115 protein-coding genes and 7 pseudogenes (2 of these 122 cut by a window edge) are annotated in these 112959 nt (G+C 52.4%); 50 read left to right on the top strand and 72 right to left on the bottom strand.

The features are described 5' to 3' along the window. Both infC and thrS read right to left on the bottom strand, forming a co-directional pair. Positions 1-272 carry the 5' portion of a translation initiation factor IF-3 gene (gene infC, locus ACLHV8_RS08450; RefSeq protein ID WP_023616141.1) on the bottom strand. Its footprint begins 271 nt before the window's first position, so the window shows 272 of its 543 coding nt (coding positions 1-272); the start codon lies at positions 270-272; its stop codon lies beyond the left edge, outside the window. Between the two features lie 3 nt (positions 273-275). Continuing rightward, positions 276-2204, bottom strand: a complete 1929-nt coding sequence (thrS, locus tag ACLHV8_RS08445; protein WP_028017224.1) for a threonine--tRNA ligase — start codon at positions 2202-2204, stop codon at positions 276-278. A gap of 234 nt (positions 2205-2438) precedes the next feature. On the opposite strand from thrS, the gene yncL reads away from it, so the two are divergent. Both yncL and yniD read left to right on the top strand, forming a co-directional pair. Further along, positions 2439-2621 carry a stress response membrane protein YncL gene (yncL, locus tag ACLHV8_RS08440; protein ID WP_080282767.1) on the top strand — a complete coding sequence of 61 codons (183 nt, stop codon included), beginning with the start codon at positions 2439-2441 and terminating at the stop codon, positions 2619-2621. Positions 2622-2719: 98 nt separating this feature from the next. Continuing rightward, a complete protein-coding gene (gene yniD, locus ACLHV8_RS08435; protein ID WP_008500658.1) occupies positions 2720-2827 on the top strand; it encodes a small membrane protein YniD in 108 nt (35 codons plus the stop codon). An 80-nt stretch (positions 2828-2907) separates the two neighbouring features. On the opposite strand, the gene ACLHV8_RS08430 is transcribed toward yniD, so the two are convergent. Continuing rightward, a complete protein-coding gene (locus ACLHV8_RS08430) occupies positions 2908-3666 on the bottom strand; it encodes a YdiY family protein (protein WP_028017222.1) in 759 nt (252 codons plus the stop codon). A gap of 295 nt (positions 3667-3961) precedes the next feature. On the opposite strand from ACLHV8_RS08430, the gene pfkB reads away from it, so the two are divergent. From pfkB to ACLHV8_RS08415, 3 genes are all read left to right on the top strand, one after another. Then, positions 3962-4894: a 6-phosphofructokinase II gene (gene pfkB / locus ACLHV8_RS08425; protein ID WP_049007599.1), complete on the top strand. Its 933-nt coding sequence runs from the start codon at positions 3962-3964 to the stop codon at positions 4892-4894. Positions 4895-4997: 103 nt separating this feature from the next. After that, positions 4998-5288, top strand: a complete 291-nt coding sequence (ghoS, locus tag ACLHV8_RS08420; RefSeq protein ID WP_028017220.1) for a type V toxin-antitoxin system endoribonuclease antitoxin GhoS — start codon at positions 4998-5000, stop codon at positions 5286-5288. 105 nt (positions 5289-5393) lie between these two features. After that, on the top strand, positions 5394-6254 hold the full coding sequence (locus tag ACLHV8_RS08415) for a fructosamine kinase family protein (RefSeq protein WP_028017219.1): 861 nt from the start codon (positions 5394-5396) through the stop codon (positions 6252-6254). A 37-nt stretch (positions 6255-6291) separates the two neighbouring features. Here the strand turns inward: ACLHV8_RS08415 and ACLHV8_RS08410 are convergent, their stop codons facing one another. Continuing rightward, on the bottom strand, positions 6292-6828 hold the full coding sequence (locus ACLHV8_RS08410) for a YniB family protein (RefSeq protein WP_049007596.1): 537 nt from the start codon (positions 6826-6828) through the stop codon (positions 6292-6294). Positions 6829-6976: 148 nt separating this feature from the next. Between ACLHV8_RS08410 and hxpB the strand changes: the two genes are divergently transcribed. From hxpB to ACLHV8_RS08395, 3 genes are all read left to right on the top strand, one after another. Further along, the gene (hxpB, locus tag ACLHV8_RS08405; protein WP_208593877.1) at positions 6977-7648 is read left to right on the top strand and encodes a hexitol phosphatase HxpB; all 672 of its coding nucleotides are present in this window, start codon (positions 6977-6979) and stop codon (positions 7646-7648) included. A 101-nt stretch (positions 7649-7749) separates the two neighbouring features. Further along, entirely contained in the window at positions 7750-8340 is a 591-nt protein-coding gene (locus tag ACLHV8_RS08400; RefSeq protein ID WP_208593876.1) for a metal-dependent hydrolase, read from the top strand. 127 nt (positions 8341-8467) lie between these two features. Continuing rightward, positions 8468-9859, top strand: coding sequence for an L-cystine transporter (locus ACLHV8_RS08395; RefSeq protein WP_028017216.1), 1392 nt, complete (start codon positions 8468-8470; stop codon positions 9857-9859). 48 nt (positions 9860-9907) lie between these two features. On the opposite strand, the gene cedA is transcribed toward ACLHV8_RS08395, so the two are convergent. Further along, positions 9908-10264 carry a cell division activator CedA gene (gene cedA / locus ACLHV8_RS08390; protein WP_080282770.1) on the bottom strand — a complete coding sequence of 119 codons (357 nt, stop codon included), beginning with the start codon at positions 10262-10264 and terminating at the stop codon, positions 9908-9910. 86 nt (positions 10265-10350) lie between these two features. Between cedA and katE the strand changes: the two genes are divergently transcribed. Further along, entirely contained in the window at positions 10351-12600 is a 2250-nt protein-coding gene (katE, locus tag ACLHV8_RS08385) for a catalase HPII (RefSeq protein ID WP_410376860.1), read from the top strand. 39 nt (positions 12601-12639) lie between these two features. Here the strand turns inward: katE and chbG are convergent, their stop codons facing one another. From chbG to osmE, 7 genes are all read right to left on the bottom strand, one after another. After that, entirely contained in the window at positions 12640-13398 is a 759-nt protein-coding gene (chbG, locus tag ACLHV8_RS08380) for a chitin disaccharide deacetylase (RefSeq protein WP_049007593.1), read from the bottom strand. Between the two features lie 11 nt (positions 13399-13409). Continuing rightward, positions 13410-14765, bottom strand: a complete 1356-nt coding sequence (locus ACLHV8_RS08375; protein WP_028017213.1) for a 6-phospho-beta-glucosidase — start codon at positions 14763-14765, stop codon at positions 13410-13412. Between the two features lie 110 nt (positions 14766-14875). Next, positions 14876-15727: a transcriptional regulator ChbR gene (gene chbR, locus ACLHV8_RS08370; RefSeq protein WP_256125016.1), complete on the bottom strand. Its 852-nt coding sequence runs from the start codon at positions 15725-15727 to the stop codon at positions 14876-14878. Next, on the bottom strand, positions 15724-16071 hold the full coding sequence (gene chbA / locus ACLHV8_RS08365; protein ID WP_028017211.1) for a PTS N,N'-diacetylchitobiose transporter subunit IIA: 348 nt from the start codon (positions 16069-16071) through the stop codon (positions 15724-15726). The genes chbR and chbA overlap by 4 nt, the downstream gene beginning before the upstream one ends. 46 nt (positions 16072-16117) lie before the next feature. Next, on the bottom strand, positions 16118-17476 hold the full coding sequence (gene chbC, locus ACLHV8_RS08360) for a PTS N,N'-diacetylchitobiose transporter subunit IIC (RefSeq protein ID WP_028017210.1): 1359 nt from the start codon (positions 17474-17476) through the stop codon (positions 16118-16120). Positions 17477-17555: 79 nt separating this feature from the next. Then, positions 17556-17873 carry a PTS N,N'-diacetylchitobiose transporter subunit IIB gene (gene chbB / locus ACLHV8_RS08355; RefSeq protein WP_014883474.1) on the bottom strand — a complete coding sequence of 106 codons (318 nt, stop codon included), beginning with the start codon at positions 17871-17873 and terminating at the stop codon, positions 17556-17558. Positions 17874-18157: 284 nt separating this feature from the next. Further along, on the bottom strand, positions 18158-18499 hold the full coding sequence (gene osmE, locus ACLHV8_RS08350; RefSeq protein WP_008500677.1) for an osmotically-inducible lipoprotein OsmE: 342 nt from the start codon (positions 18497-18499) through the stop codon (positions 18158-18160). A 232-nt stretch (positions 18500-18731) separates the two neighbouring features. Here osmE and nadE point away from each other — a divergent pair, with 232 nt between their 5' ends. Together nadE and cho are read left to right on the top strand one after the other, a co-directional pair. Continuing rightward, entirely contained in the window at positions 18732-19559 is an 828-nt protein-coding gene (gene nadE, locus ACLHV8_RS08345) for an ammonia-dependent NAD(+) synthetase (RefSeq protein WP_410376859.1), read from the top strand. Between the two features lie 115 nt (positions 19560-19674). Next, positions 19675-20553, top strand: a complete 879-nt coding sequence (gene cho / locus ACLHV8_RS08340; protein ID WP_032666814.1) for an excinuclease Cho — start codon at positions 19675-19677, stop codon at positions 20551-20553. On the opposite strand, the gene ves is transcribed toward cho, so the two are convergent. The 7 genes from ves to ACLHV8_RS08305 form a co-directional block, all read right to left on the bottom strand. Beyond that, positions 20522-21088, bottom strand: coding sequence for an environmental stress-induced protein Ves (gene ves / locus ACLHV8_RS08335; RefSeq protein WP_208593873.1), 567 nt, complete (start codon positions 21086-21088; stop codon positions 20522-20524). The genes cho and ves overlap by 32 nt on opposite strands. A 297-nt stretch (positions 21089-21385) precedes the next feature. Beyond that, a complete protein-coding gene (spy, locus tag ACLHV8_RS08330) occupies positions 21386-21880 on the bottom strand; it encodes an ATP-independent periplasmic protein-refolding chaperone Spy (RefSeq protein ID WP_028017206.1) in 495 nt (164 codons plus the stop codon). A 337-nt stretch (positions 21881-22217) separates the two neighbouring features. Further along, the gene (gene astE, locus ACLHV8_RS08325; protein ID WP_208593872.1) at positions 22218-23183 is read right to left on the bottom strand and encodes a succinylglutamate desuccinylase; all 966 of its coding nucleotides are present in this window, start codon (positions 23181-23183) and stop codon (positions 22218-22220) included. Positions 23184-23193: 10 nt separating this feature from the next. Continuing rightward, complete coding sequence (gene astB, locus ACLHV8_RS08320) at positions 23194-24519, bottom strand: N-succinylarginine dihydrolase (RefSeq protein WP_049007829.1); 1326 nt, start codon at positions 24517-24519, stop codon at positions 23194-23196. Then, complete coding sequence (gene astD, locus ACLHV8_RS08315; RefSeq protein WP_208593871.1) at positions 24506-25993, bottom strand: succinylglutamate-semialdehyde dehydrogenase; 1488 nt, start codon at positions 25991-25993, stop codon at positions 24506-24508. Before astD ends, astB begins: the two co-directional genes overlap by 14 nt. Then, positions 25990-27024 carry an arginine N-succinyltransferase gene (gene astA, locus ACLHV8_RS08310; protein ID WP_208593870.1) on the bottom strand — a complete coding sequence of 345 codons (1035 nt, stop codon included), beginning with the start codon at positions 27022-27024 and terminating at the stop codon, positions 25990-25992. Before astA ends, astD begins: the two co-directional genes overlap by 4 nt. Next, positions 27021-28241, bottom strand: coding sequence for an aspartate aminotransferase family protein (locus ACLHV8_RS08305; protein WP_049007831.1), 1221 nt, complete (start codon positions 28239-28241; stop codon positions 27021-27023). Before ACLHV8_RS08305 ends, astA begins: the two co-directional genes overlap by 4 nt. 433 nt (positions 28242-28674) lie before the next feature. Between ACLHV8_RS08305 and xthA the strand changes: the two genes are divergently transcribed. From xthA to ACLHV8_RS08275, 6 genes are all read left to right on the top strand, one after another. After that, complete coding sequence (xthA, locus tag ACLHV8_RS08300) at positions 28675-29481, top strand: exodeoxyribonuclease III (protein ID WP_032666813.1); 807 nt, start codon at positions 28675-28677, stop codon at positions 29479-29481. A gap of 6 nt (positions 29482-29487) precedes the next feature. After that, positions 29488-30171 (top strand): TVP38/TMEM64 family protein, encoded by a 684-nt coding sequence (locus tag ACLHV8_RS08295; protein WP_208593869.1) that lies wholly within the window; start codon positions 29488-29490, stop codon positions 30169-30171. A 6-nt stretch (positions 30172-30177) separates the two neighbouring features. Beyond that, entirely contained in the window at positions 30178-31347 is a 1170-nt protein-coding gene (locus ACLHV8_RS08290; RefSeq protein WP_208593868.1) for an ABC transporter substrate-binding protein, read from the top strand. After that, complete coding sequence (locus ACLHV8_RS08285; protein WP_208593867.1) at positions 31320-32849, top strand: thiamine ABC transporter permease; 1530 nt, start codon at positions 31320-31322, stop codon at positions 32847-32849. The genes ACLHV8_RS08290 and ACLHV8_RS08285 overlap by 28 nt, the downstream gene beginning before the upstream one ends. Continuing rightward, positions 32849-33469: an ATP-binding cassette domain-containing protein gene (locus ACLHV8_RS08280; RefSeq protein ID WP_208593866.1), complete on the top strand. Its 621-nt coding sequence runs from the start codon at positions 32849-32851 to the stop codon at positions 33467-33469. The genes ACLHV8_RS08285 and ACLHV8_RS08280 overlap by 1 nt, the downstream gene beginning before the upstream one ends. Positions 33470-33542: 73 nt before the next feature. After that, the gene (locus ACLHV8_RS08275; protein WP_208593865.1) at positions 33543-34850 is read left to right on the top strand and encodes a sulfurtransferase; all 1308 of its coding nucleotides are present in this window, start codon (positions 33543-33545) and stop codon (positions 34848-34850) included. Here the strand turns inward: ACLHV8_RS08275 and ACLHV8_RS08270 are convergent. Continuing rightward, the gene (locus ACLHV8_RS08270; RefSeq protein ID WP_049007837.1) at positions 34847-35464 is read right to left on the bottom strand and encodes a CDP-alcohol phosphatidyltransferase family protein; all 618 of its coding nucleotides are present in this window, start codon (positions 35462-35464) and stop codon (positions 34847-34849) included. The two genes, ACLHV8_RS08275 and ACLHV8_RS08270, sit on opposite strands and share 4 nt — an antisense overlap. Beyond that, entirely contained in the window at positions 35457-36026 is a 570-nt protein-coding gene (locus tag ACLHV8_RS08265; protein WP_208593864.1) for a carboxymuconolactone decarboxylase family protein, read from the bottom strand. The genes ACLHV8_RS08270 and ACLHV8_RS08265 overlap by 8 nt, the downstream gene beginning before the upstream one ends. Positions 36027-36101: 75 nt before the next feature. Here ACLHV8_RS08265 and ACLHV8_RS08260 point away from each other — a divergent pair, with 75 nt between their 5' ends. Continuing rightward, positions 36102-36518 carry a pyrimidine (deoxy)nucleoside triphosphate diphosphatase gene (locus tag ACLHV8_RS08260; RefSeq protein WP_049007839.1) on the top strand — a complete coding sequence of 139 codons (417 nt, stop codon included), beginning with the start codon at positions 36102-36104 and terminating at the stop codon, positions 36516-36518. Here ACLHV8_RS08260 and ACLHV8_RS08255 read toward each other — a convergent pair. Beyond that, positions 36478-36750, bottom strand: a complete 273-nt coding sequence (locus ACLHV8_RS08255; RefSeq protein WP_208593863.1) for a YnjH family protein — start codon at positions 36748-36750, stop codon at positions 36478-36480. The two genes, ACLHV8_RS08260 and ACLHV8_RS08255, sit on opposite strands and share 41 nt — an antisense overlap. Before the next feature lie 228 nt (positions 36751-36978). Here ACLHV8_RS08255 and gdhA point away from each other — a divergent pair, with 228 nt between their 5' ends. From gdhA to ACLHV8_RS08220, 7 genes and pseudogenes are all read left to right on the top strand, one after another. Continuing rightward, entirely contained in the window at positions 36979-38322 is a 1344-nt protein-coding gene (gene gdhA / locus ACLHV8_RS08250; RefSeq protein WP_208593862.1) for an NADP-specific glutamate dehydrogenase, read from the top strand. Between the two features lie 651 nt (positions 38323-38973). Beyond that, positions 38974-39953, top strand: a protein-coding gene (locus ACLHV8_RS08245) for an IS5-like element ISKpn26 family transposase (protein WP_410392117.1) whose coding sequence is annotated in 2 segments (ribosomal slippage) — positions 38974-39247 and positions 39247-39953 — 981 coding nt in all. Because the reading frame shifts where the segments join, the coding sequence is not laid out codon by codon here. Further along, positions 39935-40255 (top strand): hypothetical protein, encoded by a 321-nt coding sequence (locus tag ACLHV8_RS08240; RefSeq protein WP_410376858.1) that lies wholly within the window; start codon positions 39935-39937, stop codon positions 40253-40255. Before ACLHV8_RS08245 ends, ACLHV8_RS08240 begins: the two co-directional genes overlap by 19 nt. Positions 40256-40698: 443 nt before the next feature. Then, positions 40699-41677, top strand: a pseudogene (locus tag ACLHV8_RS08235) (IS5-like element ISKpn26 family transposase). 84 nt (positions 41678-41761) lie between these two features. Further along, entirely contained in the window at positions 41762-42361 is a 600-nt protein-coding gene (locus ACLHV8_RS08230; RefSeq protein ID WP_410377043.1) for a hypothetical protein, read from the top strand. A gap of 102 nt (positions 42362-42463) precedes the next feature. Continuing rightward, positions 42464-43903, top strand: coding sequence for a PAAR domain-containing protein (locus tag ACLHV8_RS08225; protein WP_208593859.1), 1440 nt, complete (start codon positions 42464-42466; stop codon positions 43901-43903). Further along, positions 43878-44285: a hypothetical protein gene (locus ACLHV8_RS08220; protein ID WP_410376857.1), complete on the top strand. Its 408-nt coding sequence runs from the start codon at positions 43878-43880 to the stop codon at positions 44283-44285. The genes ACLHV8_RS08225 and ACLHV8_RS08220 overlap by 26 nt, the downstream gene beginning before the upstream one ends. A gap of 348 nt (positions 44286-44633) precedes the next feature. On the opposite strand, the gene ACLHV8_RS08215 is transcribed toward ACLHV8_RS08220, so the two are convergent. From ACLHV8_RS08215 to ACLHV8_RS08205, 3 genes are all read right to left on the bottom strand, one after another. Beyond that, positions 44634-46541 carry a DNA topoisomerase III gene (locus tag ACLHV8_RS08215; protein ID WP_208593858.1) on the bottom strand — a complete coding sequence of 636 codons (1908 nt, stop codon included), beginning with the start codon at positions 46539-46541 and terminating at the stop codon, positions 44634-44636. Positions 46542-46545: 4 nt separating this feature from the next. After that, positions 46546-47589 carry a selenide, water dikinase SelD gene (gene selD / locus ACLHV8_RS08210; RefSeq protein WP_028017188.1) on the bottom strand — a complete coding sequence of 348 codons (1044 nt, stop codon included), beginning with the start codon at positions 47587-47589 and terminating at the stop codon, positions 46546-46548. A gap of 116 nt (positions 47590-47705) precedes the next feature. Next, complete coding sequence (locus ACLHV8_RS08205) at positions 47706-48257, bottom strand: NAD(P)H nitroreductase (RefSeq protein WP_108090175.1); 552 nt, start codon at positions 48255-48257, stop codon at positions 47706-47708. 167 nt (positions 48258-48424) lie between these two features. Here ACLHV8_RS08205 and sppA point away from each other — a divergent pair, with 167 nt between their 5' ends. The 4 genes from sppA to ACLHV8_RS08185 all read left to right on the top strand — a co-directional run bounded on the left by sppA (position 48425) and on the right by ACLHV8_RS08185 (position 53487). Next, positions 48425-50281: a signal peptide peptidase SppA gene (sppA, locus tag ACLHV8_RS08200; protein WP_028017186.1), complete on the top strand. Its 1857-nt coding sequence runs from the start codon at positions 48425-48427 to the stop codon at positions 50279-50281. A gap of 63 nt (positions 50282-50344) precedes the next feature. Beyond that, positions 50345-51361, top strand: coding sequence for an asparaginase (gene ansA, locus ACLHV8_RS08195; RefSeq protein WP_208593857.1), 1017 nt, complete (start codon positions 50345-50347; stop codon positions 51359-51361). Positions 51362-51370: 9 nt separating this feature from the next. Continuing rightward, the gene (gene pncA, locus ACLHV8_RS08190) at positions 51371-52012 is read left to right on the top strand and encodes a bifunctional nicotinamidase/pyrazinamidase (protein ID WP_208593856.1); all 642 of its coding nucleotides are present in this window, start codon (positions 51371-51373) and stop codon (positions 52010-52012) included. A 218-nt stretch (positions 52013-52230) separates the two neighbouring features. Then, a complete protein-coding gene (locus ACLHV8_RS08185; RefSeq protein ID WP_208593855.1) occupies positions 52231-53487 on the top strand; it encodes a glycoside hydrolase family 18 protein in 1257 nt (418 codons plus the stop codon). A 51-nt stretch (positions 53488-53538) separates the two neighbouring features. Here the strand turns inward: ACLHV8_RS08185 and ACLHV8_RS08180 are convergent, their stop codons facing one another. Together ACLHV8_RS08180 and msrB are read right to left on the bottom strand one after the other, a co-directional pair. Further along, complete coding sequence (locus tag ACLHV8_RS08180) at positions 53539-53817, bottom strand: YeaC family protein (protein WP_028017183.1); 279 nt, start codon at positions 53815-53817, stop codon at positions 53539-53541. A 41-nt stretch (positions 53818-53858) separates the two neighbouring features. Further along, a complete protein-coding gene (gene msrB / locus ACLHV8_RS08175; protein WP_028017182.1) occupies positions 53859-54272 on the bottom strand; it encodes a peptide-methionine (R)-S-oxide reductase MsrB in 414 nt (137 codons plus the stop codon). A gap of 340 nt (positions 54273-54612) precedes the next feature. On the opposite strand from msrB, the gene gapA reads away from it, so the two are divergent. Beyond that, positions 54613-55608 (top strand): glyceraldehyde-3-phosphate dehydrogenase, encoded by a 996-nt coding sequence (gene gapA / locus ACLHV8_RS08170; protein WP_014831506.1) that lies wholly within the window; start codon positions 54613-54615, stop codon positions 55606-55608. 75 nt (positions 55609-55683) lie between these two features. Next, positions 55684-56568, top strand: coding sequence for a D-hexose-6-phosphate mutarotase (locus ACLHV8_RS08165; protein WP_208593854.1), 885 nt, complete (start codon positions 55684-55686; stop codon positions 56566-56568). Between the two features lie 78 nt (positions 56569-56646). On the opposite strand, the gene ACLHV8_RS08160 is transcribed toward ACLHV8_RS08165, so the two are convergent. Then, a complete protein-coding gene (locus ACLHV8_RS08160) occupies positions 56647-57393 on the bottom strand; it encodes a MipA/OmpV family protein (RefSeq protein WP_208593853.1) in 747 nt (248 codons plus the stop codon). A gap of 431 nt (positions 57394-57824) precedes the next feature. Between ACLHV8_RS08160 and yeaG the strand changes: the two genes are divergently transcribed. The 3 genes from yeaG to ACLHV8_RS08145 all read left to right on the top strand — a co-directional run bounded on the left by yeaG (position 57825) and on the right by ACLHV8_RS08145 (position 61717). Next, a complete protein-coding gene (yeaG, locus tag ACLHV8_RS08155) occupies positions 57825-59759 on the top strand; it encodes a protein kinase YeaG (RefSeq protein WP_028018993.1) in 1935 nt (644 codons plus the stop codon). A 74-nt stretch (positions 59760-59833) separates the two neighbouring features. Next, entirely contained in the window at positions 59834-61117 is a 1284-nt protein-coding gene (locus ACLHV8_RS08150) for a YeaH/YhbH family protein (RefSeq protein WP_049007855.1), read from the top strand. 99 nt (positions 61118-61216) lie between these two features. Then, positions 61217-61717 carry a YbaK/prolyl-tRNA synthetase associated domain-containing protein gene (locus tag ACLHV8_RS08145; protein WP_208593852.1) on the top strand — a complete coding sequence of 167 codons (501 nt, stop codon included), beginning with the start codon at positions 61217-61219 and terminating at the stop codon, positions 61715-61717. Between the two features lie 21 nt (positions 61718-61738). Here the strand turns inward: ACLHV8_RS08145 and yoaI are convergent, their stop codons facing one another. Further along, positions 61739-61843, bottom strand: coding sequence for a small membrane protein YoaI (yoaI, locus tag ACLHV8_RS08140; protein ID WP_088205013.1), 105 nt, complete (start codon positions 61841-61843; stop codon positions 61739-61741). 145 nt (positions 61844-61988) lie between these two features. Here yoaI and ACLHV8_RS08135 point away from each other — a divergent pair, with 145 nt between their 5' ends. Continuing rightward, complete coding sequence (locus ACLHV8_RS08135) at positions 61989-62435, top strand: DUF441 domain-containing protein (protein WP_008500737.1); 447 nt, start codon at positions 61989-61991, stop codon at positions 62433-62435. Here ACLHV8_RS08135 and ACLHV8_RS08130 read toward each other — a convergent pair. Continuing rightward, positions 62419-63210 (bottom strand): AraC family transcriptional regulator, encoded by a 792-nt coding sequence (locus tag ACLHV8_RS08130; RefSeq protein ID WP_028018996.1) that lies wholly within the window; start codon positions 63208-63210, stop codon positions 62419-62421. The genes ACLHV8_RS08135 and ACLHV8_RS08130 overlap by 17 nt on opposite strands. 99 nt (positions 63211-63309) lie before the next feature. Here ACLHV8_RS08130 and ACLHV8_RS08125 point away from each other — a divergent pair, with 99 nt between their 5' ends. Next, complete coding sequence (locus tag ACLHV8_RS08125) at positions 63310-64497, top strand: CynX/NimT family MFS transporter (protein WP_410376856.1); 1188 nt, start codon at positions 63310-63312, stop codon at positions 64495-64497. A 31-nt stretch (positions 64498-64528) separates the two neighbouring features. On the opposite strand, the gene ACLHV8_RS08120 is transcribed toward ACLHV8_RS08125, so the two are convergent. Next, positions 64529-65236 (bottom strand): CTP synthase, encoded by a 708-nt coding sequence (locus ACLHV8_RS08120; protein WP_128348725.1) that lies wholly within the window; start codon positions 65234-65236, stop codon positions 64529-64531. Between the two features lie 101 nt (positions 65237-65337). Here ACLHV8_RS08120 and ACLHV8_RS08115 point away from each other — a divergent pair, with 101 nt between their 5' ends. Beyond that, positions 65338-65682 (top strand): DUF488 domain-containing protein, encoded by a 345-nt coding sequence (locus ACLHV8_RS08115; RefSeq protein ID WP_208593850.1) that lies wholly within the window; start codon positions 65338-65340, stop codon positions 65680-65682. Here ACLHV8_RS08115 and ACLHV8_RS08110 read toward each other — a convergent pair whose 3' ends face one another. Together ACLHV8_RS08110 and ACLHV8_RS08105 are read right to left on the bottom strand one after the other, a co-directional pair. Continuing rightward, complete coding sequence (locus ACLHV8_RS08110) at positions 65683-65988, bottom strand: hypothetical protein (protein ID WP_028019000.1); 306 nt, start codon at positions 65986-65988, stop codon at positions 65683-65685. It lies immediately after the preceding gene. A gap of 80 nt (positions 65989-66068) precedes the next feature. After that, positions 66069-66323, bottom strand: coding sequence for a DUF333 domain-containing protein (locus ACLHV8_RS08105; protein ID WP_208593849.1), 255 nt, complete (start codon positions 66321-66323; stop codon positions 66069-66071). Positions 66324-66631: 308 nt separating this feature from the next. On the opposite strand from ACLHV8_RS08105, the gene ACLHV8_RS08100 reads away from it, so the two are divergent. Continuing rightward, a complete protein-coding gene (locus tag ACLHV8_RS08100; protein ID WP_208593956.1) occupies positions 66632-67660 on the top strand; it encodes a sensor domain-containing diguanylate cyclase in 1029 nt (342 codons plus the stop codon). Between the two features lie 45 nt (positions 67661-67705). After that, positions 67706-67804 carry a YoaK family small membrane protein gene (locus ACLHV8_RS08095; protein ID WP_014883431.1) on the top strand — a complete coding sequence of 33 codons (99 nt, stop codon included), beginning with the start codon at positions 67706-67708 and terminating at the stop codon, positions 67802-67804. Between the two features lie 129 nt (positions 67805-67933). Here the strand turns inward: ACLHV8_RS08095 and ACLHV8_RS08090 are convergent, their stop codons facing one another. The 3 genes from ACLHV8_RS08090 to ACLHV8_RS08080 form a co-directional block, all read right to left on the bottom strand. Beyond that, positions 67934-68182: a GlsB/YeaQ/YmgE family stress response membrane protein gene (locus tag ACLHV8_RS08090; RefSeq protein WP_028019003.1), complete on the bottom strand. Its 249-nt coding sequence runs from the start codon at positions 68180-68182 to the stop codon at positions 67934-67936. Between the two features lie 285 nt (positions 68183-68467). Further along, a complete protein-coding gene (locus ACLHV8_RS08085) occupies positions 68468-69952 on the bottom strand; it encodes a diguanylate cyclase (protein ID WP_410376855.1) in 1485 nt (494 codons plus the stop codon). Between the two features lie 113 nt (positions 69953-70065). Continuing rightward, positions 70066-71586: a cyclic diguanylate phosphodiesterase gene (locus ACLHV8_RS08080; protein WP_028019005.1), complete on the bottom strand. Its 1521-nt coding sequence runs from the start codon at positions 71584-71586 to the stop codon at positions 70066-70068. A 230-nt stretch (positions 71587-71816) separates the two neighbouring features. Here ACLHV8_RS08080 and ACLHV8_RS08075 point away from each other — a divergent pair. After that, a pseudogene (locus ACLHV8_RS08075) lies at positions 71817-72308 on the top strand (CSS-motif domain-containing protein); the annotation flags it as partial. Positions 72309-72313: 5 nt separating this feature from the next. On the opposite strand, the gene ACLHV8_RS08070 reads toward ACLHV8_RS08075, so the two are convergent. Beyond that, positions 72314-73010 (bottom strand): IS1 family transposase gene (locus ACLHV8_RS08070; protein ID WP_174491968.1). Its coding sequence is split into 2 segments (ribosomal slippage): positions 72314-72758 and positions 72757-73010, totalling 699 coding nucleotides; the frame shifts between segments, so codons are not numbered across the junction. Positions 73011-73056: 46 nt separating this feature from the next. Here ACLHV8_RS08070 and ACLHV8_RS08065 point away from each other — a divergent pair. After that, positions 73057-74091: pseudogene (locus tag ACLHV8_RS08065) on the top strand (EAL domain-containing protein); the annotation flags it as partial. 293 nt (positions 74092-74384) lie between these two features. On the opposite strand, the gene ACLHV8_RS08060 reads toward ACLHV8_RS08065, so the two are convergent. The 3 genes from ACLHV8_RS08060 to icd form a co-directional block, all read right to left on the bottom strand. After that, positions 74385-74630 carry a DUF2543 family protein gene (locus ACLHV8_RS08060; RefSeq protein WP_028019007.1) on the bottom strand — a complete coding sequence of 82 codons (246 nt, stop codon included), beginning with the start codon at positions 74628-74630 and terminating at the stop codon, positions 74385-74387. Positions 74631-74704: 74 nt separating this feature from the next. After that, complete coding sequence (locus tag ACLHV8_RS08055; protein WP_129324483.1) at positions 74705-75052, bottom strand: DUF1304 domain-containing protein; 348 nt, start codon at positions 75050-75052, stop codon at positions 74705-74707. 77 nt (positions 75053-75129) lie between these two features. Beyond that, a complete protein-coding gene (gene icd / locus ACLHV8_RS08050; RefSeq protein WP_028019009.1) occupies positions 75130-76380 on the bottom strand; it encodes an NADP-dependent isocitrate dehydrogenase in 1251 nt (416 codons plus the stop codon). 117 nt (positions 76381-76497) lie between these two features. Here icd and rluE point away from each other — a divergent pair, with 117 nt between their 5' ends. From rluE to ACLHV8_RS08020, 6 genes are all read left to right on the top strand, one after another. Further along, positions 76498-77151, top strand: coding sequence for a 23S rRNA pseudouridine(2457) synthase RluE (rluE, locus tag ACLHV8_RS08045; protein WP_028019010.1), 654 nt, complete (start codon positions 76498-76500; stop codon positions 77149-77151). 9 nt (positions 77152-77160) lie between these two features. Continuing rightward, positions 77161-77634, top strand: coding sequence for an NUDIX hydrolase (locus tag ACLHV8_RS08040; protein WP_108090186.1), 474 nt, complete (start codon positions 77161-77163; stop codon positions 77632-77634). A 40-nt stretch (positions 77635-77674) separates the two neighbouring features. Continuing rightward, positions 77675-78787, top strand: a complete 1113-nt coding sequence (mnmA, locus tag ACLHV8_RS08035; protein WP_128348826.1) for a tRNA 2-thiouridine(34) synthase MnmA — start codon at positions 77675-77677, stop codon at positions 78785-78787. Between the two features lie 27 nt (positions 78788-78814). Then, positions 78815-79444, top strand: a complete 630-nt coding sequence (gene hflD / locus ACLHV8_RS08030; RefSeq protein WP_028019013.1) for a high frequency lysogenization protein HflD — start codon at positions 78815-78817, stop codon at positions 79442-79444. A gap of 19 nt (positions 79445-79463) precedes the next feature. After that, on the top strand, positions 79464-80834 hold the full coding sequence (gene purB / locus ACLHV8_RS08025) for an adenylosuccinate lyase (RefSeq protein WP_028019014.1): 1371 nt from the start codon (positions 79464-79466) through the stop codon (positions 80832-80834). Between the two features lie 397 nt (positions 80835-81231). Next, entirely contained in the window at positions 81232-81903 is a 672-nt protein-coding gene (locus tag ACLHV8_RS08020; RefSeq protein ID WP_208595279.1) for an SOS response-associated peptidase, read from the top strand. A 59-nt stretch (positions 81904-81962) separates the two neighbouring features. Here ACLHV8_RS08020 and ACLHV8_RS08015 read toward each other — a convergent pair whose 3' ends face one another. The 10 genes from ACLHV8_RS08015 to ACLHV8_RS07970 all read right to left on the bottom strand — a co-directional run bounded on the left by ACLHV8_RS08015 (position 81963) and on the right by ACLHV8_RS07970 (position 90921). Beyond that, positions 81963-82319, bottom strand: coding sequence for a DUF4440 domain-containing protein (locus ACLHV8_RS08015; protein WP_128569315.1), 357 nt, complete (start codon positions 82317-82319; stop codon positions 81963-81965). A 373-nt stretch (positions 82320-82692) separates the two neighbouring features. Then, positions 82693-84036 (bottom strand): ATP-binding protein, encoded by a 1344-nt coding sequence (locus ACLHV8_RS08010; RefSeq protein WP_208595280.1) that lies wholly within the window; start codon positions 84034-84036, stop codon positions 82693-82695. Next, positions 84033-84701: a response regulator transcription factor gene (locus ACLHV8_RS08005; protein WP_208595281.1), complete on the bottom strand. Its 669-nt coding sequence runs from the start codon at positions 84699-84701 to the stop codon at positions 84033-84035. Before ACLHV8_RS08005 ends, ACLHV8_RS08010 begins: the two co-directional genes overlap by 4 nt. 169 nt (positions 84702-84870) lie before the next feature. After that, a complete protein-coding gene (locus ACLHV8_RS08000; protein ID WP_208595282.1) occupies positions 84871-85125 on the bottom strand; it encodes a hypothetical protein in 255 nt (84 codons plus the stop codon). Between the two features lie 10 nt (positions 85126-85135). Further along, a complete protein-coding gene (locus ACLHV8_RS07995) occupies positions 85136-85432 on the bottom strand; it encodes a DUF1471 domain-containing protein (RefSeq protein WP_208595283.1) in 297 nt (98 codons plus the stop codon). Positions 85433-85743: 311 nt separating this feature from the next. Next, positions 85744-86316, bottom strand: a complete 573-nt coding sequence (locus ACLHV8_RS07990) for a cytochrome b/b6 domain-containing protein (RefSeq protein WP_208595284.1) — start codon at positions 86314-86316, stop codon at positions 85744-85746. A 594-nt stretch (positions 86317-86910) separates the two neighbouring features. Then, entirely contained in the window at positions 86911-88179 is a 1269-nt protein-coding gene (locus tag ACLHV8_RS07985) for a Y-family DNA polymerase (RefSeq protein WP_208595285.1), read from the bottom strand. A 2-nt stretch (positions 88180-88181) separates the two neighbouring features. Then, positions 88182-88601: a translesion error-prone DNA polymerase V autoproteolytic subunit gene (locus ACLHV8_RS07980; protein WP_024907219.1), complete on the bottom strand. Its 420-nt coding sequence runs from the start codon at positions 88599-88601 to the stop codon at positions 88182-88184. A 215-nt stretch (positions 88602-88816) separates the two neighbouring features. Beyond that, complete coding sequence (locus tag ACLHV8_RS07975; RefSeq protein ID WP_247171592.1) at positions 88817-89380, bottom strand: tail fiber domain-containing protein; 564 nt, start codon at positions 89378-89380, stop codon at positions 88817-88819. Positions 89381-89508: 128 nt separating this feature from the next. Continuing rightward, on the bottom strand, positions 89509-90921 hold the full coding sequence (locus tag ACLHV8_RS07970; protein WP_208595286.1) for a phage tail protein: 1413 nt from the start codon (positions 90919-90921) through the stop codon (positions 89509-89511). 131 nt (positions 90922-91052) lie between these two features. Between ACLHV8_RS07970 and ACLHV8_RS07965 the strand changes: the two genes are divergently transcribed. Together ACLHV8_RS07965 and ACLHV8_RS07960 are read left to right on the top strand one after the other, a co-directional pair. Beyond that, on the top strand, positions 91053-91289 hold the full coding sequence (locus ACLHV8_RS07965) for a hypothetical protein (RefSeq protein ID WP_208595287.1): 237 nt from the start codon (positions 91053-91055) through the stop codon (positions 91287-91289). Between the two features lies 1 nt (position 91290). After that, positions 91291-92259 carry an IS5-like element IS903B family transposase gene (locus tag ACLHV8_RS07960; protein WP_187798067.1) on the top strand — a complete coding sequence of 323 codons (969 nt, stop codon included), beginning with the start codon at positions 91291-91293 and terminating at the stop codon, positions 92257-92259. Between the two features lie 25 nt (positions 92260-92284). On the opposite strand, the gene ACLHV8_RS07955 is transcribed toward ACLHV8_RS07960, so the two are convergent. Genes ACLHV8_RS07955 through ACLHV8_RS07945 form a run of 3 tightly spaced genes read right to left on the bottom strand, consistent with a single transcriptional unit; the run spans position 92285 to position 96409 of the window. Further along, positions 92285-92602 (bottom strand): hypothetical protein, encoded by a 318-nt coding sequence (locus tag ACLHV8_RS07955; RefSeq protein ID WP_244250193.1) that lies wholly within the window; start codon positions 92600-92602, stop codon positions 92285-92287. Continuing rightward, on the bottom strand, positions 92596-95769 hold the full coding sequence (locus tag ACLHV8_RS07950) for a host specificity protein J (RefSeq protein ID WP_410376854.1): 3174 nt from the start codon (positions 95767-95769) through the stop codon (positions 92596-92598). Before ACLHV8_RS07950 ends, ACLHV8_RS07955 begins: the two co-directional genes overlap by 7 nt. Before the next feature lie 52 nt (positions 95770-95821). Continuing rightward, positions 95822-96409: a tail assembly protein gene (locus ACLHV8_RS07945; RefSeq protein ID WP_410376853.1), complete on the bottom strand. Its 588-nt coding sequence runs from the start codon at positions 96407-96409 to the stop codon at positions 95822-95824. 72 nt (positions 96410-96481) lie between these two features. On the opposite strand from ACLHV8_RS07945, the gene ACLHV8_RS07940 reads away from it, so the two are divergent. Next, positions 96482-97602, top strand: a protein-coding gene (locus tag ACLHV8_RS07940; protein WP_121528277.1) for an IS3-like element ISSen4 family transposase whose coding sequence is annotated in 2 segments (ribosomal slippage) — positions 96482-96740 and positions 96740-97602 — 1122 coding nt in all. Because the reading frame shifts where the segments join, the coding sequence is not laid out codon by codon here. 99 nt (positions 97603-97701) lie between these two features. Here ACLHV8_RS07940 and ACLHV8_RS07935 read toward each other — a convergent pair. The 19 genes and pseudogenes from ACLHV8_RS07935 to ACLHV8_RS07845 all read right to left on the bottom strand — a co-directional run. Continuing rightward, positions 97702-98034 carry a hypothetical protein gene (locus tag ACLHV8_RS07935; RefSeq protein WP_410376852.1) on the bottom strand — a complete coding sequence of 111 codons (333 nt, stop codon included), beginning with the start codon at positions 98032-98034 and terminating at the stop codon, positions 97702-97704. A gap of 29 nt (positions 98035-98063) precedes the next feature. Further along, on the bottom strand, positions 98064-98774 hold the full coding sequence (locus ACLHV8_RS07930; RefSeq protein ID WP_410376851.1) for a C40 family peptidase: 711 nt from the start codon (positions 98772-98774) through the stop codon (positions 98064-98066). Position 98775: 1 nt separating this feature from the next. After that, positions 98776-99531, bottom strand: coding sequence for a phage minor tail protein L (locus ACLHV8_RS07925; protein WP_410376850.1), 756 nt, complete (start codon positions 99529-99531; stop codon positions 98776-98778). Continuing rightward, positions 99528-99875, bottom strand: coding sequence for a phage tail protein (locus tag ACLHV8_RS07920; protein WP_039262174.1), 348 nt, complete (start codon positions 99873-99875; stop codon positions 99528-99530). The genes ACLHV8_RS07925 and ACLHV8_RS07920 overlap by 4 nt, the downstream gene beginning before the upstream one ends. Before the next feature lie 3 nt (positions 99876-99878). Then, positions 99879-103022 carry a phage tail tape measure protein gene (locus tag ACLHV8_RS07915; RefSeq protein WP_410376849.1) on the bottom strand — a complete coding sequence of 1048 codons (3144 nt, stop codon included), beginning with the start codon at positions 103020-103022 and terminating at the stop codon, positions 99879-99881. Then, positions 103015-103332 (bottom strand): annotated as a pseudogene (locus ACLHV8_RS07910) (phage tail assembly protein T); the annotation flags it as partial. The pseudogene ACLHV8_RS07910 and the gene ACLHV8_RS07915, both read right to left, overlap by 8 nt. Beyond that, positions 103329-103760, bottom strand: a complete 432-nt coding sequence (gene gpG, locus ACLHV8_RS07905; RefSeq protein ID WP_410376848.1) for a phage tail assembly chaperone G — start codon at positions 103758-103760, stop codon at positions 103329-103331. The gene gpG and the pseudogene ACLHV8_RS07910, both read right to left, overlap by 4 nt. A gap of 10 nt (positions 103761-103770) precedes the next feature. Continuing rightward, entirely contained in the window at positions 103771-104514 is a 744-nt protein-coding gene (locus tag ACLHV8_RS07900) for a phage tail protein (protein ID WP_023292730.1), read from the bottom strand. Positions 104515-104521: 7 nt separating this feature from the next. Beyond that, positions 104522-104920 (bottom strand): phage minor tail U family protein, encoded by a 399-nt coding sequence (locus ACLHV8_RS07895; protein ID WP_410376846.1) that lies wholly within the window; start codon positions 104918-104920, stop codon positions 104522-104524. Continuing rightward, positions 104917-105501: a phage tail protein gene (locus ACLHV8_RS07890; RefSeq protein ID WP_023292731.1), complete on the bottom strand. Its 585-nt coding sequence runs from the start codon at positions 105499-105501 to the stop codon at positions 104917-104919. The genes ACLHV8_RS07895 and ACLHV8_RS07890 overlap by 4 nt, the downstream gene beginning before the upstream one ends. Before the next feature lie 9 nt (positions 105502-105510). Next, entirely contained in the window at positions 105511-105864 is a 354-nt protein-coding gene (locus tag ACLHV8_RS07885) for a head-tail joining protein (RefSeq protein WP_257247430.1), read from the bottom strand. Positions 105865-105875: 11 nt separating this feature from the next. Next, positions 105876-106280: a DNA-packaging protein FI gene (gpFI, locus tag ACLHV8_RS07880; protein WP_410376845.1), complete on the bottom strand. Its 405-nt coding sequence runs from the start codon at positions 106278-106280 to the stop codon at positions 105876-105878. A gap of 45 nt (positions 106281-106325) precedes the next feature. Next, on the bottom strand, positions 106326-107351 hold the full coding sequence (locus ACLHV8_RS07875) for a major capsid protein (RefSeq protein ID WP_023292734.1): 1026 nt from the start codon (positions 107349-107351) through the stop codon (positions 106326-106328). A 55-nt stretch (positions 107352-107406) separates the two neighbouring features. Then, entirely contained in the window at positions 107407-107739 is a 333-nt protein-coding gene (locus ACLHV8_RS07870) for a head decoration protein (protein ID WP_032667273.1), read from the bottom strand. Positions 107740-107748: 9 nt separating this feature from the next. Beyond that, positions 107749-109091, bottom strand: a pseudogene (locus ACLHV8_RS07865) (S49 family peptidase). After that, positions 109072-110661: pseudogene (locus tag ACLHV8_RS07860) on the bottom strand (phage portal protein). Before ACLHV8_RS07860 ends, ACLHV8_RS07865 begins: the two co-directional pseudogenes overlap by 20 nt. After that, positions 110658-110864: a phage head-tail joining protein gene (locus ACLHV8_RS07855; RefSeq protein WP_023292738.1), complete on the bottom strand. Its 207-nt coding sequence runs from the start codon at positions 110862-110864 to the stop codon at positions 110658-110660. The pseudogene ACLHV8_RS07860 and the gene ACLHV8_RS07855 overlap by 4 nt, the downstream one beginning before the upstream one ends. Further along, positions 110864-112784: pseudogene (locus ACLHV8_RS07850) on the bottom strand (phage terminase large subunit family protein). The gene ACLHV8_RS07855 and the pseudogene ACLHV8_RS07850 overlap by 1 nt, the downstream one beginning before the upstream one ends. Continuing rightward, positions 112759-112959: the end of a terminase small subunit gene (locus ACLHV8_RS07845; protein ID WP_023292740.1), read on the bottom strand. 345 nt of this gene lie beyond the right edge of the window; the window shows 201 of its 546 coding nt (coding positions 346-546); the start codon falls outside the window, past its right edge — the gene reads right to left on this strand; its stop codon occupies positions 112759-112761. The pseudogene ACLHV8_RS07850 and the gene ACLHV8_RS07845 overlap by 26 nt, the downstream one beginning before the upstream one ends.

The following is a 112959-nucleotide window of genomic DNA, read 5'->3' as shown; positions in this document are numbered from 1 at the left end:
ATAACTTTTTGCTTTTTCTTCTGTTCCTTAGAAGACTTACTCTTTTCATAAAGGAACTTGCCGTAGTCCATGATACGACAAACTGGCGGTTCGGCGTTAGGGCTGATTTCAACTAAATCTACTCCAGCTTCTTCAGCCTTTTCGATTGCTTCTCTCAGACTCACAATCCCCAGCTGCTCGCCTTCCAGACCTGTTAAGCGAACTTCCTGGGCGCGAATCTCGCCATTGATACGATTCGGACGTGCCGTTTGAACTCGTTTTCCGCCTTTAATACCTTATTCCTCCAGTTGTTGAAGACTGCGGCTGCGAATCTCTTGTTGCAGCTTCTCAATCACTTCACTTACGTCCAGGCTGCCCAGGTCTTTACCACGGCGGGTGCGAACGGCAACTTTGCCTGCTTCCACCTCTTTATCACCACAGACCAACATATACGGGACACGACGTAAAGTGTGCTCGCGGATTTTAAAGCCAATCTTCTCATTTCTCAAGTCTGCTTTTACGCGAATGCCCGCATTTTGTAGTTTCTGCGTCAATTCTTTAACGTAATCCGCCTGAGAATCGGTAATGTTCATCACCACGACCTGCACTGGCGCAAGCCAGGTTGGGAAGAAGCCAGCGAACTCTTCAGTCAGGATGCCGATGAAGCGCTCCAGAGAACCGAGAATTGCACGGTGAATCATTACCGGAACCTGACGCTCGTTGTCTTCGCCAACATAAGAGGCGCTTAAACGCTGCGGCAGGGAGAAGTCCAGCTGTACAGTACCGCACTGCCATGCGCGATCGAGGCAGTCATACAGGGTAAATTCAATTTTCGGACCGTAGAATGCGCCCTCGCCCAGTTGGTATTCGAACGGAATCCCGTTCTCTTCCAACGCCACGGCGAGATCCGCTTCTGCACGATCCCAGGTCTCATCGCTGCCGATACGTTTTTCCGGACGCGTTGAGAGTTTGACCACGATCTTCTCGAAGCCAAAGGTGCTGTACATATCGTAGACCATACGAATACAGGCGTTAACTTCGTCACGTACCTGATCTTCCGTACAGAAGATATGCGCATCATCCTGAGTAAAACCACGAACACGCATCAGACCATGCAGCGCACCTGATGGCTCGTTACGGTGGCAGCTACCGAACTCTGCCATACGCAGCGGCAGGTCGCGGTAGGACTTCAGACCCTGGTTGAAGATCTGAACGTGCCCCGGGCAGTTCATTGGCTTGATGCAGTATTCACGGTTCTCGGAAGAGGTAGTGAACATCGCATCTTTGTAGTTGTCCCAGTGGCCGGTTTTTTCCCACAGCACACGGTCCATCATGAACGGGCCTTTTACTTCCTGGTACTGGTACTCTTTCAGCTTGGAACGAACGAAGGTTTCCAGTTCACGGAAAATGGTCCAGCCGTCGTTGTGCCAGAACACCATACCCGGCGCTTCTTCCTGCATGTGGTACAGGTCAAGTTGCTTACCAATTTTACGGTGGTCACGCTTCGCGGCTTCTTCCAGACGCTGCAGATAAGCATTCAGCGCTTTTTTATCGGCCCATGCGGTCCCGTAGATACGCTGCAACATCTTGTTGTTGCTGTCGCCACGCCAGTAGGCGCCTGCGATTTTCATCAGCTTGAAATGATGACAGAAGCGCATATTCGGCACGTGCGGTCCACGGCACATGTCGACGTATTCTTCGTGATGGTACAAGCCAGGCTTGTCATCATGGGAGATGTTTTCATCAAGAATAGAGACTTTATAGCTCTCGCCACGCTTCACGAAGGTTTCACGCGCTTCGTGCCAGCTGACTTTCTTCTTGATGACGTCATAGTTCGTTTCGGCGAGCTCGTGCATACGTTTTTCGAGCGCGTCGATATCTTCCTGAGTCAGGGTGTGGTCAAGGTCAACGTCGTAGTAAAAACCGTTGTCGATTACCGGACCGATCGCCATTTTGGTGTTTGGCCACAGCTGTTTGATGGCATGACCTAACAGGTGTGCGCAGGAGTGGCGAATGATCTCCAGACCTTCTTCGTCTTTCGCTGTAATGATTGCAAGCGTTGCATCATTTTCGATCAGATCGGAAGCATCCACCAGCTCACCGTTAACACGGCCAGCAATGGTCGCTTTCGCAAGACCAGGACCAATGTCCAGGGCAACATCCATTGGGCTAACAGCGTGGTCGTAATGGCGTTGGCTGCCATCAGGAAGAGTAATTACAGGCATTTTATATCCTTATTTGCAGTGATGCCCCACACATAAGAGCATATACAAAGAAAATAATCGTGATTTGACAATAGATTACGACACCATCTGACCAACAATCGTCAAATTGGTTCGTCATCATTCACCCGCAGGAAAATCAGACAACGTCCGATTTACGGCAAGCCTTGCAATGTTAACACTAACAAAAGGGAGATTGCACCCTCTGCTGGCAGATTGGTGTGCTGGCACTTTTGCATGAATTTGCCGGTTGCATATCCCCGGAGCTCGCATTCCAGAGATGATGGGCTACTCTTGAACAGGTCATTAAACCCAAAGGTGCATACCATGAACGTATCTAGTAGAACGGTTGTGATATTGAACATCCTTTCAGCCACAGGTTTATTGTTGATTCTCGCCGAACGATTCCACTGGTTCTGAGCCTCACCTAAGCGGGTATAACCTAATCGCGCCCTGCGATGGGGCATTTTTCTGCCCTGTTTGATAGACTATGCGTATCAAGGAACAAGGATTAGGTTATGCCAACAAAACGATTTGCCGTAAAACACTGGAAAATGGTGCTGGTGCTGATAGCCATCTGCGGCGCTATGCTGTTACTGCGTTGGGCGGCAATGATTTGGGGCTAGAGGCGAATAGTCGTCATCAGAAAGTACGTCAACAGGCCTAAGATGTAAAACGGGCCGACATCTTCATCGGCCCGCCATTATTACATTCTATAACCCAGTGAAACAGTGGTTCTGCGATCGGTATGATCCGGTGCAGTTTCTGGCGGTGAAGAGTTCCAGGTCACGTTGTAAGCCACTTTCAGACCAAAGTGTTCGTTGATAGCCACGTTCAGCGCTGTCTCGGAGTTCAGCGTCGTATCGTCGGCACCAAATACTGAAACACCCTGGGTAAATTTGGTGTTGTCGGTCATCTGCCAGGCATAGGTGCCGGAAGCGTAGCCAAGAGGTTGGGTTTTGGTATCGCCATCGGTGTACTCGTCATAACGAACACCAGGACCGAATTCAAAACGGAAGCTGTGTACCGGGCCATTCAGGAACTGACGACCATAACCCGCAGTGAACACATCACGCTGACGATAACCGTTGTAGCGGTCAGTCAACCAGCTTGCCTGACCAAACAGGTAGTCATAGTCAGTCATGTTGTAGCGGCTACGTCCGCCTACCGCATATTTCTCGGAAGAGCGTTCATCGTTAGCGGAAGTGTTGCTGGCATTTCCCCACAGAGACCATGCGGTGGTGTTACCGTACCAGGTGAGCGTACTGTCCGCTGTCAGAGAGGAGCTTTTCGTGTTACCGGATTGTGCCAGGTACCCGGCGTTCAGGTTACCTTCAAACGGTTTTTTCGCGGTGGTGGGATCGTCCATGACAGTAAAAACGGTATCATCGGCGCTCGCGTTCATTGCCACAAACACGCCACCCGCCAGCATCAGTGCAGCGGGTACTGTCTTCAAAAGCTTCATTTTATTAAGGAGTCCGTACAACAAAAAAAGAGACCACACGGTCCCGGAATCTTTCTTGAGGATCAATGACAAGGCGTCCAGAGAAAGGTAACAAATTATAAAAAGCCGCAAATAACATAGCAATGTTTTCTTATTTCATTTTTTGAATAAGAACGATCTCAAATTGCGTTTTATTTTATATATCCCCAAAATGTTATTTCATCCCTATTCATATTTAAAATCATACTGTTATTTACATTGCCTTCCTGATAAATGGTGCCAGACTAATAAGAACCCATACTAAAAGGAGGTAATGATGGTTTCTATCTACACTCTGACGCTCTCCCCTTCCCTTGATTCCGCCACCCTGACGCCCCAGATTTACCCGGAAGGTAAATTGCGTTGCACGCCCCCTGTCTTTGAGCCAGGCGGCGGTGGTATCAACGTGGCGCGCGCGATTACGCACCTCGGCGGTAAAGCGACAGCAATATTCCCCGCAGGCGGAGCCACCGGTGAACACCTGATCTCTTTGCTGGCAGATGAGCATGTTGCCGTAGAGACAGTCGATGCCAAAGACTGGACACGACAAAACCTGCATGTACACGTGGAGTCAAGCGGAGAGCAATACCGTTTTGTCATGCCTGGCGCAAAGCTCAGTGATGATGAATTTCGTCAACTGGAAGAGAAAGTGCTGGCGATAGAAAGCGGTGCACTGCTGGTAGTGAGCGGCAGCCTGCCACCCGGCGTGAGCACGGAAAAATTAACAGCGCTCATCCGGGCTGCACAACAACGCGGGATCCGCTGCATTGTCGACAGCAGCGGCGATGCCCTGCAGGCTGCATTAGTGCCTGGCAATCTTGAGCTGGTTAAACCCAACCAGAAAGAGTTGAGTGCACTGGTCAACCGCGAACTGACACAACCAGATGATGTTCGCACCGCCGCACAGGAGTTGGTGCGCAGCGGTAAAGCGCGACGCGTTGTGGTCTCCCTTGGTCCTCAGGGGGCGCTGGCAGTCGATGAATCGTCGTCCGTTCAGGTTGTGCCACCCCCAATGAAAAGTCAGAGTACAGTGGGTGCCGGTGACAGCATGGTCGGTGCAATGACGCTGAAACTGGCACAGGGCGCATCACTGCTGGAAATGACACGCTACGGTGTGGCGGCGGGGAGTGCTGCAACCATCAACCAGGGCACGCGTCTCTGTTCACTGGCCGATACGCAAAAAATCGTTGATTACCTGTCACGCAATTAACACCCGTTCCCCTTCTTTATGGAGGGGAAATTCACATCGTAGTCGCCAAACACAGACTATCGACTATGCTAAGAAAACTTTCATGATAACAATGAGGTGAATTATGAGCAGTGGTGACATCACCCGCTACGTTGTAACCGTCAACCTTCATGAAGCATCGCTCACCGAGCTGAATGAGCTCAACAACGCGTTCACCCGGGCTAATTTTCTCCTCACGCTCACGGATGACGAGGGCAATGTTCATGATTTAGGCACGCTGACATTCGGCATAATCAGTCCCCTGAGCCAGGAAGAGGTACATGCGCTGGGCACCAGTCTGGTGGAAAGCGTGACTGACAAGCCTGCCGAAATTGACGTGGAAACCTGGGAAAGCTGGAAGAAAAAAGAACAATAAGTGCCCTGCATGAATTTAAACCGCTCAGGTGTGCGTTAGTTCGTATTTTTTTACCGCAATTATGCGCTAACTTTATGATCTGGCAGACAACATGGGAGAGACAACATGTGGCAGGCTATCAGTCATCTTTTAAGTGAGCAACTGGGTGAAGGTGAAATTGAACTGCGTAACGAACTGCCAGGCGGAGAGATCCACGCCGCGTGGCATTTACGCTACGCTGGACGCGACCTTTTCGTTAAATGTGATGAGCGGGAACTGCTTCCGATCTTTACCGCCGAAGCTGACCAGCTGGAACTGTTGTCGCGCAGTAAAACGGTGACGGTCCCACAAGTTCTGGCCGTGGGGAGTGACCGAGACTACAGCTTTCTGGTGATGGAATATCTCCCAGCCCGTCCGTTAGATGCCCATAATGCTTTCATTCTCGGCCAACAGTTAGCGCGCCTGCATCAATGGAGCGACCAGCCGCAGTTTGGTCTCGATTTCGACAACGATCTCTCCACTACCCCACAACCTAATGCCTGGCAGCGTCGCTGGTCGACGTTTTTTGCTGAGCAACGCATTGGCTGGCAACTTGAGCTGGCCGCAGAAAAAGGGCTGGAATTTGGCAATATAGATGCCATCGTTGAGCACGTTCAGCAGCGTCTGGCATCCCACCAGCCTCAGCCTTCTTTGCTACACGGCGATTTGTGGTCAAATAATTGCGCGCTAGGCCCCAACGGCCCTTATATTTTTGACCCGGCCTGCTACTGGGGTGACAGAGAATGCGATCTGGCCATGTTGCCGCTGCATCCGGAACAGCCACCGCAAATATACGATGGGTACCAGTCGGTTTCCCCCCTGCCGCCCGGTTTCCTCGATCGCCAGCCGGTGTATCAGCTTTATACGCTGATGAACCGAGCCATCCTGTTTGGCGGGGAGCACCTGGTCAACGCGCAGCGGGCCCTTGAACGTATACTTGCCGCGTGAAGGCAGATAAGGGTGGCTATTTCGCCACCCTTATCTGTTACAGAAAACCGAGCAGCGAGAAGAAGAAGTATCCCGCCACAATGATGATCACCGGGAGGATATAGAGCGGGAAAATTTGCAGAAAAATGGTATGACGCGGCACAACAATGCGGGATTCAATCTGCTCCCGACTCATCCCTTCCGGGCCTTTAGCCTGCTCCAGAATTAACTGATCCTCAACCCCTTCGCGTAGAAAGCGCGTCTGACGACTCATTCGTGCGCCAGAGGCCTGCAATGCGAGGGCGATAAAGATCAGTGCGTAAATGACCCAAAAGCCGATATTCAGTTGCTGATGAAAATCCGGGGTGGGTGAGTTGAACCAGAAGACATTCAAGAATGGTGTGTTAAAACGCATCATCTCAATCATGACATGCGCAAAATCAAGCATTACCGCATTAATACCCGGCTGTTTTTCGCTGTGATCGTACATAAATTTCAGTACAGAGATCAGCGTAGAAATGACAGCTGGAATAAAAATCACCCAGCCAGCAATACGTTTTAAGACCGCGATGCGTCCAGCTTGTTGATACGTCATCAGTTCCTCTTCATAAAGACGCGTTATTTGAGCCTAAGTCTACCTGCTGGTCATCAATTTCGCCCGATCTTTAAAGGCAATATGCTAAATTGCAGGTTGTGCTTAGCACTTATCGTCTGTCGAACACCCTGGATAAGGAGACGTTGTGATGTCGACACCGCGCCAAATTCTTGCCGCAATTTTTGACATGGATGGATTACTGATCGATTCCGAACCGTTGTGGGATCGCGCCGAACTGGACGTCATCGCCAGTCTTGGCGTAGATATCAGCCGCCGTAATGAACTTCCAGACACGCTTGGCCTGCGCATTGATATGGTCGTCGATCTGTGGTTTGCCCAACAGCCGTGGGTTGGCCCGGATCGTGATGAAGTGACCGCGCGCATTATCAGCCGCGCCATCTCGCTGGTCGAAGAGAACAAGCCGCTGTTGCCTGGCGTACGCGAAGCCGTCGCGCTGTGTAAAGCTCAGGGACTGAAGGTCGGCTTGGCCTCGGCGTCACCGCTGCATATGCTGGAAAAAGTGCTCATCATGTTTGAACTGCGCGACAGTTTCGACGCGATGGCATCAGCAGAAAAATTGCCTTACAGCAAGCCGCACCCGCAGGTCTATCTGGACTGTGCCGCTAAGCTGGGTATTGATCCGCTCAACTGCGTTGCGCTGGAAGACTCCGTAAACGGTATGGTGGCATCGAAAGCCGCACGGATGCGCTCCATTGTGGTTCCAGCCGAAGAAACCCGCCACGATCCCCGGTTTGCCCTTGCCGATGTGAAGCTTACTTCACTGGTCGGGTTGACGACGCATCACCTGCAGGGCGGTTAATGCCTGCGTTGGGTTTGTGACAAACAGTTACACCGTCACCTCTTCCGCCTACTGTATAAAAACCCTATACTGTATGAATTGACAGTTTTGTGGGTTTTATCATGACGGCGGAAGGCCACCTGCTTTTTTCTATTGCGTGCGCAGTATTTGCCAAAAACGCTGAACTTACCCCCGTGCTGGCGCAGGGGGACTGGTGGCATATTGTCCCTTCCGCCGTATTGACCTGTTTGCTGCCCGACATTGACCATCCCAAATCCTTCCTTGGTCAACGCCTTAAGTGGGTATCAAAACCTATCGCTCGCGCGTTTGGCCACCGGGGATTTACGCATAGTCTGCTGGCCGTATTTGGCCTGCTGACGCTCTTCTACTTAAAAGTGCCCGAAAGCTGGATTGTCCCCGCGGATGCCATCCAGGGGATGGTGCTGGGCTATTTAAGCCATATTCTCGCCGATATGCTAACGCCTGCGGGCGTGCCGCTGCTTTGGCCCTGCCGCTGGCGTTTCCGTTTTCCCATCCTTGCACCGCAGAAAGGTAACCAGCTTGAGCGCGTATTGTGCATGGCGCTGTTTGCCTATGCTGTCTGGATGCCGCAAACATTGCCCGAAAACAGTGCAGTCCGCTGGTCTTCCCAGATGATTAATTCGCTGCAATTTCAGTTCAATCGTTTTATTCATCACCAGATTGAACGGTAAACAGACAAAACTATCTCATTTGTCATAACCCATTCCATTTGGATATAAGCGCTATATCACACTTCTGCTAACCTTCCGCCAACAGGATCGGTAAAAACCGACCCCATAATAAATCAGGAGAACGGGGATGAATTTTCCACTCATCGCGAACGTCATTGTGTTCGTTGTATTGCTATTGCTTCTCGCGCAGGCGCGCCACAAACAGTGGAGTCTGGCGAAAAAAGTACTGGTTGGTCTGGTCATGGGTGTTGTATTTGGTCTGGCATTACAGGCAATTTATGGCTCCGACAATCCAGTTCTGAAAGATTCCATTCAGTGGTTCAACATTGTCGGTAACGGCTATGTTCAGCTGCTGCAGATGATCGTTATGCCACTGGTGTTTGCCTCTATTCTGAGTGCCGTTGCCCGACTGCATAACGCGACCCAACTGGGGAAAATCAGCTTCCTGACCATTGGTACGCTGCTGTTTACCACGCTGATTGCGGCGCTGGTAGGTGTACTGGTCACCAACCTGTTCGGCCTGACTGCCGAAGGGCTGGTTCAGGGCAGTGCTGAAACAGCGCGTCTGACCGCGATTCAAACCAACTACGTGGGTAAAGTGGCGGACCTGACCGTTCCGCAAATGGTGCTCTCCTTCATTCCGAAGAACCCGTTTGCTGACCTGACCGGCGCCAACCCAACCTCCATCATCAGCGTGGTCATTTTCGCCGCGTTCCTGGGTGTGGCGGCACTTAAACTGCTGAAAGACGATGCACCAAAAGGTGAACGCGTGCTGACCGCTATCGATACCCTGCAAAGCTGGGTGATGAAGCTGGTTCGTCTGGTGATGCAGTTAACCCCTTATGGTGTTCTGGCGCTGATGACCAAAGTGGTTGCGGGCTCTAACCTGCAGGACATCATCAAGCTGGGTAGTTTTGTGATTGCCTCTTATCTGGGCCTGGGCATTATGTTTGTGGTGCACGGTATCCTGCTGGGTGTGAACGGCGTTAGCCCGCTGAAATACTTCCGCAAAGTCTGGCCGGTGCTAACCTTCGCCTTCACCAGCCGTTCCAGCGCCGCGTCTATTCCGCTGAACGTTGAAGCACAGACCCGCCGTCTGGGCGTGCCTGAGTCTATCGCCAGCTTCTCTGCCTCTTTTGGTGCCACCATCGGTCAGAACGGTTGTGCAGGTCTTTATCCGGCGATGCTGGCGGTGATGGTTGCTCCAACCGTGGGTATCAACCCGCTTGACCCAGTCTGGATTGCTACACTGGTAGGGATTGTGACCATAAGTTCCGCAGGCGTTGCAGGTGTCGGTGGTGGCGCAACCTTCGCCGCGCTGATCGTGCTGCCTGCTCTGGGTCTGCCGGTGACGCTGGTTGCGCTGCTGATCTCCGTTGAACCGCTGATCGACATGGGGCGTACCGCGCTGAACGTAAGCGGCTCAATGACGGCCGGTACGCTGACCAGCCAGTGGCTGAAGCAGACTGACAAAGCGATTCTGGAAAGTGAAGACGACGTCGAACTGGCGCACCGTTAAACACTGACAATTAAAAAAAACCGCCTGATGGCGGTTTTTTTATGGCTGTTACTCTTCAACCTCTTCATCCTGGCGGATCTGCATCGCCCACCGTTGCGCGGATTCCGGTACTGTAAAAGTCGGGGAACGACGGAAATGTTCACCGATCAGCACAAACGCCACATATTTACCGCGTAACAGCCAGACATCACGAAAACCCTCCACTTTCAGGGCATGATCCGGCGGCGCGGGTTCAACGCGGGGCACATAGCTAATAACCTGGCGGTTTTGTTGGCGAAGAGGTTTCATAAGCGACTGGTTCACTAAAGCAAATTCTTGAAGCAGGAAAATTCTATGATAGCCGATCCTGCTACCTTCCGTCGCGCCCCGAGTGGGTGAGATGGCTTCTTTCGCTAATGACGGCATGTGAAAACTCTTAGTTAGCAAACCATCTTGCGACATTGTCCTATCCTTAAAAGGTTTTTTAGCAATGAATCAAGGAGCATCGTGCAATGTCGAACAAAGATAAAACACATCAATCGCCGATTCATGGCACTGAAGAGTCTCAACCGGGAATGGACTCCCTCGCCCCTGCTGACGGCTCTCACCGCCCCTCTCCCGGCCCTTCTGCCCCAGGCGAACAACCTACCGCACCGGGAAGCGTGAAATCAACGGACATGGGAAATGAAAAACTGAAATCTCTAGCGCCACACCGTAAAGGCGGCGAAGGTTTTGCGCTCACCACCAATCAGGGCGTGCGCATTGCTGACGATCAGAACTCCCTTCGCGCGCGCGCGCGCGGGCCGACCCTGCTGGAAGATTTTATCCTGCGGGAAAAAATCACCCATTTTGACCACGAACGGATACCGGAACGCATCGTCCACGCCCGCGGTTCCGCGGCCCACGGCTACTTTCAGCCCTATAAGAGTCTGAAAGCGATCACCAAAGCGGATTTCCTCTCCGACCCGGATAAAATCACACCGGTGTTTGTGCGTTTCTCCACCGTGCAGGGCGGCGCGGGTTCGGCAGACACCGTCCGGGATATCCGCGGCTTTGCCACCAAATTTTATACCGAAGAGGGAATTTTCGATCTGGTGGGCAACAACACTCCCGTGTTTTTCATTCAGGATGCGCATAAATTTCCTGACTTTGTCCATGCGGTAAAACCAGAGCCTCACTGGGCCATACCGCAGGGACAAAGTGCGCACGACACCTTCTGGGACTATGTCTCCCAGCAGCCTGAAACCTTACACAACGTGATGTGGGCGATGTCAGACAGGGGCATTCCGCGCAGTTATCGTACAATGGAAGGATTTGGCATCCATACCTTCCGTCTGATCAACGCCGAGGGAAAAGCCACGTTTGTCCGCTTCCACTGGAAGCCTGTGGCGGGTAAAGCCTCGCTGGTGTGGGACGAAGCGCAGAAGCTCACCGGACGCGATCCGGACTTCCATCGCCGCGAGCTGTGGGAGTCCATTGAAGCGGGCGAATTCCCGGAATACGAACTGGGCCTGCAGCTCATTCCGGAAGAGGACGAATGCAAGTTCGATTTCGATCTCCTTGACCCGACCAAACTGATCCCGGAGGAGCTGGTGCCGGTTCAGCTGGTGGGTAAAATGGTGCTCAACCGTAACCCGGATAATTTCTTCGCCGAAAACGAACAGGTCGCGTTCCACCCGGGGCATATCGTGCCGGGGCTGGATTTCACCAACGATCCTCTCTTACAGGGACGTTTATTCTCGTATACCGATACGCAGATCAGCCGTCTAGGTGGGCCGAATTTCCACGAGATCCCGATTAACCGTCCAACCTGTCCGTACCACAACTTCCAGCGGGACGGGATGCACCGTCAGGATATTGATACCAACCCGGCGAACTATGAACCGAACTCCATCAACGATAACTGGCCGCGCGAAACCCCACCCGGGCCGAAACGCGGTGGATTCGAATCGTATCAGGAGCGTATTGATGGCAACAAAATTCGCGAGCGCAGCCCGTCATTTGGCGAGTATTACGCCCATCCTCGCCTGTTCTGGAACAGCCAGACGCCGATTGAGCAGCAGCACATTATCGGCGGCTTCAGCTTTGAGCTCAGCAAAGTGGTGCGCACCTATATCCGCGAGGGCGTGGTCGATCAGCTGGCGCATATTGATATTCAGCTTGCTCAGAGCGTAGCCGATAACCTGGGTATTATGCTCACCGATGAGCAACGCAACCTGGCACCGCCAAAAGCGGTTAATGGTGTGAAAAAAGATCCGTCACTGAGTCTGTACGCAGTGCCGGGTGGCTCAATTAAAGGCCGCGTGGTCGCCATTCTGCTGAATGATAAAACCCGCGCCAGTGATGTGCTGGGAATTATGCAGGCGCTGAAAAAGCAAGGCGTGCACGCCAAACTGCTTTATTCCCGCATGGGCGAAGTGACCGCCGATGACGGCTCCGTGCTGCCGGTGGCGGCGACTTTTGCCGGCGCGCCATCGCTAACCGTCGATGCGGTAATTGTGCCGTGCGGGGATATTAACAGTCTGCTGACCAACGGCGACGCCGTCTATTACTTGCTGGAAGCCTATAAACACCTTAAACCGATCGCGCTATCCGGCGATGCGCGACAGTTTAAAGCGCAGTTGAAGGTTGCGGATCAGGGTGAGGATGGCATTGTGGAGGGCGATAACGTCAATGACGCGTTTATGACGAAACTGTTTGATTTGCTCGCTGTTCATCGCGTCTGGTCGCGCAGCAGTAAGATTGACCAGATACCGGCGTAAAAAAATGCCGGGTAAGGCGAAACCGCCCCCCGGCACTTCTTACAGATCCCTGAACGTTCCCAACCGATATCCGCGCTCGGCAATCGCATACTTGAGCGATGCCGACGTCAGCACATCCAGTTCCGCCAGTCGAGGCCAGCAGTAGGCGCTTTTACGCACGGTGTTATCAACAAAAGCGGGGTGCGCCATCACCTCCACCGACCGTTCGCCTCGGGCGGCGGAATCATCCAGCACTTTCAGGAACAGTGCTTCATCGATCCCTTCGCCATAAAACGCGCTGCTGAATCCGTCCGTTGTGGGCACAGAGAAGAATGACAGACCGTGCAGCGCCTGCACGTCACGATCCACGCGCATTGCAACCCCTTTACGTCGCGCAAATTCCGCAACAAGCGGGAAAATCGCCGGGATCATATGGACGTGATGGTGACTGTCAATGTGCGTCGGCTCCTTGCCAAACACATCAACAAAGCGGTTGAACTGACAGTCCAGCTCACGGGTAATCTCTTCGAGCGGCAGAGCATCCTGCTCCGCCAGTTCCCAAATCCACTTACCCAGCTGTCCGTCGCGAGTCAGACCTGGCATCTGCGAAAGCGGCATCCCAAGCGTCAACACAAAGTGCATGCCGACGCCCAGCGCCGGAACGTCGCGGCTCAACTGCGCCGCGTGTTCAACCGCTTCACCATTAACCAGTGCCGTTGTGGAGGTCACGATCCCCCGACGGCAGGCTTCAATAATGCCGTAGTTTTGACCTCTGGAGAGACCAAAATCATCAGCATTGACGATCAGCAGGTTTTCCATTGCGCATCCCCTTAACGGTGTTTGAACTTCAGCTTCTCTATTGTTGCAGCAAAGTTCGGCAACCATTTTTCATGTGCCAGAATCATTTCACTGGCCAGTTGCTCCGCATCGCGATCAGAATGGACCAGCGGGCTGAGGTTCAGCGCCAGCAGCACGTCATTAAGCTCACCGCTTAACGCCGCATGACTGGCAGCCACTTCAAATCCTTTGATGGTGTGAATCAGGCCCATGACTTTGTCATCAAAATGGGTGATGCGTGGATGTGGTTTCGCCCCATCACGCCCCAGAATACAGGTCATCTCGATGGCCCAGTCAGCCGGAATGTTGTCGATATGACCATGATGCGGCACATTAACGTAATGCTCCGCTTGCTTATCGTTGTAAATGGCATTGATAACTTCACATGCTGCATCGGAGTAATATGCCCCGCCGCGCTGCTCCAGCTCTTTCGGTTTGACGTTCAGGTTCGGATCTTTATACAAATCGAACAGCTGCTTCTCAACCTTCTGAACGATCTGCGCACGCGCGCCGCCCTTATAGTACTCGCCCATTTCGATAGCCAGCATCTCTTTCTGCTTAAAGTAGTAAAGCAGGTACGAGCATGGCAGCAGATTCAGCGAGCGGATCAGCCCTTCGCTGAACGGCAGGTCAAAGATGTTTTTCACTGACGCCGCCGTCAGGCGACCGGAGGCCACGCCGTCGAGCAGTTCGGCAAAGCGCGATTTTCCGTTCACAATGACATCTTTGATGAACACCATGTGGTTCAGGCCGAACAGATCGATGGAGAGATCGTCGTTGTCGGTCAGTTCCAGAACGTCGCGGATAAACATCTTCATGCCAATCGGAATATTACAGACGCCGATAAAGCGTTTGAAACCCGTATGGCGGTAGACCGCCTCGGTCACCATCCCGGCCGGGTTAGTAAAGTTAATCACCCATGCGTTCGGGCAAATCTCTTCGACATCTTTGATAATGTCGAAAATGACTGGGATGGTACGCAAACCTTTGAACAGGCCGCCCGCGCCGTTGGTCTCTTGTCCCAGATAACCGTGACTCAGTGGAATGCGTTCGTCCAGTTCACGCGCCTTTAACTGACCCACGCGTAGCTGGGTGGTAACGAAATCCGCATCTTTCAGCGCCAGTCGACGATCCAGGGTTTTATGCACGGTTAAAGGCACACCGGCTTTCTCAACCATGCGCTTGCACAGGTCGAAAATAATATTCAGTTTCTCCTGACCTTCCTCAACGTCAACCAGCCATAACTCGCTAACCGGTAATTCATGATAACGTTTCAGGAAACCTTCAAGTAATTCCGGGGTATAACTGCTGCCGCCACCAATGGTTACGACTTTTAATTTCTTTTGCATAATATCTCCCTTAGCGTATCAGGTTAATCGCCTGCAAGGTATAGCGTACTCTTCCCGCTATTTGGGCAAGCAATCAAGGCAATATTCGCGGCGGGTAAAGCCGCCTAAAGTTAATTAATTACCGTCAAGTTTTTCCGGTAACTGTTCGGGGTGAACGATGTCAATTTCTTAAAGGTTTTAATAAACAGACTGGGGCTACTGTATCCGGATTCGTAAGCAATATCGGTGACAGAATAGTTGGTAATTTCCAGCTGTTTTTTTGCAAAATTAATGCGGATTTCATTAATAATTTGCACAGGTGTTTTACGATAATAACGCTGTGTCGCGCGAGTCAGATATTCCTGCGATTTTCCCGACAGTGAAACCATATTCTCCAGCGCATTTTCACTGAACTGCCCTTTATCGTGCATCAGTTCCACAGTACCGCGCAGCCATTGCGGAACATCATCCGTCACCTGCTGCTCTTCGCGATGATGGCGCAGCCGGTTCATCACATAGAATGTCACCGTTTCAATAAACTCATCAAATTCATTGTCGCGGAAGTTAAGCGAGGCGATAACCGTTTCAATCCAGGTCATAAACTCGTTTTTGACACGATAGACCTGCGATGCCACAAAGCAGAACGGTACCAGCGGCAGATAGTGCTTCTCAAAGAAGCGTCTGCTGACGCCCACATTCAGAATGCGTGTGGCACCAAATTCGTAAAAGCTCTGGTGATAGGATCCCATCGGTAAGAAGACAAAATCGCCCCGTTCAAGCAGGACGCGCTTACCGTTAATTTCCTGGTAGTAGCGGCCGGTCAGAACAATCGTGAACTCATAGTAGTCATGCTGGTGCAGACCGCTGGCGCTCTCCGTTTTGTTGTAAATGACCACGTGAAAATTCTTGCCATTAAACAGTTGCTGCTCAAGTGCGGTTTTAATTTCCATCGTGCTGACCTCCTGCTGCCTGACCTGACTTATTGCATTTTCTCGTGAAGCTCAATTAACTCCGCCACCAGCTCGCGTGCCAGCATCGACGTCATCAGGTGATCCTGGGCGTGTACCAGCACCAGGCTAACCTTCATCTTCCCTTCCCCCTGGTCACCTTCGATGAGCTTCGTCTGCACCAGGTGTGCTTCATTCAGCGCCGTACGGGACTGATCCATCATGGTTTTCGCGGCGGCGAAATCCCCCTGCTTGGCCTGCTTGAGGGCGGCATAGGCCAGGCTACGGGCTTGTCCGGAATTGATGATGAGCCCCATCACCACTTCTTCGAGATCGTTCTCTGCGCTTTCTTCTGCAACAATACTATCCAAATCTAACATTTTAAGCTCCTTGTGGCTGGCGCGGGTTTCCCCGCGCCGGTCAATCTTAGAATTTCAGTGAGAGGGCAATATCCTCTTCGCTCTCTTCTTCATCAATGATGGTTGCTGCTTTGTTCGCAATCGCCACGAATGGCATGTAAAGCAGTGTTGCAATCCCGAGGTTGAATATCGCCAGCAGGAAGGCCGCCACGCTGCCGTTGGTGTTGAAGAACGCGCCCAGACCCGCCGGCATTGTCCATGGTGCAATGTTGGTGATTGGTGGAATGATCCCCATGTAATAGGCCGTCAGGGTAATGGCTGCCAGCAGCGGCTGAATCAGAATGAACGGGATGAACATCACCGGGTTCATGATAATTGGCAGACCAAACAGGATCGGTTCGTTAATCTGGAAGATACCTGAAGGCAGCGCCAGTTTCGCCACCTGACGATAGTCAGCACGACGAGAGACAATAAAGACCGCGATGATCAGACCCAAGGTCGCCCCGGTACCGCCCAGGAAGATATAGGAGTCAAGCATCGGCTTCGCCCACACATGGAAGGTTTTACCCGCTGCCAGCGCCGCGTCAACAGAGCCGTACTGCTGGTAAAGTGCTACGTTTTCCAGTGCCCATGGGGTCATAATCCCGCTGTCCAGCGCTGCCAGTGCCAGTGAACCATGCACGCCAAAGAACCACAGCAGAGAAGTGAAAATCACATACGCCCAACCGACCACTCCACCCATTGACGCCAGCGGCGTAGAGATAGAGTCCATGATGATCTGATGGAAGTTAGTGCCCCAGTGAGAAAGCGCCCAGGCGATAATCCCCATGATGGAAAGAATAATGAAGCCTGGAATCAACGCGGAAAATGAACGAGAAACCGAAGCTGGAACGCTATCTGGCAAACGGATAACCCAGTTTCGACGAATAATAAAGGTGAACATCTCCGCCACCACCAGCCCGATAACAATACCGGAGATGATGTTAGCTCCGCCCAGCCAGTTGGCGCCTACTGCATACGCTTCACCGACACTGTAAGGCGTCACGGTCATAAATGCGGCAACGGATAATAAACCAGCGGCCAGTGGATCCACTTTCCGCTCTTCTGCCAGCGCCATCCCTATAAAGAAAGGCGCCATCAGCGACATAATACCTAACGTCCCGTTATAGACGTTGCCGCCGATGGCTTTAAAACCGTTAAGGGTTTCAATAGTCGAAGCGTCTAACCGAATTCCTAATGAATAAAAGAAGGAACCTTCACCAAAGCTCAGAAAAACGTTGTTAATTAAAACGAACATTGCCCCGGCCAGCGTCAACGGCATTAATTTAATAAAACCGTTTTTGATGGCATTAACGTGAGGCTGCTTTCCTATTTTAACAGCAAAAGGAAGGAGTACCTTTTCAAGTGAAGCGATGACTTTACTCATAGGAAAATACCCTTAAATGCCGCAACACAAGTTACGGCGTATTGTGTGTGAAATAACTCTTTGACGGGAAAAATAAAAATTAATTAGCAGCTTTTTTAATGGCTGCAACAGCAGCTTTCAATACACCTAAACCATCAATCTTGCCGTACAGCCCTGAGTCGATCACCTCGACCGGTTTATTCGGTAACAGTCGTTGAATTTCGGGTAACATATAGGCGATTTGCGGTCCCAGTAAAACGACGTCGGCTTTCTGGCCTTTTTCGCCCGCCAGCGTCTCAGGAAACGCTTCAATCACCACAGGGACTTCATACTTTTCAGCCTGCGCACGCATCTTTGACACCAGAAGCGAGGTTGACATGCCCGCTGAGCAGAACAGGTAAATATGTTTCTTTTCCATCATAATTTCCCTCTTGTATGACTACCTGCCATCTTGCTATCACTCGACTCGCTGTCCCGGCAGACAGGTAGCTTGTGTATTGTTGTTTGTCGTTGGAGTGAGTATACGCAATGGTACAGACAGGGGATAATTCTGAACAGACTCAAATTGTCTCTCATTGACCTGGCTTGTTGACTCCCTTCACATTTCGAGCAAATAATTCGCGCAAAGAAATAAGATTTTTGTATGCATAAAAAAACCGACCCACTGGTCGGTTTGTTAACATCCTCAGATACGCAGGGTTACTACGCCTTAGGTGCCTGCGGATCGGTGTCGTATTCAGCACAGGTCTGATAGCCGGAGTTAATAACATGGCCGGTATCATCCAGGGCGACAAAGTAGGTCTCTGCCTTACCATCACGTTGACCCAGGATATAGGTCTGGCAGGTTCCTTTCGCATGGATCATGGTCACTTCAGAAGAAGGTTTACCGGCAATCGCAGCCACCTGCGAACGGGTCATGCCTTTTTTGACATCTTTAACCACTGGCTGTGTGAACTGATCTTTGGTGCGATCGTAAGCTGTACACCCTGCCAGCATAGTCAGTACTGCCGCTGCGCTAAGAATTCCTGCTACGTTCTTGTTCATATTCCGTCCTCTTGTTTATCAGCGTGTTATCTAAGCATGGAATAAAAAGTACGATTGTTCAACTTTGTGAATTACGCCAGACGAATTTCGGAAAATTCTAATAAAACAATGATAACCTGCTAAATCGCCGCAAATTAGCGCACTCAAAACTGTGATCCTTGTCGTTTCTCGCCCAAAGGGTTAGTTTTAGCAGTAAATACATTCGGTTTATGTTCTGCATATGGAGGGCATGATGGCTCTGCAACAAGAGATTATTCAGGCGCTGGGCGCGAAGCCTGCGGTAGATGCACATGAAGAGATCCGCCGCAGCGTGGATTTTTTAAAATCTTATTTAAAAACGAACCCTTTCCTGAAATCCCTGGTGCTGGGCATCAGCGGGGGCCAGGACTCGACGCTGACCGGTAAACTCTGCCAGATGGCCATTTCAGAGCTTCGCGAAGCGACCGGTGATGAGACACTGCAGTTTATCGCCGTGCGTCTTCCGTATGGCGTGCAGGCCGACGAGCAGGATTGCCAGGATGCCATTTCGTTCATTCAGCCTGACCGCGTACTGACCGTCAATATTAAAGGTTCGGTCCTGGCAAGCGAGCAGGCGCTCCGCGAAGCCGGCATAGAATTGAGTGATTTTGTCCGTGGGAACGAGAAAGCCCGTGAGCGCATGAAAGCGCAGTACAGCATCGCCGGGATGACCAAAGGTGTAGTTGTTGGAACCGACCATGCAGCAGAAGCGATCACCGGTTTCTTCACCAAATATGGCGACGGCGGCACCGACATCAACCCCATTTTCCGTCTGAACAAGCGTCAGGGTAAGCAACTGCTGGCCACGCTGGGTTGCCCTGAGCATCTTTACAAGAAAGCGCCGACAGCGGATCTTGAAGACGATCGCCCTTCCCTGCCAGATGAAGCGGCGCTTGGCGTCACCTATGACAATATTGATGATTATCTGGAAGGTAAAAAACTGGATGAAGGTACCGCGAAAATCATCGAAGGCTGGTATCTGAAAACCGAGCACAAGCGCCACACGCCTATCACGGTGTTTGACGACTTCTGGAAGAAATAGAGCAAAACGGTAACCCGCATAATCTAGGCCGGGTAAGGCGCAGCCGCCACCCGGCTCTTTTTTAACCACCACACTCCTGCTACACTGTATACCTGAACAGTATAGGGAGTGGTATGTGAGCAGGCGTCAATCCGCCCCGCGTCTTGAGTTTGAAGCGGCGGCTATCTACGAATATCCCGAGCACCTTCGCCCATGGCTGGAGGCGCTGCCTAAACAGCCTGGCGTGTACATCTTTCACGGTGAGAGTAACACCCTGCCACTCTATATCGGTAAAAGCGTCAATATTCGCAGCCGGGTATTATCCCATCTCCGTACGCCGGACGAGGCCGCCATGCTGCGCCAGTCACGACGCATTACCTGGGTTCAGACCGCAGGAGAAATGGGCGCGCTGTTGCTTGAAGCCCGACTTATCAAAGAGCAACAACCGCTGTTCAATAAGCGCTTGCGCCGCAATCGTCAGCTTTGCTCCCTGCAGATAACCGCGGGCAAACCGCAGATTGTCTACGCACGTGAAGTCGATTTTTCACATGCCCCAAATCTGTATGGGTTATTCGCGAATAAACGTGCGGCACTCCAGGCCCTGCAAACGCTGGCGGATGATTTACAGCTTTGTTACAGCCTGTTGGGTCTGGAGGCAACCACCCGTGGGCGCGCCTGTTTCCGATCCGCTCTGAAGCGCTGCGCAGGTGCTTGTTGTGGGAAAGAAAGTGTTGAGGAACATCATGCCCGGCTTCTCAACGGGCTGGCGGCCATCAGTGTCGCCTGCTGGCCGTGGGAAAATGCCGTTGCCCTAAAGGAAGTGGGTGAAGCGATGACCCAGTATCACATCATCAATAACTGGCTTTGGCTGGGCGCCGTTGACAATGTAAACGACGCGGCAACCTTGCTACGCACACCCGCCGGATTCGATCATGACGGCTACAAAATACTCTGTAAGCCGGTATTAACCGGCAAATATGAGATCATTGTGCTGAGTGACCCGCCAGCCAGTTAATTTCACTGAACAATAAGGTGCCTTCAGACTCCAGCAGACGGAGAGTGTGGGTGCCCTCTTCCCAGAATGCCCCCTGATCGGCGGTCAACAATTTATCCCCCAACTGCCACGCGCCACCTAACACGAACACCACGCCGCCCCGGGAACCAAAGGTGGTAAAGGTACGATCGGCAACGCGTACTTTTGCCTTGCAGCAATCGCGCCGGGTCATGATGTTGAAATCCATTGCCATCCTTCCATCCGCCAGCAGTGCTTTTACCGGTAGATCGCCAGAAAAGCTGTAAGGCTGATGCTGTTTCAGGGTATGACAGAATGCCTGACCGGCATCCAGCGTCACCTCTCCTCCCTCCAGTAACGTTATGACCCGATCAACACCGGGAAAAGAGGAGAATTCACCGTTACTGGCAATAGTCGCAATACTGGCACGCCAGTAAAAATCCCGCGTCGCGGGAGGAAAACAACAAATCTCTCGCGTTTCGCCAGCACCATTGCGCCAGAGACTGACCGGCATCTTACGGATATCAAAGAACTCCATCACCACTCCTGAATGGCACAACCTGTGCCAAGGCAAGGATATTGCTATCGTTGCTGTCTTGTTTGTTATCGTTAGGGTTTCACAGACACAGTATCGGCAGCAGAGCGGGCAGGCATTAACTGAACGTTAATAAAAATTCTAACGCCATGACTCTACGAACATTCTCTGAAGCGACTACAGGAGCATACCGCGCTCGCGGTGGCAGACAAGAGGGAAGGAAAGAAAAACCGCCGGTCCTGTCCACAGCGATAGCGCTTTTGTGGACAGGATCCCGGCGGTCTTAAGATGTTGAACCGATTATTCGGTTGGTGCTGGCATTTTACCTTCCATCGCCGGACGTTCTGTCAGACGCTTCTCAAAATTCGCATTAAATTGTTTTTTCTGTTCCGGAGTCAGAATGTTGTAGATCTTATTCTGGGTTTCCATGTGAGCCAGCATGCGGGCTTTGTGCTGCTCAGCCATTTTGTCGATCTGCGCTTCAGCTTTCGCCTTATCGAAACTATCGCTGGCGATGATGTCATGCATTGCGCGACGCTCTTCAAGCGGAGGACGTTTCATCTGGTCGCGTTCGCCTTTCCTGATATCGCGGATCTGCTGCTTCTGCGCATCCGTCAGATTCAGATCTTTAAACATCATCATCTCGTTGTGCATACCCGGCTTGCCTTTATGATGCATCATCATTTTGCCTTCAGTTGGCGCGGCAGCGGTGGTGGTCGTATCTGCGGCGAACGCCATGCTGGTAGCGCCCAGAGCAAGGGTAGAAGCAACAAACAGTGCAGTAAGTTTACGCATAATTTATTTCCTTTCTTTCAGTTATTCTTCGGCGCTATGCCGTGTTGACGAGATTAACTTTACGGGCTTTATCGTCAATTAGTCAGAGCAACGGTAAAACAATGAAAGTGTAAAAAACAAATTTTCGCCAAATGTGGAGGAAATAAGGATAAAGCGTGGAGAGTTGCAACAAAAAATAAACAACACGATGATTTTAAAGAAATTAAGCATGAGTATAGCGAAGTGAAGATTAATAATAAAGCAATTCACCAGGAATATTCTGCAAAAGAAGTGCGAACGCTTTAATCGTTAAGAAAAGGTTTTTGCTTCCCCCCTCAGAGGACGAGAGGGGAAATACTCAGGAGATTTTTTCCAGCATCAATCCGGCTCGCAAACCAAACGCCACCGACGGGTTAGGAAACAACACATATTCGGTTGTCTTCTGTACTTCATAACGATCCTCACCATCTTCGGCCAACAGGACGCCTTTACGGAACGGGGTAAAGTTGAGCGTATGTGCAGCCATATGAAGCAGGAAGGCATCGCTGCGGCGAGTGATCTGCTGCACGACCCGATACCGTTCAACGGGCTGATGCGCGTGCTCAGGAACCGTTCCTCCCAGCAGCGCCCGAAGAGCGAGATGCGTAGGTGCAAAGCGAGTCAGATCGTTCTGGCCGAACGGGAGTGCTTTTCCCAGCTCCAGAGTACACGACAGCGCAGCGAAACGTTCGCAGGTAAAGTGAGTAAACGTTCCCCCCGGTGACTGATGAAAGACCAGCGCCTCCAGCCCGGCATCGCCCAGCCAGCTCAGGAACGCTTCATCCCACGGCTGATGACGCTGCGGCAGAACGCCAAAGCGAACATGATAAGACGCCCGGATCGCCGTATGCAGATCCAGATGCCAGCGCGCAGGCCCCGCAGCCGCAAAAAACGCGCTCACGACGTTCTCCAGCCACTCTGCCCGCACCGTTTCGTCACTCTGTGGAAACTGCGACCAGCGCCCACCGAACATGCGGTTAATATCGCTCACCAGATACCGTTTGTTTTGTGCCAGCGCAGGCGGGTTGCCGAGCACTACCAGCACACGACACTTAAGGGTGATATCTCCACGATACAACGCGCGCAACAGCAGATCGACAATCTCAACGGGTGCCGTTTCATTCCCATGAATCCCCGTTGAAAGCAGCAGCGACAGATCGCTTTTTGCGGTCGGCGTCAGCTCAAGCACTCCGCGCCCCAACCAGCGCCAGTGGAATGAGGGCCCCTCCCCCTCACTCCGTTCAGGTGTTTTATCAGCCAGGGTCAGCGCCAGTAGATTTTCCATACTCACTCCTTTAGCGCTGGAACGGATAAACCGACCCCAGCTGCAGGATGGATGTCAACGCGTCCAGCGCCTCACGACCTTCGCGCAGCAGTTGAGGGTCGACCAGGTCGGCCTGCGTTAATCGGTCACGATAGTAACGATCCACCCAGTCGTTCAGGGTGTTAAACAGCGTTTCGTTCATCATCACTGCCGGGTTAACGGCCTGCATTTCATTGTGCGTCAGTACCACGCGCAGGCGCAGACAGGCTGGACCACCGCCGTTGGCCATACTTTCACGCAGGTCAAAGACGCGCAGTTCGTCAATTGGGTTATCGGCCTTAACCAGGTCTGACAGATAACGCCACACCCCTTTATGATCCCGGGACTCTTGCGGCAGCACCAGCATCATGCTGCCATCGTCACGGCTCAACAGCTGGCTGTTGAAGAGATAGGTTTCCACTGCATCCTGCACGCTGACCGCCTGCGTCGGCACCTGAATCGGCATAAAACCCGGCACGCGTTCATGTAACGTAGCGAGCAGCTTCTCCTGATGGGCAAACGCCTGCTCATGGCAGAACAGTACCTGGCGGTTGGAGACGGCAATCACGTCGTTGTGGAACACGCCCTGGTCAATCACCTGTGGATTCTGCTGGGCAAAAATCACCTGGGAAGGATTGACCTGATTCAGGCGGGCAACGGCCTGACTCGCCGCCAGCGTCTGACGGGCCGGATAGCGGACGGGTTCGGAATGACCGCCCTCCTCACGCCCGTAAATAAACAACTGCACACCAGGGTCGCCATAATCACCTCCCAGCCGGTTATGGTTGGCAGCCCCTTCGTCGCCAAACATCGCCACCTGTGGCAGAGCCTGATGCACCGCAAAATGGTCGTCATGACTGAAAATGGCGCGCAACACGCGCTCGGTGGTTTCCGCTTCGGTGGCGCGGTGGAATTTGTTGTTCAGGTTCGCCACCGTCAAATGGACTTTTCCATCCAGCGTATCGGCTGACGGTGCGACGGTTGCCGCGTTGGCCACCCACATTGATGAGGCAGAGCTTGCCGCAGAGAGCAGATGCGGTGTCTGTGTACCCGCTTTTTCAACCACCTGCTCATCGCTGCCGGTGAAGCCAAGTTGACGCAACACTGCCACGTTTGGGCGCTCTTGCGGCGGAATAACCGCCTGCGGGAAACCGGCATCCGCCAGCGCTTTCATTTTTAGCAGCCCCTGTTTCGCCGCCAGTTTCGGGTTGGAGACCTGAAAACGATGCTTCGTCGAGGCTTCATTACCAAAAGAGAGACCCGCATAGTGGTGCGTCAGCCCCACCAGCCCGTCAAAGTTGACTTCACGCGCTTTCATGACTATCCCCTCCGGTAAAGTCCAGACCCGGATTGAGCGTTTCCGGCAGCGTCAGCGCCGGGGTTTCCAGGCTTGCCATCGGCCACGCGCAGTAATCCGCGGCGTACCACGCGCTGGCGCGATGGTTGCCCGATGCCCCCACGCCGCCGAACGGCGCGGTGCTCGCTGCACCGGTCAGCGGTTTATTCCAGTTCACAATCCCGGCGCGCGCTTCCAGCAGCAGCCGATCAAACTTCTCGCGATGCGGCGAAATCAGCCCGCTCGACAGGCCGTAACGGGTGTTATTGGCCATTGCAATCGCCTCATCAAAATCGTCGTAACGCCAGACGCACAGCAGCGGACCAAAGACCTCTTCGTCCGGCACGTTGCTCGCCCCGCTCATCTCAACGATGCCCGGCGTAAGCAGCGAGGCACCCGGCTGAACCTGCTTCGGTTCGAGCAGCGTTTTCGCGCCGCGCGCGACGTGATCCTGCCAGGCCTTCAGCACATTCAACGCCGCCTGCTCGGAAATCAGACCGCCCAAAAACGGCTGCGGGTCGGCATCCCACGTTGCAGGTACCAGACGCGCGCTCACTTCAACCAGCCGTTTCAGGAAGGCATCCCCCTGCGCACCACGTTTTACCAGTAAGCGACGGGAACAGGTACAGCGCTGTCCGGCGGTAATAAAGGCGGACTGAATGGTCAGATGCACGGCAGCGTCAATATCGTCAGGATCTTCCACGATCAGTGGATTGTTACCGCCCATCTCCAGCGCCAGAATTTTTTCCGGCTGCCCCGCCAGCTGGCGATGCAACTGATAGCCCGTTCCGGCGCTGCCGGTAAACAACAGACCGTCAATATCGCTCAACGCACTCAGCGCCTGACCGGTTTCACGCCCACCCTGTACCAGATTCAGCACGCCAGGCGGCAGGCCAGCCTGTTCCCAGAGTTTCACCACCGCCTCGCCGGTTAATGGCGTTAACTCGCTCGGTTTGAAAATCACGGTATTGCCCGCCAGCAGCGCGGGCACAATGTGACCATTCGGCAGATGCCCCGGGAAGTTGTACGGACCAAACACCGCCAGCACGCCGTGCGGACGGTGGCGCAGCGTGGCCGCGCCGTCAGGCATCTCGGTGTGCTGTTCACCGGTACGGGTGTGGTAAGCCTTCACCGAAATGGCAATTTTGTTGATCATCGCCGTCACTTCGGTTGTTGCTTCCCAGCGCGGTTTACTGGTCTCAGAGGCGATGATGCGCGTCAGTTCGGCTTTGTTCGCCTCCAGCAAACCGGCAAACTTTTCAACAATGGCCTGACGCACGGCGAAAGGCTGTTTTGCCCAAGCCGGAAACGCGCGGCGCGCGGCATGACAGGCTTGTTCAACCTGCGCGGCGCTGGCGTCATTCCCTTTCCAGAGCACCTCTTTTCCTACCGGATTGGTCTTTACGCGCTGTTCGCCTTCGCCCGTGACCCAGTCACCGTTAATCCATAATGTCATGCTGTTTTCTCCTCAGGGCAGAGACGCACCAGGCGAACCGTATCGCCGGCGTTACATTTCAGGGCATCCAGTTCTGCAGCCGTCAGCACCAGACGTTCACATTTCGGGTTGGTACGCACCAGCATGGCACGGAAGTTGGTGTAATTCTCATTCGACACCAGACATGCCGGCCAGTCACCCGGCGCAGGCTGACCTTCAGCGACCTCAACCAGCCGGCTTTTACGAATCGCACGCACGCGGTCGATATCGCACTCAAGCGTTGGCCCGCCGTCAAAGATGTCGACATAGTTACGGTAGCGGAAGCCCTCTTTCTCCAGCACCGCGCGGGCGGGCGCGGTTTGCGGATGCACTTCGCCAATCACCGCCTGCGCTTCCGGGGTTAAGAAATGGGTATAGATAGGATGCTTCGGCATCAGTTCGGCAATAAACGCTTTCTGACCGGTACCGCAGAGATAGTCCGCCCGGCTGAACTCCATCGAGAAGAAGCGCTCGCCCAGGCTCTCCCAGAACGGTGAGTAGCCGGTGTCGTCGATCACGCCGCGCATCTCGGCGACCACCTTTTCGTTAAAGCGGTCGCGGAAGGCGGCCATAAACATAAAGCGTGATTTGGAGAGCAGGTAACCGTTGCCCTCTTTACGCCACGCCGGGTCGAGGAACAGCGTGCAGAGCTCGCTGGCACCCGTGTGGTCATTACAAAGAAACAGCGTCGGCAGCGCGTTATAGACGTTCAGCTCTTTCGAAGCATGAACCATCGTGCCGACGCGATAGTTGTACCACGGGTCGTTTAACCCAACAGCCACCTCGATGGCGCAAATCCCGGCTACAGTACCGGTGTCGGTATCTTCAAGAACGAACACATAACCCTGTTCGCTTTTTGGCAACGTCCCCTGCCAGGTGTGCAGGGCGCGCTCAATGCGCGCCGACAGTGTTTTTTCATCGGCGGGAAGTGAGGTCAACCCACCTCCCGTCTTACCGGCAAGCTGCATGAGCCCGGCGAGATCGCCGCGCTCAACGGGACGGATGACCATCATGATGACACCCCGGATTTCACATGTTCGCAGGCCAGCGCAAAGCGATCTAAACCAGTTTGCACCTCTTCCTGGCTGACAATCAGCGCAGGAGCAAAACGCACCACGTTGGCACCGGCAATCAGCACCATTACGCCCACTTTTGCCGCTTCCTGTGAAATAAGTTTAGCTTTTCCGGCAAACTCGGCGGTGAGCTCGCAGCCGATTAACAGCCCCAGACCGCGAATTTCTTTGAACAGGCCGGTCTTACTGTTGATGGCATTCAGGCGTTCAACAAACCAGTCGTGACGCTGCTTAACGCCTTTCAACACCTCAGGGGTGTTAATGATGTCGAGAACCTGTCCGGCAACGGCGGTTGCCAGCGGGTTGCCGCCATAGGTGGTGCCATGGGTCCCCACGGTCATCACGCTGGCGAATTTATCGGTGGTCAGCATTGCCCCAATCGGGAAGCCGCCGCCCAGCGCTTTGGCAGTCGAAAGGACGTCCGGCGTCACACCGTAGTGCATGTAGGCATACAGTTCACCGGTACGGCCCACCCCCGTTTGCACTTCATCAAAAATCAGTACCGCATTATGACGATCGCACAGTTCGCGCAGCCCCTGCAGGAACGCCTTTTGCGCCGGAAGCACGCCGCCCTCGCCCTGCATCGGCTCAACAATTACCGCGCAGGTGGTGTCGTTGATCAGCTCGCTGGCTGACTGGAGATCGTTATAGATACCGTGACGAATATCGGGTGGCAGCGGTGCAAAATCCTGCGAATAAGAAGGCTGACCGCCCGCGCTGACGGTAAAGAGCGTGCGACCGTGGAAGGCGTTCTTAAACGCGACAATACCGCTTTTGTGCGTGCCAAACTTGTCGTGTGCATATTTGCGCGCCAGCTTCAGCGCCGCTTCGTTCGCTTCTGCCCCCGAGTTACAGAAAAAGACTTTTTCGGCAAATGTTGCGTCGATCAGTTTTTTCGCCAGACGCAGAGCGGGCTCGTTGGTAAACCCGTTGCCGGTATGCCAGAACTTCGCCGCCTGGTCATTCAGTGCCTGACGCAGTGCCGGATGAGCATGGCCCAGCGCGTTCACCGCAATCCCACCTGCAAAGTCGATATACTCTTTACCCTGCTGGTCCCACAGGCGTGAGCCTTCCCCACGAACCGGAATAAAAGCCGCCGGAGCGTATACTGGCATCATCCATTCATCGAAATTTTCACGCGTAATTGACAGAGACATAGCGACCTCATCCGGTAAATAAAAAGTTATTTTAATGTTAAATAATTGAGTGTTTGCACTGTGAATGTAGATTGCAGCCTTCGTGCCAGCCAGCGATAAAAATGCATAAACGGGTTGGGCCAACAGAATATCAATAAGTTACAATATGAAGTTATTCACTGTTAGTGCATAAAAAGTGAATATTTTTACGACAAGCGGCGCTTTGCCGCATGAAAATAAGAAAGAGTATGCAGAGGCCAAATATAATTCTGGAATTGTGATCGCTCGCGAAATTTATCTGTCATTTATGCCCTGTTTGAGGGCGATACGCGTCAGAATGGTGCAAATATTGCACCACTGGCATTATCTGTCGCAGTTATTGGTCAATCCCCGTAACAGTTGACGCAAATTCTGCTACCATCCATGCACTATTCACCTTGCACTGGCAGCGACTATGAAATTTGTCTCTTTTAATATCAACGGCCTGCGTGCCCGTCCTCATCAGCTTGAAGCTATCGTTGAGCAACATCAGCCAGATGTGATCGGCCTGCAGGAGACAAAAGTTCACGACGACATGTTCCCCCTCGAAGAGGTGGCGAAACTCGGCTACAACGTCTTCTATCACGGACAGAAAGGCCACTATGGCGTAGCGCTGCTCACTAAAGCGCCACCGGTATCCGTCCGCCGCGGCTTCCCTGGCGATGGTGAAGAAGCACAGCGTCGCATTATCATGGCGGAAGTGCCTTCTGCACTCGGGAATATCACGGTCATTAACGGTTACTTCCCGCAGGGTGAGAGCCGTGACCACGAGACAAAATTCCCGGCCAAAGCAAAGTTCTACCAGGATCTGCAGGACTACCTGACCACCGAACTGAAAAAAGAGAATCCGGTGCTGATCATGGGCGATATGAATATCAGCCCGACGGATCTCGATATCGGTATTGGCGAAGACAACCGCAAGCGCTGGCTGCGTACCGGCAAATGTTCTTTCCTGCCGGAAGAGCGTGAGTGGATGGCGCGTCTGCTTGACTGGGGTCTGGTGGATACGTTCCGCAGTGCCAACCCGGAAACGCAGGATCGCTTCTCCTGGTTTGACTACCGCTCAAAAGGCTTTGATGACAACCGCGGCCTGCGTATCGATCTGCTGCTGGCCAGCTCGCCGCTGGCAGAGCGCTGCATTGAAACCGGTATCGACTACGATATCCGCAGCATGGAAAAACCGTCCGATCACGCGCCGGTCTGGGCAAAATTCAAGCTGTAATCACGTGTGAACATTCGAAAAAGACTCTTCCTGTGCGCCCTTCTGGGCGCATTTATTCTGACATTTATCGCGCTTCCTCCGGGCACACTCTCCCTGGATGGGATTAAAACTCACCAGCAGGCGCTACTCTCTCATGTTGAACACGCGCCGCTACAAAGTGCGCTGATCTTTTTTGCGCTCTATGTGGTGGTTTCCGCCCTGTCGATACCCGGCGCGGCGATACTGACCCTGCTGGGTGGTGCGCTGTTTCCTCTGTGGGAAGGCACCATACTGGTCTCGTTTGCCTCCACGCTCGGTGCCACGCTGGCGATGCTCGCCAGCCGTTATCTGCTGCGCGACTGGGTCCAGCGAAGGTTTGCTCAGCAGATGAAAACGGTGAACGCCGGGATGGCGCATGACGGCGCGGGCTATCTTTTTGCTCTGCGTCTGATGCCGCTGTTCCCGTTTTTTCTGGTGAATTTGCTGATGGGGCTTACCCGCATTGGGCTACGTCGTTACTGGTGGGTCAGCCAGCTCGCCATGCTGCCCGCCACTGTTGTCTTTCTGAACGCCGGGCGCGAGCTGGGAAAAGTGTCAACGCTGCGCGATATTTTGTCGCCGGGTATGATATTCGCCTTTACACTACTGGGGTTATTACCGCTGGTCACACGCCGGCTATTTACCCGTTATACCCCTTCGTCTAAAAAGTGAGGCATTATGCGCCGTGTGCGTTTTTGCACGTTTCTGACCAGCCTGCTGCTGGCAACCCCTTTGTATGCCGCAGACAGCTGGCAATCCATCCAACAACAAGCCAAAGGCCAGACGGTCTGGTTTAACGCCTGGGGCGGCGATCCGGCGGTAAACCGCTACCTTGAGTGGGTAAGCGGTGAGATGAAAACGCACTACGCCATTACCCTCAAAATTGTCCCACTGGCAGATGCCGCCGATGCGGTAAAACGTATTCAGACGGAAGCCAGCGCTGGACGTAAGACCAACGGCTCAGTCGACCTGCTGTGGGTTAATGGCGAAAATTTCCGCACATTAAAAGAGACTAACCTGCTGCAAACCGGATGGGCACAGTTGCTGCCAAACTGGCGCTATGTCGATACCCGCAAACCCGTAACGGAAGATTTTGCTGTTCCCACTGACGGGGCGGAATCGCCGTGGGGCGGCGCGCAGCTGACCTTTATCTCACGCACAAAGAGCATGCCGACGCCGCCGGAGGATCCGCAGGCATTGCTGGCTTACGCGCGGCAGCATCCGGGTAAAGTCAGCTATCCTCGCCCGCCCGATTTTACCGGGACGGCGTTTCTTGAGCAGTTGCTCCTGACACTTACCACACAGCCGGATGCGCTGCAAAAGGCACCCGATAACACCTTTGCCCAGGTAACAGCCCCGCTTTGGGATTACCTCGACAAACTCCACCCACTCCTGTGGCGCGAAGGCAAAGACTTTCCCCCTTCGCCTGCACGTATGGATGCCCTGCTTGCCAGCGGCAGTCTGAACCTGTCGCTGACCTTTAACCCGGCACATGCGCAACAAAAAGTCGCCAGTGGTGAACTGCCAGCCGACAGCTACAGCTTTGGTTTTCACACCGGGATGATCGGTAACGTCCATTTTGTCGCCATTCCGGCTAATGCCAGCGCGAGCGCAGGTGCGAAAGTGGTCGCCAATTTCCTGCTTTCACCGCAGGCGCAAATTCGCAAGGCTGACCCGGCTATCTGGGGAGACCCGAGCGTACTGGATGTAAAATTACTCCCCGAAGGTGAAGCGAAACAGTTGCAAGCCCGCACCCCTGAAGGGCTGCCGAAGATACTGGCTGAGCCGCAATCGGCCTGGGTTAACGCGCTGGAGCAGGAATGGCTGCGTCGTTACGGCACCCGTTGAGTTGGCTTGTCTGGCTGGCAATGGCGGCCATCTATCTGCCGATCCTGCCCGCTGGTGCGATGCTGCTCGCCCCGGCATTTTCGGTGACTCACTGGGAGTCGCTGCTTAACGACCCGCAACTGCCTCAGGCGACCGTCGCCACGCTGGTCTCAACGCTCATCGCGACGCTGGGTTCCTTGCTAATCGCCCTTTCCCTGCTGGCGCTTCTCTGGCCCGGCAAACGCTGGCGGCGTCTCAACACGCGCCTGCCGTGGGTGTTAGCCATTCCCCACATGGCGTTCGCCACCAGCGCTTTACTGCTGTTTGCGGAAGGCGGTCTTTTTTACCAGGTCTGTACCGTCTGTACGCCTGCACTGGACCGATACGGTGCAGGGCTGGGCCTTACGCTCGCCGTCAAAGAGAGTGCGTTTGTGCTGTGGGCCATCTACGCCGTACTGCCGGAAAAACGTCTTGCACAGCAAAAAGTTGTGCTGCAAACCTTCGGTTATGGACGTTTTCAGATACTCAACTGGCTGCTCCTTCCGGCTATCGCCCCAGTCCTCGGGGCGGTGATGCTGGCCGTTCTTGCATGGTCAATTTCGGTCGTGGATGTGGCAATCGTTCTTGGGCCAGGCAACCCTCCCACGCTGGCCGTGCTGGCCTGGCAGTGGCTCAGCCAGGGCGACGCACAGCAACAAACAAAAGGGATGCTGCTATGCCTGCTCATCCTCCTGCTGTTGGCTGCACTTGCCGCGCTGGGTTACGGTGCCTGGAAGGTATGGCGTCGCACGCTTTCGGATCTGCCGGGGACGCGTCGCACGTCTCTTGTCCCACTGCCTGAGCGGTCGATAAGCAGGCTGTTACCCGCGTGCGGCGTACTTTGCGTAGCAGTACTGCTGATGCTGGCACAGCGGGACGAGATGGGCTTCGTGGGTACCAGCCTTTCCTTCGGCCTGCTTTCCAGCCTGATGGCCCTGGTCCTCATTTTTCTCTGGCTTGAATGGGGGCCGCAGCGAGGTACGCTGTGGGTATGGTTACCCCTCGCCCTTCCGGCGCTACCGCTCGTCACCGGGCAATATTTTATTGCGTTGCGACTGGGTATAGACGGGCAGTATGTCGCCGTGCTCTGGAGCCATCTGCTGTGGGTGTTACCGTGGGTGCTGCTGGTGCTGCAACCCGCCTGGCACAGGATCGATCCCCGGCTTATCCTTACCGCCAGAACGCTCGGCTGGCGACGGGTAAAAATCTTCTGCCTGCTGAAATGTCCCCTGCTGGTGCGCCCGGCTCTGCTGGCTTTTGCCACCGGTTTTTCCGTCAGCATGGCGCAATATATGCCAACGCTCTGGCTGGGCGCGGGCCGTTTCACCACGCTCACCACGGAGACCGTCGCACTCAGCAGCGGGGGCAGTATCCCGGTTCTGGCTAACCGGGCGCTGGGGTTATTGCTGGTCACGGGCATGGTGTTCGGCCTTGCCGCACTGCTATCACGGCTCGCAGGCCGCTATCGTCAGGGATTACGTTAATGCTGAAGGTAAAAGATCTCACCATCAAACCGCTTTTCCGCGAGGTCAATTTCTGTGTGCCTCGCGGAGAGATTGTCACCCTGATGGGACCATCTGGTAGTGGGAAATCGACCCTTTTTGCCTGGATGGTGGGCGCGCTGTCCGACGATTTCCAGGCCCAGGGCGAGTTATGGTTAGACGAGCGCCGCTGCGACAGGCTTCCTGTAGAATCCCGCGGGCTGGGTATTCTCTTTCAGGATGCCCTGCTGTTTGACCACTTCACTGTTGGTCAAAATTTGTTGCTGGCATTACCCGAGCGGATTGTCGGACGCGCACGGCGGGATGCGGTCGAGCAGGCACTGAGTTCCGCCGGGCTTAAAAACCACTACGCCAGCGATCCGGCGACTCTCTCCGGCGGGGAGCGCGCCAGGGTCAGTCTGTTGCGGGCCCTGCTCGCTGAGCCGCAGGCGTTACTGCTCGATGAACCGTTCGGGCGCCTCGACAAAACGCTACGCGCGACGTTTCGGACATGGGTGTTTGACGTTGTCCGGGCACGCGGCATACCGGTTATTCTGGTCACGCATGATGAGGAAGACATTCCACCCAGCGGTGAGGTGATTGCGATTTCTCGCTGGCAATAATGTGCTAACGCAATGTTTTACATTTCGGGAGAGACGACAATGCCCCCCTCTTTTACTGACGTCAGGTTATACGATGAAACGTGTTTCTCAACTGACCGCGCTGGCTCTGTTTTGCAGCCTCGCTTCCCTTTCCTCTCTGGCGGCTGAAATGCCTGACACAATGACGCTGTCTCAGCTTCAGGAACAGCACGGTGCGGTGATCGACACCCGTGCCAGCGCCTTTTATAACGGCTGGCCACAGTCGCTAAGCGGCACCTCCGGCCATGAACCTGCCGCGCTCAATCTTTCAGCCTCCTGGCTTGACGCAATGAGCGACGAGCAGATTGCTATCTGGGCAAAACAGCATCACCTTACGCCCGCAACCTCCCTCGCACTCTACGGCGGCGATAACACAAACCAGGCCGTGAAAGCCCGTCTGGAGAAAGCCGGATACACTCATGTTTCGCTTCTCAGCGATGCCCTGCAAACGCCTGCTCGTCTACAGCGCCTGCCTCACTTCGAGCAACTCGTCTACCCGCAGTGGATACACCAGCTCCAGCAGGGTACACCCGTCACTGCCGCTCCGGCGGGAGGCTGGAAAGTGATCGAAGCTGCCTGGGGTGCGCCGAAGTTTTATCTGCTGAATCACATTCCCGGTGCGGGCTACATCGACACCAACGAAGTGGAAAGCGAGCCGCTGTGGAACAAAGTCTCTGACGACAAGCTAAAAGCGATGCTGGCAAAGCACGGTATCCGTCATGACACCACGGTCATTTTGTATGGCCGTGATGTGTATGCTGCCGCGCGCGTGGCGCAGATTATGCTGTATGCAGGTGTGAAGGATGTCCGTATTCTCGATGGTGGCTGGAAAGCGTGGTCAGATGCGGGTCTGCCCGTCGAACGCGGTATGCCTGCAGAGGTGAAACCTGCCGCTGATTTTGGTGCGCCGATCCCCGGTCAGCCGCAGCTGATGGTGGATATGGAGCAGGCGCGCGGGATGTTGCATCGCAAGGATGCCTCGCTGGTCAGCATTCGCTCGTGGCCGGAGTTTATTGGCGAAACCAGCGGCTATAGCTACATCAAACCGAAAGGTGAAATTGCCGGTGCCCGCTGGGGTCATGGCGGAAGCGACGCCACTCACATGGAGGATTTCCATAACCCGGATGGCACCATGCGTAGCGCCGACGACATCGCCAGCATGTGGAAAAGCTGGAATATCCTGCCGGAACAGCATGTCGCATTTTACTGCGGTACCGGCTGGCGAGCCTCTGAGACCTTTATGTACGCCCGGGCGATGGGCTGGAAGAACGTCGCCGTCTATGACGGCGGCTGGTACGAATGGAGCAGCCACCCGCAAAACCCGGTCTCAACCGGCGAGCGCGGGCCCGAGAGTTCCCTCTAAGAATTGAGTGACTTCAACGTCACATAACCGCTCCAGATGCGCGTTGTGGTGGTCAGCCAGCACAACGCGCCGAATACCCACGCGAAAAGCGTAAAGTGCGCCGGAAACAGGCAGCACAGTACAAACAGCGCAATGGTCTCTGTCCCTTCTGTTAAACCACCGATGTAATAAAACGATTTGTGCGCGTAGCCCGGGTTGTCGATATCGTGTTTCGCCGCCAGCGCGGCAAAGGCCAGAAAGCTGCTGCCGGTGCCGATAAAGGCGAACAGCAGCCAGGCGGCGGCCAGCGCATTCTCTTCGGGAGCTGCCAGTGCAAAGCCAAACGGCACCAGGGCATAGAACAGAAAATCGAGAGCGATATCGAGAAAGCCTCCAGCATCCGTCAGCCCTCTCCTCCGTGCCAGCGCGCCGTCCAGACCATCCAGCAGGCGGTTAAATACGATGGCGACAAGCGCGGCAAGATACCAACCGAGGGCCAGAAACGGTAGCGCCAGCACGCCCACGACAAACCCGGCCACGGTTAATCCGTCGGGCGTAATACCGGGTTTATCCAGCCAGGCCGCCAGCCGGTTAAGGGCGGGCTTTACCCGTGGATGGATATGTCGATCAAGCATGCGGCTTTCCTTTTAGCGTGTCGCACAGTCCCTGCGCCGGGATATCGAGAGCGGCGTTGAAGCGGGCGGAGAGATTTTGAAACGCAACCAGTGCCGTCATTTCGGTAATCGTCTCATCGGTGAAAAGACGTTTGAGGTCGCGTTTGAGCGTCTCATCCACCTGCGGCGGCGTGGCGGTAACAGCCTCAGCGTAGGCCAGCGCCGCGCGCTCCTGCTCATTGAAAAGCGCGGAGTCACGCCAGTGGCTGACGGCCTGGACTTTATCCAGCGCGCCCACGCGTTCGGCAAGGCGCAGACTGTTGGCATCAATACAAAAAGCACAGTGGCATATCTGCGACACCCGCGTCATCAGCAGCGAGCGCAGCACGGGCGTCAGGCGTGCATGACGCCGTTCGAGGAAACCGACAAACAGCGCCACCAGCCAGAAAAGACGCGGCATACGCCCCCACCATCGCGTGGGGTTAAGCACGACACCGAAGTGTTTTTTCTGCATGGCGGCAATCGGTTTTAAACTCGCCGGAAGGGTTGAGATGGGCGCTACCCAGGTGGAGGTTTCTTTCACCTGATTCTCCTGATGACTGGACTCTGACAAAGGGCAAGATAATATGGTGGTTTTCGCTTTCAAGTATTGACGACCATGCTTAAAACAGTCGATGTCGTTGCGGCAATCATCGAAAAAGACCATAAAATTTTACTCGCGCAGCGCCCGGCCCATGCTGACCAACCCGGTATGTGGGAATTCGCTGGTGGAAAAGTTGAAGCCGGAGAGACGCAACCCGAGGCGCTTGTCCGTGAGTTGTGGGAGGAGCTCGGTATTCAGGCCCAGCCGGGGCAGTATGTGGCAAGCCATCAGCGGGAAGTTTCGCAGCGGTTAATCAACCTTCATGCCTGGCACGTTCCCGCGTTTAGCGGTGAGCTGACGGCGCACTACCACAGCGCGCTGGTGTGGTGTACGCCTGAAGAGGCGTTCGGCTACGCCCTGGCCCCCGCGGATATTCCCCTGCTGGAAGCCTTTATTGTTTTACGCGACGCCAGACCAGCGGGTTCGTGCTAATCGTGCGCTCATCGCGCTGGCACTGCAACAGGACGCCATCCGCCTTCACCACAGCCCCTTCCGAATAGTTCTGATCCTGATAGATGCAGCACTGATTACAGGGCTGGGAACTTTGGCCGCTGGAGCTAAAGACCTCCGGCGGCACATTGACCTGGACATCCGGGCGAATGCGGTCAGCCTGAGCGCCTGCGGTAAACATCAAACATAACGCGATCGTCACATAACGGTTCATAGACTTGTCTTCCTGTTGTGTCCTGTTAACAACTATAACGGTTAACCGAAGCAGAACCTTTAATTTATCTCGTCATCGCTTTTTGTTATGACGCGCTGCGTATGATTAATTTCCCTTTCCGCATGAATTTCTGCTTGCCTGACAAACCAGTGCGGGTGGTATAGTCAAAAAAACAACACAAATCGCATAAGCAATAATCATAAAATGCCATAAGGGGTTCTTATATCTATGGATCAGACACGCTCTCTGGAAAGTTTCCTTACCCATGTTCAACAGCGCGACCCGCATCAGAGTGAGTTTGCGCAGGCCGTACGTGAAGTGATGACCACTCTGTGGCCCTTCCTTGAAGAAAACCCGCGTTATCGTCAGATGTCTCTGCTTGAGCGCCTCGTAGAGCCAGAGCGCGTGATCCAGTTCCGCGTGACCTGGGTGGATGACCGCAATCAGGTCCAGGTCAACCGCGCGTGGCGCGTGCAGTTCAACTCTGCCATCGGCCCGTTCAAAGGTGGGATGCGCTTCCATCCTTCGGTGAACCTGTCGATCCTGAAATTCCTTGGCTTTGAGCAGACGTTTAAAAATGCGCTGACCACCCTGCCAATGGGCGGAGGTAAAGGCGGAAGTGATTTCGACCCGAAAGGCAAAAGCGAAGGCGAAGTGATGCGTTTCTGTCAGGCGCTGATGACCGAACTCTATCGCCATCTTGGTCCGGACACCGACGTCCCGGCGGGAGATATCGGCGTGGGTGGCCGAGAAGTGGGCTTTATGGCCGGAATGATGAAAAAACTCTCCAACAACAGCGCCTGCGTCTTTACCGGCAAAGGTCTGTCGTTTGGCGGAAGTCTGATCCGCCCGGAAGCGACCGGGTACGGCCTGGTTTACTTCACCGAAGCCATGCTCAAGCGTCACGGCTTAGGCTTCGAAGGCATGCGCGTCGCGGTATCGGGCTCCGGCAACGTGGCGCAGTACGCAATTGAGAAAGCAATGCAGTTTGGCGCTCGCGTGGTGACCGCCTCTGACTCCGGCGGTACGGTGGTGGATGACGCGGGCTTTACGGCTGAGAAGCTGGCGCGCCTGTGTGAGATCAAAGCCAGCCGCGACGGGCGCTTGGCGGACTATGCCCGGGAATTTGGCCTGACCTGGCTGGAAGGCAAGCAGCCGTGGGGCGTGCCGGTGGATATCGCCCTGCCGTGTGCCACGCAAAACGAACTGGACGTCGACGCCGCACGCACGCTGATTAGCAACGGCGTGAAGGCGGTGGCTGAAGGCGCGAATATGCCGACCACCATCGAAGCGACCGATCTGTTCCTGGAAGCAGGCGTTTTGTTTGCACCGGGTAAGGCCGCGAACGCGGGTGGCGTGGCGACATCAGGCCTTGAGATGGCGCAAAACGCCGCACGTCTCGGCTGGAAAGCAGAGAAAGTGGATGCGCGTCTGCACCATATCATGCTGGATATTCACCATGCGTGTGTGGAGTACGGCGGTGAGGCATCGCAAACCAACTACGTGCGCGGCGCGAATATTGCCGGATTCGTTAAGGTGGCGGATGCAATGATTGGGCAGGGTGTGATTTAAGCTTTATATCGTGCGGCCGGGTGCCCTCACCCCGGCCCTCTCCCACAGGTTGAACAGTCAAATAAATTGAAGTTAATACGAGAGAGCTTAACTCTTAATTCATTGATTAACAACGACTTTAATCGCTTGCTTAAATAAAAATGGTCAATACACCCTTGTTTAAGAAACAGTTTATTTGAACTAATTTTTGAACTCTGAACGTATAGCACAACTTATGCAAGGAACTGAATAAGATGAATCCCACATTTATCTCGAAAAAGTCCGATCCCATCTCTCCACTCTTTTTGGCTATGGTATGCGCTGTGACAAATCTATTGAGTGCGAAACAGTTAACTTAAAATTTGATATACCGTTTAAGCCCGTAACGCCGATCCCTGTGATGGAGTGTGAGGCATATATAGGGAATCGCTTTCTTGATTTTGACGAACCAGGCAAGCTAATGAAAGATGCTCGCTCAGGAAACCACTTCACCTCCGATTTGAGCGTTTTTATAGAGCTGGCTTTCTTCTGCTGCGGTCAGCGTCCGTATGAGCTTATGGGCGCGGAGAAGCAGTATTACGACCGTGGGGCCCGGAAAACTAAGGGAAGGTGCGAACAAGTTCCTGATATGAGATCATCATATTCATCCGGAGCGCATCCCAGAGGGACATCATGAGCCATCAACTCACCTTCGCCGATAGTGAATTCAGCACTAAGCGCCGTCAGACCCGAAAAGAGATTTTCCTCTCCCGCATGGAGCAGATTCTGCCATGGCAGAATATGACCGCTGTCATCGAGCCGTTTTATCCCAAGGCGGGCAATGGCCGACGGCCCTATCCGCTGGAGACCATGCTGCGTATTCACTGCATGCAGCATTGGTACAACCTGAGCGACGGTGCCATGGAAGATGCCCTGTACGAAATCGCCTCCATGCGCCTGTTTGCCGATTATCCCTGGATAGCGCCCTGCCGGATCGCACCACCATCATGAATTTCCGCCACCTGCTCGAGCAGCATCAACTGGCCCGTCAATTGTTCAAGACCATCAATCGCTGGCTGGCCGAAGCAGGCGTCATGATGACCCAAGGCACTTTGGTGGATGCCACCATCATTGAGGCACCCAGCTCTACCAAGAACAAAGAGCAGCAACGCGATCCGGAGATGCATCAGACCAAGAAAGGCAATCAGTGGCACTTTGGCATGAAGGCCCACATTGGTGTCGATGCCAAGAGTGGCCTGACCCACAGCCTGGTCACCACCGCGGCCAACGAGCATGACCTCAATCAGCTGGGTAATCTGCTTCATGGAGAGGAGCAATTTGTCTCAGCCGATGCCGGCTACCAGGGCGCGCCACAGCGCGAGGAGCTGGCCGAGGTGGATGTGGACTGGCTGATCGCCGAGCGTCCCGGCAAGGTAAAAACCTTGAAGCAGCATCCGCGCAAGAACAAAACGGCCATCAACATCGAATACATGAAAGCCAGCATCCGTGCCAGGGTGGAGCACCCGTTTCGCATCATCAAGCGGCAGTTCGGCTTCGTGAAAGCCAGATACAAGGGGCTGCTGAAAAACGATAACCAACTGGCGATGTTATTCACCCTGGCCAACCTGTTTCGGGTGGACCAAATGATACGTCAGTGGGAGAGATCTCAGTAAAAACCGGAAATAACGCCAGAAATGGTGGAAAAAATAGCCTAAATAGGCTGATTCGATGTGTTTGCGGGAAAAAAATCGGCCCAGATCCGCGAAATTTTAATCAGCGAGTCAGCTTGGGAAGAAATGACCTGCTTATTCGCACCTTCCCTAAGGAGTGGTATCACCTCGCTTTATGTGATTCGGCTATCGCGCTGATAGATGAAATGTGTAAGCGTTATCCTGACAGCTCTTATATTTTCCCTGATATCTGGTATGAGCAGAAAAAAGCACGGTATCTTGAGAAAGAAAAAAATGGAACATAAAGAAATCCGTGATCGTATTCAGAACCATTGTAAAAATGACATATCCTCAAAGCATTATGACCGCTATGACTATTTTGAAGAAAAATGGAGGCCGTGATGGTTTGGGACGCCAAGCTAATTCCTTTAATTAAATAGCAGCAATGAATAAACTCCTCTTTTTTATAATTACAGCGAATAGGAAAGAGGGGTAAAAATGCGCATTTGAACTTTTATCCATAAAAATACGATATCTGTCACAGAACTGATAACACAGTAATTTTTATGTTCTCCGCTTCATTCTAAAAGGCAGGTATCATGGAAAAATATTGCTTTATAAACCAGATGGTAAACTCAAGTATTTAAATAAGATTCATTTATGGGTCGCTGCTGAGTTAGGGAAGGTGCGAACAAGTTCCTGATATGAGATCATCATATTCATCCGGAGCGCATCCCAGAGGGACATCATGAGCCATCAACTCACCTTCGCCGATAGTGAATTCAGCACTAAGCGCCGTCAGACCCGAAAAGAGATTTTCCTCTCCCGCATGGAGCAGATTCTGCCATGGCAGAATATGACCGCTGTCATCGAGCCGTTTTATCCCAAGGCGGGCAATGGCCGACGGCCCTATCCGCTGGAGACCATGCTGCGTATTCACTGCATGCAGCATTGGTACAACCTGAGCGACGGTGCCATGGAAGATGCCCTGTACGAAATCGCCTCCATGCGCCTGTTTGCCCGATTATCCCTGGATAGCGCCCTGCCGGATCGCACCACCATCATGAATTTCCGCCACCTGCTCGAGCAGCATCAACTGGCCCGTCAATTGTTCAAGACCATCAATCGCTGGCTGGCCGAAGCAGGCGTCATGATGACCAAGGCACTTTGGTGGATGCCACCATCATTGAGGCACCCAGCTCTACCAAGAACAAAGAGCAGCAACGCGATCCGGAGATGCATCAGACCAAGAAAGGCAATCAGTGGCACTTTGGCATGAAGGCCCACATTGGTGTCGATGCCAAGAGTGGCCTGACCCACAGCCTGGTCACCACCGCGGCCAACGAGCATGACCTCAATCAGCTGGGTAATCTGCTTCATGGAGAGGAGCAATTTGTCTCAGCCGATGCCGGCTACCAGGGAGCGCCACAGCGCGAGGAGCTGGCCGAGGTGGATGTGGACTGGCTGATCGCCGAGCGTCCCGGCAAGGTAAAACCTTGAAGCAGCATCCGCGCAAGAACAAAACGGCCATCAACATCGAATACATGAAAGCCAGCATCCGTGCCAGGGTGGAGCACCCGTTTCGCATCATCAAGCGGCAGTTCGGCTTCGTGAAAGCCAGATACAAGGGGCTGCTGAAAAACGATAACCAACTGGCGATGTTATTCACCCTGGCCAACCTGTTTCGGGTGGACCAAATGATACGTCAGTGGGAGAGATCTCAGTAAAAACCGGAAATAACGCCAGAAATGGTGGAAAAAATAGCCTAAATAGGCTGATTCGATGTGTTTGCGGGAAAAAAATCGGCCCAGATCCGCGAAATTTTAATCAGCGAGTCAGCTTGGGAAGAAATGACCTGCTTATTCGCACCTTCCTTAGTTGAAATCGTAGATGAACAAAGGAATATTAAGAAGTGGATGCGTCCATTGTGGGCCAGCGCCGAAGGCAATGAAGGGATTGTCGTCTATGTCTCTCGCCTTGATGCTGAAATTAGTATCAAACATATGAACAAACATGGTGCTGACTGGAAAGTGTATCCATTAAATGATTTCAATATCGAAGAAATGATGCTGGATAGCAAAGCAATTACAGAAAAGGAGAAATATCATTTTAATTTTTCATTTGGCTTTTGGGTGAGTAATGAAAAACAATTAATAAATAAAAATGGCTGGCTTTCACAATCATTCTTCTCAGAAGCATTTGATGTCAATTCATTAATTGAAAAGGAAGATAATGTGATATTTAGATTTAGTGAGGATTTGCAAAACAGTTTTTTGAAATGTTGGGATGAAAAAATAATAATCGAACCAAAGTATGTTGATTATCTTGAGACGATAAATAATAACGACGATAAATATATAGAAGAACAAGCGTTCAATGCATTAAATGCGACTAAAACAGTAGACAAGTAAAATGTATTGGGTGAGCTATTGAATGTATCATCAATATGGTCACCTACAGATAATAAATGGTTATATACAATTCTTAATGTAAATAAATAGTTGAGGTATAAAATGGCTACAGGATACTTTTTGGTGATTGGTGATAAAACCACTTGCGGTGGACACATTATCTCAGGGTGTGAAAACCATACGTTCTATGGCCGAGCAACGGCAAGGAATGGGGATAAGTATATATGCGGTGCTGATGGTAAGGTCTATCACATCGCAGGTGGGATTCCTAATTACACGATTCATGGTGTAGCTGCGGCGGGTACGCTTCACAGCAGGGGAACTTGCTCATGTCGTTGTCGCTTCATACTTTCAAACTGGAATGATACATACGATTTTGATTCACAACCTAAACTAGCCGCTGCACCTGTCGCGGTACCTAAACCTGCTCCAGCACCACAAGCGCCTAAACCAGCACCAGCAACCATTCCAGTGGTGCCAAAAGAGGAACCACGCGTTCCTGTTGATGCTGGCTTCTGTGTTCTCAAGTTTGGTGCTACACCATCCTCATATGAGCCGTGGTTTTTCGTTAAACCACCAGCGGGTACAACAGAGCTGTTCAGGAAGTTGAATCCAGAACGCAAGAAACAGCCTGGTTCAATACTGCTTGTCGTTGACCCTGAAAAGCAGGATGCAGAACAGATAAAAACAATGGAAAAGGCCAGGGATCGAATTGATGCCGCACTTGGACCTCTCACCCTTGATGAAGCCAGGTTATTGCATGATAACAGGGCCGCTGTTGACATTTTTTCATCACAAATATTTAACTCAGCATTAGGAGTATCGAGCAATACACTAGGCTATGCCAGTGAATTAGGTGGTGCCTATTATGAAGAAATAAATAACACATTAAAAGAAATACAAAAACTTTACCAGGACACATACAGCTCTAATCACGGAATAATTTCCGGGCAGGAGTTTTTGGGTCAGCGTCAGCGGTTGTTTAATAAATTGGATGTAATATTGAATCGCTATACTAAATCACATTTAGGATTGGCTCAATATGACAGCATTAAAAAATCATTAGGTTTGTCCACTAGCTCCATTATGCATAAGTGGGATCAAACTGGCATTGATGATATAGAAGGATATGCAACATATATAGAAAATTCTGCAAAACTGATAAAGGTAATGCGTAATGTTGGTTATGTTGGAATTGGTTTGGACTTTGCCAGCTATTCATCAAACGTTTATGATGCATGTTCCAAAGGCCGCAAAGATGCATGTAAGAAAGCGGCATTAGTAGAGTACGGAAAGTTTGGAGGTAAGCAGGTTGTTTCTTATGCAGCAGGAGGAATTGCTGGTTGGGCGGCCCGCAGCGTCTGCCTGTGGGCTTTAGGACTTGTTACAGCGGAAGCTGGGGGCATAGGCGCAGGATTGTGCCTGGTTACTGGTATTGGAGCCTCCATCGCGGGAGGGGATTTTGCACAGGATTCAGGGGAAAAAGCAGGGGAATTTTTAGGAGGAGAAATAATATATGAAAAATTATTTGATGGAAAATAGTAAAGAAATAGCTGGGTATATGTTTGGTATTGGTATGATTTTATTAATATTAACATTGCTGTTAGCTATATATAACGAAAGACAATATAAAAAAATAGTGACACTCTATACTGCGAAATTTGGAACACTACCTGTTACTGCTGCAATGTCAAAACATGCGAGCCTAATTGCTACGCCGGGTGCATATTTTGCAAAGATAGGTTTTATTTTCGAGAGTCTGATCTCCCCTTACAATCGAATATCAAATCATGATATGTCAAGAGATGCATATGATTTCATAAGGGGATTACCGTTCAAGTATACAATAGGATTTAAGTTATTTATTGCCTTATTTATATTGGGGTTTCTATTTATGATCCCTTCATTTGTTATTTTTAACTAAAACCCGATGAAAAGCCATGCTTGCATCAACAAGCAGTCTGACGCCACTCATAGAGTGGCGTAGACCGTCGTGATAGATTCGGGTGACATAAATCTTCCTTGGATGTGTTAGCACAACTAATAAACAATTTTTGTGTAGATGAAGTTAAACGCGGAATGCTGTTTATGCAATAATCTGCATAAATCAGAAAAGGAGGGTGTTTGTCCTTTTGGAATTTGAACTTTTCTTTGAACGTAAAAAAACTGACCAAAGAAATTACTCTCTAATCAGTTATTTTATAATAATTTTAAATAGGGTATTTATTCTACCCCAGCCCTCTCCCACCGGAAGAGGGAGAAAAACCGTGTGTCAGGCCGCACTCTTCTTCTTTTTAAAGGGTTTCTTCGCGCCAGCACCTGGCGCAACCATCCCTCGGAACCGCTTCACCGGCGTGCTGCGCGCCTGATCGATCAGCTGATAAAGCGTCCCCACCAGCGGCTGCATAAAGTCCTGATAGCGGCACTGCTTTTCGCTGATTTGCGTCAGCACGGACTCCCAGTGCGCCGTCATGTCTGGCCTTGCCGCCAGCTCAGGCAGCGAATGAATCAGTGCGCGTCCGGGTTCCGTTGAATGGATGTAACGCCCTTTTTTCTCCAGAAAACCGCGCTTAAACAGCAGTTCTATAATACCTGCACGCGTTGCTTCGGTACCCAATCCATCGGTTGCGCGCAGGATCTTCTTCAGATCTTTATCCTGCACAAAACGGGCTATTCCCGTCATGGCTGAAAGCAGCGTCGCATCCGTGAAATGGCGTGGCGGCTGGGTTTGACGTTCATCCACTTCGCCCTTCTCACACAGCAGTTCGTCATCTTTGGCGACGACAGGCAGCGGCGTGCCGTCGTTCTCTTCATCACGCTCTTTGTTCCCCAACAGCGTACGCCAGCCTGCTTCTGCAAGGAAACGCGCTTTGGCGACAAACTTGCCTTTGACAATCTCCAGCTCAATAACGCACTTGCGGAACACCGCGTCCGGGCAGAACTGCATCAGGTACTGACGGGCAATCAGGTTATAAACCTTCGCTTCGTTATCGGTCAGATTGACGTTGCTGGCGCGCGCCGTCGGGATAATCGCATGGTGAGCATCCACCTTTTTATCGTCCCAGCAGCGGTTATGGGTATCCGGGTTCACCGCCGGTTGCGGCAGCAGATCCGGCGCGTGGACGCTAATGGCGTTCATCACCGAATGACGTACGGCAAAATGCTCTTCCGGCAAATAACGACTATCCGAACGCGGATAGGTGATCAGCTTGTGGGTTTCGTAGAGCTTCTGGCAGATGTCCAGCACGTTCTGCGCGCTGAGGCCAAAGCGCTTCGCGGCCTCAATCTGCAGGGCTGATAGCGAGAACGGCAATGGTGCCGGTTCTGATTCCCGTTTATCGTTATAGCTGGTAACGATAGCCGGCTGACCTGTAATGCGGTTAACCACATGATCCGCCAGCGGACGGTGCAGCAGTCGCCCCTCTTCGTCCTGATACGACTCACAGGCATCGCTCGGCTGCCAGACAGCGGTAAAGCGTTCGTCTTTAGGCGTGACGATATGCGCTTTCACTTCAAAGAAATCTTTGGCGACAAAGTTCTCAATCTCCTCGTCGCGACGCACAACAAGCCCCAACACCGGCGTTTGCACACGGCCCACAGAGAGCACGCCCTGATAACCCGCGTTACGCCCAAGAATGGTATACGCACGGGTCATGTTAATCCCGTACAGCCAGTCCGCACGGGCGCGGGCCAGCGCGGAGACGCACAGTGGGATAAACTCGCTGTTGGCGCGCAGACGGGAGATCGCTCGTTCAACGGCCTGTGGGTTGAGGTCGTTAATCAGGCAACGCTGCACCTGCTGACGCTTTTCCGGTGCCAGTTCCAGATAGTCCAGCACTTCATCGACCAACAGTTGCCCTTCTCTGTCCGGGTCACCCGCGTGGACGATTTCAGTGGCCTCATGCAGGAAGCGCTTGATCACGTTGAGCTGTTTGGTGACCGAAGGCCGGGGTTGCAGGCGCCATTTATCTGGCACAATGGGCAGATCGTTCAGATTCCAGCGGGCATAGCGGCTGTCGTAGACATCCGGCTGCGCCTGCTCAAGCAGGTGACCAATACACCAGGTGACCACCTGCCCGTTGCCACATTCGATAAAGCCATCGCCTTTGCGATGCGGTTTAGGTAGCACATCGGCGATGGCTCGCGCCAGACTCGGCTTTTCGGCAATAAACAACCGCATCGAATTAACGGATCTCAATCATCGGTCGACCACCGCGCGCGGTCACCAGCTCACCGATCGCCGTCAGGGTAATACCAAACTCGGCGGCAGTCGCCTGTACCTCTGCTTCGGATTCCGGTGTGACCGCCAGCAGCAGGCCGCCAGAGGTTTGCGGATCGCACAGCAGGTTACGCCATTCTTCAGGCATCTCGCCCATCAAATGACCATAGCTGGCGAAGTTGCGCTGCGTACCGCCCGGAACCGCGCCCTGAGCAATATACTCTTCCACGCCCGGCAGCTTCGGCACATCCTGATACCAGACCTGCGCCTGCACGCCCGCCCCCTGACAGACCTCGGAAAGATGTCCCAACAGACCAAAGCCGGTCACGTCAGTCATCGCCTTCACGCCGTCAATGTTGGCGAAAGCCGCACCGGCGAGGTTCATCTGGCACATGACTTCCGTTGCCAGCCCTTTGTGCTCCGGTTTGAGCAGGGATTTTTTCTCAGCGGTAGTGAGTACGCCAATGCCCAGCGGCTTGGTAAGGAACAGTTTGCAGCCTGCCTGCGCAGTGCTGTTGCGCTTCACGCGTTCAGTAGGAACCACGCCAGTGACGGCGAGGCCAAAAATAGGCTCAGGCGCATCAATCGAGTGACCGCCGGCCAGCGCAATCCCCGCCTGCTGGCAGGCAAAACGCCCACCCTCGATCACCTCGCGGGCAACTTCCGGCGGGATGGTGTTGATCGGCCAGCCCAGAATGGCAATCGCCATAATCGGCTTACCGCCCATGGCGAAAATATCGCTGATGGCGTTGGTGGCCGCAATGCGCCCAAAATCGAACGGATTGTCGACAATCGGCATAAAGAAGTCGGTGGTACTGATAATGCTGGTGCCGTTACCTAAGTCATAAACTGCAGCATCGTCGCGCGTTTCATTGCCAACAAGCAGGTTCGGGTCGACAAACTTCGCCTGTTCACTGTGCAGGATGGTCTCCAGCACTTTCGGGGAAATTTTACAACCGCAACCGGCTCCGTGGCTGTACTGCGTTAAACGAATGGTTTGCTCGCTCATGGACGTCTCCTGTCATCTCAATCGCGCTATGGTAGCGCTCATTCCATAAAGAGGTAAGTATGACTGTCTGAATTCTGCGGCAGATGCTCAGAATCCAGACAGTTTAGCGTGCGTTATCAGAAACGGCTGACGAAAGGCGTGGTGTCCGGCACGCTGATGGTGCTGGAGGCTTTAAGCTGTGGAGTGCCGAGGTAGAGGAAACCGACAATTTTGTCATGCTCACCGCAATCAAAACCGTCACGAACCACCGGGCTTTCGGTTAATGCACCGGTGCGCCAGATACCGTTAAACCCTTGCGCGACGGCAGCCATTTGCATCGCCATCACCGCACAGCCTGCGGACATTTCCTGTTCCCAGACCGGCACTTTATGGTCTGGCTGGCATTTTGCCACGACGGCGATGATCATCGGTGCGCGGAACGGGGCACTGCGCGCCTTGTCGATACCTTTCTCATCCTGTCCGGCGGCAATCGCGCCCTGCTCCAGCAGCTGACTGAAACGATCGCGGCCTTCGCCTTCAATCACAAAGAAGTGCCACGGCTGCAGCGTGCCATGATCCGGGGCACGCATGCCGGCACGCAGAATGTTCTCCAGCTGCTCGCCTGCCGGGGCAGGTTCGGCCAGACGGGAGGCGCTACGGCGGTTAACAAGCAGTTCGAGTGCGTCCATTGGTTAACTCCTTTCTTGAAATTTACTCACAAAATTAACACGACGGCAGATTTTGTTACAGCCTGGCAGGCGATTCCTGCTGACAAGTGGCGGTTGGGTCATTACGATAACCCAACATTACCGTCCAGTGGCGACGGAAACAGTCATTTTCTGGTTAGGGAGAATACATGCGAACCCTTTGGCGAATCTTTGCCGGTTTCTTTAAATGGACGTGGAGACTGCTCAACTTCGTCCGCAACCTGGTGATGAATATCTTCTTCATCTTCCTGGTTCTGGTTTGCGCGGGCATCTGGATGCACATCAGCAGTGCAAATCAGGCTCAGCATTCAACGCGCGGCGCGCTATTACTCGATATCACCGGCGTGATTGTTGATAAGCCGTCCACAAGCAGTCGCCTGAGCGTGATTGGTCGCCAGCTGTTTGGCGCAACCTCAGACCGCCTGCAGGAAAACTCCCTTTTTGATATTGTCGATACCATTCGTCAGGCGAAAGACGACCGTAACATCACGGGGATCGTGCTGGATCTGAAAGATTTTGCCGGAGGCGATCAGCCATCCATGCAGTACATCGGTAAAGCCCTGCGCGAATTCCGCGACAGCGGCAAGCCGGTGATTGCCGTAGGGGACAGCTACAGCCAGGGGCAGTATTACCTGGCGAGCTTTGCTAATAAAATCTGGCTCTCCCCGCAGGGCACGGTGGATCTGCACGGCTTTGCCACCAATGGTCTGTACTACAAATCCCTTCTCGACAAGCTGAAAGTCACCACCCACGTCTTCCGCGTCGGTACCTATAAATCTGCCGTTGAGCCATTTATTCGCGATGATATGTCCCCTGCCGCCCGTGAAGCCGACAGCCGCTGGATTGGCGAGCTGTGGCAGAACTATCTGGGCACCGTTGCCGCTAACCGCCAGATTACGCCTGAGCAGGTGTTCCCTGGCGCGCAGGGTGTGCTGGACGGCCTGCGCAAGGTTGACGGTGATACCGCGAAATATGCGCTTGATAACAAACTGGTTGATGCTCTGGGCACGAGTGCCGAGATTGAAAAATCCCTGAGCAAGCAGTTTGGCTGGAGCAAAGAGGATAAAAATTACAGCGCCATCAGCATGTATGATTACTCAACGAAAAAGCCGGATGACAGCGGTGACAGCGTCGCCGTGGTGTTTGCCAACGGAGCCATCATGGACGGTCAGGAGACCCCGGGTAACGTGGGCGGTGATACTACCGCGTCACAAATCCGCGATGCTCGCCTGGATCCGAAAGTGAAAGCGATCGTCCTGCGGGTGAACAGCCCTGGGGGCAGCGTCAGTGCTTCAGAGGTGATCCGCGCTGAACTGGCAGCAGTGCGTGCCGCTGGCAAGCCGGTCGTCGTATCAATGGGTGGAATGGCCGCCTCTGGTGGTTACTGGATCTCAACGCCAGCCAACTACATCGTGGCCAACCCAAGCACGCTGACCGGCTCGATTGGCATCTTCGGGGTGATCAACACCGTGGAAAACAGCCTTGATTCGTTGGGTGTGCACACCGATGGCGTTGCCACCTCTCCGCTGGCGGATGTGTCGGTGACCAAATCCCTGCCGCCGGAAGTTTCTGAGATGATGCAGCTCAGTATTGAGAATGGCTACAAACGCTTTATCACTCTGGTGGCAGATTCCCGTAAAAAGACGCCGGACCAGATAGACCAGATTGCACAGGGTCACGTCTGGACCGGTCAGGATGCGAAGAGCAACGGCCTGGTCGACAGCCTGGGCGACTTCGATGACGCGGTGAAGAAAGCCGCTGAGCTGGCGAAGCTCAAGCAGTGGCATGTTGAGTATTACCAGGATGAACCGTCGTTCTTTGATCTGGTGATGAACAGTATGTCCGGTTCGGTTCGCGCCATGTTGCCTGAGGCATTGCAGGCGTACCTGCCTGCGCCAGTGGTGACTGCCGCCAAAGCGATGAAAGCAGAGAGCGATAAGCTCGCGGCCTTTAACGATCCACAGAGTCGTTACGCGTTTTGCCTGACCTGCGCGAACGTCCGTTAAAAACCGTCCCCTCTTCCTGCGAAGAGGGGATTTTTTTCTTTTGAAGAACAAGAACTCACTACCATGCAGAAGAAATCGATTTATGTAGCCTACACTGGCGGTACCATCGGTATGCAGCGCTCTGAAAACGGCTATATCCCTATCTCCGGCCACCTTCAGCGTCAGCTTGCGTTGATGCCAGAATTCCACCGTCCGGAAATGCCTGACTTTACTATCCACGAATACGAGCCGCTGATGGACTCCTCCGACATGACGCCGGAAGACTGGCAGCACATCGCGGATGACATTAAAGCCCATTACGACCAGTACGACGGTTTCGTGATCCTGCATGGTACAGACACCATGGCCTTTACCGCCTCGGCGCTCTCCTTCATGCTGGAGAACCTGAGCAAGCCGGTTATCGTCACCGGGTCGCAAATCCCGTTGGCGGAGCTTCGCTCTGACGGGCAGATCAACCTGCTTAACTCCCTGTACGTGGCGGCGAATTACCCGATTAACGAAGTGTCGCTGTTCTTTAATAACCGTCTGTATCGCGGCAACCGCACAACTAAAGCCCACGCCGACGGTTTTGACGCCTTCGCCTCCCCTAACCTGCAGCCGCTGCTGGAAGCCGGTATTCATATCCGTCGTCTGGGAACGCCTCCGGCACCGAACACCGCCGGCGAGCTGATTGTGCATCCGATTACTCCGCAACCGATTGGCGTGGTCACCATTTACCCGGGTATCTCCGCCGACGTGGTGCGCAACTTCCTGCGTCAGCCAGTAAAAGCGCTAATTTTACGCTCCTATGGCGTGGGCAATGCGCCGCAGAACGGCGAGTTCCTGAAAGAGTTGCAGGAAGCGAGCGAACGCGGAATTGTGGTCGTGAACCTGACCCAGTGTATGTCCGGAAAGGTCAACATGGGCGGCTATGCCACCGGTAACGCGCTGGCGCATGCTGGGGTGATCAGCGGCTTCGATATGACCGTTGAGGCAACGCTGACTAAACTTCACTATTTACTGAGTCAGGATCTGGACATTCAGTCCATTCGCAGCGCGATGATGCAAAACCTGCGCGGCGAACTGACCCCGGACGAATAAGGAGTGCTCATGAAGCAACGCGCCCTGCTACTGGTCGATTTGCAAAATGATTTCTGCGCGGGCGGTGCGCTGGCCGTCGCCGAAGGTGACAGCACCGTTGACGTGGCAAATACGCTGATTGACTGGTGCAAAGCTCGCGGTGAAGCGGTTCTCGCAAGCCAGGACTGGCACCCGGCGAATCACGGTAGTTTTGCCAGTCAGCACAACGTAGAGCCGTTCAGCCAGGGTGAACTTGACGGCCTGGCGCAAACCTTCTGGCCGGATCACTGCGTGCAGCAGACGGAAGGTGCGGCGTTGCATCCGCTCCTGAATCAGAAGGCCATCGACGCGGTGTTCCATAAAGGGGAAAACTCGGCTATCGACAGCTATAGCGCGTTTTTCGATAACGGGCATCGCCAGAAAACAGCGCTGGACGCGTGGTTACGTCACCACGAAATCACGGAGCTGATCGTGCTGGGTCTGGCAACGGATTACTGCGTGAAGTTCACCGTGCTGGATGCGCTCCAGTTAGGTTATACCGTCAGCGTCATCACCGACGGCTGCCGAGGGGTGAACATTCAGCCGCATGACAGCGCCCAGGCGTTTATGGATATGGCCGCTGAAGGCGCGACGCTGTATACGCTCGAAGACTGGCTCGAGACGCAGGCGTAGTCTTTTAAGCCGGGTGGCGCTGCGCTTACCCGGCCTACAAAACCACAGAAAGTAGGCCGGGTAAGGCGAAGCCGCCACCCGGCATTTCTTCCCCAATCCCCATAAAGTGAACTCCCTCGCATCCTCAGCGAAGCGGCAATGCTATTCTCCTCAGGTTGTTTTTTCGCCACGCCTTTTCCGTGGCGTGGTTAATTTTATTAAGTCAAAGAGGAACTTGTATGAAACGTTTGCCCTTGCTGGCAGCATTACCCTTGCTTTGCGCGTCACTTGCTTCCGCCGCACCCCTGATGTCCGTGGGCTACTTTAACGGGGGTGGCGATGTCACCGCCGGACCGGGTGGTGATATCAATAAACTGGACGTTCGCCAGATCACCCACCTCAACTACTCGTTCGGTCTGGTCTATAACGACGAAAAAGACGAAACCAACGCCGCGCTGAAAGATCCGGCGAAATTGCATCAGATCTGGCTATCGCCAAAAGTTGCTTCCGATCTGGCCCTGATCCCTGCCCTGCGAAAACAAAATCCAAACCTTAAAGTGCTACTCTCCGTTGGCGGCTGGGGGGCGCGTGGCTTCTCCGGCGCCGCGGCAACCAAAGAAACGCGCGCGGTATTTATCCGCTCCGCACAGGAGATTGTCGACAAATACGGTCTGGACGGGATCGATCTCGACTGGGAGTATCCGGTCAACGGCGCCTGGGGGCTGGTTGCCAGTACGCCTGCCGACAGGGATAATTTCACCGCCCTGCTGAAAGAGATGCGCAATGCCTTCGGGCACAAAAAGCTGGTTACCATCGCGGTAGGCGCCAATGCGGAAAGTCCGAAAAACTGGGTGGATGTCAAAGCCATCGCTCCCCTGCTCGACTACATCAACCTGATGACCTATGACATGGCGTACGGTACACAGTACTTCAACGCCAATCTGTATGATTCCAGCGCCTGGCCGACGGTGGCTGCCGCAGACAAGTACAGCGTCGATTTTGTGGTGAACAACTATCTTGCCGCCGGGTTAAAGCCACAGCAAATGAACCTTGGGATCGGCTTCTATGGCCGCGTGCCGAAACGCTCTGTTGAACCGGGTATTGACTGGAGCAAACCGGATGCGCAAAAAAATCCTGTCACCCAGCCGTACTTTGGGACTCAGGAGATCGGGTTATTTAAGTCTCTCGGCTACGACCTGACCAAAGATACTTACGTGAAGTACAACGATATCGTGAAGAAGCTGTTGAACGATCCGCAGAAGCGTTTTACCGAGCACTGGGACGATCAGGCGAAAGTGCCGTGGCTTTCGGTGAAGGGTGCCGATGGCAACGCGCTGTTTGCGATTTACTATGAGAACCCGCGTTCCGTTGCAATCAAAGCGGACTACATCAAAGAGAAAGGTCTCGCCGGGGCGATGTTCTGGGAGTACGGGGCTGACGACGAAAACCTGCTAGCGAAACAGCTGGCGGAGTCGCTCGGGATCCCACACAAGTAGTGAGTCAATCAAGCCCTCTCCCACAGGGAGAGGGCTGGGTGAGGCGCACCGTTATTGCATTTTCATTGTCGCAATCGGCTTCGGCGTGATACCAAAGTCTTCTTTCAATTCGCGCTTACTCTTCATCACCATCTGACCCTGGGTGTCGATAGTCATGTGCTGCGCATCCGTGTTATTGCGCGCCTGCCACAACATCACCAGTTGCAAACTGTTCTCTTTTTGATCCGGGGTAAGCGCGACGCCATCAGGCCATTTTCCAAGTTCTACGGCGGTAACCAGACGCTGATAAATTTCCGGCGTCATACCGTTAATCATGTCATCAATATTCACGATCTCTCCTTTTCAAAGGAATAATTTGCTGAATCGTTTTTTCAACCTTTGATCTGGTCGCCGTTTTCGTCATCGGTGAAGCTCATAGAGGCCGAGTTCACACAGAAACGTTCACCCGTTGGCTGAGGGCCATCCGGGAAGACATGACCAAGGTGCGCGTCGCAGTTTCCACAACGAATTTCGGTACGCACCATGCCGTGTGAGGAATCTGTCAGATAGCGGATTGCGTCATCGCTTACCGGCTCATAAAAGCTCGGCCAGCCGCAGCCGGAATCAAATTTCGTTTGGGAATTGAACAGTGGGGCATCACAGACCAGACAGTGGTAGACGCCGTCTCGCTTGTTGTGCAGTAAACGCCCGGTGAATGGCGGTTCTGTTCCGTGATTCTGGGTCACGTAAAACTGCATTTCTGTGAGGTTTTTTTTCAAATCGTCAGGGTTACGTTGGTTCGACATATGCTTACATCTCGCTGTAGAAACAGACATCTTTTAACCCGGATTCTAACAAAACATTAACACCCTTGCGTGCACTTTTGTTCTAAACTTAAGTGTCGCGAAAAAGCGGTCAGGCAATTGTGATCTTGTTCACATTTTTATCCTGTGAGGACTTTAAAATCCCGGGCGCAGCCCCCATTGGTTGCAAGCTCAAAGGGAAAGTGAGGCGAGTCAGTCGCACAAAAGTTAGTCACAGGATTGATTTGTCGCAATGATTGACACGATTCCGCTTGACGCTGCGTAAGGTTTTTGTAATTTTACAGGCAACCTTTTATTCACTAACAAATAGCTGGTGGAATATATGACTATCAAAGTAGGTATCAACGGTTTTGGCCGTATCGGCCGTATTGTTTTCCGTGCTGCTCAGAAACGTTCTGACATCGAAATCGTTGGTATCAACGATCTCCTGGACGCTGAATACATGGCGTACATGCTGAAGTACGACTCAACTCACGGTCGTTTCGACGGCACCGTTGAAGTGAAAGACGGCCACCTGGTTGTTAACGGCAAAACCATCCGCGTTACTGCTGAGAAAGACCCAGCTAACCTGAAATGGAACGAAATCGGTGTTGACGTTGTTGCTGAAGCAACCGGTATCTTCCTGACCGACGAAACTGCGCGTAAACACATTACCGCGGGTGCGAAGAAAGTTGTTCTGACTGGTCCTTCCAAAGACAACACCCCAATGTTCGTTCGTGGTGCAAACTTCGAAACTTACGCTGGCCAGGATATCGTGTCTAACGCATCCTGCACCACCAACTGCCTGGCACCGCTGGCTAAAGTTATCAACGACAACTTCGGCATCATCGAAGGTCTGATGACTACTGTTCACGCGACCACCGCTACTCAGAAAACCGTTGATGGCCCGTCTCACAAAGACTGGCGTGGTGGCCGTGGCGCGGCTCAGAACATCATCCCATCCTCTACCGGTGCTGCTAAAGCGGTAGGTAAAGTACTGCCAGAACTGAATGGCAAACTGACTGGTATGGCGTTCCGCGTTCCAACTCCTAACGTATCCGTTGTTGACCTGACCGTTCGTCTGGAAAAAGCTGCTTCTTATGAAGAAATTAAGAAAGCAATCAAAGCTGCTTCCGAAGGCGCAATGAAAGGCGTTCTGGGCTACACAGAAGACGACGTTGTATCTACCGATTTCAACGGCGAAGTGTGCACTTCTGTGTTCGATGCTAAAGCTGGTATCGCACTGAACGACAACTTCGTTAAACTGGTATCCTGGTACGACAACGAAACCGGCTACTCTAACAAAGTACTGGACCTGATCGCTCACATCTCCAAATAAGTTGAGATGAGTGCTTGATCCAAAAAGGCGACTACGGTCGCCTTTTTTATTGCTTTAAAGACAGAGGATTGCGTAATGATTAATAAAATTTTTGCACTTCCGGTAGTCGAACAACTTACCCCTGTGCTCTCCCGCCGTCAGATCGACGGTGCCGATATTATCGTCGTTGACCATCCGCGCGTAAAAGCCTCCGTAGCGCTGAACGGCGCCCACCTCCTCTCCTGGAAACCTGAAGGAGAAGTTGAAGGTTTGTGGCTGAGTGATGCAACCTCTTTCAAAAAAGGGGCCGCGATCCGAGGTGGCGTGCCGATCTGCTGGCCGTGGTTCGGCCCGTCCGCGCAACAGGGTTTGCCTTCTCACGGTTTTGCCCGTAACCAGCAGTGGACGCTGAAAGCGCATAATGAAGATGACAACGGCGCAGTGCTGACCTTTGAGCTGCAGGCTAATGATGAAACCCGCGCCCTCTGGCCGCACGATTTCACCCTTTACGCCCGCTTTAAGCTGGCTAAAACCTGTGAAATTGAACTGGAAGCCCATGGCGAGTTCGAAACCACCTCTGCCCTGCACACCTATTTCAACGTGGGTGATATCAACGCAGTGAAGGTGAGCGGTCTTGGCGATACCTTTATCGACAAAGTGGACAACGCCAAAGAAGGCAAGCTCAGCGACGGGGTACAAACGTTCCCTGATCGTACCGACCGCGTATATCAGCATCCGGAAGCGTGCAGCGTGATCCACGACGGAGCCCTGAACCGCGGAATTGAAGTGGTTCACCACCATCACAGCGACGTGGTGGGCTGGAACCCAGGTCCGGCTGTTTCTATTAGCATGGCAGACGTACCTGACGATGGTTACAAAACCTTCGTCTGCGTAGAAACGGCTTGCGTGACGACGCCGCAGAAAGCCAGCGAAGAAAAACCATCTCGTTTAGGGCAAACCATTCGCATTGTTAAGCGCTAATCCCGCTGCACCGCTATAAAGCAAACGGGGCGCTCGCGCCCCGTTTTGATGCACTGACTGCACCGTATTAATGCACAATCAGAACTTGTAGGTCACACCAACAGAGAAAATGCCCGCCCAGGACTTGTCGACCATTGGGCTATCTTTCACTTCGTCGCTCAGACGCTCGTAACGACCAGTACCGTATACGTTCCAGTCACCGAGGAAGTTGTAGCTCGCGGTCAGCTCCAGGTACGGATCCCAACCATCATCTGCGCTGTAGCTTTTCAGACCGCTACGACGGGACTCGTTTTTAGAGACGCCATAGTAGTAGTCGTTGTAGTTCTCACTGTTGTACTGCACACCAATACCTGGCGTCAGGGTCAGCGCACCGTTGGTGTAGCGATAAAGCCACGCCAGATCCCAGATAAAGCCGTTGCTGTTATCCAGCGTATCTCCCGCCAGCGCGATACGCAGGAAGCCATACTGGGTGTTATGCACATAAGAGAGACCGGCCATCATGGTGCTCTTACGCTTGTCGAGCTGACGCAAGGCGTGACTGTCACTGTCACCTGGTTTGAAGTGCGTCGGATCGTAGTAGGCCATGATGGAGAGCTTATCGGCCGTATCGTTCCACAGATAATAGCCGCCGCCCAGACCGCGGAACCAGAAATTATCGCCTTCATAGGTGACAACCGGAACGGGGTAAAGATCACGGTCATACTGTTTGTATGGGCTGTTAATGACGCCAACGCCCGCCCCAACCGTCCACTGACTTTCCGCCTGTGCGGTGCTAACTGCGGTTACGGCGAGTACGCCTAATGCCAGAAGTTTGAGTTTGGTCACAATCCATTCTTTCCTGTAGTCAAATAATCAGCGGGTGAAGTGTAACCGCCAGACCCGTACTTCCCCAAATTTTTTGCCTGCTAATCACTTTGATTAACCCGTTATTTTTCATTTTTCAGATGACAGGCCGTTTTCATTTATATGACCACCATGTGAAGAATGCCCTTATGACTTATATCGGCAATGGAAATTTTTGGATGAGTTATTGATATGTCATTGAAATTAGATTTTATCGGCATGCAAGTTTTGCAAATGCCATCTACGCTTTAATTTAAGAAGAGTTTTCCTGAACACCCTGCGGTTCTTAGCGTCTGACCTGGCACACAGGTTGCTGCTCTGGCAGTGAGGTGCGAGAGATTCTCTTCCGGGAGCCTCCACTACTCATACGAACGGCTCTTATCCTGTGCTAAAAAACGAAAGGACGGCATGCCATGAATATATTCGATCACTATCGCCAGCGCTATGAAGCTGCCAAGGACGAAGAGTTCACACTGCAGGAGTTTCTTACCATCTGTCGGCAAGATCGCAGTGCCTATGCCAATGCGGCAGAACGGCTATTAATGGCTATTGGTGAGCCAAACATGGTTGATACTGCCCTGGAACCCCGGCTTTCCCGTCTCTTTTCGAATCGGGTGGTCGCCCGATATCCGGCGTTTGAAGAGTTCTATGGTATGGAAGATGCCATCGAACAGATTGTCTCGTATCTGAAGCATGCCGCCCAGGGTCTGGAAGAGAAGAAACAGATCCTCTATTTACTGGGTCCAGTGGGGGGTGGTAAATCATCTCTGGCTGAACGCCTGAAATCACTGATGCAGCGCGTCCCTATTTATGTGCTGAGTGCGAACGGAGAACGCAGCCCGGTAAACGACCATCCGCTGTGTCTGTTTAACCCGCAGGAAGATGCGCAAATTCTGGATAAAGAATTTGGCATCCCGCGTCGTTATCTTGGCACTATTATGTCGCCGTGGGCGGCAAAACGTCTGCATGAGTTTGGTGGCGACATTACCAAATTCCGCGTAGTGAAAGTGTGGCCATCCATTCTGGAACAGATTGCCATCGCCAAAACGGAACCCGGCGATGAGAACAACCAGGACATCTCAGCCCTGGTGGGGAAAGTCGATATTCGTAAGCTGGAAAACTTTGCGCAAAACGACCCGGATGCCTATGGCTATTCTGGCGCACTGTGCCGGTCAAACCAGGGGATCATGGAATTCGTAGAGATGTTTAAAGCACCGATTAAAGTGCTGCATCCTCTGCTGACGGCCACCCAGGAAGGTAACTACAACGGGACGGAAGGTATCTCCGCCCTGCCGTTTAACGGCATCATTCTGGCACACTCAAACGAATCAGAATGGGTGACCTTCCGTAACAACAAAAATAATGAGGCGTTCCTTGACCGTGTTTATATCGTCAAAGTGCCTTATTGCCTGCGGATCTCTGAAGAGATCAAAATTTACGAGAAACTGCTTAACCACAGTGAGCTGGTACATGCCCCTTGCGCGCCCGGTACTCTGGAGACCCTCTCACGCTTCTCCATCCTGTCGCGCCTGAAAGAGCCGGAAAACTCCAGCATCTACTCGAAAATGCGCGTTTACGATGGTGAAAGCCTGAAAGACACCGACCCGAAAGCGAAGTCGTATCAGGAATACCGTGATTACGCCGGGGTCGACGAAGGGATGAACGGTCTGTCTACGCGTTTCGCGTTTAAGATCCTCTCCCGCGTCTTTAACTTCGACCATGCGGAAGTGGCCGCTAACCCGGTTCATCTGTTCTATGTACTGGAACAGCAAATCGAACGTGAGCAGTTCCCGCAGGAACAGGCTGAACGCTACCTTGAGTTCCTGAAAGGCTACCTGATCCCGAAATACGCCGAGTTCATTGGCAAAGAGATCCAGACGGCCTACCTGGAATCCTATTCAGAATACGGGCAGAACATTTTCGACCGTTATGTCACCTATGCTGACTTCTGGATCCAGGATCAGGAGTACCGCGACCCGGATACCGGCCAGTTGTTTGACCGTGAATCCCTGAACGCAGAGCTGGAAAAAATCGAGAAACCTGCCGGGATCAGCAACCCGAAAGACTTCCGCAACGAGATTGTGAACTTCGTGCTGCGCGCCAGAGCGCATAACAGCGGACGTAACCCGAACTGGACCAGCTACGAAAAACTGCGCACGGTTATTGAGAAGAAAATGTTCTCCAATACCGAAGAGCTGTTGCCGGTTATTTCGTTTAACGCCAAAACCTCAACCGATGAGCAGAAAAAGCACGACGACTTTGTCGACCGTATGATGGAAAAAGGCTACACCCGCAAGCAGGTTCGCCTGCTCTGCGAATGGTATCTGCGTGTGCGTAAATCGTCTTAAAACAAGTGCCCGGTAGGCACTCGCGCTTACCGGGCCTACAAAATGCAAGTTGGCAAATGCAGTACGGGGGGTATATGACCTGGTTTATTGACCGGCGTCTTAACGGCAAAAACAAGAGCACGGTGAACCGCCAGCGCTTCTTGCGCCGTTATAAAGCGCAAATTAAACAGTCTATCTCCGAGGCCATCAACAAACGCTCGGTGACTGACGTCGACAGCGGCGAATCTGTCTCCATCCCTACCGATGACATCAGCGAACCGATGTTTCATCAGGGGCGTGGCGGACTGCGCCATCGCGTACACCCAGGTAATGACCACTTCGTTCAGAACGACAGAATTGAGCGTCCTCAGGGCGGCGGCGGTGGTTCAGGAAGCGGTCAGGGACAGGCCAGCCAGGATGGTGAAGGTCAGGACGAGTTTGTCTTCCAGATTTCGAAAGATGAATATCTCGACCTGCTGTTTGAGGATCTGGCGCTGCCGAATCTGAGAAAGAATCAGCATCGTCAGCTTAACGAGTACAAAACCCATCGCGCGGGCTATACCGCCAATGGCGTACCCGCCAATATCAGCGTCGTGCGTTCATTGCAGAATTCACTGGCGCGACGCACGGCCATGACGGCAGGTAAACGTCGCGAACTACGCGAACTCGAAAGCAACCTGAAAGTCGTGGAAAACACGGAACCGGCACAACTGCTGGAAGAGGAGCGCCTGCGTAAAGAGATTGCTGAGTTGAGGGCGAAGATCGATCGGGTGCCGTTTATCGACACCTTCGACCTGCGCTACAAGAACTACGAAAAACGTCCGGAGCCGTCCAGCCAGGCCGTGATGTTCTGTCTGATGGACGTCTCCGGTTCAATGGACCAGGCCACCAAAGATATGGCGAAGCGTTTTTATATTCTGCTCTACCTGTTCCTGAGCAGAACCTATAAGAACGTGGAGGTGGTCTATATTCGCCACCACACGCAGGCCAAAGAGGTGGATGAGCATGAGTTCTTCTACTCCCAGGAGACCGGGGGAACCATTGTATCAAGCGCACTGAAGCTAATGGATGAAGTGGTAAAAGAGCGTTACGACCCGGCGCAGTGGAACATTTATGCCGCGCAGGCCTCGGATGGCGATAACTGGGCAGATGACTCGCCGCTGTGTCATGAAATTCTGGCGAAGAAAATTCTGCCCGTCGTGCGTTACTACAGCTATATCGAAATTACCCGTCGTGCGCACCAGACCCTGTGGCGGGAATATGAACATCTGCAATCTATGTTCGATAACTTTGCCATGCAGCATATCCGTGACCAGGATGACATCTATCCGGTGTTCAGGGAGCTGTTTCATAAGCAATCGAGCACCAGCAATGCCTGACCCAACAGCCAGCGAATTCGCTGGCTGTTTTCTTTCGACCCCGTTCATCCCGTGCTAATGTAGAAATCTGCATACTAAATTATCACCGGGAAAATCGTTATGTCTGAAGACGTTATTGGGACAGGGACTCACCAGCAGCTGATCGCTTTACTCACCGAGCAGGGCGCACGGTTTCGCGTCATGGAGCACGAGGCGGTGGGGAAATGTGAGGCGGTGAGTGAAATTCGCGGGACCGATCTCAGGCAAGGCGCTAAAGCTCTGGTCTGCAAAGTGAAGGGAAACGGTGTAAAAAAACACGTTCTGGCGATCCTGGCCGCCGATCTGCAGGCCGACCTGAGCCAGCTTGCCAGCCATTTTGGCGGATTAAAAGCGTCTCTCGCCAGCCCGGCCGAAGTCGATACTCTGACCGCCTGCGTTTTTGGCGCTATCCCGCCTTTCAGCTTCCATCCCGACCTGACGCTGGTTGCCGACCCGCTGCTGTTCGAGCGTTTTGACGAAATCGCGTTCAACGCCGGTCTGCTGGAGAAATCCGTGATTATGAGTACCCAGGATTACCTGCGTATCGCTCGTCCTGAGCTGGTGACCTTCCATAAAGCGTAGCTGCGATGGCTGACGATCCGGTCAGCCTCTTCTTTCCAAAAACAGAACAGAGGCAACGAGAATAACGGCAATAGCGAAAAACGACGAGGAGATAATTAGCGTCTCAACAAACATGTGATCGTTCATGATGGCGATCCCTTTTGCGATATCTGTCTCCGTTTTAATCCGCGTAAATGACAAGGTTATGACAGCAAGAAAATCTTTTTAAAACTGTCCTGCGCCGCGTTTGCGCGTACTGTAAGCAAGTTAATTATTTTGGCAAGGATTCCCTATGTTTGACCCGACTCTGCTCATTCTTCTGGCGCTCGCCGCGCTCGGCTTTATCAGCCATAACACCACCGTCGCCATCTCGATTCTGGTGCTTATCATCGTGCGCGTGACCCCGTTAAACACCTTTTTCCCGTGGATAGAAAAACAAGGCCTCACTATCGGGATAATCATACTCACCATCGGGGTGATGGCCCCCATCGCCAGCGGCACGCTGCCTGCATCAACGCTGCTGCACTCGTTTGTAAACTGGAAATCGCTGGTGGCGATTGCGGTCGGTATTTTTGTTTCGTGGTTGGGCGGTCGCGGCGTCACGCTGATGAGCAGTCAGCCCTCGCTGGTGGCGGGTCTGCTGGTGGGAACCGTGCTGGGTGTAGCGCTTTTTCGCGGCGTGCCAGTGGGCCCACTGATTGCAGCGGGGTTGGTCTCACTGTTTATTGGGAAGTCGTAGTCAGGTTAGCCATATAACGTGCCGGTGTCTGGCCAAGCCCCTTCCTGAACATGGTGATAAATGCGGTGGTAGAGTCATAGCCCAGTGTCTGTGCCACCTGCTGTACCGACTTCCCGCTAATCAAATGCTGTAGCGCCACAATTAACTGCAGCTGATGACGCCAGCGGCGAAAGCTTAAACCGGTTTCTTTCACCACCAGCCGCGCCAGATTGCGTTCGCTCATGGCAAAGTGGCTCGCCCACTGTGCCAGCGTCTGCCAGGCGGCAGGTTCTTCCGCCATCTTTTCACTCATCAGCCGAATTTTGGGGTGAGGTGAAACGGGTAACTGCAAATGCTCCTGACGCTGCAGCGGCAGTTCATCAAATAAGACATCCACCAGGCGTGACGTAGCCGCAAGATGAAGCTGTTCACGCGACTTTTCTGCCAGAGATAAAATCAGTTCCCGTACCAGGGGAGAGATTTTCAGGGTGCAGCAGCGATCGGGCAAACTGGCAGCACCGGGTTCAATGAATAAAAAACAGAGCTGTGCTCCCGGCGTAGCCCTGTTACTGTGCGGCATCTGGCCGGGGATCCAGACAGCATACTGAGGCGGTACCATCAGCATGGCATTTTCTACTTCGCAGGTGATAGCACCACCAAGGGCCAGAATCAGCTGCCCCTTACGGTGATGATGCAATGGAATATATTGTTCCTCCGCCACCACGCGGATGCGGAACGCGATGGCCGCATCGTGCTGGCTATCAGGATCGTAGCCATCCAGTCCCAGACCGATCATCATGTTGTCCGATATTAGCGATAAACTGTCATTTTAGCCTGATTTCAACCACTGAGAAAATCGGTATTGTGTGCCCTCGCTTGAACGTATGAGAACACAATGACAACTGCTATTCGCATCTCTGGAAAACAAAGCGCGCTGTTGATCGCAGGCATCCTGATGATTGCCACTACACTGCGCGTTACCTTCACCGGGGCAGCCCCCCTGCTCGACGCTATTCGCCTTGATTATGGCTTAAGCACGGCACAAACCGGTCTGCTGACCACCCTGCCTCTGCTGGCTTTTGCGCTTGTCTCCCCGCTCGCCGCAGGTGTCGCCCGGCGTATCGGCATGGAGCGAAGCCTGTTTATCGCCCTGCTGCTGATTTGCGCCGGGATTGCGGTTCGCTCCCTGCCCTCGGCAACGTTGCTTTTCATGGGTACGGCGGTAATTGGCTGCGGTATTGCGCTGGGGAATGTTCTGCTGCCGGGATTAATTAAACGTGATTTTCCAGGTCAGGTAGCCCGTCTCACCGGGGCCTATTCCCTGACGATGGGGGTCTCTGCGGCGTTAGGCTCTGCGCTGATTGTTCCTCTGGCACAAGGTGACGCTGGCTGGCATGGCGCACTGCTGATGCTGATGGTGTTTCCCCTGATTGCACTGCTGCTCTGGCTGCCACAGTGGCGTCAGAAACACGTCGCGACGGTAACGGGCGCTGGGGCGTTGCATAATCGCGCGATCTGGCGCTCTGCTCTTGCCTGGCAGGTGACGCTGTTTTTGGGGATTAACTCGCTGATTTACTATGTCATCATCGGCTGGCTGCCGGCGATATTACTCAGCCACGGATACAGCGAAGCACAGGCCGGCTCGGTGCATGGTCTGTTACAGCTCGCCACCGCCGTACCAGGTCTTGTTGTGCCGTTGATCCTCCATCGTCTGAAGGATCAGCGGATAATCGCCGGGGTTGTGGCTCTGATGTGTGCAGTCAGCGCGGCAGGATTGTGGTTCGTACCTGAGATGGCAGTCCTGTGGACACTGGTGTTCGGTTTTGGCACCGGCGCAACGATGATCCTCGGCCTGACGTTCATCGGCCTGCGCGCCAGCTCTGCACACCAGGCTGCGGCGTTATCCGGTATGGCGCAGTCAATTGGCTATCTGCTCGCTGCCTGCGGTCCACCGTTGATGGGAAAAATTCACGATACTGCGGGAGACTGGCGCATCCCACTTCTGGGCTGCGCGTTGGCTGCGGTGGTCATGGCCATCTGCGGTATGCTCGCCGGGCGTGACCGGGAGATCACGCCCCGTTAAACATTGTGGCGGGCCGTCGGGTCTGCCTTTTTTAGCCGCGCGCCGCGCGCAGCATCGCCTGTACCAGTACCACCGGGCGACCTTCCAGTGCCGCACGCTCATGCTGGAATAAGGTGATCACAAAGAAGGGGTGGGTAACCAACTCTGCAGCGCGGATCTCACCCTGCTCATCCCAGCCAGTCACGCGCATATCACCGTTTTCAAGCGCCTGTGCAAACGCCGGCGATACGCCATAGTTACAATGATAGCCCTCTTCAATTTCCGGCTTACCATAGGCTTTCGCGATCAGCGTGTTATTACGCAGCTCAATGGCATCGGTTTTTTCCACCAGCGAACAGGCCAACGGTGCAATCACCATGGTGCCTTCGGTATCCGTTTCGGCATGTGCCGCATCGCTCCAGCCCAATACGTTACGGGCATACTCAATCAACGCATGCTGGAACCCACCGCAGGTACCGAGGAACGGAATGCTGTTTTCACGGGCATAGCGTGCAGCGATAAAGGCAGCTTCCGTGTTTTTATAGGGGCTTGCAGGAACCAGCCAGATGGCATCGTACCCTACCAGATCTTCAGGACTGGTCAGTTCGGTCGTGGCAAGCCAGTCGTAATCGGCGGTGAGGTCGAGGACTGCTGCGGCGTCGTCAATGGCCAGCGGAATCGCCTGATGTGCAATAACATTAGGATTGTAATCGCCAACCAGCGCAATGCGCAGCGTCGTTTTTACCGGGAGGTGTTCCATGAAAGGTTCCTTATGCCAGGGAATTATCAGATAACATAAGGAACCTCAGACTACCGATCTTCTGCAATTATCACAATACCTTAAATTAGGAGGGTGGAAATATGATTCAATGCAAACGCGTCTATGAGCAGGCAAGCCCGGACGATGGTTATCGGGTTCTGGTTGACAGGCTCTGGCCGCGAGGAGTTAAAAAAACGGACCTCGCGTATGATGAATGGTGTAAAACCCTCACGCCGTCAAATGAATTACGCAAGGCCTTTCACGGAGAAGCCATTGATTTCGCAGCCTTCAGTGAAGCCTATCGTGAAGAGCTGGCGCAGCACAAAGAGGAAGGAATGCGCCTGGCGAAGCTGGCAAAAAAGCAGACCGTCACCCTGCTCTACGGCGCAAAAGATAAGACACAAAATCATGCCCTGGTATTAGCCGACTGGCTGCGCCATCTATAATCAGTCGATCATCAGCTCATCAAGGGTTTGCGGTGTTTCATCCGGGGTAAGCGGCATCAGGTGTTCAGGGCGAACAAATGCAAAGCCGTGCTGATTGTCAAAGGCGTAGACATCTCCCGTTACCAGCCAAAGCGCGCGATCCGCCGTTGCGGGCAGTTCCGTCATAACACCATTGACCGGGTTAACGAAACGTAAGCCAGGCTGGCAAAGACCAAATAACTCAACGGATTTACCAATATTGCGACGACCAGAGGCAGTGCGGGCACCGATGATCATCGCCATGCTGCCCGGTTTAAGCTGAAACATACTTCTCTCACGGTAAAGGTGGCCAGAAACTGGCTAAGAATAATCCTAAAGAGAAGTGTATCGCAGTCAATATGTCATTGTCACCTGGTGGGTTGCGGATGATCGCGACGATAAAGCGTCCATTCATCGATCACTTCGCCACCCGGTAACTTGCACTCCGTGCGGACACCCTGTGGGCTTTGAACAGGGATCTGTTCCCCGCCTTTCTCCAGACAATAAACGGAGGCCGGGTTTGCCATACCGACAGCGTGTGGTGGTTTCGGCGCATCAGGTGGCGTTGTTTTTGTGGTGCAGGCGATCAGAGGGAACGCCAGCGCCAGAAGCAGAAATCTCATCTTGTTGATCCTTTTGAACTCATCAATAGTTTAAGGGTAACGGGTCACTCGCGCTTTCTCCATGGTTTCTCCATTTTAACTGCACTTTTCAACACTATAGTATGACGTGTTCTCGATATGACCAGAGAACATCATTCCGTAATCAAGATGTCTTTGCCCCGGTCTCAACAACGGGGCTTTTTTTCACCAGCGCCTCTCCCTCTGCATATATTAAATTTTCTATATTCATGTTTTACTATGCCAGAAGTCTAAAAATTCAGCATAACATGCAGATGCAGACGTCTTCTGCATGGGAGTCATTCTACGCCATGTCGGATATCATCCTTGCCCGTGTTTCAGAAACCCTCGCCACTGAACAATCCCTTGAAAGTCTCGTTCGTCAGCTGCTGGAGATGCTGGAAATTGTGACCGATATGGAGTCGACTTATCTGACGAAGGTCGATATCAAAGCACGACTGCAGCATATTCTCTATGCCCGCAACAGCAAGCAGATGGAGATCCCGGAGGGACTGAGTGTTCCATGGGATGAAACACTGTGTAAGCGCGCACTGGATAGCAATACGCTATTCAGCAATGATGTTCCTGAACGTTGGCCTGATTGCGAGGCTGCGAAAGCGCTTGGCATTACCACCTACATGAGTATTCCTGTTCATCTTGCTGATGGTTCACTTTACGGAACGCTCTGCGCCACCAGCACGGCAAAGAAACCGCTCAGCGAGCGCGGCGAACAGGTTCTGAAATTGTTCGCCGGGTTGATTGCCCAGTACATTCAGAAAGAGTCTCTGGTGGCCCAGCTTCGGGAAGCCAATGCCGCGCTCATCGCGCACTCTTATACCGATGCCCTTACCCGCTTACCCAACCGTCGAGCCATTTTTGAGGATCTGACGACCCTGTTTTCTCTGGCGCGACACCTTAAACGTAATGCCATCATCGCGTTTATTGACCTGAATGATTTCAAACTGATTAACGATCGTTACGGGCATGAAGCTGGCGACCAGTTCCTGGTTGAAGTGGGCAAGCGTTTGACGGAAGAAAAACTGCAGGACGATATCATTGGCCGGTTGGGCGGCGATGAGTTCCTGGTGGCTTCTCTGAGCAAAACGGGCAATGAAGGTGATAGCACGCAGATAAACCTGCTAAAAACACGCCTCAGCGCCTGCATTGCGGGTGAATACTGGTTGGGCAGTGTCCATATCATTTACCCGGGAGCCAGCATTGGCGTTATCGAAGTTGATCCTGACGTAACCGATCCGGACAGTGCGTTACACGCCGCTGATATCGCGATGTATCAGGATAAGAAAGGAAAAAGCAAAACACGCTTTCTCACTATGGATTAACCCCGTACACTCTACGGCGTTATAGAAACCGAAACAGGTGATGATATGAGAATAGGGATCCTCTTCCCGGTCGTTATTTTTATAACGGCTGTGGTTTTTCTGGCGTGGTTTTTTGTCGGTGGTTACGCAGCACCGGGGGCATAAATGAGAAAAACAACCCTCATTATGTTGATCGTTGCCATTGGGGCTTTTGCCGGTACACAGCTCGGCTGGTGGTAAACCCGCTACGTAAAAAAGGCTGCCCTCTGGCAGCCTTTTTCAACGCGTTCAGATTTAGCTTTTGATTTTTCTGTAGACAAACAGAACAACCAGCGCACCAATCACTGCAACGACAAAGCTGCCGAAGTTAAAGCCATCGACCTTGCCAAAACCGAACAGCGTACTGATCCAGCCGCCGACGACCGCGCCGACAATCCCCAGTATTACGGTAACAATAAACCCACCGCCATCTTTGCCCGGCATGATCCACTTCGCCAGAATACCCGCAATAAGCCCAAAGATAATCCAGGATAAAATTCCCATAACTTTCCTCTCTGTATGGTTTTTGTCATTAAATCAACGACACAAAAAGAATAGCACAGGATCAGAGAAAGAAAATTTGTGATAAGCATCACAGTGAGAGAGCGTCTGTTTATTCACCAACAAAAAAGAGCGTTTCACATAAATTGTGGGGTTGCATCTTTTGTTGAGAAAGATTATCTTTCTCAACACTGAGTGGTTGAGTAAAAGACTCAAGTATTCAGTACGACATTGCTCACATTGCTTCCAGTATTTCTTGCCCACTCTTGAGTGGGCTTTTTTTTCTGCTCATACCCCAACAAAAGCGTACTGGTTACGGCCGGCGCGTTTTGCCTGATAAAGCGCCTGGTCTGCAGCAATGATAATACTCTGCTGGCTACCGGCTATTTCTACAGCACGTGCAGTGGAGACCCCTACGCTTACCGTTACCCGCCCAAAAGGACTAAAAGCATGTTCAATTTGTAAAGAGAAGACATTACGAATAATCGTCTGAGCAATACGCCGCGCCTCCTGGATATCTGCATCAGGTAAGATCAGCGCAAACTCCTCCCCGCCATACCGCGCCACAATCTGGTTATCACGGGTAAGACTTTTCCTGAGAGTGTCTCCCAGTAGAGCCAGGCAACGATCCCCTTCAGGATGGCCATAGTTATCATTGTATTTTTTGAAGTAATCCACATCCACGATCAGCACCGAAATCGGCGCACCGCGCGCTATGCAACCCGCAATTTCCGAGAGTATTTTTTCATCAAAACTGCGGCGGTTGAAAAGGCCTGTCAGCGCATCCTCAGAGGCAATAATCTTCAGCTCTTTGTTATCTCTGGTTTTTCGTGATAAATCCGAATACAGGAAATACGACGCCACAATGAGTATTACGGTAAAAACGAAAATAAGAACGGCAAGCTGAATAGCCTGCTTGCGCCAGGGAGAGAGTGCTTCATCGGTGCTGACGGCCACCGTGGTGACCAGTCCGTAACGTGTGTTTTTCTCATAGGCATAAATGCGTTCGATTTTATCAAACCGGGAAATAGAACTGGCGATCCCGGTATTTTGTACCTTGAGATATTTTCTGAAGAGAGGCGAATCAGAGACAATCGCGCCAATATAGTTATTTTTAAAGGGATAACGGACCAGCAAGACGCCTGACTGTGTCGTTAAGCCAATGACGCCAGAATGACCAATATTAATCTGCCCGTAGAGCGCCAGAAAGTTTTCGATGCCCAGTGTCACAACGACGACACCATTAAACGCTCCGGTATGGGTTTCAAGGCGTCGGCTAATGGTGATAACCCATTTACCATTAGTTCTGCTTACCACAGGCTCACCAATAAAAATCTGCTGACTCTTATTATTCTTGTGGTAGATAAAAAAAGCCCTGTCCACTCCTTTCCGGGGGCCAGAAAAAGTTTCGTGCAATGCGGTAAAGAGTTCGCCCCGGACATCGTAAACAGCCACATTATTAATCTGGGTAAGGAGATTATCCTGGTTGCTTATCATCCGCTGGATATTGGTCGCCTGTTGTGGGGTCATGCCATAAATTTCGATTATGTCGGAAACCGTCGTAATCAGCATTTCGCTTTGGCGCATGATCCCCTCAGTATACACATCCAGGGTATGACTCAGGTTGGCAACGCTGGTATTAATTTGCTGGATTGACTGCTGTCTGGATGTGCTAATTTGGACAGCAAGCGAAAGCGAGATGATCAATGAGACAATGATGACGGTAATGGTTGTTGTGTAGAAAGTATTTTTTACATGCACGAGCTTTTCCACCTTATCACGCCTGACATCCCTGGCTGACAACTCTTGTCACTGTAACAAAGCTCAGGATAAGAGGAAAATGAATTGCACTTAAGCATACAACAGAAGCTGGCCTTAATTGCATTTTACAAACTCATAGTCTCCCTGGGCTTAGATAAAATGACTTTAATAAAGTCAATATAGGAGACGGGCTTACCAAAATAGTATCCCTGCAAAAGGGTAATCTCATTACGGTTGAGATACTCCAGTTGCTCCCTCGTTTCTACGCCTTCAGCCACAATGCGCAATGACAGTTTTTTAGCCAGATCAATGACGCAGTCCAGCAGAATCGTTGAATCCTTCTCCTCAGAGACCCGGTTTACAAAGCTCTTATCAATTTTAATATAATCAATAGCCAGTGCATTAAGGCACGAAAGCCCTGAATAGCCCGTCCCAAAATCATCCAGTGCAATGACAAAGCCAGCGTTATGTAGCGTGTTGAGATTTTCCACAAGATGAGGATTATCGATCAACGGTTCACGCTCCGTTACCTCGAGGACCAGTTTAACTTCTTTCCCCTGAAACCCCTTTCCGAAGACACGACAGTCACCAATGAAAGAAGGTGCATTGATATGTCTGGCGCTGATGTTAACTCCGATGTGAAACCCGTCTGGTAGCTTAGGCAGAAGCGGCTTTAGCTGGTTGACCACCTTCGCCATTAACCCTTTGGTCAGAGGAATAATCAAACCGCTCCGTTCCGCAATCGGAATGAAAACATCCGGCGGGATAAAACCCGATTTTGGATGCTTCCATCTTGCTAATACCTCAACACCGTACAGCCCACCGGTATCACCATTGACGATCGGCTGATAATAAGGAACGATCTCTCCGTGCAAAATGGCTTTCCGCAGATCGTCTTCAAATGAGGAGCTTTTCCCCTTGTAACGACGGATCAAAAATCCAACCGTAACGGACAATGCGAGAATGAGCAGTATCAGGCTCCATCCTTGTTGCAGTAATCGCGTCAGACTGAAAAAAGCGGGTGGCTGCCAGACCACGCTAAACGGGAAATGCGCCGATGCCGTTAACGCCCCTGCCCATGAGGCGGCTTTCCAGTCCCTCACATCACCGGTGCGCGCAAGCATTCTTTCACCTACAACCAACGCCATGTCAGCGCTATTTGTTGCGCTTGCAATCACATCCCGCAAATGTGCGTCACTTACGCTGACAATCACGCGCCCATCCGCGATCGACATCTGGAAAATGAGAACCGGAATACCATTCACCAGTCGATTACCCGGTAACAGCATCAATGTTTCGTTGGGTAACGTTTGAGGACGAACAATTAATACGCCATTTCCCGGCAGTGAGGTACAAATGATTTGGCCTTGCTGCTGGATCATCACGGCACGCAGATGCGGTTTCAGTGCGGCTTCTGTCCCCAGCTCCAGCTGTCCGTCACGGGTACATCCCTGTGCAGCAACATGCTTAGCGGTATTGGCGGCACTGACAGCTTCAGCAAGAATATTATCTATTTTTTGAGTGCTTGCGGCGGCGGTCTGGGTGTAACTGAGTGTAGCCATATGCCATAACTGCCAGTTAATAATTAACATGCCACTCAGAAAGAGAAATAAAGCGCAGAGGATGGGCATCATAAGGTTGCGCATGATTTTTCCTTACCAGAAAAACAAGTAGGGTTCCTGAAAAAGGCGCTATGTTTAACTCAGCGTTGCATATAGCATTAAAAATAGCTTAGTCAAAAGCTATCTTAAAAAACTGATGCTTTTGCATGAGTTATCGTTCTGAATGTGATCAACGGGCGTGACTATCAGGCTTGTGCCTGGTCCTGTCTGTGTTAGGATTTGTAAAATGAGGGAGCAGACAGGATAACGGGAAAATGAAAAAGATCATTGCTGTTGCTATCATTTCAACACTTCTGGTCGTCCTGTCTCTTTATGCGGTCAATGCGGTTATCGTTAGCCAGCAGAAGAGCAAACAGCTTGAGATTTCCCATACGCTTTTACAATATTCAGAAGACCTGTCCCAAAACGTGGCGCTGGCTCTCAAAAGCATCACTACACAGGGATGTGATAAAACCAGTCTTGATAGTTACAGGCAAATAAAACTCGACAGTCTCTATTTTGGTGACGTCGGATTCATAGAGAAAGGAAAAATAGTCTGTACTGCTTTTTGGGGTAAACTCGCTACTCCTGTTGCACTTCCTGCAGAACTGCATAAAACCCCAAGGGGCTTTCTTCTGGCCCAGTTTGACAAAAAAGAGTTTTTTACAGGTAACGCGGCAATTTATCATAACATTATTATCTTCACCTCCCGCTACGCTTACGATAAATTCTCTCCGGTTACAGCGAGTTACTCTCTGGTAATGACTCCAACTTACTGATAGTGTTTTATGTTCAGATAATGCCCGATGACTTTGTCATGCAGCTCCACCGATTTTGAGAACGACAGTGACTTCCTGCCCAGCCTTGCCAGATGCTGCCTCAGATTCAGGTTATGCCGCTCAATGCGCTGCGTATATCGCTTGCTGATAACGTGCAGTTCTCCCTTCAGGCGTGATTCATACAGCGGCCAGCCATCCGTCATCCATACCACGACCTCAAAGGCCGACAGCAGGCCCAGAAGACGCTCCAGCGTGGCCAACGTGCGTTCACCGAATACGTGCGCCACAACCGTCCTCCGTATCCTGTCATACGCGTAAAACAACCAGCGCTGGCGTGATTTAGCGCCGACGTAACCCCACTGTTCGTCCATTTCCGCGCAAACAATGACGTCACTGCCCGGTTGTATGCGTGAGTTTACCGACTGCGGCCTGAGTTTTTAAGTGTCGTAAAATCGTGTTGAGGCCAACGCCCATAATGCGTGCACTGGCGCGACATCCGACGCCATTCATGGCCATATCAATGATTTTCTGATGCGTACCGGGTTGAGAAGCGGTGTAAGTGAACTGTAGCTGCCATGTTTTACGGCAGTGAGAGCAGAGATAGCGCTGATGTCCGGCAGTACTTTTACCGTTACGCACCACGCCTTCAGTAGCTGAACAGGAGGGACAGCTGATAGAAACAGAAGCCACTGGAGCACCTCAAAAACACCATCATACACTAAATCAGTAAGTTGGCACCATTACCTACTCTCTGAGTGCAACCACCAAAGACTTTGGCAGAACATTCTTTTCGACCACCCCTGCGTTTAAGCAACAGGACTTGCTGCATTCGACATTGTTTACCATCACCCTCACGCAGTGCAGCGCTTTCTGGGATTTATGCGTCATTGTGAAACATCACAACGCAGGGCTTGCTTCGCTATCTCCCGTTGTGTTTACGTTTCTTGTGGTCATTTTGTATTTTATCTGGGTAGCGATAACGTTCTTTTTCTTCCGCATTTATGAAGACCGTTTTTCTCTCGAACGAACGCTGGTCAAGGCTGTCATCACCAATACCATCAGTGTTAAATATCAGCCAATCATTCGAATTCAGGATAAAAAAATAGTGGGCATTGAGGTTCTGTCGAGATGGCACGATCAAAAACACGGTGATGTCTCCCCGGAGCTTTTTATTCCATTAATCAAGAAGATTGGCCTGTATAGAAAATATTACATTAATATTATCGAAAAATCCCTTTTAGAAATTGCACCACTTGCAACAAAACATCAACTGGTCGTCTCACTCAACGTTGGCCGAACGGAAATCGAAGACGGGCAATTCATTGCTATCTTACGTCGCGCGTGTTTAATTCATCGCATTCCACTCTCCTTGATAAAAATCGAACTCTCTGAAAAGGCCGTTTCCACTGTAGATATTCTTGAAGAATTCTGTCGGGAATTAAAATCTCTTGGCATAAAGGTATCAATAGATGATTTTGGTGTGCAAAATTCAAATCTGGCCAGACTGTCACTTCTGGAATATGATGAAATCAAAATCGACAAATCGCTGGTCGATGGCATCAGTGAACATTATAAGCAGAACATCTTTGTTATTTTTAGTGATGCCCTTGCCCGACTGAACAAATCCCTTGTTTTTGAAGGGGTAGAGAATGAAATACAATATCGTTTTATTGCCGACAGATATCCCGATGCCCTGGTTCAGGGATGGTATTTCTCAAAATCACTGACCCGCAGTGAGCTGGCGCAGAAACTTGTCGGAGTCGCGCGGTAGCCACTGATGTCTGGCGTGCCCATGTTTTTTCGGATCAGGCATTTTCATTCCTCGCCCAAAAACATATAGTTGTAACAATCAGACGGTAGATTACCCTGAAGCACACTCTTATTTTGGTTAAAAACGTGAAATTATCCTTACTATTACCAGTGGTACTTTTCTGTCTGACCGTTATTTTCGCGTTGTTTATCGACGCCCCCGCTTCACATATTCTGCGTAAAAAATGCATGTGGTCTGATAGCGTGATGCTGAGCTGCATAGCAAAGCATCAGCATAATGGCTTTTGAGGAAGACTATTCATTCCCCCACTGATTGAGGAAATTCGCAATATCATCAATGCGGGAAGCACGGATCCCGGCCTCAGTGGCCATCTCCTGCTGGGCTTCCTCGCTGATCTCCTCGTTATTTGATAAACGGGTGAGCAGCAGCTGGAAATAATGTGCCAGCGCATCGAGCTCTGATTCAGCGACCTGCTCTGCGGCTTCCGTCGCGTACTCATCGGCAATATCATAATATTTCAGTGGGATATCGTTATTCATAACTATCTCGTTGCTAACCTGTAAGGGTAAAGCCATCAGTATATCGGACGCCTTACCTCAACCAAAGCATTGCTTCAGATGAGTAACGCAAGCAGCGCAGCGAGAGCGGGCACGGCCTGTACATACAAAATTTTTCGGCTGGCGGTGGCTGCGCCAAAGAGCCCGGCGATCAACACGCAGGTCAGGAAGAAGATGGCCACATGAACGCCCTTTTCACCGAGCCAGAGGCTCCAGAGCAGACCAGCCGCCAGAAAACCGTTATACAGCCCCTGATTTGCGGCCAGCACGCGGGTGTCGCGCGCAAAATCGGGACGCAGATTAAAAGCCTTGTGCCCTGTTTCGGTGTTCCACAGAAACATTTCCAGCACAAGAATGTAGAGATGGATGAATGCAACGACAGCGATAAGGACAGTGGCTAACATCGTGTTGTCTCCTGCAGGCAGAGGTAAAAAAAACGGGAACCCTCAGGCCCCCGCTCTTGTTTAACCCAGAATCTGGATTACATGTTCGCGATAATCGCGTCACCAAACTCTGAACATTTCAGCAGCTTAGCGCCGTCCATCAGACGTTCGAAATCATAGGTCACGGTCTTGGCAGCGATAGCGCCTTCCATGCCTTTAACGATCAGGTCTGCGGCTTCGAACCATTCCATATGGCGCAGCATCATTTCTGCGGACAGGATGATAGAACCTGGGTTCACTTTGTCCTGGCCTGCATATTTTGGTGCAGTACCGTGGGTCGCTTCGAACAGGGCGCACTCGTCACCGATGTTCGCGCCCGGGGCAATACCGATACCGCCAACCTGTGCCGCCAGGGCATCAGAAATGTAGTCACCGTTCAGGTTCATACAGGCGATCACGTCGTATTCAGCAGGACGCAGCAGGATTTGCTGCAGGAACGCATCGGCGATCACATCTTTAATGATGATCTCTTTGCCAGTGTTCGGGTTCTTGATTTTCTGCCACGGGCCGCCGTCAATCAGCTCACCACCGAACTCTTCTTTCGCCAACTGGTAACCCCAGTCTTTGAACGCGCCTTCGGTGAACTTCATGATGTTGCCTTTGTGAACCAGGGTCACAGAGTCACGGTCGTTGGTGATGGCGTACTCGATGGCCGCACGTACCAGACGCTTGGTGCCTTCTTCGGAGCACGGCTTGATGCCGATACCGCAATGTTCAGGGAAGCGAATTTTCTTCACGCCCATCTCATCGCGCAGGAATTTAATCACTTTTTCTGCGTCTGCAGAGTCAGCTTTCCATTCGATACCTGCGTAGATGTCTTCTGCGTTTTCGCGGAAGATAACCATGTCGGTCAGTTCAGGGTGCTTAACCGGGCTTGGGGTGCCCTGGTAGTAACGAACCGGACGCAGACACACGTACAGGTCCAGCTCCTGACGCAGTGCAACGTTCAGAGAACGGATACCGCCACCGACAGGTGTAGTCAGTGGGCCTTTAATAGCAACGCGGTAGTCGCGGATCAGGTCCAGCGTCTCCGCTGGCAGCCAGACGTCCTGGCCATAAACTTGAGTAGATTTTTCACCGGTGTAAATTTCCATCCAGGAAATTTTACGCTCGCCTTTGTAGGCTTTCTCAACAGCGGCATCAACCACTTTCAGCATTGCCGGGGTAACGTCTACACCGATACCGTCACCTTCGATGAACGGGATAATCGGATTGTGAGGAACGTTAATCTTGCCGTTTTGCAGGGTGATCTTTTTACCTTCCGCCGGAACAACTACTTTGCTTTCCATTAACCTCTCCTTCGAGCGCTTCTGGTTGTTACTGATCTTATGTTAATAAATTGTAATGAGCCCTTCGATAGTACCTGATTGTCCGACGCCATGAAAGGTCTTCGTTATTAGGCTATAATGCGGCAATTGATAGAGCCTGAAAATACCATGAAGAAAACTTCTTTTACAAAACACCGGGTTGAGCGATTCAGCTCGCGACAAGCCGCCAGAAGACCGCAAGAAAGCCAGCCGAAGCGGGTTATTTTGTTCAATAAACCCTACGATGTTTTGCCGCAATTCACTGATGAAGCCGGGCGCAGCACGCTTAAGGATTACATTCCAGTCCAGGGCGTTTATGCTGCCGGGCGTCTGGACCGTGACAGCGAAGGCCTACTGGTCTTAACTAACGACGGAGCCCTACAGGCGAAGCTTACGCAGCCGGGGAAGCGCACGGGTAAAATTTACTTCGTACAGGTAGAAGGTGAACCGGATGAAGAGACGCTGGCAACATTACGCAGCGGCGTCACGCTGAATGACGGTCCAACTTTGCCGGCAGGTATTGAACGCGTGAATGAACCGGAGTGGCTGTGGCCGCGTAACCCGCCCATCCGCGAACGCAAATCCATTCCGACAAGCTGGCTCAAAATTACCCTTTATGAAGGCCGAAACCGTCAGGTTCGGCGCATGACCGCACACGTTGGCTTCCCTACCCTGCGCCTGATTCGCTACGCCATGGGCAACTACACGCTGGAGAGCCTGGCTAACGGTGAATGGCGGGACGCTACCTCCTAAGGAGTCACTATGTTCAAACCTCATGTCACTGTCGCCTGTGTCGTTCACGCGCAAGGTAAATTCCTGGTCGTCGAAGAGACGATTGGCGGCAAAGCCTTATGGAACCAACCCGCAGGACACCTCGAAGAAAACGAAACGCTGCTGCAGGCCGCAAAACGCGAGCTGTGGGAAGAGACGGGGGTCCATGCCGAACCTCAGCACTTCATCCGCCTGCACCAGTGGATAGCGCCTGACCACACGCCTTTCCTGCGCTTTTTATTCGCCGTTGAGCTTAACGAAATGTGCGCCACAGAGCCGCAGGATGATGATATCGACCGCTGCCTGTGGGTCACTGCTGACGAGATCCTGAACGCGCCAAACCTGCGCTCGCCGCTGGTTGCGGAAAGCATTCGCTGCTGGCAGTCTTCTGGCCGCTTACCGCTGGATGTTATCGGAGAATTTAACTGGCCGTTTACAGAGGGTGTCAATGGTGGGGGGGCGTGATAGAATACGCCGCCTTGAAGTTCAATGTCGTGAGTATTCCATGTCAGATAACAGCCAGAAAAAAGTAATCGTCGGCATGTCCGGCGGTGTCGATTCCTCCGTTTCCGCCTACCTGTTACAACAACAGGGCTATAAGGTGGAGGGCCTGTTCATGAAGAACTGGGAGGAAGATGATGGCGAGGAATACTGCACTGCCGCTGCGGATCTCGCCGATGCGCAGGCCGTATGCGACAAGCTCGGCATTGAACTGCACACCGTTAACTTTGCCGCAGAATACTGGGACAACGTTTTTGAACTGTTCCTGGAAGAGTACAAAGCAGGCCGTACGCCAAACCCGGATATTCTGTGCAACAAAGAGATCAAATTTAAAGCCTTCCTGGAATTCGCGGCGGAAGATCTGGGCGCAGACTTCATTGCGACCGGTCACTACGTGCGTCGTGCCGATGTGAATGGCAAAAGCCAGCTGCTGCGCGGCCTGGACGGTAACAAAGATCAAAGTTACTTCCTCTATACGCTGAGCCACGAGCAAATCGCCCAGAGCCTGTTCCCGGTCGGCGAGCTGGAAAAGCCGCAGGTGCGTAAAATCGCCGAAGAGCTGGACCTGATCACCGCGAAGAAAAAAGACTCTACCGGTATCTGCTTCATCGGCGAGCGCAAATTCCGCGATTTCCTGGGGCGTTACCTGCCTGCGCAGCCAGGTAAAATTGTTACCGTCGACGGGGAAGAGATTGGCCAGCATCAGGGGCTGATGTACCACACCTTAGGCCAACGTAAAGGCCTGGGTATCGGCGGGACGAAAGAAGGTAGCGAAGATCCGTGGTACGTGGTCGACAAAGATGTCGAAAACAATATTCTGGTTGTCGCTCAGGGTCACGACCACCCGCGTCTGATGTCCGTTGGCCTGATCGCGCAACAGCTGCACTGGGTCGATCGCGAACCGCTGAAAGGCACGCTGCGCTGCACGGTGAAAACGCGCTACCGTCAGACCGATATTCCTTGCACTGTTACTGCGCTCGATGACGATCGCATTGACGTGCGATTCGACGAGCCTGTTGCTGCTGTCACCCCGGGTCAGTCTGCTGTTTTCTATAGCGGCGAAATCTGCCTGGGTGGCGGGATCATTGAACAGCGCCTGCCGCTGACCGCTGTTTAACACGATTGCACACATAAAGGAGACCGTGTGGCGAAGAACTACTATGACATCACCCTGGCACTGGCGGGAATTTGCCAGTCTGCCCGTCTGGTGCAACAGCTGGCGCATCAGGGTCATTGCGACGCTGATGCGCTGCACGTTTCACTCAACAGCGTTATCGACCTCAACCCCGGCTCAACCCTGGGTGTCTTCGGTGGGAGTGAAACTAATCTTCGTCTCGGTCTTGAAACCCTGCTTGGCGTGCTGAACGCCAGTAGCCGTCAGGGATTAAACGCAGAGTTGACCCGCTACACGTTAAGCCTGATGGTGCTTGAGCGTAAGCTGAGCGCAGCGAAAGGTGCGCTCAATACGCTTGGTGACCGCATTGCCGGGTTGCAACGTCAGCTCGACCATTTTGATCTGCAGTCCGAAACGCTGCTGAGTGCCATGGCTGCCATTTATGTTGACGTCATTAGCCCACTTGGCCCGCGTATTCAGGTCACCGGTTCCCCTGCTGTTCTGCAAAGCCCTCAGGTCCAGGCAAAAGTGCGTGCCTCCCTGCTGGCCGGGATCCGCGCCGCTGTGCTGTGGCATCAGGTTGGCGGCGGCCGCCTGCAGTTAATGTTTTCTCGTAATCGCCTGACTACTCAGGCAAAACAAATTCTTGCTCATTGTTAACCTCCCGGAGTTGCGAATTATGGAATTATCCTCACTGACCGCCGTATCCCCTGTCGATGGACGCTATGGCGATAAAGTCAGCGCGCTGCGCGGGATCTTCAGCGAATATGGTTTGCTGAAGTTCCGTGTTCAGGTTGAAGTACGCTGGCTGCAAAAGCTAGCCGCCCAGGCAGCAATCAAGGAAGTTCCTGCTTTTGACGCCCAGGCAAACGATTACCTTGATAAAATCGTTGCTGACTTCAACGAAGAAGATGCCGCGCGTATCAAAACCATCGAGCGCACCACCAACCATGACGTGAAAGCGGTTGAGTACTTCCTGAAAGAGAAAGTGGCTGCTGTGCCTGCTCTGCATGCCGTATCTGAATTCATTCATTTCGCCTGCACATCAGAAGATATCAACAACCTGTCTCACGCGCTGATGCTCTCTACCGCACGCAAAGATGTGGTACTGCCTTACTGGCGTAAAATCATCGACGCGGTAAAAGCGCTGTCCGTGGAATACCGCGACATTCCGCTGCTCTCCCGTACCCACGGCCAGCCAGCTACCCCATCCACGATGGGTAAAGAGATGGCGAACGTCGCGTACCGTATGGAGCGCCAGTATCGTCAGCTGGAACAGGTTGAAATTCTGGGTAAAATCAACGGTGCGGTCGGTAACTATAACGCCCACATCGCCGCTTACCCGGAAGTGGACTGGCACCAGTTCAGCGAAGAGTTCGTCACCTCTCTGGGTATTCAGTGGAACCCGTACACTACCCAGATTGAGCCGCATGACTACATCGCCGAACTGTTTGACTGCATCGCGCGCTTCAACACCATCCTGATCGACTTCGATCGTGACGTGTGGGGCTACATCGCGCTGAACCACTTCAAGCAGAAAACCATCGCCGGTGAAATTGGTTCTTCTACCATGCCGCACAAAGTGAACCCAATCGACTTCGAAAACTCTGAAGGCAACCTGGGTCTGGCGAACGCCGTGCTGCAGCATATGGCAAGCAAACTGCCTGTTTCCCGCTGGCAGCGTGACCTGACAGACTCCACCGTTCTGCGTAACCTGGGTGTGGGCATTGGCTACGCGCTGATTGCTTACCAGTCCACCCTGAAAGGTGTGAGCAAACTGGAAGTGAACCGTGACCGTCTGCTGGACGAACTGGATCACAACTGGGAAGTTCTGGCTGAGCCAATCCAGACCGTGATGCGTCGTTACGGTATCGAAAAACCGTACGAGAAACTGAAAGAGTTGACTCGCGGTAAACGCGTTGACGCTGAAGGCATGAAACAGTTTATCGACAGTCTGGCATTGCCAGAAGAAGAGAAAACCCGCCTGAAAGCGATGACCCCGGCGAATTACATTGGTCGCGCCATCACCATGGTTGATGAACTGAAGTAAAGGCCCTCTACCCTCTTTCCGCCCGGAAAGAGGGTTGCTTTCCCCCGGTTTACTAAATGTTTATCCCCACAACAACATAATCAGCGTTAGACTACTTAGCGAAAAACACAACCAACATTAAAACAACAACTTATATATTAATCAGTAGCTTATAGCTATTACAGTGCGGACATTATCGGACAATAATGGTCATTTTATCGCCCCAAATCATGCCCCTGGCACGATTTTGCCCCCAAAATCCCCCTCTTTTGCGTAGCTCCTTCCAATTTCGTAACACACCGCTTTACGCACTCCATGCTCATCAGCATAATCGCCCCGAATCCGTTTGTAAGACTTAACCAGCGCGCTACTTTTTCTAGCTGCCTTATACTTTCAGTCTGACTGACTGGAGGTTTCTATGTGTGGACGTTTTGCACAAGCCCAAACTCGTGAAGAATATCTGGCTTACCTGGCCGATGAAGCCGATCGTGACATTGCGTATGATCCGGAACCTATTGGCCGGTACAACGTGGCGCCTGGTACCAAAGTTCTGCTGCTGAGCGAACGCGACGAGCAGCTGCATCTTGATCCGGTTCTGTGGTCTTACGCGCCAGGGTGGTGGGATAAAGCACCATTGATAAACGCGCGGGTCGAGACGGCGGCCACCAGCAGGATGTTCAAGCCTCTCTGGCAGTATGGCCGAGCAATCTGCTTTGCTGATGGATGGTTCGAGTGGAAGAAGGAAGGCGAAAAGAAGCAGCCATATTTTATTCACCGAGCAGACGGCCAGCCGATTTTTATGGCGGCGATCGGCAGCACACCGTTTGAACGCGGCGATGATGCGGAAGGTTTTCTCATTGTGACATCGGCAGCAGATAAAGGTCTGGTAGATATTCACGACCGTCGGCCACTTGTTTTGTCTCCAGAAGCCGCCCGGGAGTGGATGCGCCAAGATATAGGCGGGAAAGAAGCTGAGGAGATAGCAGCAGACGGTGCTGTGCCAGCTGACAAATTTATCTGGCACGCCGTGACGCGCGCCGTGGGTAATGTGAAGAACCAGGGGCCGGAGCTAATCGAGGCGGTACAATGAAAAGTAAAAGAGACCAGACGCGTCTGAAATGAGCGAGGAGCAGACGTTATATTTGACACCTACCCGCTCTGTGCCTCAGGTGTTCCCTGATGGAATACCAATTTCCATTGCCCGTTCTCAGATGTTTCCCAGCATGAAGAACGAAGGGATGCACGACTACCATCTGGATTGATAGTTCTGTAGTGCAATATTGCGAAATTATCTCCAGCGCTGATAAGCCGGAAATCACCACTAATAATAGCTGGGACGCTATCTTCACTCAGAAGGGCTTCAATAGTCTGTGCACGATCAACTAATACGCCTGAACGCGTTATTTCGCTAAATCTCTCATGGAGTATCTGTTCAAGCCATTCCCGATTTTTCCGCCTGCTGCCATGAAGAGAACATTCGAGTCTTTTTAACGTATCCAGTAGCATAGCTTTTGCCCTCATCACAATCGAACATTAACTCTTAAGGCAATATTCGCAGGAATGCAACGTCCGTTACCGGCACAGATCCAGTGCGAACTGCGGCGCTGAGGTTCTGCTATGAGCGAGAAGCGGAAATTCATGGTAATTTACATCCAGATGCAAGCTTCATTAACTGTTTGTCAATAAAGTGGGAGCTGGTCACGTTGTACCTTACGGAAAAGCCCGCAGGCGCAAAAAAGCCAGAACCCACAGCTGGTTAACGTCGCAAGTGAAGTAGTTTTCATAAAATCATATGACTATCATTTTTTATGCGTATGGCCCGGATGAAAGAAACATTTCCGGAAGTAACATTGCAACCGGAAGGATGAAGAATCTCCGGCTAACACAGGTTATACGGTATACAAATGCGAACAAGCAAACCAGTATCAAAACGCGCGGAAGTTTTGAGTGCTATGCTTCCCCCCAGCCGTTGAACGCAGGTTTTTACAATCGATAACCCCAGCCCTGAACCCGGCTGTGAAGTTCCCTCTGCGCGATAAAATGCTCCGAAAACCTTATCTCTTTCTGATTCTGAAATCCCGGGCCCGCTGTCTTCGACCTCAATAACTAAAAAATCGCATTCCCGTCCTGCTGACAAATCAATACGTCCCCGTGGAGGGGTAAACCGTACCGCGTTCTCCGTAACGTTTTTAATGGCGGTATAAAGGGCATTTTTGTCAGTAACAATAACCGGAAGGGCTTCAGTTTCTGAGGACTGCAGAATACCAATGTCGATATATTTTTCCGTCGCAAGAGGCAGGATTGTCTCAATTACGCTGCGAAACAGTGAAACAACATCAACGGAGTCGTGATGAGCTTTGTTCTCATTTTGTTGTTCGCGGGCCAGCGAAAGCAGTTGTTCAAGCAGTCTTTTTTCACGCGAGATACCTGTCTGAAGGACCGTGAGCCGCTGACGTGCCTCCTCAGACATCTCTGACGCAGAAAGTCGTTCTGCCTGAAGCGAAAGTGCAGTTAAAGGCGTTCGTAACTCATGTGCCGCATCGGCTATAAAACGTTTTTGCGTCTGAATGGCCGCATCAACTCTGCTCAGCAGATCGTTTATACTAATAATAAATGGTTGTATTTCATCGGGAATGTTTTTGTCTCTGACGGGTGTAAGGTCGTTGTCATTACGGGAGCAAACAGCTTCGGCTACACGTTGAAGCGGTATAAAGGCTTTTCTGACGACGAACCAGGCCACTAACATAAACACCGGAAACAGAATGAGGAATGGGATCAAAGAACGCAAAGCGCTGCCAATTGCAATATCGTCCCGGACATCGGATTGCTGTCCGACCACGACTTTTGCTTCGGGAGAATACTGGGTGATCAGTATACGGTAGCGTTTATTCCCTGACTCCACATCCAGGAATCCGTCGCTCACTGTGGAGGATAATTCAAAATGCATCGTTGAGGCGGGTACATGAGCGGCATTATGCGGAAGATATTCAACCAAAATTTTTTCCTCGTTATCCCCTTCCATGCTCCGGCCGATCTGTTCAGGAATCCGCTCATTCCCTGACGAGTATTTCAGCACCACGGCAATCTGTTTCAGCGTATTGTCCTGTAATTCATGGGATTCATCGAGCGCCAGAAAAAACGTGAGTGCACCTGAAATCGTCCCGGTGAACAGAATGGCGATAAAAAGTGACAGCGAAAGCCGATATTTAACTGATTTCATCATTTGCTTTTAGGGACCAGCCAGCCCACACCTCTCACGTTCCTGATAGCGTCTCGGCCAATTTTTTTTCTCAGTGAGTGGATTAAAAATTCTATCGCATTACTCTCCACCTCTTCACCCCAGCCATAGATACGATCTTCAAGGTCAGAGCGGGATAAGATCCCCCCCGGTCTGATGAGAAGCGCCTCCAGCACTGCAAACTCGCGGTTTGATAACAGAAAGGACAAGCCGGAAGTGGTGACCTGCACTTCATGGCTGTCAGGATCCAGCATCAGCTCGCCGTTGGTCAGAACAGGAGAGCCACTGCCGCCATTTCTGCGCAAAACAGCATGAATTCGAGCCACCAGCTCGCTCAAATCAAAGGGTTTAATAATATAATCATCGGCCCCGCCATTCAGTCCCCTGAGACGATCCTCCAGTGCATCACGTGCGGTTATTATCAGAACCGAAACCGTTGCGCTGTGTTTACGCATTCCGGCCATAACACTGAAGCCATCCTTGCCTGGCAGGCCAAGATCAAGCAGAACAAGATCATAATGTTGAGTAACAAAGGTTGAGAGGGCATCATTGCCATTTTTGACCCAGTCCACTGCAAATGAAGCTTCTCTCAGAGACTCCGCAACAATCTCCCCAATCATGGCATCATCTTCAACGAGCAATATTCGCATTTTAAGGGATCCCGCACTAACAAATGCCTCAACATCCGGCAGATAGTCTGAACCGGCAACGGCGATAAACCAGTACGTTTCGTTTATCCTGCCAGACAGTAACCGATGAACCTTAACGTTTTATCATATAAAAGCAGCAGGGTTGTAATTTTACAACCCTGCATATGGTTTACGGATTAATATGATCATGACCAATTGTGAATGGAGCTTCACAGCTATGGTATAAAGGATTACAGTAATTTTTTTCCGCACCATTTTTTTGCGAAATCTTGTCCTTCCCGACAGTAAACGGGGCTTCACACTTATGCTGACCGGGATTACAGTCAGCGTTACCGGCATACGCCTCTGATGTCAGAACTGCCATTGTCAGCCCGGAGCAAAAGAGCATCATTGCTGCCGGCAATAATTTCTGTGTCTTTTTCATGTCAGTCACCTTATTTATACATATCGGCTTCGATGGTTTTATGCTCCTGATGACCCTGTTCACCGATAATCACGTAATATTTACCGCCATGTTTTGCCACTGCATCTTTAAGATCCTGATTGTCCATGGTAAATCCATCCTGAGTTACAGCGATATTTCCGATTTTATCCAGACCTGCGGCCTGGCTGCGGGTGAGTTCCTGAGGGTGAAGCGGTGACATGGCAGAATTTGTCACGCTGGCATATACGCTGCCCGTTGCTGTAGCCATTAACAGTGCGATTACAGGCATCAATGTTGTACGTTTCATGATAAACCTCCTGCTGGGTGCCATTATTGTTCAGGCTTTGTGGCCTGAAAAAAAATTACAGGAGAAAACTTAGGGCATACTGAGCATTTCAACATTTTTATAAAAAAATCGGGGAAACGGTACCAATAGTGATTAATGTCTGACGACAGGGCATAACACCACCTCTTCAATACCTGCACAGGACTGCGTGGCACAGATGAAATAAAAAAGAATTGCCCTGAGACATAAAAGAAGGGAAGTCGCTCCGGATGATAACATCAGGAGCGGAGAAGATTCAGATTGATTGCAAGGTTAAAAGCACTCAGACAGTGCTATTCAGCTCTCGCAGCTACATAGTAGCTTAACGCCATATGTAGGAGCCCCATGGCCCCGTGTGCAAAAAAATAGACCTCAATAAATCCGGTCAGAAATTTATGCAAGCTGATAATTTGTTCTGGGTTAACGGACGTGGTTACTGCAAAATAATCAAGGAGAAACCACAATGCCCCGCTGAGTGCGACAGCGAGTAATGCAAGTACACCGAGTCCCTGGATAGTACTGGCAATTCCGCCCGGGTGAGCATCAGGGAGGCGAAACTGGCGGAGGGTAAGGATATCTTGCTTAATTCCGCTGAAATCCATAAAAATCCAGCTAAAATAATAACGGAAACCTCTTCTCACCAGCATCCAGACAAGCATTACAAGGCCAAGAACGATAAGTCCGGCACCAGAGAAGATATGAAGCCAGGTCATGAGATTACTGATACCTGTCTGCCCGATGGCATCCCTGCTGATCACATTAGAGTTAATGATCTGAAAAAGGATGAGTACCGCGATAACAATGTGCAGTAGCCGGAACCCGGGAAATTCACGGTGGGGAAGTTGAAGCCATAGTTTTTTTAGCATACTGAATATCCTTTAATCACAATTTATCAAACGGGAAATCTATAACTTCTGGATTAAGATAACCTTACGTAAGTTCTTCTACGAACGATCATCTCACCCTTGAGGCAGGCTCCTGAATGCAGCGAACTACAGAAAAGTATAGAATGGCAGCAGAGGAAAGTGTTACCGTCCCCGCGAGTTTTTTATTCTGGCGCACCATAAGAGTGGTGTTAATCATTTCCTGAGAGCGCAGATCATACAGGATAAAATTGACAGTTTGTGGTGATGGCAACGTCGCGAATTTAGAGAACTGAGCTAAGGTTAAATACGGTTTTACCATAGAGTAATACATACGACTGACGTCCTGTTTCTCGGGATCTTTATATATGGATCAACCATAATGGAAATGGATAGAGATTCATGAAAAAAAAGGGATGATAATGATCAAACTGACTGTTTGGTATGTAAAAGTGCGGAAGAAGTGAAACTACTCAGACTGTAAATTTGCCTGATAAATTTTGCCAACCTTTATGACTATACACTGAACTAATTGGGTCGTACAGATGTTGAAAACGTCCGCTCCTGGCACAAAGCGGACCAAGACATCAGGAATACTTATCGGACTCTTAGCAGATCTGAATATCTCGTCGTATATCGAGGCGACAGCATTTCTCGCTTCATTTGCCACTGTTGCTGAATGCCCTGCCCGGCAAAGTAGAGCGTTCCTTTGCCGTCTCTGGCATTGAGTTGATCAAGAACCTCCATCAGTTTATCACTACCGGGCCGCGGCGCGTTTTCATCGAACAAGTTGAGCTGGGCTACCCCCTGACTGAAGAAATCACCCAGCATAATGCCGGCTTTCTGGTACCTGTGGCCATCCTTCCAGATTTTATCCAGGCACTTTACCGCGGCGTTAATGATGTCGCGAGAATCCTGTGTAGGAGTGAGAAGTTTCATTGACGCACTGTTGCCGTAATATGGCTCATTAAGCGCAAAGGGAGAGGTTTTCACGAATGCAGAAATAAAGCGGCAATACTGATGCTCACCACGTAGTTTTTCAGCGCCTCGGGCGGCATAAGAGCAAATGGCTTGCCTCATTTGTTCGTACTCAGTAACGCGTTCACCGAACGACCTGCTGCAGACAATTTCCTGCTTTGCTGGTGCAAACTCTTCCAGATCGAGGCATGGTTCGCCGCGCAGCTCCCTGACCGTTCGCTCAAGTACCACGTTAAAGTGTTTACGGATAATCCAGGTGCTTTGTTCTGAGAGGTCCAGAGCTGTTTTGATGCCCATGGCGTTCAACTTCTTACTGATGCGCCTGCCTACGCCCCATACATCTTCTACAGGCACGATAGCCAACAACCGCCGTTGGCGATCGATATTGGACAAATCGACCACCCCGCCGGTCTGGCGCTGCCATTTCTTGGCTGCGTGATTGGCGAGCTTCGCCAGTGTCTTTGTCTGGGCAATGCCAACCCCGACAGTCAGGTGCGTACGCTTCAGAACCGTCGCGCGGATCTCTTTGCCGAACTCAGTCAGATTCCGGCAGTTGCGAACACCTGTCAGGTCACAAAAAGCTTCATCGATACTGTAGATTTCGACGCGAGGGCTCATTTCCTCCAGCGTTGTCATCACCCTGTTGGACATGTCTGCGTACAGCTCGTAATTGCTGCTGAAGCAAACAACACCAGCGCGCCGGAACAACTCTTTTTGCTTGAAGAACGGCTCACCCATGGTAATTCCAGCGGCCTTGGCCTCGGCGCTGCGTGCAATTACACAGCCATCGTTATTCGAGAGCACGACCACCGGCCGCCCCCTCAGATCAGGTCTGAACACCGTCTCGCATGATGCGTAGAACGAATTCACATCACAGAGCGCAAACATGTTCAGCTCGCAGATTTAACGATGAAAGTCACGACACCAAACACATCGAGAGTGTCCTCGCTACCGACGATGATCGGTGAGTAGGCGCTGTTCATTGGAATGAGCTGGACGGTCGGGCGCAGCTGCAGGCGTTTAACAGTGAACTCCCCTTCCACCGCAGCGATGACAATGTCACCGTGCTCAGCAGTCCTGGAGCTGTCCACCACCAGCAGGTCGCCGTCGCTGATCCCGGCTTCGATCATTGAATCACCTGCGGCTTTGACGAAATAGGTGGAACTCGGATGAGCGACAAGTAGCTCATTGAGATCGATACGCTGTTCAACGTAATCAGCTGCGGGGCTTGGGAAACCACACTGTACTAAGTCACTGAAAAGCGGAAGAGCGATAATTTCTCGCAGTTCTGTTGGCCTGATGAATTCCATTGCACACACCTCAAATACTGTTTTTATATACAGTAGTTTTATTTGTAAGTGTCCGCAAGATGCAGGCTCAGCAGCGGCTGCTTAAAGCTTCGCCGTTTCGTTTCTAAGTTTCTCACGCGCTTCGAGTTATGAGTTTTGTAAATTTTATGGCAGTAACTCTTAATGAGCAGATTTTAGCCGCCGACCATTCCTGCATGCGATGGGCGGCGGTTTACTCAACTTCCGGACTGCAACGCCTCTACCTGTTTCTTTAAATCTTCAATTTGATCCATTAAGGCAAGAATAGCTTCGTGATGAAGCGCGGACGAGAGGCCGAACGTATCTACCGTTTTCGCGTCCTCTACAATGGATCCATCATTCAGCTTAATATCCCCCGCCACTGTCACAGCTTGCGGGAATGAGTCCTCAACTTCCTGAGCTATGAAACCATATCCATGCAATCCATTATCAAGGCAGTCCCATTCACATCCTGATAATGAACGCATTGCAGTTAACGGATCGGCAATACGTTTAATATTGTGTTTAATTCTGCGATCGGAAGGTGGTTGCCAGTTACCCACGGCTTGTCCATTGCGGTTGAAAATCCATGAGACGCTTCCACTTGGCGCATCAATTCCGATAGCTACAGATGCCACCTCGTAATCAGTGGTTGTATATTGGCTTGAAATATAACCCTGAGAGTTTGGCCTTTTCATTATCATCCCGCCGAAATGAGTGCCAGCGGTACCGGGGTTATACGTCATAAGTTGCGTGGTGTGCCCGTAATTATTATCAAGCACAATGTAATCACCTTTAACAGACCCGCCCGTCTTTCCGTTAATGGTGTTTAGTCGCGAATCATCCCCGGCCGCCACAGCTCCCGCAGTTGTTCCGACGTTCCTGGTGGCACTGTTTCCTAAACCGACCTTTATTCAACTTTATCGGCAGTGAGGGCCTGCTCTGCAGCTCTGTGTTTTTTGTTGTATAAGGAATCAGCAGGCATTTCGACACGAACGGACACAAACTGGTCGCGCGGAATGTCGACAGGATCGCCATTACTCACTCCGTCCTTTTCATTTCTGGCAAATGATGGTGCGTCTGGATGCGTGCGGTGATAGGTTTTCACTAACACTGAACCGGCAGCATTAACCTCATAATCCAGCCAGATCAGGGGCTGTTTGTTGCGGTCTGTGGGGATATCAAAACCACCATCAATGCCGCCCCAGGCAGCATCAGAATTGAGTGCTTCGCACCCATCAATGAGATATTGGCCTACATCCAGACGAGTGACCGTGACGCCTTCTGTTTCATCGTTAGTATCATATCGTCCGTCACCGTAAATCTTCACGATTGGTGACGCGATTTTGATAAACCCGTTGCTATCTACGGTTGTGTTGCTTGTATCACGCACTACGGCGAGATTGTACCAGGACTGAGAGTTGGGGTTATAGACCTTGTAACCGAACCCACGTTTACCATTATTGTCGCCATAAAAACCTATTAGCTGCATTCGGGCGGCTTCATCGGCAGAGGTAATATCAATCCATGCCCCTACGGCTCCACCTTCAACCTGGCCAGTAATGAAACCGGTACTGTTTTTCCAGTAAATGTTCGTAGGTGTATCACCAGGCGCAAACCGTGCTGTCTTTTGTCTAATGGCTCCAATGTTAGTACAGGCTCCCCAGTAATCTCCGGTGGTTGCACCCGTTCCACCATAACGGGTTCCGAGTGGTACCGGATTACCATTATCCGAAACAACGACGCCCCATTCGTCTTTTCGTACGACAAGCGCATGATCCTGCGACGGACCATAGACGATGCTCTGATCTTCTTGGGTAACGAATGTGCCTAAACCGAGGTTTGTGCGAGCGCCTGATGCGGTTGTCGATCCGGTACCGCCCTGATTAACAGGTACGGCCCCGCCGCTCTTAGTCGCCATATTGTCAGACAGATATTTCCATGACGGGCCGGTGAAGGTAGTGCCGTCTGGCAGCTTCACTGTGATGTTTCCGGCGGCGCTGTAAACCTGCTGCCAGTTCTGTTTGTCGTAATTCAGTCCACGCAGTGCTTCAGCACTTTGCGCCACCAGCGCGGCAGTTACCATGTTCAGCGCCACGCGGGGAACTGCTGACCAGGCCGCACCGGATTGCGTTGGCCCGGTAAAGTTGCTGACCAGCGTCAGCTGGGTATTGCTCTCGACCGATTTCACCGGCAGCGTATAAGGTACACCACCCACAGTTGAGACAATAAAGTCACCTGCGGCAAGTTCGGTTGCGAATGAGATTCCTGAACCGCCAACAATAGCGGACCCGTTTGTCAGGGTGATAGTTCCTGCAGACATATGCGCTCCTTTCGGGCAATAAAAAACCCCGCCGGAGCGAGGTCAAATTTTTGAGGATAAAAACCCTTTTGTGTTTGAGAAAAAACACATCATTAGATTAAAATTCACCCATAACAACAAAAGGGAATTATATGAAAACTCGTCTTTTACTCACAGCCATTACATTTTTTATGTTTGGCTGCTCTGGCCATGAAAAAGAATATAATTTCAAAATGGATTACCCAGTAGATGCAGCGCGCTTATCACTTGGTGGTGATATTCACGTCAACATCGACTGTGTAAAAAGGAAAGTTAACGTTATTTCTGATAGCAGCAATGGTATTTTTAGCCGTCATGTGGCTTTGTTGAATAAATCGAACTTTTGCTGAGTTGAAGGATCAGATCACGCATCTTCCCGACAACGCAGACCGTTCCGTGGCAAAGCAAAAGTTCAAAATCACCAACTGGCCCACCTACAATAAAGCCCTCATCAACCGTGGCTCCATAACTTTCTGGCTGGATGATGAAGCTATTCAGGCCTGGTATGAGTCAGCAACACCTTCTTCACGAGGCAGACCTCAGCGCTATTCTGACCTTGCCATCACGACTGTGCTGGTCATTAAACGCGTATTCAGGCTGACCCTGCGCGCTGCGCAGGGCTTTATTGATTCCATTTTTTCTCTGATGAACGTTCCGCTACGCTGCCCGGATTACAGCTGTGTCAGCAGGCGGGCAAAGTCGGTTAATGTCAGTTTCAAAACGCCCACCCGGGGTGAAATCGCACACCTGGTAATTGATTCCACCGGGCTGAAGGTCTTCGGTGAAGGCGAGTGGAAAGTCAAAAAGCATGGCCAGGAACGCCGCCGTATCTGGCGTAAGCTGCATCTCGCCGTTGACAGTAAAACACATGAAATCATCTGCGCTGACCTGTCGCTGAACAACGTTACGGACTCAGAGGCCTTCCCCGGGTTAATCCGGCAAACCCACCGGAAAATCGGGGCAGCATCGGCAGACGGCGCTTACGACACCCGGCTCTGTCACGATGAACTGCGGCGTAAGAAAATCAGCGCGCTTATCCCGCCCCGAAAAGGCGCGGGTTACTGGCCCGGTGAATATGCAGACCGTAACCGTGCTGTTGCGAATCAGCGAATGACCGGGAGTAATGCGCGGTGGAAATGGACAACAGATTACAACCGTCGCTCGATAGCGGAAACGGCGATGTACCGGGTAAAACAGCAGTTCGGGGGTTCACTGACGCTGCGTGACTACGATGGTCAGGTTGCGGAGGCTATGGCCCTGGTACGAGCGCTGAACAAAATGACGAAAGCAGGTATGCCTGAAAGCGTGCGTATTGCCTGAAAACACAACCCCCTACGGGGGAGACTTACCCGAAATCTGATTTATTCAACAAAGCCACCTCAACTGTGAAAGTGAATGCAGGGCTACCAGTGGTTGGTAAATAGAATGCAGTGAAGCCGCCATTAAAAGCGCGGCAGTAATATTCATTCGCAGTGACCCCCGTCGTTACAATCGTTATAAATGAGCCATCCTGAGTTATACCCGAAAAGTAAACGTCTTTTACTGTTTCTCCAGCAGCAAACGTTACAGATGTGCTCCCTATATATCTGATTGCATAATCAGTTAGATCTACAGCAATACGCCCTGCACTATCCCAGCATTGTAAACCCTGCGGCATTACCATAACCCCATTCTGACGCGCAGCACGTTGTTGCTGTCGTAAATCTGAATAAGAGTGCTGGTTATCAGCATTCTCCCCCCTCCAGCTACGCCGTTAATTTCGAACGTCCCGTTTTTATCAATTCGCCATCCCTGCGACCCTGCAACATAATTATTTGACTGGATGAAATTGCCGATTTTGGCATTGGTGATCGTGCCATCCTGAATAAACGCCGAGCTGATAAATACCTGGCCATTTATCACCGCGAACGGTGAATACTGGGTATCACCACTGCCACTCATCAGCACGAACTGGTTAGCGTTGAAACCAACGCGGGTAACGATCGGCTGCCCTGCCTGCGCCAGAACGGCAATCGACATCCCGGCGTTATACATGATGCCGTTTATCCTAACGCCAGCTTTGAGGGTATAGATCGCCGAAGCGCCTGAGGCATCAACGACGGCGGTAAGCTTATCCTCCAGCGCTGAAGTTACGTCCTCAATCTGCGCCTGTACCTGCGTTGATAGTTCGGCCATTGCCTTATCCACCTCAGCAATCGTCGTTTTAACAACAAGGATATCGGCACGCACTTCCCCGTATTGTGCCCACTGATGCTCGACTGTTCCGTGGTTCGCGAGGGCGTTCTGAAGAATTCCTTCAATGTTGGTATCGATGTCACCAGTGAGGCGCTCCCCATCAGCAGAGGTAAGGAAATCGTCTGCAATATCACCCAAATAATCATCGGCGTTATCGTTAGACATCCCCCTGATCCAGTCGGTATAACCGGACTCGTTACCCGTTCTGTCTACCAGTTGCGCGCGGTACCAGAATTCCTGCCCTGCTTTAAGGCCGAGCTGGATGTATTCCGCAGATGGATAAGGCACATCTGAGAGCAAGAGTGGATCTGAAAAGTCACTGTTGGCAGTGTACTGAATTTCCGTTTTTAGCGTATCGCCGGTGTTTGCCGGAAAACCCCAGTTCAGACGGATCCCCCAGTTAATGCCCGTGGCCGTGAATCCTACTGGCTTAGGCGGATTACCTACTTTGCCGGTCAGGGTCTTCTCTTCTGAATATCCCCATCCTGAGGAAATTTCAGCGGCATTAATTGCGCGCACGCGCACCAGGTAGCGCCCGGAATAAATCCCCGGGACGTCAAATGACGTGGTGGAGCTGCGCGGCATGTTCACCCAGTTTCCGTCATTGCGGCGCCACTGTCCCTCATAGGCGATAGCGTTCTGCGCCTGGTCCCAGCTGACGCGCATCGTTTCGACGCTGATATTCTGCTGAACCACAGAAAACGAGCTGATCACGATGTTAGCTGGCGGTGACTGATTACCAGGCGGTATTACACTTATTGGCCGCTGGTCGATAATTGCGCCTGTATCGATACGGGCATATTTATCCGGATCGTGCCATGCAGCGGTGATCGAGAAGGTGCCATTATCGTTATCGCTTACGCTGACAACGCGGTACTGCTGAGCGTAAAGCTCGTCAGATTCCACCACCCAAACAGCTTCGGCCTGTGGCGTCTCACTGTATGCCGTGGTGACTGTGACTGATTCACCGTTCACGGCCTGAATGGTCCTGCTCTGCGACGCTCCGGAAGGTAGGTTGAGAATAAGGCGATCACCTGCTGCCGCATCTGCCACGCGGTCAAGTTTGATAACGCGACCGTTAACGGAGCTGATGCGGCCGCCCATAACCTTTCCGGAAAGCAGTTCGTCAGCCACGGCGATGATGTAGCCCGGCTGTGGTATGTTTCCATCCAGGCCGACATCGAACGAAACAACACGGTCTTTATTGTTGGTGAGGATGCCCCAGCGGCCTTTTCTGTTTGCTTCTGATTGCCGGGTGCATCCGATAGCCGTCATCTCCAGTTGATTAAAGCCGTAACGTGCCACCAGCGCCTGCTCAAAAACGGGCTCCATCGCGTCAGCGTAGGCGTTATCCGGATCGGACCAGGATACCAGCGCTGTGGTGTATCGGGTTTTAGTGGTGCTGCTCGAATAGGTGAAGCGACCGTCAATAACGTTCGCGCGCGTATAGCTGTAATCAACATCACGTGGCATGTCAGCCAGGGCAACGATCTGATCCCCGCCCCAGTAAGTCATGCCGCGGAAGATAGCGGCAAAATCACGCAACACAGTGTAAGCGTCGTTACGGTCCTGGATATAGACGTTGCAGGTATACCGTGGTTCGGTACCGCTTCCGCCTTTGCCGTCCGGTACCTGCTGATCGCAATACTGAGCCACCTGATACAACGTCCATTTATCGATGTTAGCCGCAGTAAGCCGGTTACCAAGACCGAAACGATCTGTAACCACCAGATCGTAAAAAATCCACGCCGGGTTATCTGTCCATGCCCATTTAAACGCCCCGGTCCATGTACCGCTATAGGTTCGGGTTTCAGGGTCATAAGTATCAGGAACACGGATAACACGTCCGCGGGGCTCACACGAGATCTGCGGGATTGAGCCGTTAAACTGGCTAGAGTCGAATTCAATGTACAGCAGCGCGGTGTTCGGATAGCGCAACTTGGCGTCGATCACCTCAGTGAAGCTCTGCAGTGTCATCGTGTCGCCAATCTTCGCGCTGTTAGCATCGGCTGTAATTTTACGCAGTCTGATGGTCCAGGTACTGCCAGCCTGAGGTAAATCAATTCGTTGGCTACGCTCGTAACCAGAGGTTGTTTTCCCGGTCACGCTGGTATTGAGTACCGTCTGCCATGTTCCGCCGTCAGTCTGCAGGTCAATCGCATAGTTGATCGAATAGCCGACCAAATCCCCGTCATCTTCCTGTTTAAACAGAGACGGCCATTTCAGACGCAGGCGTACTGCCGATAGCTGGGTGTTAGTGAAAGTGCGTGTCCATGCGGTAACACTGGAAACTTCAGTACCCACGCTGATTTCGTTTTCGGTACCGGGAATGCCCTGAATGTAATTTTGTGCCTGCGTTCCCGCGCGAAACTCCCACGTCACGCCGCTGAAGTTTTGTGAGCCGTCGGAGTTCTCCAGCGCCGTTCCGTCCAGGTAGATATCTTTGCCGGTTAGCTGCCCTGCAAACTCCCCTTCCCCAAGCGCAACGAGGATTTTAGCCTTCGCTACAGATTGAAGATCATCTGGCTGTTCAGTAGGGGTTCGGGAACTGGAGCTGCCGCCCTTGCGGCCCTTTAACACTTTTTCTGTAGCCATATTGCGCCCATAAAAAAGCCACCCGAAGGTGGCCTGAAAAAAGGTTTGTTATCTACTGCTGATCTTCGACATAAATTCCGGCTGAAATAATCGCTCCGCCGATTCGCCGGCGACCATAAAGTAGCGGTACCGGGTAGCCCTGAGCAGCAGTATTTGTCACTCCACCGAATGCGTATGAGGCGCGATTATCCGAGCTTTGTTTGCTGGCCAATCCCGTTGGTTGAGGTGATAGCATTTGAACAACACCTCCAAGCATCATTGCGGCACCTAATTTTGCAGCACCATACCCCACAGCTGATAATGTGCCACCGGAGAGATAACCTACTGCAACCCCAACAACTACAAGCACAGCACCGAGAATTGTCTGTAATACCCCCGCTTTTTTACTTCCAATCACCAGGGGAACAATTCGAATAACTTCACCAGTCACGGGAAAACCAAAATCGTCTTTTCCGATATTTTTCTTATCCTTAAAGACGGCATAAGTTAGCCCTCTGGCTTTACTTGTTATTAAAAACTTCTCCAACCCGTTTATTGTTTTTGTGAGAGAGTTGATTGCCTCTGCGGTAGTACGAATTAGTCGGTGGTGGACCTTTCCATAGGTTTTACCCAAAACACCGCCGAGTTCAATGCGGGTCATGTGACCTGCTCCCCGTTGATTAGTACACCCCGATGTTAGTAATGTCTTCATAAGCCACATGAGGACATCCCCATGAAGAAGCGTTTTTCCGACGAACAGATCATCAGTATTCTCCGCGAAGCCGAAGCTGGGGTACCCGCCCGTGAACTCTGCCGCAAGCATGCCATTTCCGATGCCACGTTTTACACCTGGCGTAAGAAGTATGGCGGTATGGCGGTGCCTGAAGTTAAGCGCCTGAAGTCGCTTGAGGAAGAGAACGCCAGACTCAAGAAGCTGCTTGCCGAAGCCATGCTGGATAAAGAGGCGCTTCAGGTGGCTCTTGGGCGAAAGTACTGACGACAGACCAGAAGCGGGAAGCCGTGATGTTGATGTGTGATGCGACCGGTCTGTCGCAACGTCGTGCCTGCAGGCTTACAGGTTTATCCCTGTCGACCTGCCGCTATGAGGCTCACCGTCCGGCTGCTGATGCGCATTTATCAGGGCGCATCACTGAGCTGGCACTGGAGCGCAGGCGTTTTGGCTACCGTCGTATTTGGCAGTTGCTGCGCCGTGAAGGGCTTCATGTTAATCATAAGCGCGTGTACCGGCTTTATCACCTCAGTGGCCTGGGCGTAAAACGCAGAAGACGTCGTAAAGGGCTGGCAACAGAACGTCTGCCGCTGCTCCGTCCGGCGGCGCCCAATCTGACCTGGTCGATGGATTTCGTCATGGACGCACTTTCCACCGGTCGCAGGATCAAGTGTCTTACCTGCGTCGATGATTTCACAAAGGAATGCCTGACGGTCACTGTTGCCTTTGGGATTTCAGGCGTTCAGGTCACGCGTATTCTGGACAGCATTGCACTGTTTCGAGGCTATCCGGCGACGATAAGAACTGACCAGGGGCCGGAGTTCACTTGCCGTGCACTGGATCAATGGGCCTTTGAGCATGGTGTTGAGTTGCGCTTAATCCAGCCGGGCAAGCCAACGCAGAACGGATTTATTGAGAGCTTTAACGGACGATTTCGCGATGAATGTTTGAATGAGCACTGGTTCAGCGATATCGTTCATGCCAGGAAAATTATTAATGACTGGCGGCAGGATTATAACGAATGCCGCCCGCACTCCACGCTGAATTATCAGACACCGTCTGAATTTGCAGCGGGCTGGAGAAAGGGTCATTCTGAGAATGAAGATTCCGACGTTACTAACTGAGTGTTGTATCTAATCGTGGGGGCAGGTCACATGACCTCACACATTTTCTTTCTCCATAAAAAAAGCCACCCTTAGGTGGCTTGTCTTATTTATGTCTTATCAAAGGCATGATCTGGCGGCCATAGCCCAGTGATCGTTCCATCCTTTTGCGACGGCATAAACTTTAATATCACTTCCGCCGTTTTGTGATTTATCGATATTTACAACTGAAAGAGCACCGAATATATCGTCTGATGCTGTTATTTTGTAACCTGACTCAGTGGGTATGCTGGAGCTTGAAGAACGAAGTTCCACCCATTTAGGGGCTAGGCATCTGTTAACCTGATCGGTGCTCTTGGATGTATGCTCAGAGAAAATAGGCTTTTGAGATTCGAGGGAATTTACAGAGCAGCCAGCCAATGCAATGACCAGCGCAAAGAGTAGATTTTTCATTTTCATGCTCCTTTGAAATTTTGTAAAGGTTAGCATAGAGATTTGTAACGTAGAATCTTCATCGTCCGTTCCTGCCAGTAACCACCATACGGTACTCGCTGGCTCAGATGTCCGTAGAGATGGTGCAGAAGCATGTTTCCTTCAAGCAAGATCCCCGCGTGATTCCACTTTTCGGCCTGGACCTGCATGATCACCATATCGCCTGGCCTCGGTGGTCCGTCGAACTCTCTGAAACCGCACTCGTACCAGCAATCCTGATAGAAGTTGTCCGAAAAGCCCTTTTCCCACCATGGATAGTCAACCCGATAGTCGTGTAGCTCGATACCGTGGGTTTGCCGGAAATAGCTCATGACCAGACCCCAGCAGTCAAAGTGACCAAGCACAAAGGGACGCTCCAGCAGCGGCAGTTCTCCGCGCGGCTGAATGGTACGTAAATCCCCCTCCGGCCAGCTCACGATGTGCCAGGGTAAAAGCGTTGCATCGCATTGCGCTTTATCCAGTTCGCTTGGTTGCGTCGTGGCATCAGGGTGACTGTGAGCGATGGCGATCACAGTTCCCCAGTCTTCAGCTGCTGCGTAATCTTCCGGACAAAGGACAAAATTGTCCTCTGGCGCCGCTGCAAGATTACGGCACGGAAAATAACGTTCAACGCGGCTTTTCTGCACCACGACGCCACAGCACTCACGAGGATATTCAGCTGTAGCATGCGCCATAATGGCATCAATGGTTTTCTGTCGCATATCAGCTCCTGATCAAAGACGTCCCCGGGAAGCCTCCAAACGAGAGTTCGTTATTTTCGCCGAACCGAAGTTTGCAGGCCGTCAGAGTGCCGCTGCATTCATCCAGGGACGGAACGCTGACCGGGTTATTGTTTTTGTCGAAATAGTTGGTACCGGCATAGTCGCAGCCGTCGCCGGTGCGATACTTGTTCCGGATGCACCAGGTACAGAGCGAATGCAGCTGACGCGTCGGAATCATCAGTCCCTGCAGGTCCATCGGACTTGAAAGTGTGAATTCCACGGCCTCGTTTGTCTCTGCGCTTTTGGCATCAATGTAAAATACTTTCACCTTTTCCTGCGTAGGGTCTGCCGTGGGGTTCCCGCCTGGAAAATTTCGGGCATCAAGGTAGCTGGCCAACGTATCATGGATCGTGACCTTCGCCTGCAGCAGATCATCATAGGCTAGACAGAGCGCAGTGATAGAGCTGTCGAGGTTAGCAACCGATAATTTAGGCTGCGCGCTGCTCCCACTGGTGGAAACCTCAATCCCCTCAATCTGACAGGGCCACGCTTTATATTCCTGCCCCTGCCACCAGATGGATTTCGCAGGCAGTTTACTTTCATCCCCACCAGCAGCATCAATCTCTTCTGGTGTATGCGCGATATTATGCGCATGGAAGAAAAGCACATCTGACATTCCGAAGGCCGTACCATCGACAGAAAAAAGCCGGACTTCATTGCCCGGCTCGAGTTTTTGATAATCAGCATTAAGGCTCATGGTGTAAATGCCTGTTCAAACGTTGCGGTTACGGTTTCCACTTTTTTATTCAGGGTGACTCGCTGAAGGCTGTCAGCCTCAACACGCCAGAGGGCTAAATCACCACCAGGTGGAGTGAATGTGAAAGACTTGGTTTTATGCCTCCGCAGAAATGAATGAATCTCTCTGGCTATTACCGGATCGCCAGTAAAAGAAAAGGCATAATTTAGAACCTCATCGTTCAGGCCAGAACCACTTACCTGCTTGTACCCATCACCGAACTGCGCCGTTCTGACTGTATCTTTGCTGCTCAGAGTGGGCTGGCTTGCTGCCTGAATCTTCCATGCAAAATGCTCTATGGCCATCATTTACCTCTGTTTAGTGGCATTCCAGATGATTCCCCCAGGCCTTGTTTCGCGCGCGATGCCCTCGCGGACCGAACGATCAACCACTTTCTGATAAGCCTGAGCAAGTGCACCATCGCCACTCTGTTGCTGCTTCGTATCGTTAGACTGCGCTGTAGTCACTGAAACGGGTGCGTAAACGTTAATCCCACCGATACCAGAAGCTGCTGCGCTCCCCCCGCCGACCAGACCACCGGAGGCATACCCTCGCATCAGCCGATAAAGATTGGCCACGCCGATGCGGCTGGTTGACTCTTTGGTGAAGACGAACTCCCCGCGGTGAACGATACCGGCTGGCTCGTACTTGCCGCCGTGCCCGGTAAAGCCGCCTGCGTCAAAGCCCGCAGGGCGGAAAGACGGTACCGAAAATGACTGACCTGCAGATACTGTATTGGTACCGCCACTCACCCAGCCCATTGCGCTCTGGATGGTGTAGGCCACCAGCAGCTGGTTGATAACGGAGACAATCATTTTAAGGATCGAGCTGGTGAAGTCCCTGAAGCTCGCCTTCCCGGTTGTCGTCAGGCTGGTAAGCTGGCCCGCCAGCCCGCTGAACGTAGCCTGCGAAATCTGCTGAACAGAGCTGAAAACGTTTGTCGCTGAATCCTGATATTCGGCCCAGCCCTGTTTCGCACCGGCCAGCCAGTTTGCGCGCAGGGCATCTTCAGCCTCGAACGTCGCCCTTTGCTCTTCGAGAACCTTTTGCTGCGCCTGAGGGTTGTACGAATAGCTTTCGCTGAGACGCTGCAGCGTAGTTTGTCGCCCGGCTTCCCGGGTGGATACCCCCTCAGACTGAGCCTGCAGGCCCGCCCTGGCGGCTTTTTGCTGCTGCTCAAACTTCACGGCCTGATCGGCCAGCTGGTTGAGCTTTTGCTGGCTGGCAACCTTATCTCCCAGATCGGCCAGCTGCCGCTTGTACTCGAGCGTTTCTTCCTTGTGCGCCAGCAGGGATTTTTCCTGCGCCGTAAGCTGACGACGCCCCGCGGCCTCCTGCAGAACGGTGAACTGATTTTCAGTCTGCCAGAGATCCTGACGCTGTTTGCTTATGACGTCGTTAACGCTGGTATGCTGCTCAAGCGTTTTAAGCTGGGCCTGAAGGGTGAGAAGTTCGGCCTGCGCCTTTTCCTCGGCTTTATCCCCGGCGGGCGTTGAGTAGCTTTTGCCTTTCGGCGTTTTTGGATCCTTCCACTGCTTTTCAATCCCGGCGCGGGCAGCGGCAATGTCCTTTTCAGTCCACAGCGTGGCGACACCGTCTTTCGCATCCTGGCGGTTTTTCTCAATAAGCTGACTGAGCTTTTTCTCTGCTGAAGCCCGCTTTTCTGCCGCCGTCGCGCCGGACTCCACCAGCTGGTTAAACTGCTGCTGGTTGCGGATTGCCTGAGCCTGCTGGTCCGTCCGCATTTTTTCCCGCGCGGCTGCCAGCCCTTCCTGGGCATATTGCTGATCGGCAAGATCGTAAGCCTGCTTTTTCAGCTCCACCTGCTGGCGCGCGTTTCTCAGCCTTTCCGCATCCGCTTTCTGCAGAACGTTGTTACCGGCATAATCCGGGTCGACCTTAAGATTGCTGGAAAGCGCGCGGTACTCCTTCTCTGCTGCCTGCCATTCAGCAAAAGAGTCCTGGCGCTTCATCGCGGTGTCAGGATTACGCCCTATGCCAAGCATCGCATCCCACGCACCGGAGGCGGCATTCTTCACCCAGTTCCAGGCTTTTTCGAGGGTTCCGAGATTATCCTCGACCGCACCGGCGCGCTGAATGACCGCGTCGGAATATGCCCGCATGGCCAGCTCGGCGGCCTTCTGAGAATCCCCCAGCGCCTGAGCAGAAGCTATCTGTTCATACTGGGTGGCTGTCAGAAAATGAAGGGAATCGTTGAGCGTCGCGACCGCGTTAACCGGATCATCCTTCAGGCGCTTAAACTGATTTATGGTTTCGTCGACGGCCTGTCCGGTAGCCTGCTGCAGCCTGGCGGCAACATTGCTGACCATGCTGACGTCATTCCCGCTGAACGCGCCGCTGCCAACGACCTGCGCCAGCACGCCTGCAGCGGCATGCTGCGTGATGCCATTACCTGCCAGCGAGCGCGCCAGCGCCTGCAGCTGCCCTGACGTTTTCCCCGCGTAGTTCCCGGTCAGGATCAGCTGCCTGTTAAATTCCTCAGACTCTTTGCTGCCGTCATACCAGGCCTTACCCAGTCCGAATACCGCCGCGGCAATCCCACCAACCAGGCCGGCGATCCCAAGCCCGCGCAGCGACAGCAGCTGGTCTATCCATCCTGCCCTGTTTGCCAGCGTGATCCCGGAGCCGCGCAGCGCACCGAAGTTACCGCGCATGACCTCGCCGATAAGTACCCCCAGCTCTTGCCGGGCAGCAGCACTTTGCAGCCCCAGACCGTGCGTGGCCACTTTGGCAGCTTCAAGCTTGCGGATATAAACTTCAGCCGCATCGCTGGCACCGACCTGCGCCGCCTTCATGCGCAGCAGCTCGGTACCGGAGAGCTTTTGCTCTGCAACCTGTTGCTTCAGTTGGCTGAGGAATCGCGTGCGCGCTGCGGCCGATTTTTCCTCCACGATCTGCAGTTCTTTTTGCCGGGCCGTGGTGCGGGAAATAAGGGCGAGATAATCCTGCTGGGTTATGTTGCCCTGTGCCCTCGCTGCGCGAAAGCGCGCCTGCACGTTCGCAAGCGACTGTGTTTCACCATTGAGCTGGCGAACGCCGTCAATCTGGCGGAAAAATGATGCCGCCAGTTCATCCTGTCGGCGGGCAAGCGCTGCAGCCTGCCCGTCATTCTCACGCATGCGTTGGTTAAGTTCGGTCACGCGGCGATGAGTTTCATCAACGGACCTGGAAACGTTCTGCCAGTCTTTTGTCAGCCCTTCCGTTGCGGCTGACTGACGGGCTTTCATGTCTGCGGCGGCCGCCGCGCCAGCGTCGCCCACGCTCTTTAGTGCAGCGCTCTGACGGTCCGCAGCACGCTGCATTCGCGCCTGAACTTTATCAGACTCATCCGCCATTCCTGTCAGTTGCCCTTTGATTCGGGCGACCTGCTCGCTGAAGGTTGCGCGGTCAACATCCAGCTTAATAACCAGATCGCTAATCTGCTGGGCCATATCGGATACCTCCTGTTATCCCCTCAGCGGCGGTCATCAGCGTGTCATCATCCGGCTCTTCATCGCTGATGACGACATCCGAAGGAGAAAGCAGGCTGAAATGTGCGGGGGTAAGTTCCGGGTCGCGGAAGAAAAGAGTGGAGATGGAATAAAGCAGCTCTGAGAAATGCGCATCGAGCTGCGCGTCCTGAAAATAATGCTCCCGGTAGAACTGGTGCCAGTCGCCCAGCTCACTGGAAGTCATTCCAGCCAGCATGGCGCGCCAGTCGGGTCGCCCGAACTCGCGCGCCAGATTCAGGACAAACTTCAGCTCGCTGGCAAGGGCTTTTCCGCCGTAACGGGTTCAGCGCTTTCGGCCTCCACAGAGGCATCCGGATCGGCAACGTTGTCATCATCAACCGGAACGAGCATGCCGGAGAGCAGCTTTATTTCCATTTCTGCTTTACCGATCGCCTCCGGCGGCCAGCCGCTAAGCACCTGCTGATAAAGCGTCTCCACATCCGTGCCAGCCGGATCGTTATGCCACAAAGACATCGCGATCAAACGCGCACCGCAGCGAATATTTGAGCCAATCAGCCTGGCCGTCATTTCCTGATCGCTGATGCCGTCGCTGTCAGCGCTGACGGCCTTTTCCTCTGCGGCCATAAACGTGATGTACTCAATACGCTGCAGCGCCGACAGCTCGAAGATGGTCATGGATTCTGTTTGCCAGGTGAACTTCTCTTTTTTCAGAAACATGCGTCCTTCCTTACGCTGCAGTTACGGTGACTTTGCAGACCGCTACGAAATTACCATCGCTGGTCATAACAATAACGTCAGCGGTACCTGCCGCCACGCCGGTGACGGTGATCGCGTTGCCGCTAACGGTGACCGTTGCTTTTGCCCCGTCGGAGGTTGCCACGCGGAACGAGGTATCTGAGGCACTGGCAGGGTTAACCGTCACATTGAGCGTTGTGGTTGCGCCAACGACCACGCTTGCCGTGGCTTTATCGAGCGTAACGCCGGTCACGGGGATATTCGGGGTCCCGCTTTCTTCAGCCAGCTCCGGCTTGCCGGTATTGGTGATTTTCGCTGTACGGGTAATGACCTCTTTTGCCGGAATGGCTTTACCCAGACTGCTGCACCAGCCGCGGAAAACGTCGACGGTACCGTTCGGGTATTTAATTTTGTAATAGCGTACTGAGCCATCAATAAACCATGCGACCAGGTCTTTTTGCCCTTCTTCGCCCGGCTTCCAGGCGAGGGTGAACGAGGTATCGCCAGCAGATTTTGCCCCCTGGGCCGTCGCGTTCCAGTCGGCATCCTCGTCGTCGAGGTAAGTGTCGTCATACGATTCGGCGGTCATTTCGCCCGGCGTAAGTTCTTTGATTTTCGCCAGGCGATTCCAGTCGATATCAGAGAGTGGGTTAGCGAAAGCGTTGCCCGTTCCGGTGTAAAGCCAGAGGGTGGTACCGGCGCCTTTTACAGGAGCAAGTGGATTTGGTGTTGGCATGTTTTCCTCACATTTCGTAAGTGATTGAATATTTCATATCGGCGGAGGTCCACAGCCCCATCGCATCATCGCGCTGGTAATCGAAGCCTTGTGGAACCATGAGCGTTAACAGTGAATCGAGGCCGGGAACATCAGCGAGGGCCGGATAGATATGGCTTTCCATCCATTCATCCAGTTCGGAATCTGGTACCTGCGATGACAGGAAGACCTCGATATGTAACGTTGCCGCCCATATATCGGCATCAAGTTCTTCGCCGGTATACTCCGCATCGGTCAGATAAACCGCGACGGCAGGAAAATCCTCCTCCTCAATGACAGCCGGACGCCCGTCAAAAAACATGACGTCGATCCCGATGGCCTCTTCAAGCACATCAATAATTTTCTGGCGAATGAGAGTGTGTTTCATCGTGTCAGATGCAACCTCAGTTGTTGCCTGAGGGCATAGCCAAGTTGTTTTGGCATTTCCTCTTCAAGCATGCGTTTCTTCTCTGCTTCGAAAGCAGTAGTGAGGGGCGCGGACAATGGGATTTTGACCACGTCGATGGGATAACGACTTTTTCCTGCAATGCGCTTCATGACGTGCCAGCGGCCGTTCGCCAGGCGCTGGATAAAGGCGTCGCGAAAAACATAACGGCCAATTCTCAGCACGCTACTTTTTCGAACCAGCGGGCCTTTTCGGTTCGTAGCCCTGACCTGCGCGGCACCGAGTTTGATGGCGGGAAGGTTGCCCCGGTTAACCTTAATTCGGGCCGCTGAGTGCCCTGACGCCGAGGCTTTGTTGATTCTCACCCTTTGTCTGACCAGCTTTACAGGTATCCCCGAAACGCGGTTATCACCGGCTACCGTTTCTTTCGCCACTCTTCGGACGGCAACCGAGACGCCATTAGCAGCAACCCGGTTCACAGCCCATGCGCTGGCATTGGGAACCATATTTCTGTCCAGGCTATCCAGGTTAGCAATCGCCTGCTCAAGACCTTTTATCGACATGAATGCTCCTTAACGACGCCGCGATCCGCCGGGAGGTGATCCACTACCCAGCCATACATGGCAGGAACCGCAATCATCCGGGCCCACGCGATCAACCCAAAATTCACGCCCGTTTACCTTCAGCGTGTCCAGACGTTCCAGCCCGCTTACATCCGATGAGTTCACAAAAAACGTCGGCCTGGTTCCGTCAATTCTGATCCCCGCTTCTGCGAAACCGATGTTCTCTGGATCGTCAAAGACCCCGCGGAGCGTGACGCCGGATAAAGATCCAGAGGTTATCCTTGCCTCTGTTCCCATCACTCCACGTATAGTGGTATCCGCGCGCGCCATCGCTTCATCAAAAAGATTATCGAAATCAGCCATTAAGCCCCCTGTCAGACTTCCCGGGCCAGCCCCTGAGAAATCAGTTCGGTAGCCTCCGCGTCGGTCACGCGAATAACGACACCAGGCTCAACAATAGAGAGGGACTCGTTGCGTGTGGCGTGAAGTGCATCAATGTGCAAGGTCACCAGTGTCTCAACCGCCACCAGTTCGCCGGGTTCATTTGACGCAGGATTCTCGGTAATAGAGCCAGAGGTGTTCTCTGGGCCGGGCTGGCCCGAGGTGCTGCCAGCAGTAGTGCTGGCAACGGACACCTCGGCGCCGTCTTCGTCGAGTTCCTCTTCGAGCTCAGAAATACGTAACGTAAGCTCCTGGATGGTGCCTGTGACGTTGACCTCACGATCAAGCTTTACGCCCAGCTCTTTCAGTCGGGCGATAAGGGTTTCTTTTTCTGTCATGGGAAATACTCCAGAAATGTGGCCCAACAGGGCCACTGGGGAAAGTTATGCCAGCTTGACTGAAACGAACGCGTCCGGATCTGGCAGCAGCATCAGCGGAGCTGACTGAATCATGGTGAACTCGCGAGCCGGGTCGCCCGTTTGCACCCAGTTTTTCGGATAGCGCGTTGAAGCATTAATGCCTTCGCGCTGTGCATCTGCATCCAGAATGCAGCCATAGGTACGCAGACCGCGCGCCTGGGTATTTCCCAGCACCATTGTCAGATCCGGCAGGTAGTTTTTTTTGACATCATCCTCGATGTACTGACCGGAGTACACAACGATGGCAACGTCGCCATACATCCCCTTATATGAGACGGCCATTCCCAGGTCTTTTACGGCGGTTTCGAGCTCAGAGCTTGAACCGCGACGCGTATCCAGCTTTTCCTTCACCGCGTCAAAGGAGCGGAACAGCGCCCAGCCCTTTGGATCGAAGACGATAATGTTGACCACACCGCTGGCGTTAAGCGCGTACGCTTCAATATCATCGGTCGGGTCGTACGTTTTTTTGTCGCGAGAAGACCAGGCAGCTGCACCCGCCTGGGTGATGTTGTTACCGGCACTGCGTCCCATATCAACTTCAACCGGCTCAAACGCTTCCCCGGTCATGGTGTATTTACCACTGAGGACTGCAGCAACGGCCTGCTTTTCTTCTACCTGCGCAATTGCAAGCTCTTCATCTTTCATGTTCTGAAGAATGATGCGTCGGCGGCGATAGGCAGGGTCGGCCAGATTCTGTGGATCTTCATCAGGCAGGCGGCGGAGGGTCATCAGCGGATTCACTTCGTGTTTTGGCTTCACATACCCCGGCGTAAATTCCGACGTGCTGCCGCCACGGGAACGAATCACTTTCCCGGAGACAATCGGCGATACGTACAGCGCCATATTGACCATGCCCGGAATTTGCGACAGGTAGACTTTTTCTGTACTGAAGGGATAAGTTTCGCGAAAGAAGATACGCAGGAAGAGCGGATCGAACTTGAATTTCTTCTCATTGACCGCCAGAAGCTGGGCTGTTGTGTAAACTGACATAGATTTTTCCCGTAAAAAAAGCCGCATAAGCGGCTTTTATGAAAGTTGAGGGTGATTAAACGATGCTGATCGCAGTACCGGCGAACGCGTTACGCTTGATATTTTCGTCGGTAACGGCAGAGGGCCAGAGCACATCTTCGATGCGGAAAGAACCGGATTTATAAAATGCCAGTTCAGCACTGCTCTGGTCAGCGGTAACCGCCAGAATGCCGGTTGCTGCACCTGCATGCTCGCCGTCCCAGACGGTTAGCTTGCCGGACGTAACATCAAGCATGAGCGGGGTCATTGCCGGGGTGGATGCTGTCAGTTCGCCCGGTGCATACGCGGTGTGTGCCGGATCGCTGTTACCGAGCGGCTGGGTATGAGTAAATACTTCGGTGATTGCCATGTTAGCCTCTTAAACGGGGGTGTTTAATAAATCGTCGCCGGCTTCAGCAGAGGCATTCCCTGCTGAAAGAGCGCCTGGCGCGGTTTCCATCAGGCGATCCAGCGCCGTATCGGTACGCGCCTGGGCGCTTTGCGGCGCCGCGGCCAGAATGCGCTGTGCATTCTCGACCGTCATGCCCGGCGTTTCGGCCAGCGCACGGGCCTGTGATTCGCGACCTTTTGCCTCTTCGCAGTTCAGAATACCCATGATGCGACCATTCTCGGCAGCTACGGCTGCCGATACCTGAGCGCTGAGGTCTGCCGGGTCCGTTAAGGCAGCAGTTGTTGTGTCAACGGTGGTGACCTGCTCAGCCGGTGCAGTCGTCTGTGTTGCTGCCTGGCCAGCTGGCTGATTGGTCGCTGCAGATGCAGAAGGTGATGGCATAGTTCCTCCAGTGGTTGTTTTTTTGCGTCTGTCGAGTGCTTCACGCATCACGCTGAGCGCGTCGGTATTGTTAACAAGTTCATCCGCCAGACCGTTATCCACGGACTCCTGGCCGTAGAAGACGGCCGCTTCGGTGTCCAGTACGGCCTGCACTGACATTCCGGTATAAGCGGAAACCTTTTCGGCAAACATCTGACGAGTGGCATCGATACGCGTCTGAAAATCAGCGCGAACGTCCTTTGGTAGTTTTTCGTAGGGATTTCCGTCGACTTTATGATCGCCGCTGTAAATCAGCGTGACCTCAACGCCGTTAGTTTTCAGCGCAGCGCCATAATTACTGTGCGCCATCATGACGCCGATGGAGCCGGTTCTGGCCGTTTGCGTGACAAGCCGTCGCGATGCAGAACTGGCAATCAGCTGCCCTGCGCTGCAGTTCATATCATTTGCCAGCGCCCAAACGGGCTTGATATCCCGCATCCGGGCAATAATGTCGGCACAATCGAAAGCCCCGGACACCATCCCGCCCGGCGTGTCCATATCCAGCAGAATACCGTCTACGCCGGGATCACTCATTGCCTGCTGCAGTCGGGCAATGACCCCGTTATAGCCCGTCATACCGGAATAAGGCTGCAGTGACCGGGTTTTGCTGACCAGCGTCCCGGAAACGGGCAGCACCGCGATCCCGTTTGTTACCTGATAGCTCCGCGCTGGCCGGGGCCCCATTTCCTCGTCATCGCCAAACAGCGCCAGCGGCTCTGCAATTTGTTCAGCGCCGAGCGAGACGCCAGAAGCGGAATCAGTCAGTCGGGTGATACCCAGCTGGCCTGCCAGCGCGCAAAGAAAACCCGCGCGTAGGCGGGTTCAAGCATCAGCGGCTCATTGAAGGCCATGCTGGCAATATGCGGGAGATTACGCAGCTCTGGCGTCATCTTTTACCTCCTCATTTGATTTTTTCAGCCCGGATTCAAATGCAGCTGCCGCCCATGCCGGAGGTTTAAGTCCCGCGCTCCGGCGCTCCATAGTTTCACGTACCTGCTGAGAAAATATTTCCTGATAGTCATCTCCGCGTTTGGCACACTCCTTCTCATATGTGCTGAGACCAGCCTCAATCAGCATCACGGCCTCCTGCACCTCCTTCAGCCCATCAATAGCCATGCGCCCCGAGCCAATCCAGTTGGCGTTACCCCAGGCAGTTCTCGCCTCCTGGAAGCTAAACCTGGCTTTGGACGGGAGCGTGACAACCCGGCGCGCAATCGCCTCTTCGAGCCAGCAGACGAACATCTGGCAGGCTTGCCGGGCCGCGACAAACTTGCGACGCCCCATAAAGAACGCCCAGGATTCATTGGCGCTGGCGCGCGCCGTCGAATAGCTCATCTGAGAGTAGTTACGGGAAAGCTGCTCATACGAAACACCAAGACCGGCCGAAATATAGCGCAGGAGTGATTGTTCAAAGGTGGAATAACCGTTATCGGTATCCTGTGCTGACTGAAGGTTCAGGGAATCGCCCGGCATAAGATGAGGCACTTTCGCGCCACCGAGGCGAACCGGCGCTGCAGCGTAGTATGCTGCCATTTCGCCAAGCCAGCCCGTCAGCTTATTTTGCTGCTTACTATCCGCGCCGAGGATAAAGTCCATCGCCGTATCGGTATCAAGCTCGCTCTCGATTGTCGCCGCATACATAGCTTTTATAATTGCGCTCTGGAGCTGAGTATTTTGCAGGGTGTCGAGCATTTTCATCTGCTCCATCACGCTGTAAAACACGTTTTGCGCCGCGGGTCTGTCCATCCTCAAGCGGTTCAAAAATATGGATGAATGATGGCCTTCCGCCCGGCAGTTCCCGTGGTATATAGGTCCATTTTTGCGACATCCAGCCAGGGTAGCTGTCTTCACTGACGTAGTACCCCAGCGCTGCGCCGCTATCACTGATTTTGACACCCGCGCGACAGTTACGCGTGTCACCTGTATTACCGGGATTACTCACGCGTTTTGGACTAACCATTTTAAATTGCGTGCGAAAAAGTCGCGATGAATCACTGTCCCAGGTGGGCTGGACGCACAGTTCACCGTTAAATGCGTGCGTCGCAACGCCTTCACGGATCATCATCGTAAAGGTACGCTTGCGCTCGGCATCAATCCCGCAAAAGTCATCCTCCGCATATTCATACCAGGCGGCCTCCACCTCCCTGGCAAATGCCCGGCTTTCCTCTTCTTTAATGCCGAGATAACGCCAGCTCGGGCAGTAACTCAGTCTGAAAAAGACCCGACGATGTGATCCTGGTGAAGCTGAACGGCGTTTGCCGCATAACCATTGTTACGGACCAGATCATCAGCACGGGCATTCCCCCGGGCGAAGTTCGGCAGAAGTGCGGCGTCGGCACTTTCACTCTGGGGATTCCAGGCATTTAGCTGCCCACCGAATCCGCCGCCACCGGCGTGATAGCCTGCATATTCCCTCAGGGAGGTTTTCCCGTCGGGACCAACTAAAGAAGGAATTTTCATGCGTAGAACCTTGCCGGCCCGCGGCGTCGTGAAGTGGTACCGACCTGTGACTCTAGATCGGCGATGTACTTTTTCAGATCGCTGACTGACGTCGCCGTAAATTCCACCCTTCGACCGTCTTTCTGTACCGTCGCAACCCGTTTTCCCATCATCAGATCATGTAACGCTGCGCGCGCGGCATCCAGTTCAGCCTGTGTTGCCATTATTCATCTCCCGCTAATGCCCTGGCATAATCCGCCAGAGATTTATTATTTTTACGGCCAGTGTCTTCTTCCCGTAAGCTGGCCAGAAGAGAATCCAGATCCAGCTGCCAGCGGGAGATACTTATCCGCAGAGCTGCAAGTGCATAGACAAAACAGTCAAGCGCCTCATTTCGTCGTTTTTACTGTCCCAGACGATTTTTTTCTTCCCGTCTACCCACTTCTCAACCTGCTCTTCAGCCGTAAGCTGCTGAGCCTCAGCTAAATCATATATTTCAGGGTTATTAGGGAAGTGAACCGCTCCCGCCAGCGGTTCGTCGCCTTCTGCCACCAGCGTGAAACGGTTATAAATTTGCTCTTTCGCGGTGTCTGTTCCTACCTCAGTGAGATAAACGCCGTTCTTGTTACGCTTACGAGGCATATTCGCCACGGGCTTACCGTAGACAGATGCGCCTTTAACGGGGATGACACGAAACAGACCATGCTTTTTCGAGCGGTTATAAACAATCGTTGGGTCTATGCCACCGATATCCCAGCAGATGCGGGAAATAAGCATCTCAACACCGTTAGGCCTCGGATAGGTTTTGTTGATCGCCTCATCCAACCTCAGAAGCGTGGATTCATCATCATGTCGCCCCATAATGATAATTTTGTCGATAAGCCAGCTTTCCTCACCAGGCCCCCAGCCCCAGACACGCATTTCGTAACGGTCAAGCTGTGAGTCAATACCGGCAGTAAGATAGGCCACGCGCTCCGGCACCCTGGCACCGAAGTGCTCAATACGTTCGGCCATCACCTCAGCATCAGGACGCTCACCAATTTTAGGCTCCCACGTTTCACCAAGCGTTGTGTTGACGAACGTCTTACGCTTTCCCGTGTCCCCTTTGGTCTTGATCCAGTCCTTGACGATTTGCACCCAGGTTGTGAAGGGGCTATAGGCCGTCCAGATATGAAAGGTTACGCTGTCAGGCGGATCAATTTCGGCACCCGATGATGAAAACCAGCAAAGTCCGTCTCGCGTCCAGATCCCGGTTTCATCACATATGTACCGCGCCTGCGAAAAATCGAGCTCCTGCTGTTTAATTACGCAGGCATTGTGTTCACACAGATATATAACGCTGGCAGGATCGCCCGGCGCCCATTTGAACCCGAATGGCGTCTCTTTATCGCCGAATTTAAGGAACTGCTCCTCCCTACAATGTGGGCAGGGAACATAGAAGCGCAAGAAATGCTCTGACTCCTTGGCGGCACGTTCAATCTGGCATGTCCCTTTAATTTTGGGTGTGGATCCTCGTATCGATTTAGGCCAGACCGACCCTTCAATACGTTTATCCCCAGGAACGTTGGAGAGCCCTCTTTCTCGATATCATCGTCAAATGCCGCCAGCTCGTCATAACCCGCCACATCAACAGATTTTTCACGGTAGTTTTTTGCAGCTTTACCACCGAGGCACCAGAAACCTCGCCCATTCGAGAAACGTTTCATACTCAACGTGTTGTCCCGGTGCTTTTTACCGTACCAGGGCGCCAGCGCCAGCAGTGAGGGGATGTCCCGGATTGTCGGTTCGACATGGGATTTCATGAAGTTTTCTGCATCACCGTCGGTAGGTAACCAGATAAGCGAGTTACGTTGTTTATGCTGGATGAAATACGCATACACGCCGAGCAGCATTTTTGAATAGCCTACTCGGGCAGACTTAACGACATTTACCTCGCGGATATAGTCATTACCCATCGCATTCATTATCGCACGCTGAAACGGCAGCGTTTCCCAGCGCCCTTCCTGATAAGCAGACTCTTTTGGAAGGTAATAATTTTCGTCTGCCCACTCAACCGCCGTTTGCGGTTCTGGTCGGTACAACGAACGGAGCCCCGAGCGCGCGGAGTGCTGTAGCCCCTTAACCTGACTGTTCGATATATTCACTCAGCAACCCCGGTATCATTTCATCCAGCGCAGCTGCTTTGTTCATGGCTTTTATGATGTCCTTCTTGAGGAAATCAATATGTCGATTTTCCAGTTCCGGAAAGCGCCGCTGAACCGACAGAGGTATTCCATCAAGGATACTGGCAATTTCTCCGGCTATCCGCGACAGCACGAA

Source organism: Enterobacter sp. CPE_E863, from assembly GCF_046521465.1.
GTDB lineage: Bacteria > Pseudomonadota > Gammaproteobacteria > Enterobacterales > Enterobacteriaceae > Enterobacter > Enterobacter adelaidei.
This window is presented reverse-complemented; position numbering and strand designations above follow the sequence as displayed.

Coding starts and splice junctions, on each gene's coding strand:
- ACLHV8_RS08225 (WP_208593859.1), top strand. CDS start 42,464: ATGGCTACAGGATACTTTTTGGTGATTGGTGATAAAACCACTTGCGGT.
- ACLHV8_RS08255 (WP_208593863.1), bottom strand. CDS start 36,750: ATGAACCGTTATGTGACGATCGCGTTATGTTTGATGTTTACCGCAGGC.
- ACLHV8_RS08395 (WP_028017216.1), top strand. CDS start 8,468: ATGAATTTTCCACTCATCGCGAACGTCATTGTGTTCGTTGTATTGCTA.
- ACLHV8_RS08305 (WP_049007831.1), bottom strand. CDS start 28,241: ATGTCTCTGTCAATTACGCGTGAAAATTTCGATGAATGGATGATGCCA.
- ACLHV8_RS08145 (WP_208593852.1), top strand. CDS start 61,217: ATGTCTGAAGACGTTATTGGGACAGGGACTCACCAGCAGCTGATCGCT.
- spy (WP_028017206.1), bottom strand. CDS start 21,880: ATGCGTAAACTTACTGCACTGTTTGTTGCTTCTACCCTTGCTCTGGGC.
- ACLHV8_RS07855 (WP_023292738.1), bottom strand. CDS start 110,864: ATGGCAACACAGGCTGAACTGGATGCCGCGCGCGCAGCGTTACATGAT.
- ACLHV8_RS07875 (WP_023292734.1), bottom strand. CDS start 107,351: ATGTCAGTTTACACAACAGCCCAGCTTCTGGCGGTCAATGAGAAGAAA.
- ACLHV8_RS07915 (WP_410376849.1), bottom strand. CDS start 103,022: ATGGCCCAGCAGATTAGCGATCTGGTTATTAAGCTGGATGTTGACCGC.
- ACLHV8_RS07895 (WP_410376846.1), bottom strand. CDS start 104,920: ATGAAACACACTCTCATTCGCCAGAAAATTATTGATGTGCTTGAAGAG.
- ACLHV8_RS08280 (WP_208593866.1), top strand. CDS start 32,849: ATGCTGAAGGTAAAAGATCTCACCATCAAACCGCTTTTCCGCGAGGTC.
- thrS (WP_028017224.1), bottom strand. CDS start 2,204: ATGCCTGTAATTACTCTTCCTGATGGCAGCCAACGCCATTACGACCAC.
- mnmA (WP_128348826.1), top strand. CDS start 77,675: ATGTCAGATAACAGCCAGAAAAAAGTAATCGTCGGCATGTCCGGCGGT.
- ACLHV8_RS07945 (WP_410376853.1), bottom strand. CDS start 96,409: ATGACCCGCATTGAACTCGGCGGTGTTTTGGGTAAAACCTATGGAAAG.
- msrB (WP_028017182.1), bottom strand. CDS start 54,272: ATGTCGAACCAACGTAACCCTGACGATTTGAAAAAAAACCTCACAGAA.
- ACLHV8_RS08055 (WP_129324483.1), bottom strand. CDS start 75,052: ATGTTAGCCACTGTCCTTATCGCTGTCGTTGCATTCATCCATCTCTAC.
- sppA (WP_028017186.1), top strand. CDS start 48,425: ATGCGAACCCTTTGGCGAATCTTTGCCGGTTTCTTTAAATGGACGTGG.
- pfkB (WP_049007599.1), top strand. CDS start 3,962: ATGGTTTCTATCTACACTCTGACGCTCTCCCCTTCCCTTGATTCCGCC.
- ACLHV8_RS07965 (WP_208595287.1), top strand. CDS start 91,053: ATGAAAACTCGTCTTTTACTCACAGCCATTACATTTTTTATGTTTGGC.
- ACLHV8_RS07980 (WP_024907219.1), bottom strand. CDS start 88,601: ATGGAATTCATCAGGCCAACAGAACTGCGAGAAATTATCGCTCTTCCG.
- ACLHV8_RS08060 (WP_028019007.1), bottom strand. CDS start 74,630: ATGAATAACGATATCCCACTGAAATATTATGATATTGCCGATGAGTAC.
- ACLHV8_RS08205 (WP_108090175.1), bottom strand. CDS start 48,257: ATGGACGCACTCGAACTGCTTGTTAACCGCCGTAGCGCCTCCCGTCTG.
- ACLHV8_RS07950 (WP_410376854.1), bottom strand. CDS start 95,769: ATGGCTACAGAAAAAGTGTTAAAGGGCCGCAAGGGCGGCAGCTCCAGT.
- ACLHV8_RS07870 (WP_032667273.1), bottom strand. CDS start 107,739: ATGGCAATCACCGAAGTATTTACTCATACCCAGCCGCTCGGTAACAGC.
- ACLHV8_RS08375 (WP_028017213.1), bottom strand. CDS start 14,765: ATGCAAAAGAAATTAAAAGTCGTAACCATTGGTGGCGGCAGCAGTTAT.
- gdhA (WP_208593862.1), top strand. CDS start 36,979: ATGGATCAGACACGCTCTCTGGAAAGTTTCCTTACCCATGTTCAACAG.
- ACLHV8_RS07970 (WP_208595286.1), bottom strand. CDS start 90,921: ATGTCTGCAGGAACTATCACCCTGACAAACGGGTCCGCTATTGTTGGC.
- yoaI (WP_088205013.1), bottom strand. CDS start 61,843: ATGAACGATCACATGTTTGTTGAGACGCTAATTATCTCCTCGTCGTTT.
- ghoS (WP_028017220.1), top strand. CDS start 4,998: ATGAGCAGTGGTGACATCACCCGCTACGTTGTAACCGTCAACCTTCAT.
- ACLHV8_RS08020 (WP_208595279.1), top strand. CDS start 81,232: ATGTGTGGACGTTTTGCACAAGCCCAAACTCGTGAAGAATATCTGGCT.
- ACLHV8_RS08100 (WP_208593956.1), top strand. CDS start 66,632: ATGTCGGATATCATCCTTGCCCGTGTTTCAGAAACCCTCGCCACTGAA.
- rluE (WP_028019010.1), top strand. CDS start 76,498: ATGCGGCAATTGATAGAGCCTGAAAATACCATGAAGAAAACTTCTTTT.
- ACLHV8_RS08285 (WP_208593867.1), top strand. CDS start 31,320: ATGGCTGCGTCGTTACGGCACCCGTTGAGTTGGCTTGTCTGGCTGGCA.
- ACLHV8_RS08430 (WP_028017222.1), bottom strand. CDS start 3,666: ATGAAGCTTTTGAAGACAGTACCCGCTGCACTGATGCTGGCGGGTGGC.
- ACLHV8_RS08125 (WP_410376856.1), top strand. CDS start 63,310: ATGACAACTGCTATTCGCATCTCTGGAAAACAAAGCGCGCTGTTGATC.
- gpFI (WP_410376845.1), bottom strand. CDS start 106,280: ATGACAGAAAAAGAAACCCTTATCGCCCGACTGAAAGAGCTGGGCGTA.
- ACLHV8_RS08270 (WP_049007837.1), bottom strand. CDS start 35,464: ATGCTTGATCGACATATCCATCCACGGGTAAAGCCCGCCCTTAACCGG.
- ACLHV8_RS08400 (WP_208593876.1), top strand. CDS start 7,750: ATGACGGCGGAAGGCCACCTGCTTTTTTCTATTGCGTGCGCAGTATTT.
- ACLHV8_RS08000 (WP_208595282.1), bottom strand. CDS start 85,125: ATGAAAAAGACACAGAAATTATTGCCGGCAGCAATGATGCTCTTTTGC.
- ACLHV8_RS08015 (WP_128569315.1), bottom strand. CDS start 82,319: ATGCTACTGGATACGTTAAAAAGACTCGAATGTTCTCTTCATGGCAGC.
- icd (WP_028019009.1), bottom strand. CDS start 76,380: ATGGAAAGCAAAGTAGTTGTTCCGGCGGAAGGTAAAAAGATCACCCTG.
- ACLHV8_RS07920 (WP_039262174.1), bottom strand. CDS start 99,875: ATGGCCATAGAGCATTTTGCATGGAAGATTCAGGCAGCAAGCCAGCCC.
- ACLHV8_RS08275 (WP_208593865.1), top strand. CDS start 33,543: ATGAAACGTGTTTCTCAACTGACCGCGCTGGCTCTGTTTTGCAGCCTC.
- gapA (WP_014831506.1), top strand. CDS start 54,613: ATGACTATCAAAGTAGGTATCAACGGTTTTGGCCGTATCGGCCGTATT.
- nadE (WP_410376859.1), top strand. CDS start 18,732: ATGGCTCTGCAACAAGAGATTATTCAGGCGCTGGGCGCGAAGCCTGCG.
- yncL (WP_080282767.1), top strand. CDS start 2,439: ATGAATTTGCCGGTTGCATATCCCCGGAGCTCGCATTCCAGAGATGAT.
- yeaG (WP_028018993.1), top strand. CDS start 57,825: ATGAATATATTCGATCACTATCGCCAGCGCTATGAAGCTGCCAAGGAC.
- ACLHV8_RS08010 (WP_208595280.1), bottom strand. CDS start 84,036: ATGATGAAATCAGTTAAATATCGGCTTTCGCTGTCACTTTTTATCGCC.
- ACLHV8_RS08260 (WP_049007839.1), top strand. CDS start 36,102: ATGCTTAAAACAGTCGATGTCGTTGCGGCAATCATCGAAAAAGACCAT.
- ACLHV8_RS08415 (WP_028017219.1), top strand. CDS start 5,394: ATGTGGCAGGCTATCAGTCATCTTTTAAGTGAGCAACTGGGTGAAGGT.
- ACLHV8_RS08135 (WP_008500737.1), top strand. CDS start 61,989: ATGTTTGACCCGACTCTGCTCATTCTTCTGGCGCTCGCCGCGCTCGGC.
- ACLHV8_RS07935 (WP_410376852.1), bottom strand. CDS start 98,034: ATGAAAAATCTACTCTTTGCGCTGGTCATTGCATTGGCTGGCTGCTCT.
- ansA (WP_208593857.1), top strand. CDS start 50,345: ATGCAGAAGAAATCGATTTATGTAGCCTACACTGGCGGTACCATCGGT.
- yniD (WP_008500658.1), top strand. CDS start 2,720: ATGCCAACAAAACGATTTGCCGTAAAACACTGGAAAATGGTGCTGGTG.
- ACLHV8_RS08040 (WP_108090186.1), top strand. CDS start 77,161: ATGTTCAAACCTCATGTCACTGTCGCCTGTGTCGTTCACGCGCAAGGT.
- ACLHV8_RS07990 (WP_208595284.1), bottom strand. CDS start 86,316: ATGCTAAAAAAACTATGGCTTCAACTTCCCCACCGTGAATTTCCCGGG.
- ACLHV8_RS08215 (WP_208593858.1), bottom strand. CDS start 46,541: ATGCGGTTGTTTATTGCCGAAAAGCCGAGTCTGGCGCGAGCCATCGCC.
- astD (WP_208593871.1), bottom strand. CDS start 25,993: ATGACATTATGGATTAACGGTGACTGGGTCACGGGCGAAGGCGAACAG.
- osmE (WP_008500677.1), bottom strand. CDS start 18,499: ATGAACAAGAACGTAGCAGGAATTCTTAGCGCAGCGGCAGTACTGACT.
- chbA (WP_028017211.1), bottom strand. CDS start 16,071: ATGTTAGATTTGGATAGTATTGTTGCAGAAGAAAGCGCAGAGAACGAT.
- chbG (WP_049007593.1), bottom strand. CDS start 13,398: ATGGAAAACCTGCTGATCGTCAATGCTGATGATTTTGGTCTCTCCAGA.
- ACLHV8_RS08165 (WP_208593854.1), top strand. CDS start 55,684: ATGATTAATAAAATTTTTGCACTTCCGGTAGTCGAACAACTTACCCCT.
- ACLHV8_RS08105 (WP_208593849.1), bottom strand. CDS start 66,323: ATGAGATTTCTGCTTCTGGCGCTGGCGTTCCCTCTGATCGCCTGCACC.
- ACLHV8_RS08110 (WP_028019000.1), bottom strand. CDS start 65,988: ATGTTTCAGCTTAAACCGGGCAGCATGGCGATGATCATCGGTGCCCGC.
- ACLHV8_RS07995 (WP_208595283.1), bottom strand. CDS start 85,432: ATGAAACGTACAACATTGATGCCTGTAATCGCACTGTTAATGGCTACA.
- ACLHV8_RS07955 (WP_244250193.1), bottom strand. CDS start 92,602: ATGGTAATGCCGCAGGGTTTACAATGCTGGGATAGTGCAGGGCGTATT.
- katE (WP_410376860.1), top strand. CDS start 10,351: ATGTCGAACAAAGATAAAACACATCAATCGCCGATTCATGGCACTGAA.
- ves (WP_208593873.1), bottom strand. CDS start 21,088: ATGGAGTTCTTTGATATCCGTAAGATGCCGGTCAGTCTCTGGCGCAAT.
- astB (WP_049007829.1), bottom strand. CDS start 24,519: ATGAAAGCGCGTGAAGTCAACTTTGACGGGCTGGTGGGGCTGACGCAC.
- ACLHV8_RS08090 (WP_028019003.1), bottom strand. CDS start 68,182: ATGGGAATTTTATCCTGGATTATCTTTGGGCTTATTGCGGGTATTCTG.
- ACLHV8_RS08115 (WP_208593850.1), top strand. CDS start 65,338: ATGATTCAATGCAAACGCGTCTATGAGCAGGCAAGCCCGGACGATGGT.
- pncA (WP_208593856.1), top strand. CDS start 51,371: ATGAAGCAACGCGCCCTGCTACTGGTCGATTTGCAAAATGATTTCTGC.
- ACLHV8_RS07900 (WP_023292730.1), bottom strand. CDS start 104,514: ATGCCAACACCAAATCCACTTGCTCCTGTAAAAGGCGCCGGTACCACC.
- ACLHV8_RS07930 (WP_410376851.1), bottom strand. CDS start 98,774: ATGCGACAGAAAACCATTGATGCCATTATGGCGCATGCTACAGCTGAA.
- ACLHV8_RS07985 (WP_208595285.1), bottom strand. CDS start 88,179: ATGTTTGCGCTCTGTGATGTGAATTCGTTCTACGCATCATGCGAGACG.
- chbB (WP_014883474.1), bottom strand. CDS start 17,873: ATGGAAAAGAAACATATTTACCTGTTCTGCTCAGCGGGCATGTCAACC.
- ACLHV8_RS08410 (WP_049007596.1), bottom strand. CDS start 6,828: ATGACGTATCAACAAGCTGGACGCATCGCGGTCTTAAAACGTATTGCT.
- ACLHV8_RS07925 (WP_410376850.1), bottom strand. CDS start 99,531: ATGAGCCTTAATGCTGATTATCAAAAACTCGAGCCGGGCAATGAAGTC.
- chbC (WP_028017210.1), bottom strand. CDS start 17,476: ATGAGTAAAGTCATCGCTTCACTTGAAAAGGTACTCCTTCCTTTTGCT.
- ACLHV8_RS07890 (WP_023292731.1), bottom strand. CDS start 105,501: ATGTCGATAAAAGGTCTTGAGCAGGCGATTGCTAACCTGGATAGCCTG.
- ACLHV8_RS08095 (WP_014883431.1), top strand. CDS start 67,706: ATGAGAATAGGGATCCTCTTCCCGGTCGTTATTTTTATAACGGCTGTG.
- ACLHV8_RS08130 (WP_028018996.1), bottom strand. CDS start 63,210: ATGATCGGTCTGGGACTGGATGGCTACGATCCTGATAGCCAGCACGAT.
- astE (WP_208593872.1), bottom strand. CDS start 23,183: ATGGAAAATCTACTGGCGCTGACCCTGGCTGATAAAACACCTGAACGG.
- ACLHV8_RS07885 (WP_257247430.1), bottom strand. CDS start 105,864: ATGGCTGATTTCGATAATCTTTTTGATGAAGCGATGGCGCGCGCGGAT.
- xthA (WP_032666813.1), top strand. CDS start 28,675: ATGAAATTTGTCTCTTTTAATATCAACGGCCTGCGTGCCCGTCCTCAT.
- selD (WP_028017188.1), bottom strand. CDS start 47,589: ATGAGCGAGCAAACCATTCGTTTAACGCAGTACAGCCACGGAGCCGGT.
- ACLHV8_RS08290 (WP_208593868.1), top strand. CDS start 30,178: ATGCGCCGTGTGCGTTTTTGCACGTTTCTGACCAGCCTGCTGCTGGCA.
- cedA (WP_080282770.1), bottom strand. CDS start 10,264: ATGCCGTCATTAGCGAAAGAAGCCATCTCACCCACTCGGGGCGCGACG.
- gpG (WP_410376848.1), bottom strand. CDS start 103,760: ATGTTTCTGAAAAAAGAGAAGTTCACCTGGCAAACAGAATCCATGACC.
- ACLHV8_RS08185 (WP_208593855.1), top strand. CDS start 52,231: ATGAAACGTTTGCCCTTGCTGGCAGCATTACCCTTGCTTTGCGCGTCA.
- hxpB (WP_208593877.1), top strand. CDS start 6,977: ATGTCGACACCGCGCCAAATTCTTGCCGCAATTTTTGACATGGATGGA.
- ACLHV8_RS08080 (WP_028019005.1), bottom strand. CDS start 71,586: ATGCGCAACCTTATGATGCCCATCCTCTGCGCTTTATTTCTCTTTCTG.
- ACLHV8_RS08120 (WP_128348725.1), bottom strand. CDS start 65,236: ATGGAACACCTCCCGGTAAAAACGACGCTGCGCATTGCGCTGGTTGGC.
- ACLHV8_RS08220 (WP_410376857.1), top strand. CDS start 43,878: ATGAAAAATTATTTGATGGAAAATAGTAAAGAAATAGCTGGGTATATG.
- astA (WP_208593870.1), bottom strand. CDS start 27,024: ATGATGGTCATCCGTCCCGTTGAGCGCGGCGATCTCGCCGGGCTCATG.
- purB (WP_028019014.1), top strand. CDS start 79,464: ATGGAATTATCCTCACTGACCGCCGTATCCCCTGTCGATGGACGCTAT.
- ACLHV8_RS08005 (WP_208595281.1), bottom strand. CDS start 84,701: ATGCGAATATTGCTCGTTGAAGATGATGCCATGATTGGGGAGATTGTT.
- ACLHV8_RS08150 (WP_049007855.1), top strand. CDS start 59,834: ATGACCTGGTTTATTGACCGGCGTCTTAACGGCAAAAACAAGAGCACG.